The 82,748-nt window shown below is 64.0% G+C and carries 67 protein-coding genes and 1 tRNA gene; 14 read left to right on the forward strand and 54 right to left on the reverse strand.

Going from position 1 to position 82,748, the window contains the following annotated elements; genetic code table 11:
• Positions 1 to 379: 379 nt before the first annotated feature.
• From ACVOLR_RS07375 to nudE, 10 genes are all read right to left on the reverse strand, one after another.
• Positions 380 to 895 carry a hypothetical protein gene (locus tag ACVOLR_RS07375; RefSeq protein ID WP_481535864.1) on the reverse strand — a complete coding sequence of 172 codons (516 nt, stop codon included), beginning with the start codon at positions 893 to 895 and terminating at the stop codon, positions 380 to 382.
• Positions 896 to 1,686: 791 nt separating this feature from the next.
• On the reverse strand, positions 1,687 to 2,082 hold the full coding sequence (gene gcvH, locus ACVOLR_RS07380) for a glycine cleavage system protein GcvH (RefSeq protein WP_481516265.1): 396 nt from the start codon (positions 2,080 to 2,082) through the stop codon (positions 1,687 to 1,689).
• A gap of 86 nt (positions 2,083 to 2,168) precedes the next feature.
• Positions 2,169 to 3,290 carry a glycine cleavage system aminomethyltransferase GcvT gene (gene gcvT, locus ACVOLR_RS07385; protein ID WP_481535865.1) on the reverse strand — a complete coding sequence of 374 codons (1,122 nt, stop codon included), beginning with the start codon at positions 3,288 to 3,290 and terminating at the stop codon, positions 2,169 to 2,171.
• A 90-nt stretch (positions 3,291 to 3,380) separates the two neighbouring features.
• Positions 3,381 to 3,812, reverse strand: a complete 432-nt coding sequence (locus ACVOLR_RS07390; RefSeq protein WP_481535866.1) for an NfeD family protein — start codon at positions 3,810 to 3,812, stop codon at positions 3,381 to 3,383.
• 3 nt (positions 3,813 to 3,815) lie between these two features.
• Positions 3,816 to 4,784, reverse strand: a complete 969-nt coding sequence (locus ACVOLR_RS07395; RefSeq protein WP_481535867.1) for an SPFH domain-containing protein — start codon at positions 4,782 to 4,784, stop codon at positions 3,816 to 3,818.
• 68 nt (positions 4,785 to 4,852) lie between these two features.
• Positions 4,853 to 5,155, reverse strand: coding sequence for an Mpo1-like protein (locus ACVOLR_RS07400; protein ID WP_296252631.1), 303 nt, complete (start codon positions 5,153 to 5,155; stop codon positions 4,853 to 4,855).
• Positions 5,156 to 5,194: 39 nt separating this feature from the next.
• A complete protein-coding gene (locus ACVOLR_RS07405; protein WP_296252628.1) occupies positions 5,195 to 5,518 on the reverse strand; it encodes a YnfA family protein in 324 nt (107 codons plus the stop codon).
• Complete coding sequence (gene mazG, locus ACVOLR_RS07410) at positions 5,515 to 6,336, reverse strand: nucleoside triphosphate pyrophosphohydrolase (protein WP_481535868.1); 822 nt, start codon at positions 6,334 to 6,336, stop codon at positions 5,515 to 5,517. The genes ACVOLR_RS07405 and mazG overlap by 4 nt, the downstream gene beginning before the upstream one ends.
• A gap of 79 nt (positions 6,337 to 6,415) precedes the next feature.
• The gene (cysQ, locus tag ACVOLR_RS07415; RefSeq protein WP_481535869.1) at positions 6,416 to 7,225 is read right to left on the reverse strand and encodes a 3'(2'),5'-bisphosphate nucleotidase CysQ; all 810 of its coding nucleotides are present in this window, start codon (positions 7,223 to 7,225) and stop codon (positions 6,416 to 6,418) included.
• Positions 7,222 to 7,770, reverse strand: coding sequence for an ADP compounds hydrolase NudE (gene nudE, locus ACVOLR_RS07420; RefSeq protein ID WP_481535870.1), 549 nt, complete (start codon positions 7,768 to 7,770; stop codon positions 7,222 to 7,224). The genes cysQ and nudE overlap by 4 nt, the downstream gene beginning before the upstream one ends.
• A gap of 124 nt (positions 7,771 to 7,894) precedes the next feature.
• Here nudE and ACVOLR_RS07425 point away from each other — a divergent pair, with 124 nt between their 5' ends.
• Positions 7,895 to 8,629: a 16S rRNA (uracil(1498)-N(3))-methyltransferase gene (locus ACVOLR_RS07425; RefSeq protein WP_481535871.1), complete on the forward strand. Its 735-nt coding sequence runs from the start codon at positions 7,895 to 7,897 to the stop codon at positions 8,627 to 8,629.
• Between the two features lie 205 nt (positions 8,630 to 8,834).
• On the opposite strand, the gene ACVOLR_RS07430 is transcribed toward ACVOLR_RS07425, so the two are convergent.
• The 7 genes from ACVOLR_RS07430 to pilG form a co-directional block, all read right to left on the reverse strand.
• Positions 8,835 to 9,311 (reverse strand): chemotaxis protein CheW, encoded by a 477-nt coding sequence (locus tag ACVOLR_RS07430; protein WP_481535872.1) that lies wholly within the window; start codon positions 9,309 to 9,311, stop codon positions 8,835 to 8,837.
• Positions 9,312 to 9,336: 25 nt separating this feature from the next.
• Positions 9,337 to 10,683, reverse strand: coding sequence for a chemotaxis protein CheB (locus ACVOLR_RS07435; RefSeq protein WP_481535873.1), 1,347 nt, complete (start codon positions 10,681 to 10,683; stop codon positions 9,337 to 9,339).
• Positions 10,670 to 17,533, reverse strand: coding sequence for a hybrid sensor histidine kinase/response regulator (locus ACVOLR_RS07440; protein ID WP_481535874.1), 6,864 nt, complete (start codon positions 17,531 to 17,533; stop codon positions 10,670 to 10,672). The genes ACVOLR_RS07435 and ACVOLR_RS07440 overlap by 14 nt, the downstream gene beginning before the upstream one ends.
• A gap of 108 nt (positions 17,534 to 17,641) precedes the next feature.
• Positions 17,642 to 19,678 carry a methyl-accepting chemotaxis protein gene (locus tag ACVOLR_RS07445; protein ID WP_481535875.1) on the reverse strand — a complete coding sequence of 679 codons (2,037 nt, stop codon included), beginning with the start codon at positions 19,676 to 19,678 and terminating at the stop codon, positions 17,642 to 17,644.
• 41 nt (positions 19,679 to 19,719) lie between these two features.
• The gene (locus ACVOLR_RS07450) at positions 19,720 to 20,250 is read right to left on the reverse strand and encodes a chemotaxis protein CheW (protein ID WP_481535876.1); all 531 of its coding nucleotides are present in this window, start codon (positions 20,248 to 20,250) and stop codon (positions 19,720 to 19,722) included.
• Positions 20,250 to 20,612 carry a response regulator gene (locus ACVOLR_RS07455; RefSeq protein ID WP_481535877.1) on the reverse strand — a complete coding sequence of 121 codons (363 nt, stop codon included), beginning with the start codon at positions 20,610 to 20,612 and terminating at the stop codon, positions 20,250 to 20,252. The genes ACVOLR_RS07450 and ACVOLR_RS07455 overlap by 1 nt, the downstream gene beginning before the upstream one ends.
• Positions 20,613 to 20,631: 19 nt before the next feature.
• On the reverse strand, positions 20,632 to 21,033 hold the full coding sequence (gene pilG, locus ACVOLR_RS07460) for a twitching motility response regulator PilG (protein ID WP_057628851.1): 402 nt from the start codon (positions 21,031 to 21,033) through the stop codon (positions 20,632 to 20,634).
• Positions 21,034 to 21,273: 240 nt separating this feature from the next.
• On the opposite strand from pilG, the gene gshB reads away from it, so the two are divergent.
• Positions 21,274 to 22,221, forward strand: a complete 948-nt coding sequence (gshB, locus tag ACVOLR_RS07465; RefSeq protein WP_481535878.1) for a glutathione synthase — start codon at positions 21,274 to 21,276, stop codon at positions 22,219 to 22,221.
• Entirely contained in the window at positions 22,221 to 23,111 is an 891-nt protein-coding gene (locus ACVOLR_RS07470; RefSeq protein ID WP_481535879.1) for an energy transducer TonB, read from the forward strand. Before gshB ends, ACVOLR_RS07470 begins: the two co-directional genes overlap by 1 nt.
• 139 nt (positions 23,112 to 23,250) lie before the next feature.
• On the opposite strand, the gene tsaB is transcribed toward ACVOLR_RS07470, so the two are convergent.
• The 4 genes from tsaB to mrcB all read right to left on the reverse strand — a co-directional run bounded on the left by tsaB (position 23,251) and on the right by mrcB (position 29,185).
• Positions 23,251 to 23,958, reverse strand: coding sequence for a tRNA (adenosine(37)-N6)-threonylcarbamoyltransferase complex dimerization subunit type 1 TsaB (gene tsaB / locus ACVOLR_RS07475; RefSeq protein ID WP_481535880.1), 708 nt, complete (start codon positions 23,956 to 23,958; stop codon positions 23,251 to 23,253).
• Between the two features lie 9 nt (positions 23,959 to 23,967).
• Complete coding sequence (yoaA, locus tag ACVOLR_RS07480) at positions 23,968 to 26,064, reverse strand: DNA repair helicase YoaA (protein ID WP_481535881.1); 2,097 nt, start codon at positions 26,062 to 26,064, stop codon at positions 23,968 to 23,970.
• Between the two features lie 152 nt (positions 26,065 to 26,216).
• Positions 26,217 to 26,750 (reverse strand): hypothetical protein, encoded by a 534-nt coding sequence (locus ACVOLR_RS07485; RefSeq protein ID WP_481535882.1) that lies wholly within the window; start codon positions 26,748 to 26,750, stop codon positions 26,217 to 26,219.
• A gap of 8 nt (positions 26,751 to 26,758) precedes the next feature.
• Positions 26,759 to 29,185: a penicillin-binding protein 1B gene (gene mrcB / locus ACVOLR_RS07490; RefSeq protein WP_481516247.1), complete on the reverse strand. Its 2,427-nt coding sequence runs from the start codon at positions 29,183 to 29,185 to the stop codon at positions 26,759 to 26,761.
• Positions 29,186 to 29,281: 96 nt separating this feature from the next.
• Here mrcB and ACVOLR_RS07495 point away from each other — a divergent pair, with 96 nt between their 5' ends.
• The gene (locus tag ACVOLR_RS07495; protein ID WP_481535883.1) at positions 29,282 to 31,384 is read left to right on the forward strand and encodes a glycosyltransferase; all 2,103 of its coding nucleotides are present in this window, start codon (positions 29,282 to 29,284) and stop codon (positions 31,382 to 31,384) included.
• A 108-nt stretch (positions 31,385 to 31,492) separates the two neighbouring features.
• Here the strand turns inward: ACVOLR_RS07495 and glyA are convergent, their stop codons facing one another.
• Genes glyA through ACVOLR_RS07515 form a run of 4 tightly spaced genes read right to left on the reverse strand, consistent with a single transcriptional unit; the run spans position 31,493 to position 35,550 of the window.
• A complete protein-coding gene (gene glyA / locus ACVOLR_RS07500) occupies positions 31,493 to 32,758 on the reverse strand; it encodes a serine hydroxymethyltransferase (protein WP_481535884.1) in 1,266 nt (421 codons plus the stop codon).
• Positions 32,759 to 32,805: 47 nt separating this feature from the next.
• Positions 32,806 to 33,501: a glutamine amidotransferase gene (locus ACVOLR_RS07505; protein ID WP_481535885.1), complete on the reverse strand. Its 696-nt coding sequence runs from the start codon at positions 33,499 to 33,501 to the stop codon at positions 32,806 to 32,808.
• Positions 33,498 to 34,313, reverse strand: coding sequence for a YggS family pyridoxal phosphate-dependent enzyme (locus ACVOLR_RS07510; protein WP_481535886.1), 816 nt, complete (start codon positions 34,311 to 34,313; stop codon positions 33,498 to 33,500). The genes ACVOLR_RS07505 and ACVOLR_RS07510 overlap by 4 nt, the downstream gene beginning before the upstream one ends.
• Complete coding sequence (locus ACVOLR_RS07515) at positions 34,306 to 35,550, reverse strand: benzoate/H(+) symporter BenE family transporter (protein WP_481535887.1); 1,245 nt, start codon at positions 35,548 to 35,550, stop codon at positions 34,306 to 34,308. The genes ACVOLR_RS07510 and ACVOLR_RS07515 overlap by 8 nt, the downstream gene beginning before the upstream one ends.
• A gap of 104 nt (positions 35,551 to 35,654) precedes the next feature.
• Between ACVOLR_RS07515 and pdxR the strand changes: the two genes are divergently transcribed.
• Positions 35,655 to 37,142 carry a MocR-like pyridoxine biosynthesis transcription factor PdxR gene (gene pdxR / locus ACVOLR_RS07520; RefSeq protein WP_481535888.1) on the forward strand — a complete coding sequence of 496 codons (1,488 nt, stop codon included), beginning with the start codon at positions 35,655 to 35,657 and terminating at the stop codon, positions 37,140 to 37,142.
• A 131-nt stretch (positions 37,143 to 37,273) separates the two neighbouring features.
• On the opposite strand, the gene ACVOLR_RS07525 is transcribed toward pdxR, so the two are convergent.
• Complete coding sequence (locus tag ACVOLR_RS07525) at positions 37,274 to 38,821, reverse strand: hypothetical protein (protein ID WP_481535889.1); 1,548 nt, start codon at positions 38,819 to 38,821, stop codon at positions 37,274 to 37,276.
• 13 nt (positions 38,822 to 38,834) lie between these two features.
• Entirely contained in the window at positions 38,835 to 40,991 is a 2,157-nt protein-coding gene (locus ACVOLR_RS07530; RefSeq protein ID WP_481535890.1) for a RelA/SpoT family protein, read from the reverse strand.
• Positions 40,992 to 41,052: 61 nt separating this feature from the next.
• Here ACVOLR_RS07530 and ACVOLR_RS07535 point away from each other — a divergent pair, with 61 nt between their 5' ends.
• Both ACVOLR_RS07535 and ACVOLR_RS07540 read left to right on the forward strand, forming a co-directional pair.
• Positions 41,053 to 41,568, forward strand: coding sequence for a hypothetical protein (locus ACVOLR_RS07535; RefSeq protein WP_481535891.1), 516 nt, complete (start codon positions 41,053 to 41,055; stop codon positions 41,566 to 41,568).
• 79 nt (positions 41,569 to 41,647) lie between these two features.
• Positions 41,648 to 42,163: a DUF4124 domain-containing protein gene (locus ACVOLR_RS07540; protein WP_481535892.1), complete on the forward strand. Its 516-nt coding sequence runs from the start codon at positions 41,648 to 41,650 to the stop codon at positions 42,161 to 42,163.
• Between the two features lie 12 nt (positions 42,164 to 42,175).
• Here ACVOLR_RS07540 and hrpA read toward each other — a convergent pair whose 3' ends face one another.
• Positions 42,176 to 46,387 (reverse strand): ATP-dependent RNA helicase HrpA, encoded by a 4,212-nt coding sequence (gene hrpA, locus ACVOLR_RS07545; RefSeq protein WP_481535893.1) that lies wholly within the window; start codon positions 46,385 to 46,387, stop codon positions 42,176 to 42,178.
• A gap of 88 nt (positions 46,388 to 46,475) precedes the next feature.
• Here hrpA and ACVOLR_RS07550 point away from each other — a divergent pair, with 88 nt between their 5' ends.
• Both ACVOLR_RS07550 and recQ read left to right on the forward strand, forming a co-directional pair.
• Positions 46,476 to 47,072 (forward strand): Dps family protein, encoded by a 597-nt coding sequence (locus ACVOLR_RS07550; protein ID WP_481535894.1) that lies wholly within the window; start codon positions 46,476 to 46,478, stop codon positions 47,070 to 47,072.
• A 224-nt stretch (positions 47,073 to 47,296) separates the two neighbouring features.
• The gene (recQ, locus tag ACVOLR_RS07555; protein ID WP_481535895.1) at positions 47,297 to 49,099 is read left to right on the forward strand and encodes a DNA helicase RecQ; all 1,803 of its coding nucleotides are present in this window, start codon (positions 47,297 to 47,299) and stop codon (positions 49,097 to 49,099) included.
• Positions 49,100 to 49,136: 37 nt separating this feature from the next.
• On the opposite strand, the gene ACVOLR_RS07560 is transcribed toward recQ, so the two are convergent.
• Both ACVOLR_RS07560 and ACVOLR_RS07565 read right to left on the reverse strand, forming a co-directional pair.
• Entirely contained in the window at positions 49,137 to 51,890 is a 2,754-nt protein-coding gene (locus tag ACVOLR_RS07560; protein ID WP_481535896.1) for a protein kinase domain-containing protein, read from the reverse strand.
• Positions 51,891 to 51,913: 23 nt separating this feature from the next.
• On the reverse strand, positions 51,914 to 52,537 hold the full coding sequence (locus ACVOLR_RS07565) for an ECF-type sigma factor (protein WP_481535897.1): 624 nt from the start codon (positions 52,535 to 52,537) through the stop codon (positions 51,914 to 51,916).
• A 316-nt stretch (positions 52,538 to 52,853) separates the two neighbouring features.
• Between ACVOLR_RS07565 and ACVOLR_RS07570 the strand changes: the two genes are divergently transcribed.
• Complete coding sequence (locus ACVOLR_RS07570) at positions 52,854 to 53,930, forward strand: DUF5694 domain-containing protein (protein WP_481535898.1); 1,077 nt, start codon at positions 52,854 to 52,856, stop codon at positions 53,928 to 53,930.
• Positions 53,931 to 54,162: 232 nt separating this feature from the next.
• Here ACVOLR_RS07570 and ACVOLR_RS07575 read toward each other — a convergent pair.
• The 17 genes from ACVOLR_RS07575 to ACVOLR_RS07655 form a co-directional block, all read right to left on the reverse strand.
• Positions 54,163 to 54,238: transfer RNA gene (locus ACVOLR_RS07575), tRNA-Lys, on the reverse strand.
• Positions 54,239 to 54,298: 60 nt separating this feature from the next.
• Positions 54,299 to 54,970, reverse strand: a complete 672-nt coding sequence (gene queC, locus ACVOLR_RS07580; RefSeq protein ID WP_481535899.1) for a 7-cyano-7-deazaguanine synthase QueC — start codon at positions 54,968 to 54,970, stop codon at positions 54,299 to 54,301.
• A gap of 78 nt (positions 54,971 to 55,048) precedes the next feature.
• Positions 55,049 to 55,744, reverse strand: a complete 696-nt coding sequence (gene queE / locus ACVOLR_RS07585; protein ID WP_481535900.1) for a 7-carboxy-7-deazaguanine synthase QueE — start codon at positions 55,742 to 55,744, stop codon at positions 55,049 to 55,051.
• Positions 55,745 to 55,771: 27 nt separating this feature from the next.
• Positions 55,772 to 56,581 (reverse strand): tol-pal system protein YbgF, encoded by an 810-nt coding sequence (gene ybgF, locus ACVOLR_RS07590; RefSeq protein WP_481535901.1) that lies wholly within the window; start codon positions 56,579 to 56,581, stop codon positions 55,772 to 55,774.
• A 3-nt stretch (positions 56,582 to 56,584) separates the two neighbouring features.
• Positions 56,585 to 57,103 (reverse strand): peptidoglycan-associated lipoprotein Pal, encoded by a 519-nt coding sequence (gene pal / locus ACVOLR_RS07595; protein WP_057628800.1) that lies wholly within the window; start codon positions 57,101 to 57,103, stop codon positions 56,585 to 56,587.
• A gap of 61 nt (positions 57,104 to 57,164) precedes the next feature.
• Positions 57,165 to 58,484 (reverse strand): Tol-Pal system beta propeller repeat protein TolB, encoded by a 1,320-nt coding sequence (gene tolB / locus ACVOLR_RS07600; RefSeq protein ID WP_481535902.1) that lies wholly within the window; start codon positions 58,482 to 58,484, stop codon positions 57,165 to 57,167.
• Between the two features lie 165 nt (positions 58,485 to 58,649).
• A complete protein-coding gene (gene tolA / locus ACVOLR_RS07605; protein ID WP_481535903.1) occupies positions 58,650 to 59,720 on the reverse strand; it encodes a cell envelope integrity protein TolA in 1,071 nt (356 codons plus the stop codon).
• A complete protein-coding gene (gene tolR / locus ACVOLR_RS07610; protein WP_303747165.1) occupies positions 59,710 to 60,138 on the reverse strand; it encodes a protein TolR in 429 nt (142 codons plus the stop codon). The genes tolA and tolR overlap by 11 nt, the downstream gene beginning before the upstream one ends.
• Positions 60,139 to 60,176: 38 nt before the next feature.
• Positions 60,177 to 60,959, reverse strand: coding sequence for a protein TolQ (gene tolQ / locus ACVOLR_RS07615; RefSeq protein ID WP_481535904.1), 783 nt, complete (start codon positions 60,957 to 60,959; stop codon positions 60,177 to 60,179).
• Between the two features lie 20 nt (positions 60,960 to 60,979).
• The gene (ybgC, locus tag ACVOLR_RS07620; RefSeq protein ID WP_282269154.1) at positions 60,980 to 61,405 is read right to left on the reverse strand and encodes a tol-pal system-associated acyl-CoA thioesterase; all 426 of its coding nucleotides are present in this window, start codon (positions 61,403 to 61,405) and stop codon (positions 60,980 to 60,982) included.
• Positions 61,395 to 62,441, reverse strand: a complete 1,047-nt coding sequence (ruvB, locus tag ACVOLR_RS07625; RefSeq protein ID WP_481535905.1) for a Holliday junction branch migration DNA helicase RuvB — start codon at positions 62,439 to 62,441, stop codon at positions 61,395 to 61,397. The genes ybgC and ruvB overlap by 11 nt, the downstream gene beginning before the upstream one ends.
• 33 nt (positions 62,442 to 62,474) lie before the next feature.
• Positions 62,475 to 64,403 carry a potassium transporter Kup gene (locus ACVOLR_RS07630; RefSeq protein ID WP_481535906.1) on the reverse strand — a complete coding sequence of 643 codons (1,929 nt, stop codon included), beginning with the start codon at positions 64,401 to 64,403 and terminating at the stop codon, positions 62,475 to 62,477.
• 35 nt (positions 64,404 to 64,438) lie between these two features.
• A complete protein-coding gene (ruvA, locus tag ACVOLR_RS07635; RefSeq protein ID WP_481532358.1) occupies positions 64,439 to 65,026 on the reverse strand; it encodes a Holliday junction branch migration protein RuvA in 588 nt (195 codons plus the stop codon).
• 10 nt (positions 65,027 to 65,036) lie between these two features.
• The gene (gene ruvC / locus ACVOLR_RS07640) at positions 65,037 to 65,558 is read right to left on the reverse strand and encodes a crossover junction endodeoxyribonuclease RuvC (RefSeq protein WP_282269162.1); all 522 of its coding nucleotides are present in this window, start codon (positions 65,556 to 65,558) and stop codon (positions 65,037 to 65,039) included.
• Positions 65,559 to 65,631: 73 nt separating this feature from the next.
• Positions 65,632 to 66,363 carry a YebC/PmpR family DNA-binding transcriptional regulator gene (locus ACVOLR_RS07645; protein ID WP_481535907.1) on the reverse strand — a complete coding sequence of 244 codons (732 nt, stop codon included), beginning with the start codon at positions 66,361 to 66,363 and terminating at the stop codon, positions 65,632 to 65,634.
• Positions 66,364 to 66,430: 67 nt separating this feature from the next.
• Positions 66,431 to 67,078, reverse strand: a complete 648-nt coding sequence (locus tag ACVOLR_RS07650) for an esterase/lipase family protein (RefSeq protein WP_481535908.1) — start codon at positions 67,076 to 67,078, stop codon at positions 66,431 to 66,433.
• Positions 67,079 to 67,132: 54 nt separating this feature from the next.
• A complete protein-coding gene (locus ACVOLR_RS07655; protein WP_481535909.1) occupies positions 67,133 to 70,210 on the reverse strand; it encodes a TonB-dependent receptor domain-containing protein in 3,078 nt (1,025 codons plus the stop codon).
• Positions 70,211 to 70,351: 141 nt separating this feature from the next.
• On the opposite strand from ACVOLR_RS07655, the gene ACVOLR_RS07660 reads away from it, so the two are divergent.
• Together ACVOLR_RS07660 and ACVOLR_RS07665 are read left to right on the forward strand one after the other, a co-directional pair.
• A complete protein-coding gene (locus ACVOLR_RS07660; RefSeq protein WP_481535910.1) occupies positions 70,352 to 70,894 on the forward strand; it encodes an RNA polymerase sigma factor in 543 nt (180 codons plus the stop codon).
• Positions 70,891 to 71,907, forward strand: a complete 1,017-nt coding sequence (locus ACVOLR_RS07665; protein ID WP_481535911.1) for a FecR family protein — start codon at positions 70,891 to 70,893, stop codon at positions 71,905 to 71,907. Before ACVOLR_RS07660 ends, ACVOLR_RS07665 begins: the two co-directional genes overlap by 4 nt.
• Before the next feature lie 41 nt (positions 71,908 to 71,948).
• Here ACVOLR_RS07665 and ACVOLR_RS07670 read toward each other — a convergent pair whose 3' ends face one another.
• The 3 genes from ACVOLR_RS07670 to aspS form a co-directional block, all read right to left on the reverse strand.
• Positions 71,949 to 72,212, reverse strand: a complete 264-nt coding sequence (locus ACVOLR_RS07670; protein ID WP_481535912.1) for a transposase — start codon at positions 72,210 to 72,212, stop codon at positions 71,949 to 71,951.
• A 166-nt stretch (positions 72,213 to 72,378) separates the two neighbouring features.
• Positions 72,379 to 72,900: a GNAT family N-acetyltransferase gene (locus tag ACVOLR_RS07675; protein ID WP_481535913.1), complete on the reverse strand. Its 522-nt coding sequence runs from the start codon at positions 72,898 to 72,900 to the stop codon at positions 72,379 to 72,381.
• Positions 72,901 to 72,903: 3 nt separating this feature from the next.
• Positions 72,904 to 74,661, reverse strand: coding sequence for an aspartate--tRNA ligase (gene aspS, locus ACVOLR_RS07680; protein ID WP_481515759.1), 1,758 nt, complete (start codon positions 74,659 to 74,661; stop codon positions 72,904 to 72,906).
• Between the two features lie 207 nt (positions 74,662 to 74,868).
• Here aspS and ACVOLR_RS07685 point away from each other — a divergent pair, with 207 nt between their 5' ends.
• Positions 74,869 to 75,789 carry a DUF3011 domain-containing protein gene (locus ACVOLR_RS07685; protein ID WP_481535919.1) on the forward strand — a complete coding sequence of 307 codons (921 nt, stop codon included), beginning with the start codon at positions 74,869 to 74,871 and terminating at the stop codon, positions 75,787 to 75,789.
• Positions 75,790 to 75,839: 50 nt separating this feature from the next.
• Here ACVOLR_RS07685 and ACVOLR_RS07690 read toward each other — a convergent pair whose 3' ends face one another.
• The 4 genes from ACVOLR_RS07690 to blaCESS all read right to left on the reverse strand — a co-directional run bounded on the left by ACVOLR_RS07690 (position 75,840) and on the right by blaCESS (position 81,462).
• Positions 75,840 to 76,487 (reverse strand): hypothetical protein, encoded by a 648-nt coding sequence (locus ACVOLR_RS07690; protein ID WP_481535914.1) that lies wholly within the window; start codon positions 76,485 to 76,487, stop codon positions 75,840 to 75,842.
• 26 nt (positions 76,488 to 76,513) lie between these two features.
• On the reverse strand, positions 76,514 to 79,162 hold the full coding sequence (locus ACVOLR_RS07695; protein ID WP_481535915.1) for a serine/threonine-protein kinase: 2,649 nt from the start codon (positions 79,160 to 79,162) through the stop codon (positions 76,514 to 76,516).
• Between the two features lie 68 nt (positions 79,163 to 79,230).
• Entirely contained in the window at positions 79,231 to 80,487 is a 1,257-nt protein-coding gene (locus ACVOLR_RS07700) for a cation:proton antiporter (RefSeq protein WP_481535916.1), read from the reverse strand.
• Between the two features lie 72 nt (positions 80,488 to 80,559).
• Positions 80,560 to 81,462, reverse strand: a complete 903-nt coding sequence (gene blaCESS, locus ACVOLR_RS07705) for a CESS family extended-spectrum class A beta-lactamase (RefSeq protein ID WP_481535917.1) — start codon at positions 81,460 to 81,462, stop codon at positions 80,560 to 80,562.
• 167 nt (positions 81,463 to 81,629) lie between these two features.
• On the opposite strand from blaCESS, the gene ACVOLR_RS07710 reads away from it, so the two are divergent.
• Positions 81,630 to 82,505: a LysR family transcriptional regulator gene (locus ACVOLR_RS07710; protein ID WP_481535918.1), complete on the forward strand. Its 876-nt coding sequence runs from the start codon at positions 81,630 to 81,632 to the stop codon at positions 82,503 to 82,505.
• Positions 82,506 to 82,748: the final 243 nt, after the last annotated feature.

Raw genomic sequence — 82,748 nt, forward strand, 5'->3', positions numbered from 1 at the left:
GGTGGTGCGCTTTCGCTTGCTACATAAATTGTTTTGTTATTCTCCGTCTTGTTTTGTTGGTGGGTCCTCACCCCGCGAAGCTGGTGGTGCTCGAACAACCCGGGCAGTCGGGTTGCACGGAACCAAAATCGAAGAAACCAGATCTTCCAACAGAGCGCGAAGCCCGCCTGATCGGATGCTTGCCCAGCTTCGCGGCTTACGCCGCTCCCACAAACGGGGGTGCGGGATTACGCCTGGTCGAGCCCCTTGCCGAGCATGGCTCGGCACTACCGTGCAGGCCGATCTGATCGGCGCTTGCCGCTGCGGTCCGCCCATAAAAAAACTCCCTCCCCGCTGGGCAGTCGGGGAAGGAGTTTCAGGTCTTGCTAGTGAAGCTGGATCAGATCAGCGGCGCCGGGGTAGCCGGCAGCGCTACCGGAGCGGCCTTCTTCTTGCGAGCGGCCGGCTTCTTCTTCGCAGCAACCTTCTTGGCGGCCGGCTTCTTGGCGGCAACCTTCTTTGCAGTCTTCTTTACGACCTTCTTGGCAGCTGCCTTCTTGGCAACCTTCTTTACGGCCTTCTTGACTACTTTCTTGGCGGCTTTCTTGGCAGTTGCCTTCTTGGCAACCTTCTTTACGGCCTTCTTAGCTACTTTCATGACTGCTTTCTTGGCAGTTGCCTTCTTGGCAACCTTCTTTACGGCCTTCTTGACGGTCTTCTTGGCTGCTGCCTTTTTGACGGTCTTCTTGGCTGCTGCCTTCTTCACGGTCTTCTTGGCAACGGCCTTCTTGGCGACCTTCTTCACTGCCTTCTTGGCGGTTGCCTTCTTGGCAACCTTCTTCACGGCAGCCTTCTTGGCGACTTTCTTTACCGCCTTCTTGGCGGCCGGCTTTTTAGCTGCTTTCTTCGTAGCCATGGTTTGTTCCTCGTCAGTGATCTATGGAATTGAAATGCCCAGTTGAAGCAAATCCGCGGTGCTCTGCGGAGGACCGACGACGCGTCTAGCGCATCGTTACGGATACAGAAACACCCACAACGGGTCCCGCTGCAGGTGCCAGATAAAAATAAGGGGGGTGTTTCGCCGAAGGAAGCGAGTCCTGCTCCACCATCAAAAGGATCCTGGCGGACGTCCAAGTTGTGCTTCGCGTCTGAATGTTGATTCGGCTCACTCGCTTCCGCAGGAAAGGTCTGCTGGGCGAAACCTAATCACGGTTTTTTTTACTGTCAACTATCTTTGCAAATTATTTTTCGGAAGCCTTCAGCCTTCCGCGCCCGGTCGCGTGCCGCCACCGCCCGTCGTGCCCACCCATCGACACCGCACTTGCAAGCTCAAAAAAAAACACAAAGTAAAAAAACATCGGTAAAAGTGCACTATTCGTTTCAACACTGGCAATACGCAGCTGCGCTGGCGCTACACCTACAGCATCTCAAAGCTTGCGACCTGCAGTCCCCGCAGGTCAGTTCCGGCACCCAAAAAAAAGTTTGTCGAAGGCGAGGCTTTAGCTGTGCGACGGATCATTTTGCGCAAACTTTTTGGACCACTTCGCAGTCCGCAACGACACTGATCGGAACCACTTCGCGTCCGTTGGCATCCGCCTTGTCGCGTCAACGCCAGCCACTCATCACCAGCGATCATCACGTGATGCTGACACCGGCATAAAAAAAAACGGCCGCTGATAGCGGCCGCTTTCCGGATCACGACAGGACTCAGTGGTCCTCGTTTTCCAACATCTCGGCATAGTCGTCCGGGCCGAGCAGGTCGTTCAACTGATCCGGATCAGACAGCTCAACCACGTACAGCCAGCCGTCGCCGTAAGCATCTTCGTTGATGGTTTCCGGCTTGTCGGTCACCGCTTCGTTGACTTCGACAACAGTGCCGGACACCGGGCTGTAGACGTCGGATGCAGCCTTCACCGACTCGACCACCGCTGCGCCAACGCCAGCCTGCACGCTGTCACCGACAGCCGGCAGTTCGACGTAGACCAGGTCACCCAACAGACCTTGGGCGTGATCGGAAATACCTACGGTGACGCGGCCATTGCCTTCGACACGGGCCCATTCGTGGGACTTGAGGAACTTGAGGTCGCCAGGGATCTCGCTCATGGAACTACTCCGGAAAAACGGTGGTCGGGATGAATCGCTAGTTTAACGAACCGGAAGCAAGGTCGCTTCCGGTCCGGTCCTACAGGTCAAAGATTGATGCCGGCCTGTGCCTGGCCGTCACGCACGAACGGGAACTTGACGATGCGTACCGGCACTTCCTTGCCGCGGATGTCCACCCGCACATCACCCGGCGCACCAGCCGGCACGCGCGCGAAGGCGATCGCCTTGCCCAGCGTAGGCGAGAAGGTACCGGACAGGATCTCGCCTTCGCCATTGGCGGTGAGCACCTTCTGGCCGTGGCGCAGCACGCCCTTCTCGTCCATCACCAGGCCGATCATCTGCCGCGCGTTGCCTGCGGCCTTCTGCGCTTCCAGCACCGCGCGACCGGTGAACGCGCGCGGCGCGCCATCAGCCAGGTCATCCAGCGCCACGGTCCATGCCAGCGCCGCCTCGTACGGGGTGATGGTTTCATCCATGTCCTGGCCGTAGAGATTCATGCCAGCTTCCAGACGCAGCGTGTCGCGCGCACCCAGTCCAGCCGGCTTCACGCCAGCAGCCAGCAGCGCATTCCAGAACGCGACGACCGCATTCTGCGGCAGCAGCACTTCGTAACCGTCTTCGCCGGTGTAACCGGTACGTGCAACGAACAGTTCAACGCCGTCGGTGGAGCTGACGTCCAGCGCGGCAAAGCGGCCGAGCTTGTCCAGCGCGGCGCGATCCGACTCCGCTACCAGACCGGCAACCAGCGCACGCGCCTGCGGACCCTGCACGGCGATGATGGCCAGGTCTTCGCGTTCGATTACTTCGACGCCGAAGGCTTCGGCGTGCTGGCGGATCCAGGCCAGGTCCTTCTCGCGGGTGGAGGCGTTGACCACCATGCGGAACATGTCTTCGGCCAGGAAGTAGACGATCAAGTCATCGATCACCCCACCCTGCGCATTGAGCATGCACGAGTACAGGGCCTTGCCGCTGACCTTGACCTTGTCGATGGAGTTGGCCAGCAGCTGGCGCAGGAACTCACGGGTGCGTGCACCCTTCAGGTCGACAACGGTCATGTGGCTGACGTCGAACATGCCGGCGGCGGTGCGGACCAGGTTGTGCTCGTCGATCTGCGAGCCATAGTGGATCGGCATGTCCCAACCGCCGAAGTCGACCATCTTGGCGCCGAGTGAGCGGTGGGTTTCGTTGAGCAAAGTCTTCAGGGTCATGGCCGTTCCACACTAAGGGGACCGCCATTATCCCAGATGGTTACTTTTAAAACCTGCGGCACTGCCACAACGGCAGTACCGCAGCAGTATTCAGACCGCCTGCACCTTCAGCGTCATGCCATCCACAGCCACTACCCGCACCGCGCTGCCCTGCGGCAGATCGGGCCCGGCGACTACCCAGAACGCATCATCCACCTTGGCCCGGCCAACGCCGGCGCTGATCGCCTGATCCAGCGTCACCACCCGCCCGATCAGTTGTTCGGCGCGGCGATTGAGCAGGGGCTGGTCGCTGGGCCGCGCGCGTTGCCGGAACCAGGTGCGGTAGACCTGGATGGAGACAAAGCTCAGCACCACGAACAGGATCACCTGCAGCAGCACGGTCATGCCGTCGATCGCCCAGACGGTCAGGAACACAGCTGCTGCAGCGATGCCCATCCACAGCATGAAGGCACCCGGCGCCAGCGCCTCGGCGGCGAACAAGGTCACCGCCAACGCCGCCCAGATCACTACTTCCCAGCGCATGGCTCAGCGCCCCAGCGGCGGCGGGTTGCCGCGTGCGGGCTGCTTGGTCTCGCCTTGCTTGGTGAAGGCTTCCTTGGCCAGTTCAGCAATACCGGCAATGGAGCCGATCACGCCACTGGTTTCCATCGGCATCAGCACCAGCTTCTGGTTGGGTGAGTTGGCCAGTTCGCTGAAGGCTTCCACATACTTCTGCGCGATGAAGTAGTTGATTGCCTGCACGCTGCCGTTGGCGATCGCATCGGACACCATCGTGGTGGCCTTGGCTTCGGCCTCGGCCAGACGCTCGCGTGCCTCGGCATCGCGGAACGCCGCTTCCCTGCGCCCTTCTGCTTCCAGCACGGCGGATTGCTTCTGGCCTTCGGCGCGCAGGATCTCCGATTGGCGGATACCTTCGGATTCCAGAATGGCAGCGCGCTTGTTCTGCTCGGCCATCTTCTGCTGCTGCATCGACTGCACCAGGTTGGCCGGTGGCTGGATGTCCTTGATCTCGATGCGGGTGACTTTGACGCCCCACGGATTGGTGGCATGGTCGACCACATTGAGCAGCTTGGCGTTGATGGTTTCGCGCTGGCTCAGCGACTCATCCAGGTCCATCGAACCGATCACGGTACGGATATTGGTCTGCACCAGCGCAATCATCGCCACTTCCAGGTTGGCCACTTCATAGGCCGCCTTGGCTGCATCCAGCACCTGGAAGAACACCACCCCATCCACCCGCACCACCGCATTGTCCCGGGTGATGACGTCCTGGCTGGGTACTTCCAGCACCTGCTCCATCATGTTCACCTTGCGACCGACGCCGTAAACAATCGGAATCAGGAAGTGCAGACCGGGGGTCATCGTGTGCGTGTACTTGCCGAAGCGCTCCACCGTCCACTCGTAGCCCTGCGGCACCATCCGCACCGTCTTGAACAGCACGATGATGCCGGCCACCACGACCACCAACGCCAACAACCCTGCTCCGCTGCCCATGAGATCGCTCCTTGTGCTGATTGATGGGCCGAGTATAGCGACAGCCCCGGAAACAACTGGGCAGGCGCTTACAGCCGCACCCGCCCGCGCAGGATGTCGACGAACATCACCCAGTCACCGGCAAATGAATAGAAGGGGTGGCGAAAGGTCGCCGGCCGGTTCTTCTCGAAGAAGAAGTGCCCGACCCAGGCAAAGCCGTAGCCGCATAGCAGCGCGAACCACAGCCAGCGCAGCTGGCCGCTCCACAGCAGCATCGCCACGCAGAGCAGCACGCCGCAGCTGCCGATGAAGTGCAGGCGACGACTGACAACGTTGCTGTGTTCACCCAGGTAGAACGGATAGAACTGGCGGAAGCTGCTGAAACGCGACATGGCCGGCATCCAGATAGGGATGCGGCCAGCATAGGCGCTTCAGTTGCTGCGCGGGGCGAACATGATCACCGCCATGCCGAGCAGGCAGAGCCCGCCGCCGAGCAGGTCCCAGCGGGTGGGTTTGACTGAATCCACCAGCCATAGCCACAGCAGCGCCATGCAGACATAGACGCCGCCGTAGGCGGCATAGACGCGCCCGCTGGCGGCCGGATGCAGGGTCAGCAGCCAGGCGAACAAGGCCAGGCTGGCAGCAGCCGGCAACAGCAACCACGGGCTGCCCTGCTGCCGCAACCATAGCCACGGCAGATAGCAGCCGACGATCTCGGCCAACGCGGTCAGCAGGAACAGCGCCAGGGTCTTCACTTCGCGGCGTCCTTTTCGTGCTGTTTCACCTGCTGCCAGAGTGCTTCCTGCTGCTGCAGATCAAGCTGCGACATTGCGTTTCCCTGCGCAGCCGCCAGCGCTTCCATCGCGCGGAAACGGCGCTCGAACTTGTGGTTGGCATGACGCAGGGCGGTGCCGCTATCGACCTTGGCGTGGCGGGCAAGATTGGCGCAGACAAACAACACATCACCCAGTTCTTCCTGCAGGCGGACCTGATTGTCCACGCCGGTTGCGGCAAGCTCGAACTCGGCCTGCACTTCGTCGATTTCCTCGCGCAACTTGTCCAGCACCGGCACTGCATCCGGCCAGTCGAAGCCGGTGCGGGCGGCACGCGACTGCAGCTTGGTAGCGCGCAGCCACTCCGGCAATCCGCGCGAAATCCCTGCCAGTGCCGACCCATCCTGCTCGCCCTTGGCGGCACGCTCGCTGCGTTTGATCTCGTCCCAGTTGGCCAGCACTTCGTCTGAATCGCTGACCTCGGCATCGGCGAAGATATGCGGGTGGCGGCGGATCATCTTGTTGCTGATCGAGGCCACCACATCGCCGAAATTGAACGCACCCTGCTCGCTGGCCATCTGTGCGTGGAATACCACCTGCAGCAGCAGATCGCCAAGCTCGTCCTTCAGGTCCGGCAAGTCATTGCGGTCGATGGCGTCGGCCACTTCGTAAGCCTCCTCCACCGTGTACGGCACGATGCTGGCGAAGTCCTGTTCCAGGTCCCACGGGCATCCACCATTGGGATCGCGCAGGCGCGCCATGATCTGCAACAGGGTCTGGATATCGGTCAGTTCGGACATGCGCGCATCACCTTTGATTACGAATACGCCGGCAATCGCCGGCGTTTGAGATTCTCTGCAGGCAGGCTGCGGCCTGGCATCAAAGCCCAGCCACCCACTCCTGCCATGGCAGCGAGGCATCACCTAAGGCGACGAAGTCACCGTTGAGCAGACGCGGGCGTTGGTTGTAGGTGAACGGCACGCCATCATCGGCGGCCAGTACCACTCCGCCTGCCGCTTCCAGCACGCACTGACCAGCGGCGGTATCCCACTCACTGGTTGGCCCAAGACGCGGGTACACGTCCAGCGTGCCTTCGGCGATGCGGCAGAACTTCAGCGAGGAACCCTGCGCGATCAGCTCGATCTCGCCCATCCGCGCCAACAAGGTGGCCGTGCGCGCACTGGCATGTGAGCGGCTGGCGGCGACCCGCAACGGCGACGCCGGTGGCACACGGGTGTTGATCGCATCCTGCTGTTCACCGCTGCGGCGCCAAGCCTGGCCTCCGCGCTGCGCGTGCCAGATGACCTCGGTCACCGGTGCCTGTACCACCCCAAACACCGACACACCCTGCTCGATCAGCGCGATGTTGACGCTGAACTCGCCATTACGCTTGATGAACTCGCGGGTACCGTCCAGCGGATCCACCAGCCAATAGCGCTGCCACTGGCGCCGGGTCTCCCACGGCAGCTGCGCGGATTCTTCGGACAGCACCGGGATATCAGGGGTCAGCTGCGACAGACCCGCAACAATCAGCTGGTGGGCGGCCAGATCGGCGGTAGTAACCGGGCTGTCGTCAGCCTTCTGCTCGATATCGAAACCGCTGGCATAGACCTGCATGATCGCCGCGCCTGCGCGCTGGGCGATATCCAGCACGCCTTCGCGCAGGGCTTCATCTACTACTGCGCTCATGCGCCACCTCGCAGCCACTCACGGGCAATAAACAGGGCGGCCAGCGAGCGGCCCTCGGAGAAATCCTCGCGCAGCATCAGTTGGTCCAGCTCGGCCAGCTTCCACGGCACCACTTCCAGTTCTTCAGGCTCGTCACCGGGCAGGCGCTCTGGATACAGGTCACGCGCCAGCACCAAGGTGGATTGATGACTCATATAAGTAGGTGCCAGGGTCAGGCTGCGCAGCGCATCCAGCCTGCGCGCGCCGTAACCGGCCTCCTCCTTGAGCTCGCGATCGGCCGCTTCGATCGGCGTTTCGCCTTCATCGATGCGCCCTTTGACCAGGCCCAACTCATAGCGGTGCAGGCCGGCTGCGTATTCACGCACCAGCAAAACGGTCTCTTCATCGAGCATCGGCACAACCACCACTGCGCCATGGCCACCACTGACCAGGCGCTGGAAATGGCGGCGTTCGCCGTTGGAAAACTCCAGATCCAGCTGCTGCTGACGAAACGGCCCGATGTGTTCCTCGACCACGTTATGGATCTGTGGCAGGCGGCGACTCATGCGCCACTCCGGGCAAAACGACGGTAGACCGATAGAATGCGCATTGGCAGATACGTTTTCATGACGTTGAAATGCTAGCAGACCCAGCCGCTTCCCACGCGGCACCGCCTTTGCGAGAACTCCCATGCGCCTTACCCGTTGCCCGATTGAACTGCCGCTTGCCACCGGCCAGACCCTGTCCCTGCCCGAGGACGTGGCCAATCATCTGGTCCGGGTGATGCGCCTGCGCGAGGGCGAAGGCTGCGTATTGTTCAACGGGGATGGGAATGACTATGCGGCCACCATCAGCGCGATCAGCAAGCGCGAGGTACAGGTACACATCGACAGTGCCCAGGCCATCGACAACGAATCACCGCTGGCCATCACCTTGCTGCAGGGAATCGCGCGTGGCGAGAAGATGGACCTGATCCTGCAGAAGGCCACCGAACTGGGGGTCAGCCGCATCATCCCGGTCAATGCCGAACGCACCGAAGTAAAGCTGGACGCAGCTCGCGCCGAGAAACGCATCGCGCATTGGCGCAATGTGGTTGGCTCGGCCTGCGGACAGTCCGGGCGTGCGCGGATTCCATCCATTGGCAGCCCACAGCCGCTGGCTGCGGCGTCGGCAGCATTGCCGGAACAGACCCTGAGGCTGACTCTGGACCCGCTGGGCGAACATCGCCTGGCCTCGCTGCCGGCCGCTCCGGCCAACGGCGTGGTGATCGCGATTGGTCCCGAGGGTGGCTGGTCACCGCGTGACCGCCAGCAACTGAGCGACGCCGGCTTCCAGGGCCTGCAGCTGGGCCCCCGCATCCTGCGCACCGAGACCGCAGGCCTGGCCGCAATCGCGGCGCTGCAGGCGCGGCTGGGCGACCTGTAGCGCCGAGCCATGCTCGGCTGGGGCGTTACCGACAAACCCGATGTCGGTTTGTAGGAGCGGGGTAAGCCGCGAAGCCGACACCGCTGGAATCAGCAACCGGTCTGCAATTTGATGGAGTGCGGGCTTCGCGGCTCACGCCGCTCCTACAAGGCTGACTGCCTCGGCAAGGCCTCTGCCGAGCATGGCTCGGCACTACCTTTACCGATCAGGCTACGGCTTCTGCCAGGGCCAGGATAACGGCGCTTTCAACTGCATCCAGATCCGGCAACAGTGCGCTTTGCTCGCCGAGCAACACGCGCATGTGCACGCCAACCGGCAGACTCTCTTCCGATGCGTCGGCAAGCAGGCCGTCGCGCGGCACCGCGATCAGCTGCGGGAAGGACTGGGTCAGCAAGGCGAAATACGGCAGGTCCGGATTGCCCCCCAAGGCCTTCAGCACCACCACCTTGTTGTTGCTGCCCACCGTCTCATTGCCATGGCCGCTAAGCCCGGCGTAGGACAGCAGCGGCACGCTCCAGCCATGCCATGCGATCTGCCCGACCAGCCATGCCGGGGCATTGGCAATCGGCTCGACCGCTACGCGGGACATCATTTCCGCCACTGTCGCGTTGGGCAGCAATACACGCTCGGTACCGGCCTGTATCAGTACCCCACGGACTTCATCGTTGTTTGCGTAGCTCATCGTCAGTTCCTGAGTCGCGTTGCGGTCACACCGCGCAATGCACAGCCAATTCGGCGGCGAGATATTCCGGATCACCAGCGCTCAAGCCAGCGACGGCCAACTGGCTGGCAGCGGCCGGGTCGTAGCACCCTTCGCCGATCTGTCCCGCCACCCAACCGCCCTTGCCGGCAAACTCCAACGCTGGGGCGACCATCGCCACATCAGCGCCACTAAGCAACAGCACCGCACTGCGATCAGGTTGCAGCGCGTGCAGCAGATCGTTGGCTTCCGCGCAGAAGCGCAGGCCCTCAGCAGTCGACTCCACGCCGATAACGTCTGGAAGAATGTAGACATCACCTGGAATCAGGCTTTGACCCGGATCGGCCAAGGTGACCGGCAACGGCGTCGCCCGCGCCATCTGCTTGACCAGATTGGCATAGCGGCCACCATCCAGACGCAGCTGCACCAGCACCGGGCGCGCGAAGTCTTCCGGCAGGCCGGCCAGCACGCGGCGCACCGCATCCGGGCCGCCAATGCCTGCAACCAACAACACCGCACCATTACCCTCGGCAGCAGCTTCATCCAGCTCCACCAGCGACAGGTCACTGTTGAGCAGGCTGGCCAGGGCCGGTGGCGGCTCCGGCGCAACGCTGGCGACAGGTGCGGCCTCATAACCGTCGTCTTCCAGCAGCGACCAGCTGCTGAAATCGCCAATCGGCGCCTTCTTTTCTTCCGCTTCAACCACCACAACAAGCGGCTCCGGCGGCAGCGGCGGTGGCATGCTCGCTGCCGGTGACGTTGGCAACGACGGCTGCGCCGCTCCTGCGATCAATTCTTCAAACGTCAGCACTTCCGGGCGCGGTTCAAGCGCACTTGCCGGTGCCACATAGATTTCATCGGCTGGCAGGTCGTAGGCCTGCACCTGTGCCTCGTCCAGATGGAACTGCAGCGGTGCATCCAGGTACCCATCGGCAGGACGCGGTGGCAGACCCGGCTCCAACGCGTTCGCCGGCTCGGTATCTTCATGCTCCAGACCGGGCGGCAACACGTTGTCATGGCCCTGCAGCTTGGCCGCCAGATGGCGGATCCAGCGCTGCGCCTCCCAGCCTTCGCGGCGCGCGGCAAGCTCAGCTTCTTCGAACAACAGAGAAAGCTCTGGCGTCTCCAGCACCGACTCCAGCCGCTCCAGCGCGTCCTCCACTGCCGGCTCCAAGGCAACCAGCACCACCTGCGGCGCTGCCGAAGTCAGCGCGGCTGGCTCCAACTGATTGGGATCTTCTTCCAGCACGATACGGCCGCCTGCGGCGACCAGTGCTTCGCGCAGGCGATCGCGGGCGACGCCGGCACGGGCCAGCAGTGCAACCGGCTTGGCAGTGTCGTCAGTCGCGTGCACGGGCGATCCCCAGCAGGTCATAGACATTGCGCATCAAATCCAGCTCCTGGTACGGCTTGCCGAGATAGCGTTGCACGCCGATCTCGAATGCGCGCTGGCGATGCTTGTCGCCACTGCGCGAGGTGATCATCACGATCGGGATGTTCTTGTAGCGTGGATCGGCACGCATCGCGGTGGCCAGCTCGTAGCCGTCCATACGCGGCATTTCGATATCCAGCAGCATCAGGTCCGGAATGCGCTCCTCCAGCTGCTCCAGCGCTTCCACGCCGTCGCGGGCGACCGCCACGTCCAGATTGTGACGCTCCAGCACACGGCCGGTGACCTTGCGCATGGTCAGCGAGTCGTCGACCACCATCACCAACGGCACGTGGCGCTGGCTGCTGGTTTCGACCAGTTCCACCAACTGCTGCGGCTGGGTCAAATGACGACGCACCAGCGGTGCTACGTCGAGGATCACCACCACGTTGCCTTCGCCGGTAATCGTGGCGCCGTAGATACCCGGCACCGAGGCGATCTGCAGGCCCACCGGCTTGACCACGACTTCGCGGTTGCCCAGCACCTGGTCGATCGCCACCGCTGCGCGCAGGTCGCCGGAGCGCACCAGCAGCAGCGGAATCTCGGCCTGGCCTTCGGCCTTGGCCGCAACCTGGCCCACCAAGGTACCGAGGTTGTACAGGCTGAAGTCTTCGCCGTTGTAGTGGTAACCGTCTTGCCCGGACTCGAAACGCTCGCGGGAAATACGGCCGATACCACTGACCGACGCCACCGGCACCGCATAGGTGGTCTCGCCGATGCGGACAAACACCGCCTGGGTGACCGCCAGCGTCTGCGGCAGGCGCAGGGTGAAGGTCGCGCCCTGGCCACGCACCGAGTGGATGTCCACCGAGCCGCCGAGCTGACGCACTTCGTTGCGCACCACGTCCATGCCCACACCGCGGCCAGCCAGCTGACTGACCTGCTCGCTGGTGCTGAAGCCGGAAGCAAAGATCATCTGGTCCAGCTGGGCGTCGTCGATCTGCTCGTCGCTGCCCAACAGGCCACGTTGCTCGGCGCGGCGGCGGATCGCCTCGCGGTCCAGGCCGGCACCGTCATCGCCCACTTCCAGCACGATTTCCGAACCTTCGCGGCGCAGACGCAGGGCGATTTCGCCTTCTTCCGGCTTGCCCGCGGCGGTACGCCCGGCCGGCTGTTCCAGACCGTGTGCAACCGAGTTGCGCAGCATGTGTTCCAGCGGCGCGACCATGCGATCCAGCACGTTGCGATCGAGTTCGCCGTGGGTGCCTTCCAGCTTCAGGTGCACCTGCTTGTCGGTTTCCTGCGCGGCCTGACGCACCACGCGGCGCAGACGCGGTACCAGGCCGTCGAACGGCACCATGCGCGCGCGCATCAGGCCGTCCTGCAGTTCCGAGCTCACACGTGACTGCTGTTGCAGCAAGGTGTCGTAGTTGCGCGACAGATCGTCCAGCACACCTTGCAGACCGCCCAAGTCGGCCGCCGATTCGTTCAGCGCACGGCTGAGCTGCTGCAAGGTGGAGAAACGGTCCAGTTCCAGCGGATCGAAGGTCTGGTCGGCCTGCTCGTGCTCGCGGCGGTAACGCGCCACGATCTGTGCTTCGGTCTCCAGATCCAGACGACGCAACTGGTCGCGCAGACGTGCGTTGGTGCGATCCAACTCGGCCATGGCGCCACGGAACGCGCCCAGCTGCTGCTCCAGACGCGAGCGGTAGATAGCCACTTCGCCGGCGTGGTTGACCAGGCTGTCGAGCAGGTCGGCGCGTACACGCACCTGTTCCTGTCCACGCGGTGCGCCTTCTTCCTCGTTGCCGGCCTGCTCTTCGCGCAGCGGTGCAGACAGTGGCTCGATCGCGGCCAGCGGCTGCGGCAGCACGTCGGTGGCAGCAACACTTTCCGGTGCCGATTCGAACGTGGTGACAGCTGCTTCAACCGGTGCCTGCGCGGCTTCGGCGCGGCCATCGGTACGTGCTTCGAAGGCCTCGATCAGGTCGGTCGGCATCACCACCGCGCGATGCTCGCCGGTACGGATCAACAACTGGTGCAGACGGTCAAAACCGCGCTCCAGCAGCTGCACGTCGGCGCGGGTGATTTCGGTACGGTTGGCTGCAACAGCCTCGAGCAGCGATTCGATGCCGTGGCCAAGGTCGCCGATGGCGTTGATGCCGGCCATGCGTGCGCCACCCTTGAGGGTGTGCAGGTCACGCTGCAGACCAGCCAGCGCGTCGCGGTCTTCCGGCGCGGCGCGCATGTCGTTGACCAGACCATCGCAATGGTCGAGCAGGTCCTTGCCTTCCTCGACAAAGATATCGACCAGCTCGCGATCCAGGTCGGCGAAGTTCAGCGGCCCGGCGTCCAGTTCGTGCGCCACAGGCGCGGCGACCGCTGCCTCAGCCTGTTCCGGCAACGCTGCGGTCAGCGGTGCCAGCACGGCCTTGGCGACGACCAGGGTTTCAACGGCGACTGGCTCAACAATGTCGCTCGCAGCCACATCATCAAGCTGTGCGGCTTCTTCAAGCTGCTCGGCTTCTTCAATCGCCACAGCGTCCTCGACCGAAGCATCTTCTTCGCTCGAAGCAGCCTCTTCGATCAAGGTAATCTCTTCAACAACGATTTCTGCTTCGGCTTCGGCTTCGGCTTCATCAGCAGATTCCGGCTCCAACGCTTCATCCACGACCGGCGCATCGCCAATCGCAGCAACATCATCGGCCTGGGCCGCGTCTATCGATGCCGGAACTGCAGTGTCGTCGATGACTTCGACCTGCTCCACGGCGATGTCAACCTGTTCTTTGGCCGCAGCCTGTTCAACGGCTTCCGTTACCAGCAGCTCGTCTTCTTCAGCCGGCTCAGTCGGGCTTGATGCCTCGGCTTCGGCGTCACTCGAACCCAGCTGCGCTGCGCCGACGGCAACTGCAGACGCACCGGTAGCGATGGCCAGGGCGCGTGCGATCACGCTGTCGCGATCATCCAGATCATTGGGCGCTTCCACAGCGGTCGCCTCATTCGGCTGACCGTTTTCAGCCTGTGCGTCGACTGCTTCGGCTGCAAATGCCGCATCAGCGTCAATGGCAACAGTCGATTCGGATTCAATCTCGCCAGCTTCGACAGCGAGCTGCGAATCGTTTGCTTCTGCGGACTGCTCCGGTTCCTCGGCGTCGTGTGCAACACCCCAGGTCGAGGCGCGCACAGCGTCATAGTGGTCCTCAGCTTCAACGGCCTGCTGCAGGACAGCCGGTTCGATGACCTCAGCCGATTCGGCGATGTCGATCTGCCCGGTCACTTCGTCAACCGCAACCACAGTTGCCGACTCGCTTTCGGCAGCGGCTTCGACCGGCTCCGACAGCGACTCAGCAGCAACGGAATCAGCAGTCTCGGTTACTTCAAGCGCGCCGTGCTCGGTGACGTCAGCAACAGGCGGCAGGAATTCGGGTTCTGCTGCAGCCGGCGGTTCGGTGGTTTCCACCGATGCCACGCTGCCAGGCGTTTCGTCCAGCAAGCCAGAGTCGAAGTACGCGGACAGGTCTTGCGTGCCAACCGACTCCGGGCTGATGTTACTCGCCAGCGAACCTGCCGACTGCACAGCCACGACATCGTCAGCAACAAAATCGTCCTCGGCTTGCATCGGCGGCCACTTGCCGTCCGGCAAGGCATCAACCAACGCCTGCAGGCGCTCGGCCACACCCGGGAACGCAGGGATGCGTGGCGAAGGCGCCCGCAAAGCAGTAATCGTGGTGTGCACCGCCGCCGCCATCTGCGCAAGCGCATCCACGCCTGCAGCAGTCGGCGTAATCGCCGCGGCCAGCGAGCGCTTGACGAAGGTCTCCGCCGGGCTGGTGATCTGGGTGATCACCGGCACATCGGTCATCGCGAATGCACCGCTCATCGTGTGCACGGCGCGCAACAGGTCTTCGGAGACCGGCTGTGGCTGTGCAACCGAGCCAGCCAGCCAGGTATTGACTGTGACCAGATGCGCGCCGATCTCGGCTTCGAGAATTTCGCGTAGCACCTCGTCCACCGATGCAGGGGTACCCTCTGCATCGTCGATTTCAATAGCTGCTGCGACCTCGCTTTCCGCCGCAGCGTCAACGATCCCGGCTTCCGGCACCACTTCGTCAACCGGCGCGGCAGCTGCAACAGTGCTGACGCCGGCCACGTAGAACGCTTCTTCGCCTGCGGCAACGCGGTCAGCCACATCCTGCATGCCCAATAGATCGGACTGGATGCTGCCAACGCCACGCAGCGCGGCGTTCAATTCCGGCAATACGTCGTAGGCCTGCGTCACCGCGGCCATGACTGCCGGACTGGCAGGACGACTGCCGTCGAGCACGCGGTTGAGCATGCTCTCGATCTTCCAGCTGAACTCACCCAGGGTGCGTGCACCGACCAGGCGGCCACTGCCCTTCAGCGTATGGAATACCCGGCGCACTGGGCGCAGACGCTCCATATTGGCCGGCGCAGCCCGCCATGCAGGCAGCAGATTGCCAAGATTCTCGAGTTCTTCGTCGAACTCCTCGATGAAGACTTCGCGGATGTCCTGATCGATTACGTCGCCACCGTCGATGAAACCGCCCTCAAGCTGCTGTGCCGGCGCGAACGTGCGCGTCGGCGCGGCTGCACTGGCAGCAGTTGCAGCGATCTCGGCCGTAGCCGGTTCCGGCTGCAGCGACTCAGGCATTACGAACGGATCGAAGGACTCGGCAGCCGCATCCAGCTGTGCCATGAACGCCGCGGTTTCCATATCCAGCTTGGACACGGCTTCGGCCGGCACGGATACCGGCTCAATCGCTGCGGATACCTGCTCGATCGGCGCAGCCGCCAGCTCCCAATCGCTGGCGACAGGGGCCTGCGCATGGCTTGCGCCATCGATCGCCGGATTATCGGACTCCAGCTCCGCGCTGAAGAACACATCAGCGTCGGCAAACTCGATGTTGACCAGCTCGGCATCCGCCAAGCCGTTGCCGGCAGGCTCGGCCGTGTGCGCGGCTTCTGTATCGGCATCGTCCAGCGTCAGCAGCGACGCGTCGAAACGATAGCTGTCGTTCGCGCCAGCAAGCGTCATGTCCTCAGCGGCGACCGGATCAAAGCTCGCTGCAAACGACGCCGACGCTTCAACCTCATTCGAATCCGCCAACTCGTGGCCTTCAAGCACCATCGGTGCCAGAGTGAAGCTGCTCTCAGCGGCTTCCGATGTCTCGGCGGCAACTGGATCAAACGCGGAAATCTCCGCTGCGACTTCTGCTGCCTGCGCTGCAAACGCTGCAGGCGCGTCCACGGTCTGGACCGGGGCGACCGGAGTTGCCACGGCGTTGATCGCCGCGCCAAACACCAACGGGTAATCGGCCACAGCTGCCTGTGGCTTTTCTTCCACTTCCAGTGGCGGCAACGGCGGCGGCATTACCGGCGCGGCGATGACCGGTGCCTGTTCAACGACCGGCGATGCTTCGGCCACCGTTTCAGCAATTTCGTCCTGCACTTCGACCGGATCGGCCGCCGCCGCTTCGACAACTGCGGCGATTGCGCTATCCGCAACCGGCGCGGCGACGACCTCAGCAGCCACCTGCTCGACGACAGCTGCGTCAGCCACGGCCTGCAGCGACGGAATCGGCCAGTAACGCAGCGTTTCCAGACTGGTGCGGGTGATGTCGAGGATTTCCTCGCGGCCTGGGCGGCGATCGCGCAGGGCTTCCAGGAAGTACTCCAGGCTGGCCATGGCGTCGGCCAGGGTGTCGAGCTGGCGCCCACTGGGGATACGCTGGCGTGCGATCAGCTCGACGTCGATGTACTGACGCACGGCTTGCAGATAGTCGGCCGGCACCGGCATTTCCAGCATGCGCAACGCGCCGGAGACCTCACCGAGCAGACGCGGCACTTCGGCCAGGCGTGCGTGGTCCCAATTGGTCTCGATGAAGGCGACAAACGATTCGCGCGCAGCAGTGAAGTTGGCGATGGCTTCATGCGCCAGCACTTCCACGGTACGGCGGGTCTCCACCGAACCGGCATCATCGTCACCGCTGACATTGGCGCCCAGGTGGGCGACCTGCTCGTCCAGCGATGCGTCCACATAGAGCAACGCGCCAGCGATATCCAGCAACAGGTTGTCATCGATCTGACGCGTGCCGTTGACGACTTCGCGCAGCGAATCGCGCTGCTGGGCGACGATGCCACGGGCAACGCCCAGACCCATCACGCCCAGGGTATCGGAGACAGCACCCAACTCATTGACCTGCACCTGCAGATCGGCCGGATTGCCATCCATGCGCATATGCAGGTCGAGCGCATCCTTGATGCGCATCAGTTCTTCTTTGACCGCACTGCCGACGGTATCGAGCAGTTCGCGGTTGCGTCCACTCAAACTGCCACGTGCGTGCTCCAGCTCATCCGGGCTGGCATCGCTGGCATCGGGATTGAAGGCGAACAACACGCTCTCATTGATGCCTTCAGCGCCGCGTGCAGCGCGGATGTCATTGAGCAGCGGCAGCAGCACGATCGGAATATCACGGTGGCCGTTCTGCAGGCGCTCCAGATAATCGGGCAGCAGCACGGTGCCACGCATCAGCGTGGCACAGGCTTCATCACGATCAGGAATGCCGCCATCGCGCACCGCATTGGCCAGCAGCTCCAGCTCCTCGGCAACCATCGCCGGTGCATACAGCTCGACCATCCGCAGCGTGCCCTGCACCTGGTGCAGGTAGCCGGCGCAGAAACGCATGCGGCTGGTATCGCTGGGATCTTCCACGAAGGCTTCGACCTCGTTGCGCACCTGGCGCAGGGTCTCGTCCAGCTCGGGTTTTACCCAACCCAGAGCTGCGTGGCTCATCGCATCGCGCAAGGTACTCATCGCACTCCCCCGTGCAGCATCAATTGCATGCCGTCCGGGCGGCCCTGCGTTGCGTTGTGACGAAACTTCATCTGCTGATTCCTCTGCATCCCCGCCCGATCAGTCCGTTCAGGCCGGCAACTTGAAGTCGGCCACCGAACGGCGCAGCTCTGCCGCCAACTGGTTCAACTGCCCCAGCGAGTCGGCGGTCTGCCCGGCGCCCTGCGAGGTCTGGCCGGTAATCTGCCGGATCACGCCCATCGTCTGGGTGATGTCGGTAGCTGCCGAGGCCTGCTGGTTGGCGGCGATGGAGATGCTTTTAATCAAATTGTTCAGTGCGTTGGACACGCGCTCGATTTCGGTCAGCGCGGTACCGGCGTCTTCGGCCAGGCGCGCACCGGACACCACTTCGGCGGTGGTCTGCTCCATCGAGGTAACCGCTTCGTTGGTATCGGCCTGAATCGCCTGCACCAGACCTTCGATTCGACGGGTTGCACCGGAGGTACGTTCTGCCAGGCGCTGCACTTCGTCGGCCACCACGGCGAAACCGCGACCGGCTTCACCGGCTGAGGCTGCCTGCACGGCGGCGTTCAATGCCAGGATGTTGGTCTGCTCGGAAATGTCGTTGATCAGTTCCACGATCGAGCCGATTTCCTGCGAGGACTCACCCAGGCGCTTGATGCGCTTGGAGGTTTCCTGGATCTGATCGCGGATCTGGTCCATGCCCTGAATGGTCTGCCGCACCACACCGGCACCTTCGGTGGCGATAACCACCGAGCGCTGTGCCACTTCGGCCGACTCGGTGGAGTTGCGCGACACCTGCTCAATGGAGGTGGCGATTTCGCCGATACGGTCCGAGGCGCTGGTGATTTCGTCGGCCTGGTGGCCTGCGGCTTCGGCCAGCTGCATTGCCGTTGCCTGGGTTTCCTGTGCCGACACCGCCACCTTGGAGGAGATGTCGTTGATGGTGGTCACCAGGTGGCGCAGTTCGTCCACGGCGTAGTTGATAGCGTCGGCGATGGCGCCGGTCATGTCCTCGGTCACCGAGGCCTTTACCGTCAGGTCACCTTCACCGAGCGAGCTGATTTCGTCCAGCAAACGCATAATCGCCTGCTGGTTGCGGCTGTTGAATTCCACCTGGGTCTGGTAACGCACGTCCTGCTCGCGCGAACGGGTGCGCACCGTGCTCCAGACAAAGCCAATGATCGACAGCACCGACAGGCCGCCGAAGATCACGCTCCACCAGAAGTTCGGGAAGATGCGGGTGTCGCGGGCCGAACCGAACGCCGAGAACGCATCGAACAACTTACGGCTGCTCTGCAGCATCTTGTCCGAACCGGTCGCCAGGGCGGCTGCCGAGGACTGTGCAGCGAACAGGTTGCGCGAGCTGGCCAGAATGGCGTCGGCGTCCTTCTTCATCTTTGCCCACTGGTTGGCCGACTGTTCCAGCGCAACCTGTGCATTGGCGTTGCGCACAGCGGCAATGCCCATTTCCTCATTGCCGTTGCGCAGACCTTCCAGCACCTGGGTGAACACCACCATGTCGCGTGCCAGCGCGTCGCCGGCGCCGCTTGCACCGGCACCACCGGCACGGATTTCGGTTACGCGACGGGCCATGGTGCCCACCACCACCACCTGCTGCAGGCCGTTGTAGACCTGCGAGGACTGGGCGCCACCGGCGGTCATCGCACGCACCACTTCGTTCAACTGCGCCTGCAGCTGCGGCACCGCGCCGACGAAGGCGTCGGCGTTACCGGCCAATGCCAGTACCGCCGGTTCGGAGGCGACGATCTGCTCGGCGTTCTTGGACAGCGGCTTCCAGGTATCCACCAGCGCGCTCAACGGGCCGGACACGCCGGTCTCGTTGCCGTAACGGCCCTGCAACTCGCTGACCGTACTTTCCACCTTGCTGCGCGTGTCCTTGAAGGCTGCGTAGCTTTCGCGGCTACCGGCCACGGCTTCACGGCCCTGGTTGGCCAGCTGCTGTGACAGCACCTGCAGATCGGCGGCGCCTGTACTGGCACCGGCCAATCGGCTGCCCTGGTAGGTCGCCACGCCGGTGTTGGCACCGAACACGACCATCGAGAGCACCAACAAGCCCAACCAGAAGTTGGTGCTTACATTGCCAAGCTTGCCAGCCTTGGCGCCTTCAGGAGCAGTACTCATCGTTCGACCTCGGTCTTGATACGAAGAGGCAAGCGCGCCAATCAGGCGGCCGCTTGCCGGAATTCAGGAGTGCGGGAAAGCAGTGAAAGCGAAAAAACGCCCCAGTCACGGCCTTCATCATGGAAGGCCCGCTCAACGAAGTGCGCATAGCGGCCCTGGGCGATATCACCGGCAGGCACCTGCATCGGTGCCTCGAAGCTGCGCTGGCCATACAACTCATCGATCACCAGCGCCACGTCGCCGCCGCTCTGGCGCATGATCAACACGCGCTGGCCTTCCTGCGGCGGCGTACGCTCACCTTCCAGGAAGTTCTTCAGATCCACCACCGGGAACAGGTTGCCGCGCAGGTTGCCCACGCCCAGCAACCAAGGCTGCGCGCCGGGAACCGGGGTGACCGGCGGCATGGGCACGATTTCCACCACTTCGCGGAAATCCGAGACCAGATGCCGGCTGCCAACGCGGTAACCCACGCCACGCCAGACATCCTGCGAAAAGCTGCGCTCAGGCAGCTGTACCGCGTGCGCCAGACTGCGGCGTTCGTAGGCTTCAAGGATGTCGAATGGAGAAAGCATCAACCCACCAATTTGTTGATCCGCGCGATCAGATCATCCTCGCGCGGCGGCTTGACGATGTAATCGCTGGCGCCTTGACGCATGCCCCAGGCCTTGTCGGTTTCCATGCCCTTGGTGCTGACGATCAACACCGGAATAGCACGGGTGGCCTCGTCACGCGACAGCGCGCGGGTGGCCTGGAAACCACTCATGCCCGGCAACACCACGTCCATCAGCACCAGCTGCGGAGCCTGCTCACGGGCAATCTTCAGGCCGTCCTCGGCGTTGTCAGCCGACAACACCTCGTGCCCAGCCTTGAGCAGCCACTGTGTAAACACCGCCCTGTCGGTCGGTGAGTCCTCGATCAAAAGAATTCGAGCCATTTTGTGCCTTTCCCCCTGGTCAGGCGTTGACGTATGTGCGGATGGCACCTAGTAGTTCGTCGCGGGTAAATGGCTTGGTGAGGTATTGCTCGGAACCGACGATGCGGCCACGGGCTTTGTCGAACAGGCCATCCTTGGACGACAGCATGATCACCGGCGTCGACTTGAACAGCTGGTTGCCCTTGATCAGCGCACAGGTCTGATAGCCATCCAGCCGCGGCATCATGATGTCGACGAAGATGATCTGCGGTTGCTGATCGGCGATCTTGGCCAACGCTTCGAAACCGTCAGTAGCGGTAACGACCTCGCAACCTTCACGTTTGAGCAGTGTTTCAGCCGTGCGCCTGATGGTCTTCGAATCATCGATGACCATCACCTTCAGCCCTGCGAGTTCCCCACCCGCAGCCATGTTTTCAACCATTTTTGATCCCCGAACGCGCGACCGATACCGGATGCGATATTGCCGCGAAAGCGCATCTATATCCCAGCCCAGCCGCGAACTGTCAAGCGATGCCGGCAGGACTTGGCCGATCGCCGAGGTAATGTGACCTGCATCTCAATAAAAGCGCAGCGCCATTCAGCCTCAGTGTTCCGCTTTCCGCGCTGTGCGGCCCCGCCCTGAACGGCTAACATCCTCCTCCAGATCTGCTGGATTCAAGTCATGCCTTTAGACGTCATCGTGGTGATGGACCCCATCGCCGACATCAAGATCGCCAAGGACACCACCTTCGCCATGCTGCTGGAAGCCCAGCGCCGCGGGCATCGGCTGCACTATGTGCGCCCCGGCGGGCTGTCACTGCATGGCGGCCAGGCACAGGCCGAGGTTGCCCCGCTGCAGGTGCGCGACGACAAGGCCGGCTGGTTCAGTTTGGGCGAGTTCGCACCGCTGACATTCGGCCCGGGCCAGATCGTACTGATGCGCAAGGATCCGCCATTCGATGGCGAGTACCTGTACGACACCCACATCCTCAGCGTCGCCCAGCAGGCCGGCGCCACCGTGGTCAACGACCCGCAGGGGCTGCGTGACTTCAACGAGAAGCTCGCTGCTTTGCTGTTCCCGCAGTGCTGCCCGCCGACCCTGGTCAGCCGCAACGCGCGCGAGCTGAAGGCCTTCGTGCTCGAGCACGGCCAGGCCGTGCTCAAGCCGCTGGACGGCATGGGCGGGCGCTCGATCTTCCGCAGCGGCACCGGCGATCCGAATCTCAACGTGATCCTGGAGACGCTGACCGATGGCGGCCAGCACCTGGCCCTGGCGCAGCGCTTCATCCCCGACATCACCGCCGGCGACAAGCGCATCCTGCTGATCGACGGTGTACCGGTGGACTATTGCCTGGCGCGGATCCCTCAAGGCGACGAGTTCCGCGGCAATCTCGCCGCTGGCGGCCGCGGCGAAGGCCGCCCGCTGAGCGAGCGCGACCGCTGGATCGCCGCCCAGGTCGGCCCGGAAATGAAACGCCGCGGCATGCGTTTCGTTGGCCTGGACGTGATTGGTGATTACCTGACCGAGGTCAACGTCACCAGCCCCACCTGCGTGCGCGAGCTGGATGCGCAGTTCGGCCTGAACATCGCTGGTCAGCTGTTTGATGCCATCGAGGCTGGCCTGGCCTGATGTATTCCCAGCCTGACGTATTGCCCGCGGCACCGCGGGTCAGCGAGCAACAACGGCTGACCGCCACCCTGGTGCTGTCAACGCTCGTGCACGGCCTGCTGATCCTCGGAGTGGGCTTTGCAGTCAGCGACAGCGCCCCGCTGGTACCCACACTTGATGTGATCTTCAGCCAGACCAGCACGCCGCTGACGCCCAAGCAGGCTGATTTCCTGGCCCAGGCCAACCAGCAGGGCGGCGGCGACCACGACAAGGCGCAGCGCCCACGCGACTCCCAGGCCGGCATCGTGCCGCAGCTGCAGAACGGGCTTGCACCGGTACCGCTGCAGGCGCAGAGCGCGGCAGCGCCACCGCCGCCACAGGCGCGCATCATCACCAGCACCCAGGGCAAGGACCCGGTTGCGACCGCGCAGACCCAGCCCTTGCCGGATCGCCCAGACGCCAACGCACCAATGAGCGCGCGCGAACAACGCGATGCGGCAATGGCGCGACTGGCGGCCGAAGTGCATCTGCGCTCGGAGCAGTACGCCAAGCGTCCCAACCGCAAGTTCGTCTCGGCCAGCACCCGTGAGTACGCCTATGCGAACTACCTGCGCGCCTGGGTCGACCGCGCCGAGCGCGTCGGCAACCTGAATTATCCCGATGAAGCGCGCCAGCGCCGGCTTGCCGGCCAGGTGGTGATCACGGTCGGCGTGCGCCGCGACGGCAGCGTTGAGAGCAGTCGCGTCCTGCGCAGCAGCGGCGTGCCCTTGCTGGATGCCACCGCCCTGCGCGTGATCGAGCAGGCACAGCCGTTCCCGGCATTGCCTGAGACCAAAGACGACATCGACATCCTGCAGGTCACCCGCACCTGGATGTTCCTGCCCGGCGGGCAGTTGCACGACGATCGTTGAGCAACCAGTTCTGTATTTTGTGGGAGCGGTGTAAACCGCGAAGCTGGTACTACCCGAACCACCAAGCTGATCGCCATCTGATGGTGCATGAGCTTCGCGGCTTACGCCGCTCCCACAACCATCACACACCGCGGCCGCTTCAGCGCTTGGAATCGCGCAGCGCCTGCTGTTCGATCAGGGTCAGCGCGACGTTGTCGCGCAGATAGGCTGGCTGCACCAGCTCAGGAGCGATGGCTTCGCCGCGCAGCATTGCCGGCACGGCGATCTTCAGCACATCGGCAGCACTTGGCAGGGCCTGCGCATCCACGCTACTCAGACGCGACTGCAGGCGCGCGCTCAACACGCCCTCGCCCGCCGCGAAACCGGTACCCACACCGGCCCAGACGCTGTCGTCGGCCGGCAGTTGCACGGCATCCGGCGCAACCAGCAGCTCACGCTCCTGCAACTGTAGGTCGCCATCGGCATCACGCAGATAGCGCGCCACATACAACTCACCCATGCGCGCATCGATGCACGCAAGTACGCCTGGCGCATCAGCAGGTGCACGCAGCGCCAGGGTCTGCAGGGTCGATACCGGCAGCAAGGGCCGATCCAGCGCCAAGGCAATGCCCTGCGCGATCGCAATTGCCAAACGCACGCCAGTGAAGGCACCCGGCCCACGGCTCAGCGCGATGGCGTCCAGCTGGTTGCGGGCAATACCGGCTTCAGCCAACAACTGCTCGGCCCACGGCAGGCTCAGTTCGGCGTGCCGGCGCGGCGCTACTTCAAACCGCTCCAATACCTGCCCATCCACATACAGGGCAACGGAACAGGCTTCGGTGGCGGTTTCAAAGGCAAGCAGCTTCATGGCATCACATCAGGAAAGGGAAAACGGCGGCGCTTCAGAACCAGCGTCGGCCAAGGGCGTCGCGCTGGCGGAATCCGCCTCCGGCGCCCATTGTCGCGCAAAGAAGGCCTGCACATCGGCCAGCGCGCGGGTGCGGCGGAATGGCGGCAGAGAATCCAGGAAGACCCGGCCGTAACCGCGCGACAGCAGGCGCGGATCACACAGCACCAGCACGCCGCGGTCGGTCTCGCTGCGAATCAGCCGGCCCACGCCCTGCTTGAGCGCGATCACCGCCTGCGGCAGCTGCTCATCGCGGAACGGATTGCCGCCCTGGCGGCGGATCGCATCCAGCCGGGCTTCGAACACCGGATCATCGGGAGCGGCGAACGGCAGCTTGTCGATCACCACCACGCTCAGTGCATCGCCGACCACATCCACGCCTTCACGGAAGCTGGCCGCGCCCAACAGCACGCCATTGCCCGACTCACGAAAACGCTGCAGCAGGCTGGCGCGTGGCGCCTCGCCCTGCACGAACAGCGGCCACGGGCCATCACGCAGCGCATCGGCGGCCTCACGCAGCGCACGGTGCGAGGCGAACAACAGGAACGCCCTGCCCTGCGATGCCTCGAGCACTGGTCGCAAGGTTGCAATCAAGGCCGCGCCATAGCCGCGCGCAGCGGGATCGGGCAGTTGCTGCGGCAGATAGCACAGCGCCTGCTGCTGCCAATCGAAGGGACTGGGCTGGACCAGGGTATCCGGGTCATCCAGACCCAAACGCTTGGACAGATGTTCGAAGCCACCATCGACGGTCAAAGTGGCCGAGGTGAATACCCAGGCCGCCATCGAGCGCAGGCGGTGCTCGCGCAACGGTCCGGATACGTCCATCGGTGTGCGTTGGCAGCGGAAACCGCGCGGCGTCAGCTCGTACCACAGCACATCATTGCCATCATCGACGGGGAACAGCGAATCGCTGGCAGCCGGCATGGCACCATCTTCCGCCGAGACCACAACCTCATCGATATCCCACTCGTCGACCGCGCCACGGTCACCGTCGTCCAACCAGCGCGACAGCCGCGACACGCCTTCCAGCGCACGTGCGTGACAGGCATCCAGTCCGGGCGAGGCTTCGCGCACAACGCTCAATGCATCGCGCAGCTGCGCCATCGCCGCAGCGACCGCATCAAAGCCTTCGGCCACCGCCGGCACCGCCAGGGCGCGCCAGCGGGTGCCACGTTGCGGCAGCTTTTCCATCGCCTCGCGCAGTTCGCGCAAGGCCAGTTCAAGCGTCGCCACCGGTTGCTGCAGGGTGGCCTGCGCGCCAGCAACGCTGCGGCATTCGGCCATGCAGTCGCGCGCCAGCTCCTGCCACGGACGCATGCCAAAGCCTTCGCCAAAGAAGTTGGCCGCGAGCTCAGGCAGCTGGTGCGCCTCATCGATGACGAAGGCCTGCGCGCCGGGCAGGATTTCGCCAAAACCTTCCTGTTTCAGTGCCAGATCAGCCAGCAGAAGATGATGATTGACCACCACCAGATCGGCTTCCTGCGCCCGCTGCCGCGCCTGCACCACGAAACAATCGCCCCAGAACGGGCAATCGGTTCCCAGGCAGTTGTCCACAGTCGAGGTGACCATCGGCAGCAACGGCGAATCATCGGCCAAGCCATCCAGCTCGGCCATGTCGCCGTACTGGGTGCGGCCGGACCAGGTGAGGATGCGTTGAAACTGCGCCACCTGCTCGGTCGAAGTAAAACGTGGCTCGCCGCGCGCCTGATCCAAGCGATAGCGGCACAGATAATTCGCCCGCCCCTTCAACAAGGCAGCGCGATGACCAACGCCCAATGCGGCACGCACGCGTGGCAGATCGCGGTGGTAGAGCTGGTCCTGCAACGCGCGGGTACCGGTGGAGACAATGGTCTTCAAACCAGACAGCAGCGCCGGCACCAGATAGGCGTAGGTCTTGCCGGTGCCGGTACCGGCCTCGGCCAGCAACACGTCGCGCTGCTGGAAGGTCTCGGCGATGGCGCCAGTCAGGCGCAGCTGCGCGGGACGCGGCACGAAGGCATCGAGCTGACGCGCAAGCGCGCCACCTTCACTGAGTGCTTCGCAGCTGGCGGTGACTAGAGAGGACATGGCTCAAGCGTTGGGAATGGTGCGTCGAGAACGGGCAATGGAGATAAACCGCGATTGGAACGCTGACCGCGTCATGGCAATGACGGAGTACCACTTCGCCCGGTGATCAGGCGCTTCCATCCGCTATTCCCGACTCCCGGTTCCCGACATGCTCAAAAGCGCTTGATCCCAGGCACAGTGCAGCCTTCGATCTGCGCATGCGCGGAGACGGCATTCTCTTTCTCGGCGCGGGCCAGACGCGATTGTTCGATGGTGGCCCAGTGGCGACGACACAGCGGACCAGTGCGCGAACCCAGATCCACGGCTTTTTTGGCCAAGGTCTCGGCACGCGGCCAGTCAGCCTGCAGCAGCGCGATTTCGGCGCGTTCCTGCAGGATGCCCGGGTCATCGGTCACCTGCAGCAGGGCTTCGTTCAAGGCTTCGGCTGCACCGGCCAGGTCACCGGCCTTGCGCATGGCGATGGCGGTCTGGCGCAGGTCGTCCACCTGCGCATCGCGCAGTGGCTGCACTGACAGCTCGGTGTCATCGACGCCGGCGATGGCATCCACCGCAGCCAAACGCTGTGCCGGCGTGGTGTTGTCCACCACCGCCGGCTTTGCTGCCGGTGGTGCGCTGATGCAGCCTGCAAGAGACAGAGAAGCTGCAGTAGCAAGCAGCGCGTAGCGGATCAAAGACTTGGTATTCATGGGCAGGATTATCGCGCAGGCGTCTGTGCAGCGGGGGCCGCAGCCGGTTCAGGTTCCTTGCGGTCCAGGCCCAACCAACCACGCCAGCCACCGCCGGACTGCTCCTGCGCACCCTCGGCACCCTCTTCCAGCGGCACTTCGGCGGGCACCGCACAAGGCACGTATTGCGGCGCATAGCCAACCACGAACGGGAAGCGGCGCGCGCCCGGGCAGGATTCGTCGGTGGCATTGCTGCCTGCCGCTTCCACGTACTGCCAGTCCAAGCCCTTGTTGTTCACGTGCAGAGCCTTGCTGGGCAGGTTGCGGAATATCCCCGACCACACCCGCATCGCACCGGAAGCACCAAACAAACCGGTCTGCTCGTTCTGGTCGTTGCCCATCCAGATCACCGCCAGATGATCGCCGGTATAACCGGCGTACCAGCTGTCGCGGCCGTCGTTGGAGGTACCGGTCTTGCCGGCGGCCTGCAGCCGCGACAGTCCATCGGCGTTCAAGCCGGAGGCCGTACCGCTGGAGACCACTTGTTGCAGGCCGACGCTGATCAGGTTGGCGGCGATCGAGTCGCCTTCCTGGGCCGGTGCAGGGCTCTTGTCATAGCGCTTGAGTAGCTTGCCCTGTGCATCGACCACGCCACGCACCGCATGCAGCGGCTGGATTTCACCACCGGAGGCAAGGAACTGGTACAGCTGGGTCATGCCGTACGGACTCTGGTCGGTGGAACCGAGAATCACCGCCGGATTGGACTCGGCCTTGAGCCCGGCCAAGACATTCATCAGCTGGGTCAGCCGTTCCGGACCGACCTGCATGCCAACCCGCACCGTGGCCTGGTTGTAGGAGCGCGCCAGGGCATCGATCAAGCGCACCGTGCCGTGGCTGCGGTTGTCGGCATTGCCCGGCGTCCAGTTGCGGCCGCGGCTGAGCTTGACGGTCACCGGTGAATCGTCGACCCAGCTGGCCAGCGAGTAGCGATCCGGCTGCGCCAATGCCAGCAGGTAAACGAAAGGCTTGAGCAGCGAACCAACCTGCCGCTGCGCGTCGATGGCGCGGTTGAAACCGGGTTCGGACACATCACGGCTGCCGACCACGGCCAGCACATCACCGTTGTGCACGTCAGTCACCACCAGACCGGTCTGCAGCTCCGGGCGACGCTTGTTTTCCAGCGCCTTGATGGTATGCGCCACCGCGCCCTCGGCATAGGCCTGGGCCGACGGCGACATGCCAGTGAAGACATTCAAGCCGGCGCCTTGCAGCACGTTTTCCGGGTAGTCGTTACCCAGCTGGCGACGCACCAGATCCACATAGGCCGGGAAGCGGTTGGCGGCGGCGATACCTGCCGTCTTGGACACGCCCAGTGGCGCCTTGAGCGCACGCTGATACTCGGCGTCGTCGATCAGTTTGTTTTCGTGCAGCTTGCCCAGCACGAAGTTGCGGCGGTCCAGCGCATTCTCGGGATTGCGCCGTGGGTCGTAGAACGACGGGCCCTTGACCAGGCCGATCAGCAAGGCGATCTGCTCGCTGCTCAGCGAGTTGAGGTCGCGGCCAAACCAGAACTCGGCACCGGACGACACCCCATGGATGGCCTGCTTGCCGCGCTGACCCAGATAGACCTGGTTGAGGTAGGCCTCAAGGATGGTGGATTTGTCGTAGCGCGCTTCCATGATCAGCGCGTACAGCACCTCGTTGAATTTACGGGTGATCGTCTGTTCCTTGCCAATGCCAAGCAGGCCGCTGCGGGCCAGCTGCTGGGTCAAGGTGCTGGCGCCCTGCTTGGTCTCACCGCCGGTACGAATGGTTACCCAGACGGCGCGCGCGATACCGCTCAGATCGATACCGTGATGACGGGCAAAGTCCTTGTCTTCCACTGCCTGCAGGCCGGTGACCAGCAGCTCGGGAACTTCACCCACCCGTACCAGCCGGCGTTCTTCCTGCTTCTGCCCGTACAAGGTAGCGATACGTGCCGGGTCCAGGCGCGCGGCCTTCAGCGCCTTGCGGCTGCCTGCATCGCGCACTGAGGCCACCTGCCCGCCGGAGACGACGACATCCACCTTTTTGGCCGCGACATTACCGTCCACATCGACGTAGCCACGGCTGGAAATGGTGAAGCTGCCGCCCTGCGCCTTGTAGGTGCCGGGACTGTTGCCGGTGCCGTCATCGCGGTAGCCAGAGGCCGCCAACTCTGTTTTCAGCGTATTGGCGTTCATCGCCGTGCCCGGGCTGAGCACCAGCGGCCGTGCATAGACGCGGGTCGGGATCTGCCAACGCAGTTCACCAAAACGCTGGCTGACCTGACTGTTCAGGTACAGCGTATAGGGGATCATGAAGCCCAGCCCCAATGCGGCTGCGGCCAGTCCCCAGGTGATCAAGCGGCTCCGCCACACAGGGCTGTTGCCGTCGGTATCGTCGTCGAACTGGTCGGAATCGTGGCGTCGTGGCACAGGGATGCGAGAATGTGGTTTGTAATGAGTCTAACGCAGCCGCATCCCTGGGGGCGTTGACTGTCAGTCCCCTGCTTAAGCTGGAGTTCCAAAGGAATGTCGATTTCGCTGGCCGATGCGCGTTACGCCGTCAATCGCATCATCGGCCTGGTCCGTCGGGGCCTGGCCAGCCTGCGCACCCGCGGCTGGCGAGCAACCCTGCACCGGGTTGGCGTGCATACCCGCCGCCAACCACCCGCTCAGCGTGAACCGCTGTACTTCCCTGCCAGCGCCCCGTTTGCGCCGTTCAGTGTGCCCAGCAGCGAGCGCCCAACGGCCAGCATCGTCATTCCGGTTTACAACCATTGCGCACATACGCTGGCCTGCCTGCGCGCTCTGGCCGAGCATCCGCCCGCCGCCAGCTGCGAGATCCTGGTGATCGACGACGGCAGCAGCGACAGCACCCGCGCCTGGATGCAGCAGATCGAAGGGCTGCGCTACCACCTGCGGGCGCACAACGGTGGCTTCATTGCCGCCTGCAACGACGGCCTGCGACTCAGTCGCGGCGACTATGTGGTACTGCTGAACAACGACACCATTCCCCAGCCCGGCTGGCTGGATGCGCTGCTGGAGACCTTCGCCCGCGTGCCGGACGCCGGCCTGGTCGGGGCCCAGCTGCTGTATCCGGATGGTCGCCTGCAGGAATCCGGCGGCGTGGTCTTTGCCGATGGCAGTTGCTGGAGCTACGGCCGCTTTGAATCGGCCGAAGATCCCCGCTACAGCGCACTGCGCGATGCCGACTATTGTTCCGGCGCAGTGCTGGCCATACCGCGACTATTGTTTGAAGAACTGGGCGGATTGGACAGCGTGTATGCACCGGCCTACTACGAAGACACCGATCTGGCCTTCAAGGTACGCGCCGCTGGACGCCGCGTACTGGTGCAGCCTGCCAGCCGCGTCGTTCACGACGAAGGCACCAGCAATGGCACCGACACCAGCACCGGGGTCAAGGCCTACCAGGTGCGCAATCAAGCGGTGTTTGCCAAGGTCTGGCAGGACGCGCTTGCCGCGCAGCCGGCAGTCGGCAGCGTACCGTCGCCAGCGCTGTTGCATCGCCAGCAGCGGCAGATCCTGATCATCGATGAGTGCCTGCCACAGCCCGACCGCGACTCGGCCTCGTTGCGTCAGTTCAACCTGATCCGCATGCTGCTGGCTGAAGGTGCGCATGTGGTATTCCTGCCCACCCGTGGCGAGCCCGCCAGCCCGGCCACTGCAGCATTGCAGGCAATGGGCGTGGAAGTCTGGCATGCGCCCTTCCTCGACCGCGTCGGCAGCTGGCTGCGCGACAACGGCAAACGTTTCGCGGTAGTCATGCTGGTCCGCTACCACGTTGCCAACGAATGCCTGCCCTTGCTGAAGCAGTTCGCGCCGCAGGCGCGTACCGTTTTCGACACCGTCGATCTGCACTACCTGCGCGAACGCCGCGGTGCCGAGCTGGCCCGCGACCATCGCCTGCTGCGCAGCGCCGAACGCACCCGCGCCAGCGAGCTGGCAGTGATGGCCGCCACCGATGTGACCCTGCTGGTCAGTGCTGCCGAGAAAGAACAACTGGCAACCGACGCACCGCAGGTGCGTGTGGAGTTGATCTCCAACCTGCATGAGGTCGCCGGCGCTGGCGAAGGCTGGGCACAGCGGCATGACCTGGTCTTTGTCGGCGGCTTCCGCCATCCTCCGAATCTGGATGCGATGACCTGGTTCATTGGCGAAGTCTTCCCGCTGATCCACGCGCAGCGTCCGGAGATCCGCTTCCATTGTATCGGCGCCGACGTGCCAGACAGCATCCATGCCCTGGCCGCCGCCAGCCCCGGCGTGCAGGTACATGGTTATGTGCCGGATGTAGTGCCGTTCATGACCGGCATGCGCGTTGCGGTGGCACCGTTGCGCTTCGGTGCGGGGGTCAAGGGCAAGGTCAACCTGAGCATGGCCCACGGCCAGCCGGTTGTTGCCACCACCTGCGGCGTGGAAGGCATGCACCTGCATGATGGCCAGGACGTACTGGTGGCTGATGGCAGCCAGGCATTTGCCGCTGCGATACTGCATCTGTATGACGATGCCGCGCTATGGCAGCGCCTGTCGGACAACGGCCTGGCCAATATCGCCAGGCACTTCTCCATGGATGCTGCGCGTCTCGCCGTGCAGCGGGTGTTCCTCAATCCGTAGCGCGCGTTGCACGATGATCTGCGCCAGACGCCAGCGCGCGCAAAAACTGCGCGCGCTGATCATCCAGTTCATCCGCTCAACACTCGCCGACGTGTGCAGCAACCGGCTTCAGCCATACACCGGATAGCGCCTACACAGCGCCGACACCTGCTCACGCACCTCTTCGGCAACCTTATCAAGCCTGCCCGCTTCCAAGCCGTCGAGCACATCGGCAAGCAGGCCGGCCAACTGCTCGCATTCGGCGATGCCAAAGCCGCGCGTGGTTACCGCAGGTGTGCCGATGCGCACGCCTGAGGTCACGAATGGCGGACGCGGGTCGTTGGGTACCGAGTTCTTGTTGGTGGTGATCCAGGCACGGGCCAGCGCGGCATCCGCGTCCTTGCCGGTGAACGGCTTGCTGGACAGGTCGATCAGCATCAGGTGGTTGTCGGTGCCGCCGGAGACGATCTGGCAACCACGCTGCTGCAACATCGCCGCCATCGCCCGTGCATTGTCGATCACCTGCCGCTGGTAGGTCTTGAACTCCGGCTGCAGCGCCTCCTTGAAGGCAATCGCCTTGGCCGCGATCACATGCATCAGCGGCCCGCCCTGGATGCCCGGAAATACAGCTGAATCCAGCCGCTTGTAGAAATCGGCATCCTGTCCCTTGCTCAGAATGATGCCGCCACGCGGCCCGCGCAGGGTCTTGTGGGTGGTACTGGTCACCACATGCGCGTGCGGCAACGGGTCCGGATACTCGCCGGCCGCCACCAGTCCGGCCACGTGTGCCATATCCACCCAGAACAGTGCCCCGACCTTGTCGGCGATCGCACGCATACGTGCCCAATCCTTGTGCCGTGAGTATGCCGAGAAGCCACCGATCAGCAACTTCGGCCTGCTCTGCATAGCGATGCGCTCCATCTCGTCGTAGTCGATCAGGCCGCTGCGCGGATCAAGCCCGTACGGCACGATCCGGTAGTGACGACCCGAAAAATTGGACGGGTTGCCGTGGGTCAGATGTCCGCCCTGCGCCAGGTTCATGCCCATCACCGTGTCACCCGGATTGGCCAGCGCGAGAAACACCGCCGCATTGGCCTGTGCCCCGGCATGCGGCTGCACATTGGCGTAGTCGCAGTTGAACAGCTGCTTGACCCGTGCCAGCGCCAGCCGCTCGGCCACATCCACGTTCTCACAGCCGCTGTAGTAGCGCTTGCCGGGGTAGCCCTCGGCGTACTTGTTGGTGAACACCGAATCCTGGATGGCCATCACCAGCGGGCTGGCATAGTTCTCAGAGGCGATCAGTTCGACGTGATCATGCTGGCGCTGCTGTTCGGCTTGCAGTGCCGACGCCAGCTCGGGGTCGAAGTCGGCCAGATCGTTGGATGTGTCATACATGGCGATTGCTCCTGTGCTTGAGTTGTTCGGTGTAATGCTCGACTCCGCTACCGGCTCGGCAGCGCATCCAGCCAAGCGCCAAATACCGCCCGCGCTGCCAATGGCAAGCTCGATGCTGCGGCCTCGGCCTGCCTGCGCAATACGCAAGGATCGATACCGGCGTGGGCAAGCTCACAGGCATGTCCGACCAGCCACTGTTCGATCTGTTGCGGCTGCGCCTCCAGATGGCACTGCAGCGCGAACACATGCTCACCGACGCTGAATGCCTGATTCGCGCACAACGTGGTCCCGGCCAGAAGCGTCGCGCCCCGAGGAATCCCGAAGCGGTCGCCGTGCCAATGCAGCACCGGCACCTGTTCCAACGCAGCCAGCGCTGAAGCCCTGCCCTGCGCGGTCAGCGTCAACGGCGCGAAGCCGATTTCTTTCAAACCCATGCTGGCAACATTCGCGCCCAGCGCGCGTGCGATCAGTTGCGCACCGAGGCATATGCCCAACAGCGGCAACCTGCGCTGCAGTTGCCGCTGGATCAACGCCAGCTCATCAAGCAGAAATGGATACTCGCGCTCGTCGAATGCAGCTATCGGCCCGCCGAGCACGACCAGCAGGTCGGGTTCCTCCTGGATGTGCAGATCATCGCTGGCTGCCTCCAGATAGCGCACGCTGTAGCCGCGCTCGTGCAACAGCGACTGCAAGCTGCCGAGGTCCTCAAAATGCAGATGACGTATGGCAAGGGCCGTTTTCATTGCTCTGTTTCCGCAGCCACGTCATTGTTTGGCCAGTAGTAGCTGTCTGGAAGCGGCCGCGCACCGAATATCGCCTGACCTACGCGCACCACGGTGGCACCTTCTTCTATCGCGATCTCGAAATCGCCCGACATGCCCATCGACAATTCATTCAACGAATCACCAACAGTTGTGTCCTGCCGCAACCGATCGCGCAGTTCGCGCAGCTGCACGAAGCAGCGGCGCACACGCGCGGCCTCGGCCGAGAACACCGCCAGCGTCATCAGGCCACGCACGCGCAACGCCGGATAGGCACCCAGCGCCTGCAGATACGCGGCCACCGCGTCGGGCGCCAGCCCGTACTTGCTGGCCTCGCCCGAGGTATTGACCTGCACATAGACATCCAGCGAACGGCCTTCAACCTGCAGTCGACGCTCAAGTGCTTCGGCCAGACGCAGGCTGTCCAGCGCCTGGAACTCGCTGGCGAAGCGCGCCACGAGTTTTGCCTTGTTGGTCTGCAGATGGCCGATGATCGACCATTGCAGGTCGCTCAGGTCCTGCATGGCCTGCCATTTGCCTGCAGCCTCCTGCACCTTGTTTTCGCCCAGCACGCGGCAGCCGGCGGCATGGGCCAGGCGCAGACTGGCTTCGGGTTTGGTTTTGCTGACCGGCAGCAGACGCACCTGCGCAGGATCGCGGCCAACGCGCACGCAGGCCGCATCCATTCGCGCCCGCACCGCGGCCAGGTTGTGGCGGAAATCATCCACCGTCGCCGCCTGTGGATAGCGCCCATGTTGCGCGTGCCGGGTCTGGGTTGATGACGAATCAGCCATTGGCCTGCTCCTGTTTGTTGGCATTGGCGTGGGCTGGCTGGCCTCGCGGCGACCAGCGCCCATGCAGCAAGGCATGCGCCAGCAAACCGATCAGCAGACCCCAGAACGCGCCACCGATGCCGAGCAAGGTGATGTTGGCGGCTGCCGCCAGGAAAGTGATCAGCGCCGCTTCGCGCGTGCGCGGCTCGGCCAGCGCCGTCGCCAGGCTGCCGCCTATCGTGCCCAGCAGTGCCAGCCCGGCCAGGGTGGCAATGAAGGTCGCAGGCAGTGCCATGAACACCGCGGCCAAGGTCACCCCGAATACCCCAACCAGGATGTAGCACAGGCCCGCAGCAACCCCGGCAATCCAACGCCGCGAAGGGTCTTCATGCGCTTCGCGGCCGGTCGCGATTGCAGCGGTTATCGCAGCGATATTGAAAGCATGCGAACCGAACGGCGCCATCAGCAGGGAGCCGAGTCCAGTGACCGCCACGATTGGATTGGCACTGGTCTTGAAGCCGTCGTTGCGCAGTACCAGCATGCCAGGCATGTATTGGCCGGTCAGGGTGATCAGGAACAACGGCAGCGCCACGCTGAGCAGCGCATTGAACGAGAACACGGGCGTGGTCAGAACCGGCTTGGCCAGCTGCAGCGACACCGCTGACAGATCCAGCCGACCCTGCACCCACAGGAACGCAAGCCCCAACAACAGGATGCCGACAATGGCATAGCGCGCACTGAAGCGCTTCAGCAGCAGGTAGGCCACGATCAACAGACCTACGAGTAGCGGATCAACCGCAAGCCCGGCAAACGCACGCGTGCCGAACTGCAACAGGATGCCGGCCAGCAGACCGGCGGCCACCCCGGCAGGAATCAGCCGGATCAGCCGATCGAACCAGCCCGACAGGCCAAGCACCACGAAGGCAGCGGCTGAAATCAGGTAAGCACCGATCGCTTCGTTGTACGGCGTTGTCGCCAGCGCCGTTACCAGAAAGGCTGCGGCAGGCGTGGACCACGCGGTGATGATCGGCGCACGACTCAGCCAGCTCAGCAGCAGCCCGCTGACCCCAACGCCAATCGACAGCGACCACACCCAGGACGCGGTCAGCTCGGGGCTGAGCCCGGCCACCTTGGCCGCCTGGAATACCAGGATGAAGGTGCCACCGTAGTTGACGATGACCGAGACCAGCCCGGCAACGATGGGATGGATCAGGTCAGCCGGGCGCGTGGCCCGGAAGGAAGCAGCGGCAGACGGCATGGCGAAGTTCGGGCTCCTGGTGGACGCCGGCGCGGCGGGTCCGTTTTTATAGGCCTAGAATGGCCTGATTGATCCCGCCACTTTCTGCACATAGGCCAGACCAATTGTTCAGGCACGCACAACTTGAATCGGTGAAGGCCTGGGTCGTCGACCCGGCACAGCGGAGCCTGCCACTGCATGTCCGCATCCAGCGCGCGGTACGCCAGCTGATCCTCGACGGCGCCCTGGATGCGAGCAGATCGTTGCCGGCTTCGCGCGCCCTTGCTGCCTCGCTGGGCGTATCGCGCGACACGGTGGAAGCGGCTTATGGCCAGTTGCATGCCGAGGGTTTCATTGAACGCCGGGTTGGCAGCGGCAGCTTCGTCGCAGAGGGTGCGCGCCGCCTGGGTGGGCGCGGCACCGCACACCGCAGCAGCTCCATGCAACAACCATTGCGGCTGAGCCAGCGCGGCGCTGCCATGTACCGCAATGGCGGGGTGCGTGAGTTCCTTGCGCCGCGCGCATTCGTTCCCGGCGTGCCGGAAACCCGCAACTTCCCCTTGGCGATCTGGGAGCGACTACAACGCCAGGTGCTGAAGGAATGGGGCAGCGCTGCCCTGTTGCATAGCCCGCCACAAGGCATGGCGCCGCTGCGCAAGGCAATCGCCGACTACGTCAACCTGGAACGCGGCGCCCACGCCAGCCCGGAGCGGGTGCTGGTGGTGACCAGCTCACAGCAGGCATTGACCCTGTGTGCCAGCGTGCTGCTCGATCCCGGCGAGCAGATCTTCATCGAGGACCCCGCCTATCACGGTGCGCGCAAGGCGTTTGATGCTGCCGGGCTGGACTGCGCGCCCATACCCGTGGATGCCGATGGCATGCGTGTGGACCTGCTGCGCGACGCGCGGCAGCGCGCGCGGGCGGTGTTCCTGACACCCTCGCACCAGTTCCCCAGCGGCGCGACGCTGGCGCTGGAACGACGCCTGCAGATCATCGAATGGGCCAGGCAACAGCAGGCCTGGATCATCGAAGACGACTACGACAGCGAGTTCCATTACGCAGGCAGACCAATGGCCTGCGTGCAGGGATTGGATGCGCACCAGCGCAGCATCTACATCGGTACCTTCACCAAGTCGCTATTCCCTGGCCTGCGCATCGGCTTCATGGTGTTGCCGACCGAGCTGGTTGCGCCGATGACCATCGCGCGCACCTTGCTGGATGGGCATAGCGCACCGATCCCACAGCTGACGCTGGCTCGTTTCATGGAAGGCGGGCATTTCGGCGCGCACGTGCGCGCCATGCGCGCGATCTATTGCGAACGCCGTGATGTGCTGGCGAAGCTGGTGCGCAGGTATCTAAAGGACTTCGTGGAGCCGCGTGTGCCCGATGGCGGCATGCAGATGCCCTGCGTTTTCATCCGCGACATTCCCGAACAGCAGGCAGTCGATGCCGCGCGCCGTGCTGGTATCGACCTGCTTGGGCTGAGTGGTCTGCATGCGTCAGACGAGACGGCGACCGCAGGCTTCCTGATGGGATTCGCCGCGCATACGCCCGGCGAGCTTGAAGTCGCGGTCAAGAAGCTTGCGCAGGTGTTGCGTGCAGTTGCCCGCTGAGGGCCTGAATCTGGATCATCGAGCGCAATTATGTAGAACGCAGCCATGCTGCGCTGGGGCTGTAGCGGGAAAGCCTCAGCCGAGCATGGCTCGGCTCTACCTGGTTCATACCATCACAGCGCCCGCAAAGATCAGCGCAGGGCGTTGCGGACGCGTTCGTTGAAACTGGCGATCTCCGGCGTCGCCGGATCGATTTCACGCGCCTGCAGCAGCGCCTGTTGGGCAAAGGCGGTGTCGCCGCCTCCCAAGCGCTCGCTGCCAACCGCGATCCAGCGCTGCGCCAAGCGACGTCGCGCCGGTGCCAATGCCGGATCGGTCGGGGCAAGCGCCTGCCAGGCATCCAGGCAGGTACGCGCTGCACGCAGGCGATTGCCGCGCAGATTGTCATCCAGGCAGGTACGCGCGGCTGGAAGTATCCTTGCCGCCGCGCGTTTGACGCGCGGGTCCTGTGGCGCCAGCGCCTGTGCAGCCTTGAAGCGGTCGTAGGCGCTGCTGCCTGGCGGCAACAGCCATTGCTGGCGGGCCTCGGCTTCCTCGAGTTGTTTGAGCAGCGCCTTCAAGCGGCGCTCGCGCTCGCTCGCGCTGACCGGCACCTCCATTGATTGCCTGGCCTGTCGGGTGCGCTGCAATACCTGCTCGGCGGCGCCCAGTTCGGCGCTGTCAGGCGCCAACTGACGCGCATGCTGCAGGGCGCGCTCGGCCGGCTCAAACTGGAAATCGGCCGCCAAACGCAGTGCTTCCTGCACCTGTGCATGGGCGATGCGCTGTAGACCCTGACGTGCGGCTGGATCCTCACCCGCCGCCAGCACCTGTTGGAATGCATCGGCTGCACGCTGCAGGCGACCACGCGCCAGATCACGCTCGCCCTGCTGGCGTCGTTGCTCCAACGCGGCATTCATCACTGCCTTGACCGCCGGCAGATTGGCGTGGCCGGCGTCATAGCGCTCCACCCGCTGCAGCAAGGCCGCCGCTGCGGCCAGATCACCGCGATCGGCCGCCCGCGTGGCCTGGGTCAGCAGGTCAGACAGCACTTCATCACGTCCTTCCAGCGCCTGCATCTTGTCCGGCTGCAGCGCCAGCACGCGCTGGTACAGCGGCAGGGCGGCGTCCGCCGCATCGTCCAAGCGGCCCTGCGCCTGCGCGGCCTCGGCCCGCTGCAACAGCTGCTCGATCCCGTCATGCCCGCGTACCGCGTGCTGCAGTTTGGCCGCGAGCAGATCAATCTCAGCAGAAGGTGCCTGCAGCTGCCGCGCCAACGCCAAGCTGCTCGCGGCAGCTTCGCGGTCGCCCGCCACCAACTCCCTGCGCGCCTGCGCAAGCGCCGCCTGTGCGGTCTGCACCAACGCGTTCTGCACATCGCTGCGGTCCGGGTCCAGCGCCGCGGCAGCTTCGAACAACTCGCGCGCACCGCGGCCATCGGCAGCACTCAAACGCCCCTCGCGCAGCGCCTGGCGACCGTCATCGAGCAGCTGCTGGATCTTGGTTTCCGGCCACAGCCAATCGGCCAGCGGTTGCCGGAACAACGCCAATATCAGTGCCAAGGCGGCTACGCCGATGGCTATCGAACGCCAGGCGCGCGGGCTGTTCCAGCCACGCGCCACCCACCAGCGCCCGTACAGCCGCAGCTTGTCGCCGAATGTCTCCAATCCCTGTTGGCCGCGCTGACGCCAGTTCTCCATGCGCCAAGCTTACCTATCCCAGCCTTCGCGCATCGTCTACGCCGGGCAAGGCGTCGAGTTTTCCCAGCAGGGTGGATAGCTGGCCGTAGTCACTTACCTTCAAGCGCAGCCGCAATTGCAAGCGTCCGCTCTCGCGCACATTGTCGCTGTTGATCTCCAGCACATAGGCATCTTCCTGTGCGATCAGGTTGGTGATGTCCTTCAACAGCCAGCGCCGGTCAACCGCACGCACCATCACATCCACCTCATAGCCAGTGCCGGTACGCCCCCATTCCACCGGCAGCACCCGCTCCGGATGCGCAGCCGACAAGCGCGCGAGCGACGCGCAATCCATGCGGTGCACGGTGACGCCACGGGTGCGGGTGAGATAGCCGGTGATCGGTTCGCCCGCCACCGGCTGGCAGCAACGTGCCAGCTGCACCAGCAGATTGCCCACGCCCTGTACGGTGAAATCGGACTTGCCGATGCTGCCGCGACGCGCGGTCGGCCTTGGCAGCGCCGGCGCTGCCGGTTGCGAGGCGGCTTTTTCAGCCTCCAGCAGCGCGCGGCTGACCTGGTTGGGGCCGGTGTCGCCGAGCGCAACCTGGATGTACAGATCGTCGACGCTGTCGGCGTGGAATTTGCGCGCCGCCACCATCAGGTCCGAATGCTGCAGGCCCAATCGCTTCAATTCGCGGTCCAACAGCTCGCGGCCGGCCTGCACGTTGCGGGCGCGGTCGAGCTTGTGGAACCAGTTGCGTACCTTTTCGCGCGAACGCCCGCTGGCCAGGAAGCCATTGGACAGCAGCAGCCAGTCGCGACGTGGGTCAGCCTCCTTGCCAGTCAGGATCTCGACCCGGTCGCCGCTGCGCAGACGGTAGGTCAGCGGCACGATGCGGCCGTTGATCTTGGCCCCGCGGCAGCGGTGCCCGACCATGGTGTGCACGTGGTAAGCAAAATCCAGCGGGGTGGCGCCGGCCGGCAGGTCCATCACCTCGCCTTTGGGACTCAGCGCATAGACCCGGTCCTCGATCAGCTCGGCATCCAGCGCGCCGGCCAGATCATCCGCACTGCCCGGCTCCTGCGCCTGTTCCAGCAGCTGCCGCATCCAGGTGATCTTGCGGTCGAAGGACTTCTCCGCGCCCTTGCCGCCTTCCTTGTACTTCCAGTGCGCGGCCACGCCCAGCTCAGCCTGCGCATGCATTTCATGGGTACGGATCTGCACTTCGATGGTGCGCCCTTCCGGGCCGATCACCGCGGTGTGCAGGGAGCGGTAGTCATTGGCCTTGGGGCGCGCGATGTAATCGTCGAACTCACTCGGAATCGGCGTCCACAGCGCGTGCACCACGCCCAGCGCGGCGTAGCAGGCGCCAACGTCATCGACCATCACCCGCACCGCGCGCAGATCGTACAGCTGCTCGAAGGCCAGCTGTTTTTTCTGCATTTTCCGCCAGATGCTGTAGATGTGCTTGGGCCGGCCACTGACTTCGCCGCGGATGCCCTGCTCGGCCAAGGCCGCCGACAGTTTCTTCTTCACTGCCTCCACATAGCGCTCGCGGGCGATGCGGGTTTCGTCCACCTCGCGGGCGATATGGCGGTAGGTTTCCGGCTCCAGGAAGCGGAACGCCAGATCCTCCAGCTCCCACTTCAACTGCCAGATACCCAGCCGGTTGGCCAGCGGTGCGTGGATGTCCCGGGTCAGCTGGGCCAGCGCGCGGCGCTCTTCGGCTGGCAGCTTGTCAGCCGCCCGCATGCAGGCCAGTTGCCGCGACAGCAGGATGGGCACCACCCGCAGGTCATGGATGATAGCCAGCAGGAGCCGGCGCAGGCCTTCGCTGTTGCGGCCAGCATCGCGACCGGCGTGCAGCGCCCACACCTGGTCGGCAGCCTCCTGCCCGTCCAGCAATCCGTTCACCGCCGCGGCACTTGGCCCAAGCGGCAGCTCGGCCGCGCGCGCGCGCAGCCCAGGCAGGTCGAACAGCAGGGCGGCGACGATCACACTTTCGTCCGCGGACAGCAGCGCCAGCGAATCCAGGGTATCGGCAAGTACCGGCCAGGACAGGCGCGGCGACACATCCATGTCCGCTTGCTGCCAGCAGGCCAGCAAGGCCTGGCGCAGCGGCTCGGACACGGCACGGGTTGAGGCGCGCTGCAGCAGCGCTTCCAGACCGGGGGTGGGGGAACTGTTCACAGCATTCAATTACGGACGGATGCCCCTACACTAGCGCCCACCCTCTCTGGGAACAATGTTCATGAAGCTGCCCCGCCTTGCTGTCCTGCTTGCCGCTACCGCTTTGTCGTCGTACCCATTCACCAATGCACACGCCCAGCGCGTGGTGCAGGGGGATCTGCAGCAGCAGATGTCCGCTGCCGAATTCAATGCCGCCGGCTTGAACAAACTCAGCCCCGAAGAGCTGGTCACGCTCAACAACTGGCTGCAGGGCAAGGTGGCACAGGCTGCCAGCGTTGCCGTGGAAGAGGCGCGCGAAGCAGGCCGCCAGGAAGTGATCGTCAAGAACCGCGGCTTTTTTGATTTCGGTTCCAAGGACCCCATCCAGGCAAGCTTGGAAGGTGAGTTCCGCGGCTTCGGAAAGGGCCGCCAGTACACTCTGGACAATGGCCAGGTCTGGGAACAGACCGATGAAGCCAGCGTCAGCGGCGTGCGCAAGCAAAGCCCAACAGTGCGCATCACACCTGGTCTGATGAACGTGTGGTATCTACAGATCGATGGCCTCAATACCCGTGCCAAGGTCCGGCGCACCAAGTAACTGTTCCTGCCCTGCCCTGGCCGCATCAGCCTGGGCAGGCGTTCGCCCTGTTTTTTTACCCTGTGAGCCTGCCTTCGCCATGCGCGTATTCGTTCTGACCCTGCTGTTGCTGTCACTGCCCGCCAGCGCGGCAGCACAGGTATACAAATGCAAAGGAAAGTCTGGCGAAACCGTGTATTCCGAGCATCCCTGCGATGCCCGCGCCGAGCCGATGAAGCTGCGTGAATCACCGGTTTCAGCCCCGGCGCCGCAGCAGATGACCATTGAGGGCGAGGGTGAGCCGGCACCAGCGCCGGCCGACAGCAGGGAGCTGGCAGAAGCGCGCGAGGCTGAGCGCAGCTGCATCAGCACCGCAACGGCGTCCATCTATGGCTCCTCCAATGACCGTGTCGGCACCCTGCAGCAGCAGATGGGCATGCTCAACGAACAGCTCGCTGCCGCCGAGGACGCACAACGCAGCAAGGCCTTGCGCGAACGGATGGCAACCTTCCGCCAGGCCATCAGCCGCGAACACGCCAGCGCCCATACGCAGATGAACACTGCACGTCGCGCCTGCGTCCAGCAGTACCGCCCGGGAGCAGCAGCCGTACGCTGAACGCAGCTGCGCTCAGCTGCGCAGTGCTGCCACCCGCTGCGCCAGCTTCTTGGCCGAGATGCCGGAACGGAAGCCCAGCTCCTGGGCGAACAACGACACCCGCAGCTCCTCGATATCCCAGCGCAAGGCCGCCCATTGCGGGCGCTGCGCCAGGCCTTGCCCACGCGCCTCCTGCAAGGCATCAACGAAAGGTTTTAACTCCAGCATGCGCGCCTGGTCGCGCGGCGGATCACGCTTCGCGCGTTCGGCACGCAGGATCATCGCCTTCAGATAGCGCGGGAACTGCGCCAGCGCATCGGCCGGGGTCTCGCGTAGAAACCCGGCATGCACCAAACCGGCCAACTGCGCCTGCATATCGTCCAGATTGCCGCGCGCCCAACCCATCAATGGAGACTCCAGCTGCGGCTTCAACTCACCGGTCAGACCGAGGATGCTCTCGGCCAGCTTGAGCCGCTCCATCGCTTCACCGAACAGACGCTTGCCGGCATCAGCGCAGCGTTGTTGGAAGGCTTCCGGTGTGCGTATCGCTTCCAATCCATCGGCCAACACCGCGTTTACCGCGGCATCGACCAGATCGCCACGCAGCCGTTCCTGCGACTCGATGGACGCATACAACAGGCCGGTCTTGGGTGACACCGGCAGCTGTTTGCGTGCCTGTTTGAGCTTGTCAGCCAAAGCGATCTCCAGCAGGCGGCGTACGCCCTGCGGATGCGCCAATGCGGCTTCATTCTGGTCGGCGAAGATCCGCAGCGCGGCGGCATCGCCGGTATCGACCAGCGCCGGATAGGCCGGTACCCCGGCTTCACCCGGAACCTGCTCGGGAATGGCCGTACTTGGGAAGTCACGCAGGCCTTCCGCGGCCAACGCCGCGCCTGCACGTGCGGCAAACGCGCTACCGGCGCGCTCACCGAAACGGGCCCGCAGCGCGTCCAGGTCACGCGACATGGCCAACAGCTTCATGCCGTCGTTTTCGCCGGAAGCAGCCGATTTTCCGCGTGCTGCGTTACCAGATGTCACTTCAAACAGCCGCAGATTCATGCGCAGATGCGGGTCCATTGATTCCACATCAAAGTCCGTCGCAGCAACCACCGCACCGGTAGCCTTGGACAGGAAGCGCGCCAGCTCGCCACGGATGTCGTCAGCCGAAGGCTGCGCCCAGGCTTCGGCAAACGCACGACCAAAGTCCGGCGCCGGCACATAGTTGCGGCGCATCACCTTGGGCAGGCTGCGGATCAAGGCCGAAGCCTTTTCCGCGACAAAGCCGGGCGCAAGCCACGACAGCCGCGCCGGGTCCAATGCATTGAGCAGGTGCAGCGGTACATCGAGAGTGACGCCATCCTCCTCACTGCCCGGCTCGAAGCGGTAATGCATCGCCAGCCGGGCATCGCCCAGCGGGAAATACTTCGGGTAACGATCCTGCTCACTGCCCTCGCCCGGCAACAGATCGGTAAGCGACCAATACAGGCTACGGCGTTGTTCCGGCGGCAACGCCTTCCACCAACCATCAAGCAGGTTGGCCGAATGGATATGCAACGGCACCCGATCCAGATACCAGCGCGCCTGCCAGTCCTCGTCGGCAACAATACCTGCGCGGCGTAGCTTGGCTTCCTCTTCGCGCGCCTGCTCCAGCAGCTTCATGTTGTCGGCGACAAAGCCGGCGCGGGTATTTATCTCACCGGTCACCAGCGCCTGCCGCACGAAGATGTCGTGGGCTTCGCCGGGGTTGATACGGCCGTAGTGCAACGGCTTCTTCGGTGCCAGCACCAAGCCAAACAGACTGATCTGCTCGGAGGCCAGCACCTGACCCTGGGCACGCGACCAATGTGGGTCGAAGTGCTTGCGCGCCAGCAGATGCGGCAGCTCCGCAATCACCCAGTCCGGCTCGATCGAGGCATTGGTCATGCCCCATATGCGCGCCGTATCCAGCAGCGTGGCGCTGAGCACCCACGGCGGTGGCCGCTTGGCCAGGGCCGAACCCGGGAATAGATGGAAACGACGCTGACGCGGTGCCTGGAAATCGCCCTTCTCGGTGCGATGACCGATCTGGGTTGGCAGGCCGGCCAGCACCGCGCGGTGCAGGGTCTGATAAGCCGCTATGCGCACCTTGTCCGGGATTGAGGCAGAGGCAAAACCGGGGTCAGAGTCGGGTTTCCTCCCTTTTTTCGCAGGCGCCGGAGGAGCAATGGGGAAACCCGACTCTGACCCCGGTTTTGCTCCCTCGCGGGCAAGACGTGCGGCCTTATGCTGCTCACCCCTCGTCGCCTTGCGTTTCGCCTCAACATCACCCCCAGCAGGCAACGCCGGCGGCGCCGACAACAACGCCTTGCCGAAGCTCTCATCCTCGCCCATCGCCCAGCCCAGCTCCTCGCACAGCAGGCGTAGCTGGCGGTGCAGTTCACGCCATTCGCGCATGCGCAGGAAACCGAGGAAATGGCGCCCGCACCAGTCGCGCAGCTTGGACTGGGTGAGGTCTTCGTGGGCATCGCGATACGCATTCCACAACCGCAGAATGCCGATGAATTCGGAGCGCGCGTCGGCAAACAAGGCATGTGCGTTGTCGGCCGCCTCGCGCGCTTCCGGCGGCCGCTCACGCGGGTCCTGGATACCGAGGAAGGAGGCGATCACCAGCATCTCGCGCAGGCAACCACCCTTGTGCGCGGCCACCAACATGCGTGCCAGTTTCACGTCCACCGGCAAGCGCGACATCTGCCGGCCGATGTCGGTGAGCTTGCGCTCCTCGTCGATGGCGCCAAGCTCAGCCAGCTGCTGCCAGCCGTCGGCCACCGCGCGTTCGTCCGGCGCTTCCAGGAACGGGAATTCGTCGATCTTGCCCAGACCCAACTGCAGCATGCGCAGGATCACGCCGGACAACGAGGAACGGCGGATCTCCGGATCGGTGAACTCCGGCCGACTCAGGAAATCCGCCTCCGAATACAGCCGATAGCACACACCCTCGGAGATACGCCCGCAGCGGCCTTTACGCTGGTTGGCGCTGGCCTGCGATACCGGCTCGATATGCAGGCGATCGAGTTTCTGCCGCGGGCTGTAGCGTTTGACCCGCGCATAGCCAGGATCGACCACGTATCGGATGCGCGGCACCGTCAGCGAGGTTTCGGCGACGTTGGTGGTCAGCACCACGCGTCGCTTCGGGCCGGGATTGAAAACCCGGTCCTGATCCTTGGCCGACAGCCGCGCGTACAACGGCAGCACCTCGGTCTCGCGGTATTTGCGGCGTTCCAGTGCCTGGTGGGTATCGCGGATCTCGCGCTCACCCGGCAGGAAGATCAATACATCACCGCGCGCATCGCTGCGGGTGATTTCATCGACGGCAGCAACAATGGCCGAAACCGGATCCATCGCCGATTCGCTGTCCGCTTCCACACGCTTGCCACGCGCCGGTGCGGCAGCGCTGTCCGCACTTTTGCCCATTTCTTCCAGCGGCCGGTAGCGTACCTCGACCGGATAGGTTCGGCCTTCGACATTGACCACCGGCGCGTTGTCGAAGTGGCGCGAGAAACGCTCGGTATCGATGGTGGCCGAGGTCACGATCAACTTCAGGTCCGGGCGCTTGCGCAGCAGCTGCTTCAGATAGCCCAACAGGAAGTCGATGTTGAGGCTGCGTTCGTGCGCCTCGTCGATGATCAAGGTGTCGTAACGCGACAGCCAGCGGTCCGAGGCGATCTCGGCCAGCAGGATGCCGTCGGTCATGAACTTGATACGGCTGTCTTCACCGACCTTGTCGGTGAAACGCACCTGGTAGCCGACTACCGTGCCCAGCTCGGTCTGCAGCTCCTCGGCCACCCGTGCGGCGACCGCGCGGGCGGCGATACGGCGCGGCTGGGTGCAGCCGATCATCCCAGCCTCACCGCGACCGGCGGCCAGACACAGCTTGGGCAGCTGGGTGGTCTTGCCGGAACCGGTTTCGCCAGCGATGACCACCACTTGGTTGGCCCGGATCAAGGCACTGATCTGCTCGGCCTCACGCGCGATTGGCAGGGCTTCGTCCATAGTGATGGCGATCGGCCGCGCGGCGCGCTGCTGGCGCTGCGCGTGCGAGCGCTGCAACTGCTGCTGGAACGCCTGCTCGGCCGCTGCATCCGCAGGTTTGCCCTGCCAGCGTGACAGCAGCCCCAACAGGCGCCCACGGTCACGGCTCATCGCCCCGTCAATGGCGGGGCGGGCGGCGCGCAGGCGCGCGGACAGGTCATTTTCGATAGTGCTCATCAATCGTTCAACGTCAAAACTTGAAATACAGGTATGGTGCCCAGAGCGCTATTGTGAAGCCATTCAACCCGCCAAGGAGAAAAGCGTCATGGCCAAGGCCAAGAACAGCAGCAAACCAGAAGCCGGCAAGAAGAAGCAGGCCGCAGCAGCAGCCGTCACCAAGACGGAAATCGGCAAGAAAAAACTGGCAGCGGCCGCACCCTCGGCACCTGCTGTAGATATCGGGATCAAGGACTCGGATCGCAAGAAGGTCGCCGACGGCCTTTCACACTTCCTTGCCGATTCCTACACGCTGTACCTGAAGACCCACAATTTCCATTGGAACGTCACCGGGTCGATGTTCAACTCGCTGCACAACATGTTCATGGACCAGTACACCGAACAGTGGAACGCCCTGGACGAGATCGCCGAGCGCATCCGCGCGCTGGGCTTCAACGCGCCGGGTTCGTACCGCGAGTTCGCTGCACTGACCTCGATTGCCGAGGAGCCGGGCCTGAATGACAGCGCCGATTGGCGCGAGATGGTGCGCCAGCTGGTGGTCGGCAATGAAGCGGTCTGCCGTACCGCGCGCAAGGTACTGGACCAGGCCGATGACGCCGACGACGCGCCCAGCGAGGACCTGCTGACCCAGCGCCTGCAGATCCATGAAAAGTATGCGTGGATGCTGCGATCCCTATTGCAGTAAAGGGTTCGGCGCAGTACCTGTAGTGCCGAGCCATGCTCGGCAGGGGCTTTGTCGGCAAGGCCTCAGCCGAGCATGGCTCGGCTCTACAGGGATTTATCGGTAAAGCTCCTGCCGAGCATGGCTCGGCACTACGGGGCTTGGCCGCAATCCTGAAATGGCCCCGGCGGCGGGGCTGACGCTGTATCGGTCATTCAGCGTGGGCCGCCAGCGGGTAAACTAGCGCAATGCCCCAGAGTCCCGCGCAACAACTGCTTTCCAGCGTTTTCGGTTACGACAGTTTCCGCGGCGATCAGCAGGCCATCGTCGAGCACGTTGCCAGTGGCAACGATGCCTTGGTATTGATGCCGACCGGCGGCGGCAAATCTCTTTGCTATCAGATCCCGGCGCTGCTGCGTGAGGGCTGCGGCATCGTCATCTCGCCGCTGATCGCCTTGATGCAGGACCAGGTGGAGGCGCTGCACCAGGTCGGTGTCCGCGCCGAGTTCCTCAATTCCACGTTGGACGCAGAAACCGCCGCACGGGTCGAGCGCGAGCTGCTGGCCGGCGAGCTGAAGCTGCTCTACGTCGCCCCCGAGCGCCTGCTGACCGGGCGCTTCCTGTCGCTGCTGAGCCGCGCACACATCTCGCTGTTCGCCATCGATGAGGCCCATTGCGTCTCGCAATGGGGGCACGACTTCCGCCCCGAATACCGCCAGCTGACGGTCCTGCATGAGCGCTGGCCGGAGGTGCCACGGATCGCCCTGACCGCCACCGCCGATCCGCCTACCCAGCGTGAAATCGCCGAGCGTCTGGCGCTGTCCACGGCCCAGCATTTTGTCAGTTCCTTCGACCGCCCCAACATCCGTTACACGGTGGTGCAGAAGGACAACGCCAAGCGCCAGCTGCTGGGCTTCCTGCGCAACCATCGCGATGAGGCCGGCATTGTCTATTGCATGTCACGGCGCAAGGTCGAGGAGACCGCACAGTTCCTGTGTGGCGAAGGCATGCAGGCATTGCCCTATCACGCCGGCATGCCGGCCGAGGTACGTGCCGCCAACCAGCGCCGTTTCCTGCGCGAGGACGGCATCGTGATGTGCGCCACCATTGCCTTCGGCATGGGCATCGATAAACCGGACGTGCGCTTTGTCGCGCATACCGACCTGCCCAAATCGATGGAAGGCTATTATCAGGAAACCGGCCGCGCCGGCCGCGATGGCGAGGCTGCCGAAGCCTGGCTGTGCTACGGGCTGGGCGACGTGGTGCTGCTCAAGCAGATGATCGAGCAGTCCGAGGCCGGCGAGGAGCGCAAGCAGCTCGAGCGCTCCAAGCTCGACCATCTGCTCGGCTATTGCGAATCCATGCAATGCCGCCGTCAGGTGCTGCTGGCCGGCTTCGGCGAAACCTATCCCAAGCCCTGCGGCAACTGCGACAACTGCCTCACCCCGCCCGCCGCCTGGGACGCGACCATTCCGGCGCAGAAGGCGCTGAGCTGCGTGTATCGCAGCGGCCAGCGTTTTGGCGTCGGCCACCTGATCGACATCCTGCGCGGCAGCGACAACGAACGCATCCGCCAACTCGGCCACGAAAAACTCAGCACCTACGCCATCGGCAATGATCTGGATGCGCGCGCCTGGCGGGGCGTGTTCCGCCAGCTGGTCGCCGCCAGCCTGCTGGAAGTGGATCCGGAAAGCCACGGCGGCCTGCGCCTGACCGATGCCAGCCGCGATGTACTCACTGGCCGCCGGCAGATGATGATGCGCCGCGACGCTGCTCCAACCCGCGAGCGCGAGCGCGGCGGCCCGCGCACCGGTCTGCCGGTGCAGGCTGGCGATCTGTCGCTGTTCCAGGCGCTGCGCGGGCTGCGTGCGGAACTGGCACGCGAACAGAACGTGCCGGCATTCGTGATCTTCCACGACAGCACCCTGCGCAACATCGCCGAGCAGCGCCCAACCAGCGTCGATGCACTCGGCAAGGTAGGCGGTATTGGCGGCAGCAAGCTGGCCCGTTATGGCCAGCGACTGGTCGAGATCGTGCGCGAGCAGGGCTGACCAGCGGCACCGAGCTGCCCTGCCTTTGCAGCTGCGGCTAAGGTCCGCTTAGATTCTGCTCGGCCAGCAGCAGCAGCCCGTCCAGCTTGCGTCGATCCGGCGAACCGGCAACCTGCAGCCGCCCTATCAGCAGCAGCACGCGCTGCAGCTCTTCCTTGGCCTGACGCGCATGCCCCACCTGCAGCAGGGATTCGGCCAGCGCCAGACTCGTCTCGACAACAGCAGCGCTGTCTTTGCCCTGCTTGCTGCCGGCAAACTCCACCGCAGTCCTGCGCAAAGCCAGCGCTTGCTCGCCCTCGCCCTGCCGCACCGCCAGATCGGCGCGGATGCCCAGCATCCGCAGCTGCAGTTCCTCTGCTATTGGTGAGTCCATTCGATCGAGCATTTGTCGCGCCTGTGCCAGCTTCCCGCTGCGCACATGCCAGTCAATCCAGTTCAAATGGGCCTGCACGCGGCCGGGCGCATCGGCCGGCAAGCTCTGGCTCAAGCCCTTGTCAGCGTGTTCCAGCATCACCCCAGCCTCGCCCATCCGCCCATCGCGCATCAGCAGGCGCGCCAACTCACTTTCGGCACGCAGGCTGGTAGGCGAGTCCTCCCCCAATTTCTGCTTGCGGATCAACCATGACTGCCGATACAACGCTTCGCCCGCCGCCAGCTCGCCGCGCAGCACTTTCAACGAACCGTAATTGAACAGGCCCATCGAGTACTCGACAGACTCTTCCCCATCCAGGCGTGCACTCAAGGCATTCCGCTTCTGGTAATGCAGCTCCGCCGCCGCGTAGTCACCGGAATCCCGGTACAGGTCCGCGAGACCGTCGTACTGCATCCGGACAAAGCTGCTCTCCGCACCGTACAGCTCCAGCGCATACTGCATACCTGTTTTCAGCAGCGGTAACGCCTGTTCGTACTTGCCTTGCTCGCGGAGTATCTGCGCCAACCGCGTTTCGGCAGCCAACGCCAGACTGGTACGACGGCCATGCAGGTTTTCCAGCATCCGCCGGAACTCCTGTTCTGCCGATGGCTGCCGTCCCCAGCGCAGGTACATCAGGCCCATGTTGTACGACAACTCACTTGTCTCGGCGCTGACGTCTACATCCTTCACATCCTGATACAGCGACGTCGCCCTATTGAAGGCGGCTTCACCCAGATCAAAATGCTGCTGATTCACCAAGGCCAGCCCCTTGGCGCTGTACAGGCGCGCCTGCACCAACGCTGGCGCCTTGCCTCCAATCAGATCCAGGCCCTGCGCCGCCAACTGTCGTCCCTGCTCACCATCACCATCAAGTGTCTTCTGCACGGACAGATCCGCCAGCACATTGGCAGCATCCAGCGGCCGCGCGACGCGCGGATCCATGAAGCCCGCATACGCTTGTTGCAGCAGTGTGTCGGCTTGGTGCGAGGCGCCAGCGTTCTGATAGGCAACACCCAGCACCGCGCGCATTCGTGCCAACTGCGCTGGGGCATCAGCCAGGTCACGCGCGACCTGCAACGTGGCCTTGTCCAGCAGTTGCCGCGAACTCAATTCCTCGGCACCGCGTTCGGTGCGTAGGAACGGATCAGCGGTTTCAAACATGCCCACCATGAAGTTGCTGATTTGTTGCGCCACAACCGCTTCTTCCTGCGCCTGCCGCCGGGTCTCCCACAAACCGAACACGAACACCGCAAGCAGCGCACTCACACCGACACCGATCGCCGTGCCCTGCCAGTTCCGACGCAGTGCTTTCCCGAGGTGGTACAAGCGGCCACCGTTGCGCGCAAGTACCGGCTGCATCTCCTGATAGCGGCGCAGGTCAGCCATCAAGGCTTCAACCGAGCGATAACGCAGGGCGATGTCAGTGGCGCAGGCACGTGCGACGATGGCATCCAGATCGCCACGCAGGCGCCGCCGCCAGGACAGGTCAGCCGGTGTATTGGCACTGGGCGCGATCAATGCCTCACCGGTGTTCTGCGCCTCGCGCATCGATGGTTGGGTGGACAGCAACTCCAGCAACATCACGCCAAGACTGTAGACATCGCTGGCCGCACCGACGGTATGCCCAGCGATCAACTCCGGGCTGGCATAGCCCGGGGTGCAGTAGCCGGAGTCGCGTTTGTCACGCGCCTCGTTGAGCAGTCGCGCCAGACCAAAGTCCAACAGCACCGGCTGGCCATTGGCCTGCACCAGCACGTTGGGAGGTTTGAGATCGCAATGCAGCACCAGCTGTTCGTGCGCAGACTGCACGATGCTGCAGATTTCCAGGAACAGCGTAAGTCGTTGCTGCAGGCCCAAGGCCTGCTCGGAGCACCAACAATCCAGCGGCACACCGTCGATGTACTCCATCACCAGGTAGGGATGCCCATCCGGCGTAGTGCCGCCATCGTAAAGGCGCGCAACATTGGGCAACTGCAGGCCAGCCAGCACCTGCCGCTCGGCGCCAAGCAGCTCCACCTCAGTGGCGCCCGGCATGCCATGCAACAGCTTGATGGCAACCGTACGCTGGTAAAGACCGTCTGCGCGCTCAGCCTTGAACACCGTGCCCATGCCGCCATGCGCGATGCGCTCGGTCAGCCGCCATGGTCCTAGCCGCTCGCCTACACCCAGTTCCGGCGCCAAAGCACGCGCCAGTGCAGTGTCCAGACGATTGCTGACCCGGCTAAGACCTACTGTCTGCGAGCGCAGCAGCTGCAGCACTTCATCGCGGACAGCCGGATCGTCGCTGCCCGCCGCGAGTGCTTGCTGCCATTGCTCGCGCGGCAGCTCGCAGATGGCGTCAAACAGTTCACGAACCTGCCGCCAACGCTCGCTCCCCATTACCGCATCCCCGTCATCGCAGCTCAGCGCAGCTGCCGGTTCAACCAGGCCCGCGCAAAGCGCAGGTCGCGGTCAACCGTGGGCGCGGACACATCCAGCACCAGCGCGATCTCATCGCGGCTCATACCGCCGAAGTAGGTCAATTCAATGGTGCTCGCCGCGCGCGGCTCAAGTTCGGCCAGTTGATTCAATGCCTGGTGCAGGGCCAATACGTCGTAACCGATAGCCGCATCGTCCGGCACCTGATCAGCGTGGGACAGCGTCAACTGCTCGGCATTGCCACCGCGCTTGTCAGCCCCGCGCGCGCGCATATGATCGACCAGCACCGAGCGCATCTTCAGCGCGGCGATAGCAATGAAGTGGGCACGGTCCTTGTAGTCCGCATCGGTGCCTAGCAGGCGCATCAACGATTCGTTGACCAGCGCGGCCGGCTGCAGGGTGCCGCTGGTCTGCTGCGACAAGCGGTTGCGGGCAATCAGCATCAAATCCGAGTACAAGGCTTCAAACAGATGCTCGCGCGCATCCATGTCGCCTTGTTGCCAGCGGTGCAGTAATAGCGTGATCTGCTTGCTCAACCCTGTCCCCAATGTCTGGATGCCGGCAACGGCAACCAACGGTGCGCTGGCCATATTAGGACCAGTGCCCATCAGATCCAACCACGATGCCTGCAACTGTTCGTTCGGGAGACAGCTGGGGCACCGCTTTTGCAGTCGCTCACGCCATCGACAAACCGCCAGAAACAGCGATAGCGGTCACAACCCAGTCGCTGCATGGATCAAACCGAGATTCGCCGGCCCAACGCTCCGAGCCCGCAGCTGCCGCCCCGCCTCGACCAACGCAGGGCAACCTGAGGACACAGGACTGATGGCCGTTGACATCATTTCCACAGCGTTGGACTCTGCGCCACTTCGCGCCCGGAGCGCTTGATCGGCGGATTCTATGCAGCAGGGAGTAATGCAGGGCATGTGGGGAAGGAACGTTTTGATCGGCACGGTGTTGTCAGCGGGGATGCTGGCAGCCGCGGCACAGGCACAGGTCTTTGATCCAGGCGCACACAAGGGGCCACAGCAAGGCACGCAGAACGAAGTCGCGGTGCTCGGCACCATGCATCTGGCCAGTTTGCCGGCAAACTTTGACCCAGCGCCGCTCGATTCGTTGATCGACCGGCTGGCAACGTGGCGGCCGCAGGCGATCGCCGTCGAATCAGTTTCAGGACAGCAGTGCGACATGCTGCGCCGCTACCCTGGCCGCTACAGATTGACGGTGAACGATTACTGCCCCGACCTGTCGGCAGCGGCGAAGGCAACCGGACTGGACGTACCGGCAGCGAATGCGGCAGCGGAAGCGCTGCTGGCAAGCTGGCCAGCACAACCGAGCGCGGCCCAGCGCCGCGAACTTGCCGCCAAGCTCCTCGCCGCGGGCGAACATGATTCGGCACTGGTCCAATGGCTGTACCTGCCTGCACCGGAGCGGCATGCAGAGGGCGGCTTGAACCAGGAGCTGGTGGACGCACTGGAAGTCATGCGTAGTAGTCGCAATGAAAACACGCTGATCGCCGCGAAACTGGCGGTACGGCTGGGACACCAACGGCTCTGGCCAACCGACGACCACAGCGCCGATCGGTACGGCCCCAACCCCAAGGCCTATGTAGCGGCGATCCGGAAGGCATGGGACAACCCGGCATCCAAGCAACGCAGCGCGCAGTACAGCGGACTGGACGCACAGCTCGACACACCGGAAAAAGTGCTGGCGATGTACCGCCGTGACAACGGCGCAGACGTCGCTCCGGCCGCCTTCGCAAGTGACTACGGTGCCGCGCTGGAAGAGCCCTCTCCGGAAGGCTACGGGCGCATGTATGTAACGTCCTGGGAGACCCGCAACCTGCGCATGGCCGCCAACATCCGCGACCTGATGGGGCCAAGCCCAGGTATGCGCACCCTGGTGCTGGTTGGCGCCTCGCACAAGGCGTATCTGGATGCGTACCTCGAGCAGATGCACGATGTGCGCGTCGTCGACGTCCAGCAGACCTTGCTGAAGTAACACACCAAGGCCGCGGCGAAAGCCGCGGCCTTGCCTGCGCCTCCGTCGCCCGAGTATGCGCAGCGCACCCCAGGGCTTCTCCCACGCCATCAAGATCACAGAACTCGCGCCTACCGGGTGCGCTGCGCTTAACAGGGCACGCTCGACCTGCCAGTTCAGGCCGCTTGCGGAGCAGTCGGCATTCTGCGGGCAACAAAAAAGGCTTCGGATCGCTCCGAAGCCTTTGCAATGCTGGTGGGCCGTGATGGATTCGAACCATCGACCAAAAGATTAAAAGTCTTCTGCTCTACCAACTGAGCTAACGGCCCAAACAAAGACCCGGCCGCAGCCGGGGTGCGTATTCTAACGCAATAAACGCAAAAACAACATCATGCGTAATGAGTCGGATCAACCATCCCGGCGGCAGTGAAGCCATCGGCGCGCAGCTGGCAAGCATCGCAGTGGCCGCAGGCCTTGCCGTCCATATCGGCCTGGTAACAGGACACCGTCAGACCGAAGTCCACGCCCAGGCGCTGTCCTTCCAGTGCGATCTGTGCCTTGCTCAGGTACTGCAATGGCGCGTGCACGCGGATACCTGCACCTTCCACGCCGGCCTTGGTAGCCAGGTTGGCCAGGGCCTGGAAGGCGGCGATGAATTCCGGTCGGCAGTCCGGGTAGCCGGAGTAATCCACCGCATTGACGCCGCAGAAGATGTCATTGGCACCCAGCACTTCGGCCCAGCCCAGCGCCAGTGACAGCATGATGGTGTTGCGGGCCGGCACATAGGTGACCGGAATACCTTCACCTTCGCCCGCCTCGGGCACGTTGATGTCATCGGTCAGGGCCGAGCCGCCGATGCTGCGCAGGTCGACCGCGACCACTTTGTGCCCGGCCACGCCGAGCGCTGCGGCCACGCGTGCGGCAGCCTCCAACTCGGAGGTGTGGCGTTGGCCGTAGCGCACGCTCATGGCGTGTACTTCGAAGCCCTGTTCCTGGGCGATGGCGACGACGGCGGCTGAGTCCATGCCGCCGGAAAGAAGCACGACTGCTTTCTTCTTCATGGTGTTGATCCGGTTGGGGGAGGAAAGCCAGCACGCTGTCCCGCGCCGGGGTAAACAATTGACGGGTGCAACGCCGGCTCAATAGCCCGGGGCGTCGTCCCACAACAACTTGTGCAATTGCATCTGGAAGCGCACCGGCAGGCGATCGGCAACGATCCAGTCGGCCAGTTCTCGCGGGCTGACCTGCGACTTGCTCGGTGAGAACAACACCATGCAGCGCTCCGGCAAGCGGTGCTCGCTGAGCATGGATTTGGCCCACTCGTAATCACCACGGCTGCAGATCACGAACTTCAGCTGGTCACGGGCGGTAAGCAGCGGAATGTTCTCCAGCCGATTGCGCGCCATCTCCGCCGAATCCGGCGTCTTCAGGTCAACCACCCGCGATACGCGCGGATCGACCTCGGCGATGTCCAGTGCGCCGGAGGTCTCCAACGACACGTCCAGACCGGCCTCGCAGAGCTTGTGCAGCAGGATCAGGCAGCGCTTCTGCGCCAGCGGCTCACCGCCGGTGACGCAGACGTGGCGCACGCCCTGCTTCAACACTTCGGCGACGATATCGTCGATATCCCACCAGTCGCCGCCGTGGAATGCGTAGGCGGTATCGCAGTACTGGCAACGCAGCGGGCAGCCGGTCAGGCGCACGAACACGGTCGGCCAGCCGACGCTATCGGCCTCGCCTTGCAGGGACAGGAAAATTTCGGTGATCTTCAGTCGCGGCAACGGCGACTGCACGATCTCGCTGGGAACAGCGGCGCTGGGAGAGTTCATAGTCATCAGCCGCACCATCGGTGCGGCACCACATCAACGCAGTTGCTGGCCGAGCCGGATCGACTGCAGTCGGTCCTGGGCGGTACGGGCCGCATCACTGCCGGGAAAACGGGAAATTACCTGTTCCAGGGTTTGCTGTGCCTGGGCGTTGTTGCCTTCACCAAACTGCGACAGGCCAAGCTTCAGCAAACCGCCGGCGGCCTTGTCGTGGGTGGGATAGCGGGCAACCAGATCGCTGAACTGTGCCTCGGCCATCTTGAAATTACGCGTTGCGTAAAAGCTCTCACCCAGCCAATACAAGGCATTGGGGGTGTAAGCGGCATTCGGATACAACTCAAGGAAGCTCTGGAACAACTGCGCCGAGTCGGCATAGTTGCCAGCCTTCAACGCATCGAACGCGACATTGTAGGCAGCACGCTCATCACCGGCCGAAGCCAGCGTACCGGCGTCGCCACGTACCGTCGGCGGACGTTCGGCAGCAGCCGCTGTCGGCTTTGTGGCCGCAGCGGCGGGCGTCACCGCGCCAGTGGCAGGAGCCACCGGAGCACCAGCACCGCCTTCAAGGCGATTGAGGCGACCGTCCAGGTCCAGATACTGATCGCGATTGCGCTGTTTCAGCTGTTCGTTTTCGTGCTGAAGCTGCTCGATCGTGCCCTGCAACGCCTGCATTTCAGTACGCAGCTGCTGCAGTTGATTGAGCATGTCGGTATTGGCCTGGCTGTTGTTGACCTGCGTTTCCAACACGCCAACACGGTCCGCCAGACTTGCACGCTGTGCATACGCGGGCGCGGCAGCCACCAGGGCTGCTGCGACCACGAGCATCAGTTTGAGGCTGATGCGCATCGATTACTGCGCGGTGTAGACGATTTCGACGCGACGGTTCTGCGACCAGCAGGACTCGTTCGAATCGGTGCACACCGGACGCTCTTCGCCGTAGGACACGACGGTCAGCTGCGAAGCCGAACCACCGTTGGCCTGCAGAGCCGAGTTCACGCCGTTACCACGACGCTCGCCCAGGGCCTGGTTGTAAGCGCGGCTGCCGCGTTCGTCGGTGTTGCCCTGCAGGGTGATGCGCGAGGACGGACGGTCACGCAGGTACTTGGCGTGGCAAGCCATGATGGCCTGGAATTCCGGCTTGACCGAATCCTGGTCCAGATCGAAGTAGACAACGCGCTGACGCAGGCAGGCGTCGGTATCCAGATCGCCCGGGCCGTACAGGCCAGAGGTCGACGGAGCGGTCGGCTGGGTGGTCGAACCGGTATCAACCGGCGGCTGTGCCGGCTGTTCCTTGACCTTCTTCGAGCAGCCAGCGAGCGCGGCTACCGACAGCAGCGAAACGAGCAAAACACGAGTTGACTTGTTCATGGCTATACCTAGTGGCTCCTGGCCAAAGTTGGGATTAATGCCTGCAGAGATTAACATTTTATCAACGCGCGGTGCGGTACGGGCCCCAAGCCGGTTCGCGCACATCGCCATCGGCCAGCACCAGACGCTGACGCACCCGTCCATCGGCCGACACTTCATACAACACACCACGCCCACCTTCACGAGCGGCGTACAGGATCATGCTCGCATTGGGCGCAAAACTCGGCGATTCGTCCAGCGAACCCGGCGACAGCGTGCTCCAGCGCGCCGCCCCCAGGCTGCTGTCCATCATCGCGATCTTGTAGCTGCTGCCAGCCCCTTGGGCAACGGCGATCTTCTTGCCGTCGAAGGATACGCTGGCCTTGGCGTTGTAGTTGCCTTGGAAGGTCACCCGGCTGGCGCTGCCGCCGCTGGACGGGACCTGGTAGATCTGCGGGCGACCGCCGCGATCGGAGGTGAAGTAGACCGAGCTGCCGTCGGCTGCCCAGGTCGGCTCGGTATCGATGCCGAAGTGGTTGGTCAGCTGGGTCAGCTGCTTGCTGCCCAGGTCCATCACGTAGATCTCCGGGTTGCCGCTGCGCGACAACGCCAGCGCCAGGCGGCGGCCATCCGGCGAGAACGACGGTGCGCTGTTGATGCCACGGAAGCTGGTCAACAGCTCACGGCCTCCAGTGGCGATGTCCTGCACATAGATGGAGGAGTTGCCGCGCTCGAAGCTGACATAGGCCAGCTTGCGGCCGTCCGGGCTCCAGCTCGGCGACAGCAGCGGCTCGGCCGAGCGCACGATGGTCTGCGGGCTGTAACCGTCGGAATCGGCCACCATCAGCGCGTAGCGCATGTTGGCGCCGCTGCCGCTGGCGGTGATGTAGGCGATGCGGGTCCAGAAGGCACCACGCACGCCGGTGATCTTTTCGTAGATCGCATCGGCCATCTGGTGGGCGACGTCGCGCATGGCGCTGGAACGTGCAGTCATTGCCAGGCCGAGCATGCGCTCACCCTTGGCCACGTCGAACAGTTCGTACTCCACGCGGTAGGCGCCGGCACCGGCGTCCTGCACCCGGCCCACCACCAGGTAATCCTGCTTCAGCGCGCGCCAGGTCGGGTATTGCACCTCGCTGCCACGGCTCGGGCGCTCGGCGATCTGCGCTTCGGGCAGGTTGCGGAACTGGCCGGAACGGTCCAGGTCGGCACGGACCACGGCGGCCACGTCGGTCTGCGGCGCACCGGCCGAGCCTTGATAGGCCATCGGCACAACGGTGATCGGGGTTGCCGATGCGTTGCCACCAATGATGTCGATTTCCAGTCCCTTCTGCTGCGCCATCGCCGCAAGCGGCAACAACAGGGCAGTGAGGGCAAGCAGCCAGCGTGGCATTTTCTTCATGGGGCGCTCAACAGTACGGGCGAAGATAAAAAGGGATAGCAGCAGCAAGATGAATACTTTCGCAATCATGAACGAACTATTGCGTGAAATTTCCTCATCCGCCGTAAAACCACCCCGGTTAAAAGGTTTCCATTGAAAATAAAACACCGGAAGGAACCCGGTTGCTCAGCGATCCTGCGCCTCGAAGTTGAAGTTCAAGTTGCGCTGGAACACCGTTTCATAGCCGCGATAAGGCAGCGGCTGGGCACGCAGCACTGCGGCCTCCACTGAGCGCTTGCCAGCCTCGTCATACGGGCAACCGGGCGCGAATTCGACACTGACCACTTCACCGCCGGGCAACTGACGGATGGTCAACCGGCAACGCTGGCCGCGCGGAATCGAGTCTGGACGTATCCACTGATTGAGCACGGCCTGCTGGATCGCGGCAGCATACTTGGCAGTCAGGTCATTGCTGGTACCGCCCTGCCCCGGCGACGGCGTGCTCGGCCCACTGTTGCCACTGCTGGTCGATGCAGCCTGCGCGCGGGCACGGGCATCGGCCACCTGGCGCAGACGCTGCTCGGCCAGCTTGGCCTCGCGCTCGGCCTGCTCACGCTTGCGGCGGATCTCGGCAATTTTCTGCTGGCGCTCCTGCTCGGCCTGGTTTTCATTGGCCTGGCGCTGCTGGTCGGCGATCTTCTTGCGATCCGCCTCTTCCTGCTGCTTGGCCAGGCGAAGTTTCTGCTCGGCCTCTTCCACGCGCTTGCGCTCGGTCAGGTCGATCTGTTCCTGGCGACGCTTGGCTTCCTGCTCCTGCTTGGCCTTCTCCTGCGAGATGGCCAAAGCGCTCACCCGCTCCTGGTCCACCGTATCCGGCTGGGCGATGCGCTCCTGGGCGTTGTGCTGCTGCGGGGTGGGCGCGTCCTGCGGCTTGGGCTCGGGGATAGGCTGCGGCGGCGGCACGGTATCTTCCGGCACCGGCTCGGGCTGCGCCTCTTCCACCGGTTCGGGCAGATCAGGCAGTTTTTCCGAGGCACGCAGCGCCTGCCGCGCGGCCGAAGCCTCGGCGGCGGACAGCTGCATGTTGGCCTCAAGCGCCGGGTCACCAGCGGCAGCTTCGGTGCTACGCGCGGGCGACCACACCCAAGCGATGATGAAAATCGCCGCTACCAACAGGTGTACCAGCAAGGCCAATACGACCGGCAGGCCCCACTCGTTGCGCTTGTCGTGCGGCGGTGGCAGTGCGTCAGCGTGCATCGGTCGCCAGACCCACCTTTTCGATCTTCGCGGCCTTGATCACGTCCATGGCGTCCATGACCTTTTCATAGGCCACGCTCTTGTCGGCGGCCACGATCACGCGAAGTTCCTTGTCCTGCGAGGCCAAGGCGCTCAGCTGCGCCTGCAGCGCGGCAGCGTCCATGGCTTGCGGGTCCTTGGCTTCGGGCAGCTTCAGGCTCATCTGGCCGTCGGCACGTACCGAGACCACGATCGGGTCCTGCTTGCTCTCCAGCGCCTTGGCGGTGGAACTGGGCAGGTCGACCTCAAAACTGAGGGTCAGCAGCGGCGCGGTCACCATGAAGATGATCAGCAGCACGAGCATCACGTCGATGTACGGCACGACGTTGATCTCGGACTTGAGTTTGCGGCGCTTGCGGCGGGGTATGGCGGCGGTCATAGATGGGCTCCTGCGGTCAGAGGAAGGCGCTGGCGCACTTACTCGTCGCTACCGCTCTGCTGGCGCTGCAGGATGGAGCTGAACTCTTCGGCGAAGGTTTCATAGCGCACCGACAGCCGCTCAACGCGGGTGGTGAAGCGGTTGTAAGCCCACACCGCCGGAATCGCCACGAACAGACCAATCGCGGTAGCGAACAGGGCTTCGGAAATACCCGGTGCGACCGAGGCGATACCGGCCTGCTCACCGCTGCTGATCATGTCGTGCATGGTCACCATGATGCCGAACACGGTGCCGACCAGGCCCACATACGGGGCGGTGGAACCGATATTGGCCAGCAATTCCAGATTGCGCTCCAGCCCGTCGACTTCACGGGCATAGGTGGTGCGCATGGCGCGCTGCGCGCCTTCCAGCTGGGTGCGGCCATCAAAGGCGCGACGGCCCTGCAGGCGCGAATACTCGCGGAAGCCAGCCTCGAAGATGGCTTCCAGACCATCAACCTGACGGTTGCGGTCAGTGGCCGAGGAATACAGCTTGCCGAGGTCGGCGCCGGACCAGAAGCGGTTTTCGAAGTCGCTGGCCTCGTTGTCGGCGGCCTTGAACACACGCGCCTTGCGGAAAATGATCACCCAGCTGATGAACGAGCCGGCCAACAGCAGCAGCACGATCAGCTTGACCGGGATACTGGCCTTGATCATCAGGTCCAGGTAGTTGATGCCGCCGCCATGGCTGGCCTGCGCTACGGTCTGCGCGGCGGCGGCGCTGACGTCGGCCGGCAGGACCTCGGTCACGGTGGCCTGCAGGGCCAGAAGCAAAGCGATCATCCGATCTTCCTCAGTGTTGCTTAAGCGGGTTGTGTTTGAAGGGGTTTCAGTACTGCGTAAAGCGTGTCATCGAGCGCCTGCGGACGGAAGTCGCGGGCACCAACGGCGGCAAGGCGGACCTGCGCTGTCGCCAGCACCTGGTCATCGCGCATCACCGCCTGCGCCATCAGCAGGCTGGCTCGCCGGCATTGCAGCAGTTCCACCGTGGTGGTCAGCGCATCGTCCAGCTTGGCCGGCTTCAGGAAATCCAGGTTCATGGCACGGACCACGAATACCTGGCCGTCACCGCAACGCATGGTTTCCTGTCCGTAGCCCAGGGCGCGCATCCATTCGGTCCTTGCCCTCTCCATGAAGGCCACGTAGCGGGCGTGGTACACCACGCCGCCAGCGTCGGTATCTTCCCAGTAAATGCGTGTCGGCCAACTGAACCGAGACTCATTCGTCATCGCGTTGCTCCGCGAACAGGTCGACCGGCGCCGGTGCGGCCTTGGGTTTGAGGCCCAGATGGCGGTAGGCCTTGTTGGTGGCCATGCGCCCGCGAGCGGTGCGCACCAGGAAGCCCTGCTGGATCAGGAACGGCTCGACCACGTCTTCCAGGGTGCCGCGCTCCTCGGAGAGGGCTGCCGCCATCGATTCGACCCCGACCGGGCCGCCATCGAAATACTCCACCAGGGTGCGCAGCATGCGCCGGTCCAGCTCGTCGAAGCCTTCCGGGTCGACCTTGAGCATCTGCATCGCGGCCTGCGCCACAGCCTGGTCGATATGCCCGGCGGCCTTGACCTGGGCGTAATCGCGCACGCGCCGCAGCAAGCGATTGGCGATACGCGGGGTGCCGCGCGAACGGCGCGCGATCTCGCCAGCGCCTTCGGCACTGCAATCGATGCCGAGGATGGCCGCCGAACGCCGCACGATGCGGGTCAGTTCCTCGGCCGAATAGAACTCCAGCCGCTGCACGATGCCGAAACGGTCGCGCAGGGGGGCAGTCAGCAGGCCGGCGCGGGTGGTTGCACCAATCAGGGTGAACGGCGGCAGATCAAGCTTGATCGAGCGTGCGGCCGGGCCGTCACCGATCATGATGTCGATCTGGAAATCTTCCATCGCCGGGTACAGCACTTCCTCGACCACCGGCGAAAGACGATGGATTTCGTCGATGAACAACACGTCATGCGGCTGCAGATTGGTCAGCAGCGCGGCCAGATCACCGGCTTTTTCGATCACCGGGCCGGAGGTGACGCGCAGCGCTACGCCCAGCTCGTTGGCGATCACATGGCTCAGCGTGGTCTTGCCCAGCCCCGGCGGGCCGAAGATCAGCACATGATCCAGCGCCTCGCGACGTGCCTTGGCGGCCTGGATATAGATATCCATCTGCTCGCGCACCGGTGCCTGGCCGAGGTAATCGGCCAGGGTGCGCGGGCGGATGCTGGCGTCAGCGGCGTCATCCTCGCGGGTGGCGCCGGCGCCGATGATGCGGTCGTCAGTCATTTCGCAATTATGCGCCAAGCACGTCGCATCCGATCAGATTTCCACCTGCGCGCCCAATTCCACCAACCGGTTGCCCGGTATGCGGAAGAAGCCGGTAGCAGGCGCTGCATTGCGGTGCATGAAGGCGAACAGTTTGTCGCGCCAGATCGGCATGCCACGGTTGGCGCTGGCCACGATGGTCTCGCGGCTGGCGAAGAAAGTGGTATCCATCGGGTCGAAATAGATGCCGCCATGGTCGCAGGAGCGCATCAGCGCCAATGGAATATCCGGGGTCTCCATGAAGCCATAGCGCACGTAGACGCGGTAGAACTCGTCGCCCACCGAATCGATGCGCAGCCGCTGGCCCTCGGCCGCGTATGGCATCGGCAGGGTTTCCACGTGCAGGAACACATTGCGCTCGTGCAGCACCTTGTTGTGCTTGAGGTTGTGCATCAGCGCATGCGGGACCACGGTCGGGTCGGCGGTCAGGAACACCGCCGTGCCCGGCACCCGCACTGGCGGTGCCAGCATCAAGCCCGGCAAGAACGTGTCCAGACGGATACCGTCCTTGCGGATCTCGTCACGCAGCAGCTCGCGGCCACGCCGCCAGGTGCGCATCATCGTGAACAGCACCAGGCCCAGCACCAACGGGAACCAGGCGCCCTGCAGCAGCTTGGCGCCATTGGCGATCACGAAGCCCAGGTCGATGAAGAGGAAAACCACACACAAGGCGACGATGGCGTGGCGCGCACGCGGCCACAGCACCCGCGCTACGAGCGCCAGCAACATGGTGTCGATCAGCATCGTGCCCGACACCGAGATGCCGTAAGCCACGGCCAGGTTGCTGGAACTGCGGAACGCCAACACCAGCCCGAACACCATCACCGCCAGGCCCCAGTTGATGCCGGGGATATAGATCTGGCCGATGGTGTCGTGCGAGGTATGCAGGATGCGCATGCGCGGGATGTAACCCAACTGCATGGCCTGCCGCGATACCGAGAACGCACCGGTGATCACCGACTGACTGGCGATCACTGCCGCCATTGTTGCCAGCAGGATCATCGGAATCAGCGCCCATTCCGGCACCGCCTCGAAGAACGGATTGGCCACCGCGTCCGGGCGCTGCAACACCAGGGCACCCTGCCCCAGATAGTTGAGCACCAGACACGGCAATACGAAGAAATACCAGGCATGGCGGATCGGTGGCGCACCGAAATGGCCCATATCCGCATACAACGCCTCGCCACCGGTCACCGCCAGAACCACCGCACCGAGGATGAAGACGCCGTGCCAGCCATGCTCCATGAAGAAGCGTGCCGCCCACATCGGGTTGAAGGCCTTGAGCACTTCCGGTGCGGCAATCACGTTCCAGATGCCGATCGCGGCCAGCGACAGGAACCAGATGGTCATCACCGGCCCGAACACCTTGCCCACCTTCTCGGTGCCAAAGCGCTGCGCCGCGAACACCGCCGCCAGCACCACCAGGGTGATCGGCACCACGAAATGGCCCAGCCCCGGCGCCGCGACTTCCAGGCCCTCGACCGCACCCAGCACCGAAATGGCCGGGGTGATCACGCCGTCGCCGAAGAACAGCGAGGCGCCGAAAATACCGAGGATGCCGACCACATAGGCCGAGCGTGAGCCGTTGCGCAGGGTGCGCTGGGCCAAGGCCATCAGCGCCATGATGCCGCCCTCGCCGTCGTTGTCGGCGCGCATGATGATGGTCACGTACTTGAGCGTGACCACCATGTTCAAGGCCCAGAACGCCAGCGACAGCACGCCCAGCACGGTGTCGTGGTCGCTGTTGAGCCCGTAATGCGGCGAGAACGCCTCCTTCAAGGTGTACAGCGGGCTGGTGCCGATATCGCCGAACACCACGCCAATGGCGCCGACGACCAGCGCCATGCCGCCGGCAGCGCCACCACCGTGACCGTGGCCATGGCCTTGAGTAGAAGAATCAGACGTGGAAGAAGCGTGGGACATGGCGATCTCAGGTTGGCGTCATGCTGCCGAAGGGGTTAACGCAGCGCCGCTTGCAGCGCTTTACGGATGACCGTGGCGACATCATCGCCCTCGGCGCCGGCATCGCGCGCCATCTTGGCGGCCTCTGCCGGTTTATAGCCCAGTTGCTGCAACGCCACTGTCGCCTCGGACACTGCATCGTTGCCCAGCGCACCAGCAATCGGTGCACCGCCACCGGTGAAATTGGCTGCGCGGTCACGCAGTTCGACCACCATACGCTCGGCGGTCTTCTTGCCTATACCCGGGATCCGGGTCAGCGCGGTGACATCGCCGGTCTGGATCAGCCGCGCGAACTCATCCACGCTGGCCCCGGACAGCACCGCCAAAGCGATCTTGGCGCCGATACCCGTCACCTTCTGCACGTCACGGAACAGCCGTCGTTCGCCCTCGCGCAGGAAGCCGTACAGCGAGACGCTGTCTTCCTTCTGTGCGTAATGGGTGAACAGGATGATCTCGCGACCGACATCGGGCAGGTCGTAGAAGGTGCTCATCGGCGCCTCCAGCTCATAACCAACGCCATTGACGTCGATCACCAGCCACGGCGGGGCCTTATGGGCAAGGATGCCGCGCAGTCGACCAATCATGCGTAAAACCTCATTTCCGACTCCAAGCCTGACGCACATCCACCCCCAGCCGGTTGGCGGTGGCGCGGACATGCGCATGGGTAATGGCCACCGCCAGTGCATCGGCGGCGTCTGCCTGTAATTTGCCCTGCAGGTTCAACATCAAACCCACCATATGCTGCACCTGTTGCTTTTCCGCACCGCCGCGGCCGACCACGGCCAGCTTGATCTCGGTGGCCGCGTATTCGCTGACCGGCAGGTCGCGCATCACCACCGCGCACACCGCCGCGCCACGCGCCTGCCCGAGCTTCAATGCCGAATCGGCATTCTTGGCCATGAACACCTTTTCGATCGCCACTTCCTGCGGCTGGAATTCCTCGATCAAGGCATGCAGCCCATGCGCCAGCAACCGCAGCCGCTGCGGAAAATCCGCCGCGCCCAGCAGTACCAGCGGCGCATGATGGACGTGGCGGGCGCGGCCGTTGGCGTCGATGTCGATGATGCCGACGCCGGTGCGCTGCGAGCCAGGGTCTATGCCAAGGATGCGGGTCATTGAGCCTCTACCAGTAAAAAACGGCGCCCAGCATGGCCGGACGCCGTCTCACCCGGTGGGACCGGGCGGGCCGTCAGGCCTGCTCCAGCCCAGCCTGATCAACGTTGGAATACACGTCCTGCACATCGTCCAGGTCTTCGAGCATGTCCAGCAGCTTCTTCACCTGCACGGCAGTATCGGCATCGACGGCGACGTCGTTGTCGGCGCGGAAGGTGATTTCGCTGTGGTCCGGTACCAACTTGGCGGCCGCCATCGCATCCTTCACCGAATTGAACGCTTCCGGTGCGGTGATGACGTCGATCGAGCCATCCTCTGGATAGACCGCGATATCGTCGGCACCGGCCTCGATCGCTGCCTCGGTGATGACTTCCTCATCCGCGCCGGGGGCAAAGCTCAGCACGCCCAGCCGCTTGAACATGAACGACACCGAGCCTTCGGTGCCCATGTTGCCGCCGCACTTGCTGAAAGCATGGCGTACGTCGGCCACGGTGCGCACACGGTTGTCGGTCAGGCAGTCGACGATCACGGCGATGCCGCCCGGGGCATAGCCCTCGTAGCGCACTTCTTCGTACTCGACGCCTTCCAGCTCACCGGTGGCCTTCTTGATCGCGCGCTCGATGACATCCTTGGTCATGTTCGCGCTCAGGCCCTTGTCCATCGCGGTGCGCAGACGTGGGTTGTTGTTTGGGTCGCCTCCGCCACCACGGGCAGCAACGCTGATCTCCCGGATGATTTTGGTGAAAATCTTGCCGCGCTTCGCGTCATTCGCGTTTTTGCGGCCTTCGATGGAAGGACCTCGACCCATGGGAATACCGTACATCTGTCAGGAACAGGACGGTAATTCTACCTGATCCCCCGCCCAGCCCCCGTCATCAGCCAGTTGCCGCGGCAACCGTCGGGAAGCGCCCCTGGCGCAGGAAGCCGGCGGTCAGCGTGGCCACCTCCGGCGACAGCACCAAACCACTATGGCTGACCGGCACCACGCAGTGGTCGGCCAGGCCCGGCAGACGGGTCTCGGCCAGGCCCACGGTGCCGTCGGATTCGCCATCCAGCGCGCCCATCATCGCGCCCAGCCCGTGCGCCACCGAACCAGCGATCAGACCGACCTCGGCCTGGCCCTGCCAGTCCGGCAGACCATGCAACAACAGGTCGCTGCTACGCCCCAGCGCCGCCACCCAGCCGTGCTCGGCCATGGAGCGGGCAGTGCCGCTGCCACATAGCGGCGAACCCAGGCAGACCACCCGCGGCACTTCCAGCGCAGGTGCCTGCCGCAGTGCCTCCAGCGCTACCAGACCACCGAGGCTGTGCCCGACCAGCGACACCGGCCCTCCAGTGCGCAACCTTTGCACCAGTTGTGGCACTGCCTGTTCGGGCCCGCCGAACACGCTGGCGTAGCCGAACGTATCCACTGCAAAGCCCTGCGTGCGCAGCCGCCAGGCCAGCGGCAACAGCCAGGAGCGGGTGTTCCAGATGCCGTGCAGGATCAGCACACGGGGACGCGGGGAGTTCTGCCATGACATGCGCGCAGTTTCCGTCATCGGCCTTGCCAACCACAACGGGCAGCGACACGCTCTTTAGTCGAAGTTGTAATCCAGCTGCAGCGCCCACTGCCGCCCTACCGCGCTGTAGACCTCGTCGTAGTAGTACGGAAATTCGACATTGCTGCTGTCACGCGGCGGCGCTGTATTGAACAGATTGTTGATGAACAAGGTCGCTGTTGCACGCTCGCTGATCTGCTTGCCGACATTGGCATTCCACAGCAACAGCGGCTTTATCCGGCCCTGGCCATCAACACGTGGCAAGCGGCCGTAGCGGACGCCAAACAGGTTGGCGGACCATCCACCCTGCCCCTGCCACCCCAGACTGGCACGCAGGTTGCTGCGGAATGCCAGATTTTCACCCGACTCCCACTGCGTCTGGCGCCACTGATCATGCAAGGTACCCGGCGAGCGCACCCGACGCTGGGCCCAGAAAGTGTGCGACCAGACCGTGTGCAGCTTGAAATCACCAATGCCACTGCTGAGGCGCCAATCCAGCACCGCGTCGACACCGCGAACGCGCTGCTCGGATTGGTTGGCCGCGGTTGATTCGACCATGACGATGCGCCCATCGCCCTGCGCACCACTACGCACCACCCGCGAGCGCGCCTTGCGGCATTCCCAGGAGCGCAGATCCAGCAGGCTGGGACTGCCGTCCAGGCGCAGGCCGGTGGCACACTCGGCTTCATCGCGCAGCAGCAGCGCTGGCGAGATACGACCGATGCCGCCTTCGTTGCTGACGTCCCAATAGTCCACGCTGATCGACATTGCATTGCCTGCGTCCCAGACAACACCCGCCGTGGTCGAGGTACCGGTCTCCGCGCCCAGTTCCGGGTTGCGGTAGGTCCGTGTCAGAAACTCCGTTTCATAACCAGCGCAGCCGGGATTGGCAGCAGCAACGATGCAGCGCCTTGCGTCGATCGCCGTGCCAAAGCTGCCACCACCATCAGTGAACACCCAATGCATGTCCGGCATCTTGAAACTGGTGGCATGGCTGGCACGCAACAGCAGACTGCGCGTCGGCCGCCACTCCAGACCCGCACTCCAGGTGCGCGCGGTGGCGACGGCGACAGCATCGTCGTACCTGTCCACACGAGCGGCCGCACTGGCCTTGATGGCCTTGGTCAGCGGAACGCTCAGCTCCGCTCCCACCGCGTAGCGATCACGCGTCCCTCTACCCACGCTGCCGGTGAGGTTGTAGACATCCATCTGCAAAGGCAGCACCGATGGCGTATTCCGCAACCGATAACGCTGTCGACTGACCTCCGCCACCAGCGCCATCGCCAAGGGACCGGCAGGAAGATCGGCGATGCCGCCAGAGACAACATAGGACGCCTCATCCACCTGGGTCAGCGCGTCATAGTGCACGTTGCTCGACATGGCCAGGTATTCGCCAGGCGTGATCGGGCGATACCAATGCTGCAGATCCAAGGGCTGGATGATGACGCCGTCATCGGTCACCCCGATTGCTGGACCAAAGAAGAAGGCATTGACCTTGTCGCCGAGCAAACGGCGCCGATCACGCTGCACCCGATAATCCGAACGGCTGGCAGTCAGACTCCAGTCCAGGCGCTGCCCGTAACGTCCTTGCAGACCCAATGCCAGATCCCACATTCGTTCTCTGTAGTGATCGGTCATCGCATCCAGCCCGCCCACTTCCTGCGGGGTAAGCACACGCAGTGGGGCGAGGTAGCCAAAGCGCGGATCGTATATCTGGTTGACCTTGCCGGTACTGGCCGAATGCGGCCCGGTGATGGCCTCAAAGCCGCTGGCCAGTTCGCTGCGCGCGCTCCACAACTGCAGACTCGCCCATGCCTGCGTGCGGGGTGTCAGGGTCCATTGTGCGTGCAGCTGGCCAGACACCTCCTGCACGCCGTCCAGCAGCGACGTATAGCCGGCGTTGCGCCAGCTTCCGCAGCCACGTCCCTGCGGCGCTGATGCGGCGTTTGCAGGCGCGACGAAATCCCAGTCGACAAACTCGCCCTGCCAGCGCGCACAGACATCGCGCGGCAGCGCCACCAGCGTTTGAGCTGCGCCACCAGCGCGCACAAAACCAAGCCCTAGCTCGGGATTCAACGGCGCGCCTGCATTGATGCCTCCGTGACGTTGCAGATCACGCTGCGCGCCGCGCAGCATCTCGGCAGCCGAATATTGCACGGCGTAACTCAGCCCCCAATTCTCGCCACCATGCCCGGCTGACCACTGCAGATCAAAACGGTCGCCGCCACCTTGGCTGCTGGTACCTGTGCGCAACCGCACCTGCGAACCGCTGCGCGGTTGCTTGAGCACGATATTGACCACCCCGGCAATCGCATCGGCACCGTAGATGGCCGAGGCGCCACCGGTCATCACTTCAACCCGCTCAACACTGGCCAAGGGAATGCTGCCCAGACTCTGGAAATTGCTGCGTCCGTTCGAGGGAAACGGGTAATCCGGCAAACGCCGGCCATCGATTAGAATCAGCGCCCGGCCCGGGCCCAGACCGCGCAGGTTCAAGGGCTGCGCATTGGCCGAAAAGCGCCCACCGCCGCCCTGCGATTCGGCGCCATAGTCGCTCAGGCCGTTCACGGCCAGCGCGTCGGTCAAACTGAAGTAGCCATCGCGCTGCATCTGCTCGGCGCTGATGACGATCACCGGTGCGGCGCCTTCAAACTCGCTGCGGCGTATCCGTGAACCGGTGACCTGCAGCGAGGCCAAAGAGCTTGTCACTGCAGGCATCGCCACCGGCTGCGCTGGCTTGGGCGCCGCGGCGAGAGGAGCTGCCGTTGCCTGGACAATGGTAATGACCCCGCTGTTGGTCAGCCGATAGCTCAAGCCGCTGCCGGCGAGCAGCTGCTGCAAAGCCTGGGCCACGCTGTAGCGTCCGTTCAAAGCAGGCGCGGTCTTGCCACCCAGCATCTGCGGCGCCATCAATATCTGCAGACCCGAGGTGGATGCCAGCTGCGCCAACGCCTGCTGCAAGGGCTGCCGGGGTTGGCTGTAACTGCGGGTCACGGTACTGGTCTGTGCCCAAGCAGGCGCGGCCGATAAAACCAGGCACAGCATCAGCCAACGCAGCACGTCACGCCCGCCGCCCCATATCCGCTGATTTCCGCGACCTGCGCTGGCAATCATCCCTTCTCCCAGTGACAACCGGACTGGCAGCGAGCCGGCAACCCCCTGTACAGACGCAACAAGTGCCAAACCCCTCATCTGGCAGAATCACTGGCACTAGCCCAAGCTGCGCGTGTCGCCTCAGACTGTCAACGCCTGCCAATGACCGCCGTCCTGCCGCCCGTTCAGCCTCCACCCGACAGCCTCCGGGACGCGGGCGCCATGGCGCAACAGTACCGTCCGCGCCTGATGCGTTACTTCAGGAACCACCTGGGTACGATTGAAGACGCGGAAGATCTCACCCAGGAAACCCTGGTGCGGATGATGCGCGACCCGCACGCGGACAAAGTCAGCAACGTCGAAGCCTATTTGATGACGATTGCCGGCAACCTGCTGCGTGACCGCTATCGTCGCGACCGTACCCGCCATGCTGGACAACATGTACCCATCGACGAAAACACCGAAGGCTGGCCTACCGAAACGGTATCCGGTGAACGCGTCTACCAGGACCGTGAACGCCTGCAGACCTTCTTGAAGGTACTGGATGATCTACCACCACGTTGCCAGCAGGTATTTTTACTGCATCGCTATGAAGGCCTGACCTATGGCGCCATCGCCAGTCAATTGGGCATCAGCGTCAGTGCTGTCGAAAAACAAATGATGCGTGCCTTGCTCCACTTTGGCACGCGTTTGGAGCAACCATGAAAGAAAGCAGACTTGAAGTCGTTGCAGACGCCGATCCGATCCGCACCCAGGCGGCGACGTGGTTTGCGCGCCTGCACGCCGATGAATTGAGCGAGCACGAACAGGCCGAGCACCAGATCTGGCTGGATGCCGATACAGCACATCGGCTTGCCTACGAGCGGGTCGAACGCATGTGGACGATGCTGAGCGATTTTTCAGCCACGCCCGACATCAGCCAGCGCCTGGCGGCGATTCCCGCAGCAGCTGCGGAGCAAACCAGACCGCAGCTGCAACGCCGACCGCGCCGCCTGCAATGGCTGGTGGCCTGCGCTGCGGCGCTGACTGCGGTGGTCATTGGTTGGCGGGTATTTGCCCCGGCGCCAATAAGCGAACAACGCTATACCAGCGCGATCGGCGAGCAACGCAGCGTCACCCTCGACGATGGCACGCAGGTTGATCTGGATACCGGCACCACGCTGCGCGTGCAGTACAGCAAAGAGCAACGCCGCATCACACTGGATCAAGGCCGCGCCTTCTTCAAAGTGGCACACGACAGCGCGCGCCCACTTAGCGTGGATACAGCGCAAGGCAGCGTGCGCGCCGTCGGCACCCAGTTCGAGGTGTATCGCATGAACAACGGCTTGGATGTAACCCTGTTCGAAGGCAAGGTACAGCTGCGCGCCGCTGCAGCCGACGACGACAACGCCGCAGTCGTGGCCACGCTCAGTCCCGGGCAGCGCGCGCGCATGACTGTTGGCAAGGCACCGCAGGTACAGAACTTCCACGGCGGCAGCGCACCGGCCTGGATCGACGGCCAGCTGGTGTTTGAAAACCTGCCATTGCGGGCGGCAATAGCAGAGTTCAACCGCTATGGCGGCAGCCCACTGCGGGTCGACGATGCGGCGCTGGGCGAACTGCGTGTATCCGGCGTATTCCGCAGCAATGACAGCAGCGGCTTTGTTGAAGCCTTGCACGCCCTGCACAAGATCTCGGCACATACCAACGCCGCAGGCGAGACCGAGCTCAGTCGCTGACAAGCACGCGCCGCAGACAGTCTGCGGCGCGCGTCGGCAACTCACAGCGGTTGCAGCAAAGCCTGCCTGATCCGCTCGCGCTCCAGCGTTTGCATATCCAGCAAGGCCTTGAGCCGATGGTTTTCTCGCCCCAGACGACGCAGCTGCCGCGCATGCAGCGCGCGCGTGCCGCCACAGGCCCGCCGCAGCAGGACATACGAGGCTTCACTGAAACCATGCTTCCTGCACAGCGACTGCAGGGAAGCTGCAGTACCGGTTTCAAGCAGGAAGTCGATCACCTGCGCTTCGTCAAAACGTTTCCTCATGCCTGCCTAGACGCAGCAGCATGGAAGAACCACAGCAACGCAGCCATGACTCTATTTGTAGGAGCGGCGTAAGCCGCGAAGCAGACCTCGCCAGCAGGACCCAGAAGACCTCCTCACAGGAAGCCCCTCCTCCATTCCACCTGCAGACCAACCCAAACCAGCTCAATCAGCCAGCAAACCGCCGCAAAATGAACTCATTGTCGCGTACGCTGCCAACCGGGAACTCATAGGCACCGACCTGCTCGAAGCCATGCCGTGCATAGAAACGTTGCGCGCCGAAATTCTCCGACCACACGCCAATCCACAGCGTGCGCCCCGGTGCCTGCAGCCACTGCAGGACTGCATCGAACAACAATCCACCGCGACCGCCGCCCTGGTACTTACTCAGCACGTACAGGCGCTTCAACTCACCGTCGGCTGCACTGGCATCAGCGTGCGGTAGACCGCAGGGACCAGCGAAGGCGAAGCCGATGGCCTCACCTTCCACTTCCAGCAACCACGCCGCGTAATCACCGGACTGCAGCTGTTGCCGCTGCAGTTGCTCCGGATAGGCCGTGGCCAGGTAATCGGCCAGGTCCTGCGGCGGATACAGGTGGCCGAACGTCTCCACGAAGGTACGTTCGGCCAGCGCGCACAGCACGCCAGCATCATCGGGCGTAGCGCGACGGATGCTGGCGTCAGCTGCCAAGGCTCAGGCCTTGTCAGCGCGCGGACGCACCTGTACGTGCACTTCAGCCAGCTGCGCGTCGGCGATCGGCGATGGCGCATCGGTCATCAGGCACTGTGCGCCAGTGGTCTTCGGGAACGGAATCACGTCGCGGATGGACTCGGTACCGGCCATCAGCGCGGCGATACGGTCGATGCCGAAGGCGATACCACCGTGCGGCGGCGCGCCGTAGTTCAGCGCATCCAGCAGGAAGCCGAACTTGGCACGGGCTTCTTCAGCATCAATTCCGAGCAGCTCGAACACCGCGCTCTGCATTTCCGGGCGATGGATACGGATCGAACCGCCGCCGATTTCGTTGCCGTTGAGCACCATGTCGTAGCCGCGCGATACGGCGGTCTTGGCATGCGCACGCAGGTCCGCCACATCGTCCACCGCCGGCGCGGTGAAGGGGTGATGCAGGGCGACGTAGCGCTGCGCCTCTTCGTCCCACTCGAACATCGGGAAGTCGGTGACCCACAGCGGCGCCCAGGTATTGGCAACCAGACCGAAGTCCTTGCCGGCCTTCAGACGCAGCGCGCCCATGAAGTCGGAGACCTTGTTGTAGCCACCGGCACCAAAGAACACGATGTCGCCATTGCCGGCACCAATGTGCTTGAGCAGCGCAGCGAAGGCGTCTTCGGCAAAGAACTTCTGGATCGGCGAGCTGACTTCGCCGTTCTCGGCGATCTTGATGTACGCCAGACCCTTGGCACCGTACTTGGCGGCATGGGCGGCGTACTCGTCGATCTGCTTGCGGCTGAGCGTGGCACCACCGGGAATGCGCAGCGCGGCCACGCGGCCGTCGGCATCGTTGGCGGCGGCGGTGAACACAGGAAACTCGCTGGTCTTGACCAGTTCGGCCACATCCACCAGCTCCAGCGCGATGCGTAGGTCCGGCTTGTCCGAACCGTAGCGACGCATCGCCTCGGCCCAGGTCATGCGCGGGAATTGCGCAGCCAGTTCCACGTCCACCACTTCCTTGAAGATGGAGCGGATCATGCCTTCGACGAAATCCTGGATGTCGCTCTCGCGGACGAAGGCGAACTCCATGTCCAACTGGGTGAATTCCAGCTGGCGGTCGGCACGCAGCGCTTCATCGCGGAAGCAGCGCGCAACCTGGTAGTAGCGGTCGAAACCGGCCACCATCAGGATCTGCTTGAACAGCTGCGGGCTCTGCGGCAGGGCGTAGAACTCGCCCGGGTGCATGCGTGCCGGCACCAGGAAGTCGCGCGCGCCTTCCGGGGTGGCCTTGGTCAGGATCGGGGTTTCGATGTCCTGGAAGCCACGCTCGTCCAGATGGCGGCGCAGCGCCTGCACCAGCTTGATGCGGGTGCGCTGCATGCGCTGCATTTCCGGGCGACGCAGGTCCAGGTAACGGTACTTCAGGCGGGTTTCTTCGCCCGGGTTCTCGTGCGCATGGAACGGCAGCGGCGCGGCCTTGTTGAGGATGCTGATGCGGGTGGCGATCACTTCCACCTTGCCGCTGCGGATCTTGTCGTTGACCGCATGACGCGCACGCACCACGCCTTCGACCTGCAGCACGTCCTCGTAACCGAGGCTGGCGGCGACGGCGAAGACCTCGGCGTTGTCCGGTTCAACGGTGACCTGGACGATGCCTTCGTGGTCGCGCAGGTCGATGAAACAGACGCCGCCGAGGTTACGGGCAACGTCGGTCCAGCCGGCGAGGGTCACGGTTTGGCCGATCAGGGTCTCGTCGACCAGGCCGCAGAAATGGGTACGCATGGAAAGCTCCGCAGGGGGCCCGGCACGAAACGGTGCCGGGTAGCCCCGTATTTTGGCGCTCAGCGGGGGTTGGAGCAAATCCGCCCCATCAGTCACGCCGCCTTAAGTGGGATTGCGCCTATAGTTCCGCGTCCAAACCTGAACAGGGAAGCCACCATGAACCGTCACCTCCTGCTTGCAGGCCTGGCTTCCCTGTTGGGACTGGCCATGAGCCCGTCCCCCGCAGCAGCCCAGTCCGGCTACCCGGGCGGCAACCAGAATGGTCCGATCCGATGCGAAAGCGTGGATCAGCGCCAGCGTGTCTGTGCCACCGGCTGGCGCAGCGCCGTGCTGACCAGGCAGCTGTCCAAGGCCCAATGTACCGAGGGTCGCAGCTGGGGCAGCAGCAACGGCAATGTATGGGTCAGCAATGGCTGCCGCGCTGAATTCAGCGAGGGCCGCGGCGGCTGGGGCGGTGGCCAGGGCGGCTGGAACGGCAATGGCAACGGCAACCGCACCATCCGCTGCGACAGCAACAACAACCGCCAGCAGGTCTGCAATACCGGCTGGCGCAGCGCGGTACTGGTCCGCCAGGTCTCCGATACCCGCTGCACAGAAGGCCGCAACTGGGGCAGCAACAACGGCAGCGTCTGGGTCAGCGGCGGCTGCCGCGCCGAGTTTGCCGAAGGCCGCGGTGGCGGTGGTGGCTGGGGCGGCGGCCCTGGCCACGGTAACGGCAACCAGACCATCCGCTGCGACAGCAACAGCAACCGTCATGTAGTCTGCAATACCGGCTGGCGCAGCGCGGTGCTGGTCCGCCAGGTTTCCGATACGCGCTGCGTGGAAGGCCGCAACTGGGGCAGCAGCAATGGCGCGGTCTGGGTCAACGGCGGCTGTCGCGGCGAATTCGCCGAAGGCCGTGGCGGCGGTGGGGGCAATGGCGGCGGCTGGGGTGGCAACAACTACTTCGTGGATTGCCATAGCAACAGCAACCGCTTGAACACCTGCGCCTGGGATCGCCGCCAGGGCCGACCGGTCATCGTCCAGCAGGCCTCCGACACGCGCTGCGTGGAAGGCCGCAACTGGGGCTTCAACGGCGACAGCATCTGGGTCAACGGCGGCTGCCGCGCCCGTTTCGGCCGACGCTGAGTCTCAAACCCTGTGGATCAAAGGGCGCCGGCAACGGCGCCCTCTGCTTTTCAGGCCTCGCTGCCCCACGGCGCTGGCGGCAGCGCCACCGGCACGCTCAGATCGAACTCCACCTGGAACAAACGCCCATCCGGACGCGCCAGTTCGTAGACGAAACGCTTGCCCGGCACCAGCTCCATCGCCCAGGTATTGCGCAGCGAGGCAGTCATGCCATTTGCAGTGAACATCGCCACCGATTCGGCATCGACCGGAAACTCCTGCCGCCCTGCACTGCCGGCCTGCGCGGTATCGCCGCCGTACATGGTCACTGCATCCGGGCTGCCATCGGCATGGCGGTGATCGTGCTTCAAACGCAGGCCGGCATCAGTGCGGCTGATCACCCAGGTCCGCGAATGGTCCTCACCCACATGGAACGGCACTCGCAGCTCCTGCTGCGGGCTGTCGCAGCCGCGCACATGCATCACCAGGGTCTTGCCATCAAACGGGTCCGGCGTGCTGGACTTGGGCTGATTGGCGATGATGCGGCCGGCAAAGGCCTGCCCGCAGTACTGCGCCAGATCGGCGAGGAAGCGGTCGGCCGGCGCGACTGCCGCCTTTGCTGCCGGCGCGGTGCTGGCGGCAATCGCCGAAACGGGAAGGACAGCGCTGCCGGCCAGGGCCAGAACGCAGATCAGATTCGAGAAAGATGAGGTTTTCATCCCTCGATCCTCGCCCACACACGAACTCAAGGCAACGCGGCGGCGCTTTGAGCAACGCTGCGCGCCGCCTGCAGGGCGCCGCGCCATTGCGCGGTCACTGCCGAATCCCTGCCATACAGCGGCTCTGAAGCGGCTACGGCCGCCTGCCAATGCTGCGCGGCTTCATTGCGATTGCTGCGTTGCTCCGCCAGACGCGCGCGCAATACCTGTTGGCGTACCGCCGCGTAAGGACTGCCGGCCAGCAGCGGTTGCACGGCATCCAGCGTTTGCGCCGCCGCATCCAAGCGCCGTTTGGCAATCAGCCATTGGGCCCAACCCTGCTGCAAACGGATGCCATTGGCGCTGCTGGCGGGTATACGCGGCAGCCATAGCGCATGCGCCCGCTGCACCATGGCATCGCCCGCAGTGTCGCCTTGTCCGGCCAGCAACAGGCCGAGCTGCAGCTCCAGATCCAGGGTATCCGGATGATCTCTGCCAATGGCCGCGGTGCGTATTTCCAGGGCCTGACGATAATCGGCTTCGGCGGCGGCCATCTCGCCCTGCACCTGCGCAAGCTGCGCAGCGGTTTCGGTGATGGCTGAATAGTTGTAACTGTCCTTGCCCAGCACTTCCGCCGACAGCCGCAGTGCGGTTTCCACATACGGTCGTGCGCGCGCGTACTCGCCCTTGCGTATCAACGCCAACGCCAATCGGTTGTTCTCGCTGACCACATAGACGCTGCGTTGCCCGAAGATTTTCGGCGCACGTGCCAGGTTGGCCTCGAACGCGGCGATGGCCGCATCCAGATCGCCGCGATCCATCACCATCAAGCTGCGTTCAGTGTTGCTGGCCCAGTAGTCATAGGACATTTCGCCAAAGGTGCGCAGGAACATCGGCGTGGACTGGTCAAACGCTGCAGCCGATGCGACAAGGTCGCCCTTGCGCCGGTACGTCATGCCCAGGTTGTCCAATGCCACGCCGATGTACTGCTCACGCTTGCCAGCCTGGTGACGCTGCAGCGCCTGCTTGAAAGCGGCCTCGGCGTCGTCATAGCGTTGCTCGGACAACAACGACAGCCCCAATGAGTTGTAGGACTGGGCGACGCGGGAGCTGTCCGCCGGCTGCTTGCCCAGCAGCGCCAGCGCCCGCCGCGCCATGCTCGCGCCTTCCACGCCATTGCGGTTGTTGGAGTAGCTCCCCGCCAACAGGTTGAACAGGCGCGCTGCCTCGTCCAGATTCTTGTTGCCACCCGCGGCAGCCAGTGCTTCGGCAGCCTGCAACATCAGCGGATCAGACCGCCGCAGATCGCCGGCATTGCGGTAGGCCAGGCCAATCACGCCCTTCAAGCGCGCCTGGACTTCCGGCGATGCATCCAGGTCCTTGTCAATACGCGACGCGGCCCGGTCCAGCACCTCACGGGCGCTGATATCCTCGCCGCCACGCACGCCTTTCTCGCGCGGATCGGCCGCCTGGAACATTTCCACCAGAAAGCCGCTGACCTGCTCGGCGATCTTGGCCTCGCGCTCGGCGGCTGCGCGTTCTGCCGCCAGACGCCACACAAACCAGGCTGCAAGCAGCAGCGCCAGCAACAGCAGCGCTGCCCCCTTCCAGTTGCGTCGCAGCCAGCGCCCACCGCGATAGAACCGGCCACCGTTGCGCGCCTGCACCGGCCGATGCTGCAGATAGCGCTGCAGGTCGGCGGCCATCGCCTCCACCGAGGGATAGCGCTGCTCAGGTGGCAATGCACCGGCGCGTATCACGATCGCATCCAGATCGCCGCGCAGTTCACGTAGCCAGCGGCAGTCAGCCTGAGCGACCCGACTGGGAGCGGCTACCGCAATCCCGCTGTCGCTTGCGCCGCGCCTGCCGCCCCTACCCGCCAGCAGCTCGCTCAGCACCGCAGCCAGACTGAAGACATCACTGCTCACCCCCACCGCCAGTCCTGACTGCAGCTCTGGCGCGGCGTAGGCTGGGGTGAAAAACTGCGCCCCCGGGTCGCCGGCCTCGTCGCCCAACAACCGCGATACGCCGAAGTCGAGCAGCACCGGCTCGCCATCCTCGCGCACCAGGATATTGGAAGGTTTCAGGTCGCAATGCAGTACCAACCGTGCATGTGCAGCCTGCACCGCGCTGCACACTTTCAGAAACAGCTGCAGGCGCTGGCGCAGATCCAGCTGCTGCCGCGTGCAGTAAACGTCCAGCGGCTCGCCACGCACGTACTCCATCACCAGATACGGATGCCCGCCCGGGGTAGTACCACCGTCGTAGAGGCGCGCGATATTGGGATGCTGCAGGCTGGCCAGAATGCGGCGCTCGGCGGCCAGACGCTCGGCTACGCGAGCACTGGGCTTGCCCTGCAGGACTTTGATCGCGACCTCCTGCGCATACAGGCCATCAGCACGCTCGGCGCGGAACACCATGCCCATGCCACCACTGGCCAGCCGTTCGTACAGTCGCCACGGCCCGATGACATCACCTTCGCTCAGCTCGGAAGGAATCGCAGCGACGATCAACTGTTGCATCGGATCGAGGGCACGACCGAGCTCGCTGGTCTGCGCTTCGAGCAGTTCCAGTGTTTCGGCGATGACGGCTGGATCCGCACTCAAGCGCGCAAGCTCACTCCGCCATTGCGACGGATGCAGTTCACACACTGCGTCAAACAGCTCGCGCACCTGTTGCCAACTATCCCGATCCACCAACACCCCCTTGCCACGCGCCCGCTAGATTGCGAAGCCGTACCTGCCATGGGGATGATAAGCGCCGCTCAACGCTCCGGTACGTAAGAGTTGGGTGCTGATGAGGAATCTGGAACCGCATCATCTACATCATCTGCATCAACCACAGTTTCTCTTACGACATTGGGATCGGCGGTTTCAGCACCCTCGTTGCTGAGCGGGTCCACATCCATCGGCCGCCGGAACACCAGCGACGGCAGCAGCGTGGTCAATGCGGCATACAACAGCAAAGCACCGAACAGCACCGGCGAGATCGCAAAACGCTCGCGCATGATCGCCGCCAATACCAGGGTGAAGATCAACGTCGGCGACAACGCCAAGGCCACCCGCAGACTGGTGCGGAAGCTTTCGCCAAACAGCAGCCGTCGTTGCAGCCAGATCACCGCGATACGCAGCGGCAGCACCACCAAGGTGATGAGCAGGCCCAGACCCAGCGCTTCGAAACTCAGCGCTTCGGCTGGCACCTTGGTACCTGAATTGAAGAAATAGAAAGGTACGAAGAACGATGCGAACAGACGCAGCGCATGCAGGTTTTCATGCGACGCCAGCGACGGCATGCGCTGCTGCAACAGGCGCGCGACCAGACCAGCGATGAACGCACCCACCAGGTAGTACACGCCCAGCGCATAGGTGATGTAGGCGGCCAGCATGCCGACCATCACCAGCAGCGAGAACTCCGAGCCCGGCGCATGTGGCGCCACCCAGCGGCCCAGTCCGATGAACAACAACGGCAGGCCCACCATCATCGCCAGCAAGGCCATGCTCGACAGTGCCATATGCACCGGATCGCCTGCCTGCAGCACCACGAACAAGGCAGCCAGCGCCAACAACTCGCCGGCAATGGCCTTGCTGCTGACCCAGAAACGCTCGGCATCATCCAGACCGAGCTGGGACAGCGAGTCCATGATGAAGCCGGTGGAGGGCGTCAGCAGTGCCAGCGCCAGCAGGGCCGCTGCCTGCCACTGCAGGCCGGCGTAATGCCAAGCCAACCAGGTCATGGCGGTGAGTGTGGCGCTGCGGATCACCAGGTGGGTCAACAGTGGCCACATACCCTTGCGCAGATCGGCCAGATCCACTTCCAGGCCCGCAAACAGGAACAGCGAGGAAATACCCAGCGTGGCGAGCAGGTTGACCACCGGATCATGCGATCCGTCCCCCAGCCACAGCATCGCGCCGATGCCGAACACCAGACAGGTCAGCGGCGCCGGAATATTGAAACGCTGCAGTGCGCGCGGAATCACCAGCAACGCGAAAATCAACAACAGATAGATTACTTCCTTGCTCATGACGCCTGTTTCCTATGGACCGGTTACGCGGGGTCACGTCCACCGGTCACCGCTGCGCCAACAGTGGAGCCGTCAGCGCAGGCGAGCGCCGGCCAGCTCCCCTACCTGGCGGAGGATGCCATTTCGGCCGTCATCATCCAGTGCAGAGCCCTGCAGGTAACTGACCAGCAACCACGGCGTACCACCGGCCAGCGGCCACAGCGCGGCGATGTCGTTGCTGGTGTCGCTGCCGTTGCTGCCGGTCTTGTCGCCGACCCGCCAGCCTGTTGGCAGCCCGGCGCGCAGGCGCGCGTCACCAGTCTGGTTGTCGATCAGCCAATCGGCCAGCTGCTGGCGCGAGGCCTCCTTGAGCACGTCGCCGAGCAGGAAACGCTGCAGATTGCCGGCCATTGCCGCCGGGCTGGTGGTATCGCGTGGATCGCCTGCTGCAAAACGATTGAGCTCAGGCTCGTTGCGCGCACTGACGGTGACGCGGTCGCCGTGCTCACGCAGGAACGCAGTGAGTCCGGCTGGACCGCCGACCAGTGGCAGCAGCAGATTGGCTGCAGCGTTGTCACTGACGATCATCGTCGCCCGGCACAGATCACGTACGGTCATGGTCTTGTCGACGTGGCGTTCGGTGAACGGCGAATGGTCGAGGATGTCGGCCTGGCGTACCGGCACGCGCTGATCCAGCGACAACTGGCCGGCGTCGGCGTGGCGCAGGATGGCTGCGGACAATGGAAATTTGACCGTGCTGCACATCGGAAAACGCTCGTCCATGCGATGACCATAGCGGGCACCGCTGCTCGGGTTCCAAAGACAGACACCCAAGCGTCCGCCGCTGGCCTTCTCAAGTGCGGCGAAGTCGGCGTTACTGACTGCTGCCGGCGCTGGCGTCGCGCTGGCGGTACCGGCACGTGCCCATGCGGCAGGAATCAATGCACTGGCCAAGGCGGCACCGCCAAGCGTGAGGAACTGACGACGAGCAAGCATTGAGACTCTCCTTGGGCGTGATCGGGCTGATCTTGCCAACCACAGCCGCCCCCGACCATCGCGAATAATCATCGTAAGCCATTAGTTAAATTTGCATCTCTGACGGAGATCCGGCCGTGAGAAGGGGAATAATGCGGACGACCATCAAGTTTCGTCATGACTGCGCCATGATCCGACCCCAACTACCGCTCAACGCCCTGCGCGCCTTCGAGGCCGCTGCCCGCCATCTGAACTTCACCCGCGCCGCGCTGGAGCTGTGCGTCAGCCAAGCGGCCTTGAGTCACCAGATCCGTGGACTGGAGGACCGGCTGCAGGTCAGCCTGTTCCATCGGCTGCCGCGCGGGGTGGCCCTGACCGACGAAGGTGCGGCGCTATACCCGGTGCTGACCGAGAGCTTCGACCGCATGGCGATCGCACTGGACCGCTTCACCGGCGGGCGCTTCCGTGAAGTGCTGACCGTAGGCGTGGTCGGTACATTCGCCACCGGTTGGCTGTTGCCACGTCTGCCCGGGTTCGAGGCCGCGCACCCGGATATCGAGCTGCGCGTGCAGACCCACAACAACCGCATCGATCTGGCCGGCGAAGGCTTGGATCTGGCGATCCGTTTCGGCGATGGCGACTGGCAGGGGCAGGATTGCACGCCGATCGTCGATACCTTGTTTGCACCATTGTGCGCGCCGGCGGTGGCGCGGAAACTGCGGCAGCCACGTGATCTTGGCAACGTGCCGCTGCTGCGTTCCTATCGCAACGACGAATGGCCGCGTTGGTTGCAGCAAGCGGGCGTCAGCGGCGTTGAAGCGCGTGGCGCGGTGTTTGATTCCTCGCTGACCCTGGCCAGTGCCGCTGCCGCAGGTGCTGGCGTGGCGCTGCTGCCGCTGCGCATGTTCGAGCAGGACCTGGCCGAGGGGCGTTTGTTGCAGCCGTTCGCACAGACCTTGTCGTTGGGCAGGTATTGGCTGACGCGGCTGCGCTCGCGACAGGAGCGCGAGCCACTGCGGCGGTTCCGGCAGTGGCTGCAGGCGCAGGGACAATTGGACCTGTAGTGCCGAGCCATGCTCGGCAGGGGCTTTACCAGCAAAAAGCTAACCTCACCCCACCCCCTCTCCCGCAAGCGGGAGAGGGGCTAAGGCAGTAGTGCCGAGCCATGCTCGGCAGGGGCGTCACCGGTAATGCCTCAGCCGAGCATGGCTTGTATGTTCCTCCCGGCTCCTACGAGGTATGTAAGAGCTAGGGTGGAGGGACCGTCAACATGATATCTGCGGGTACCAGCCGACAGACGAGCCGAG

The sequence above is a fragment of the Stenotrophomonas sp. STEN030 genome, assembly GCF_056759995.1.

Bases quoted from the DNA above. Each gene is read 5' to 3' on its own strand.
- ACVOLR_RS07375 (WP_481535864.1), bottom strand. From the start codon at position 895: ATGGCTACGAAGAAAGCAGCTAAAAAGCCGGCCGCCAAGAAGGCGGTA.
- gcvH (WP_481516265.1), bottom strand. From the start codon at position 2,082: ATGAGCGAGATCCCTGGCGACCTCAAGTTCCTCAAGTCCCACGAATGG.
- gcvT (WP_481535865.1), bottom strand. From the start codon at position 3,290: ATGACCCTGAAGACTTTGCTCAACGAAACCCACCGCTCACTCGGCGCC.
- ACVOLR_RS07390 (WP_481535866.1), bottom strand. From the start codon at position 3,812: ATGCGCTGGGAAGTAGTGATCTGGGCGGCGTTGGCGGTGACCTTGTTC.
- ACVOLR_RS07395 (WP_481535867.1), bottom strand. From the start codon at position 4,784: ATGGGCAGCGGAGCAGGGTTGTTGGCGTTGGTGGTCGTGGTGGCCGGC.
- ACVOLR_RS07400 (WP_296252631.1), bottom strand. From the start codon at position 5,155: ATGTCGCGTTTCAGCAGCTTCCGCCAGTTCTATCCGTTCTACCTGGGT.
- mazG (WP_481535868.1), bottom strand. From the start codon at position 6,336: ATGTCCGAACTGACCGATATCCAGACCCTGTTGCAGATCATGGCGCGC.
- cysQ (WP_481535869.1), bottom strand. From the start codon at position 7,225: ATGAGCGCAGTAGTAGATGAAGCCCTGCGCGAAGGCGTGCTGGATATC.
- nudE (WP_481535870.1), bottom strand. From the start codon at position 7,770: ATGAGTCGCCGCCTGCCACAGATCCATAACGTGGTCGAGGAACACATC.
- ACVOLR_RS07425 (WP_481535871.1), top strand. From the start codon at position 7,895: ATGCGCCTTACCCGTTGCCCGATTGAACTGCCGCTTGCCACCGGCCAG.
- ACVOLR_RS07430 (WP_481535872.1), bottom strand. From the start codon at position 9,311: ATGAGCTACGCAAACAACGATGAAGTCCGTGGGGTACTGATACAGGCC.
- ACVOLR_RS07440 (WP_481535874.1), bottom strand. From the start codon at position 17,533: ATGAGTACCTTGCGCGATGCGATGAGCCACGCAGCTCTGGGTTGGGTA.
- ACVOLR_RS07445 (WP_481535875.1), bottom strand. From the start codon at position 19,678: ATGAGTACTGCTCCTGAAGGCGCCAAGGCTGGCAAGCTTGGCAATGTA.
- ACVOLR_RS07450 (WP_481535876.1), bottom strand. From the start codon at position 20,250: ATGCTTTCTCCATTCGACATCCTTGAAGCCTACGAACGCCGCAGTCTG.
- ACVOLR_RS07455 (WP_481535877.1), bottom strand. From the start codon at position 20,612: ATGGCTCGAATTCTTTTGATCGAGGACTCACCGACCGACAGGGCGGTG.
- pilG (WP_057628851.1), bottom strand. From the start codon at position 21,033: ATGGTTGAAAACATGGCTGCGGGTGGGGAACTCGCAGGGCTGAAGGTG.
- gshB (WP_481535878.1), top strand. From the start codon at position 21,274: ATGCCTTTAGACGTCATCGTGGTGATGGACCCCATCGCCGACATCAAG.
- ACVOLR_RS07470 (WP_481535879.1), top strand. From the start codon at position 22,221: ATGTATTCCCAGCCTGACGTATTGCCCGCGGCACCGCGGGTCAGCGAG.
- tsaB (WP_481535880.1), bottom strand. From the start codon at position 23,958: ATGAAGCTGCTTGCCTTTGAAACCGCCACCGAAGCCTGTTCCGTTGCC.
- yoaA (WP_481535881.1), bottom strand. From the start codon at position 26,064: ATGTCCTCTCTAGTCACCGCCAGCTGCGAAGCACTCAGTGAAGGTGGC.
- ACVOLR_RS07485 (WP_481535882.1), bottom strand. From the start codon at position 26,750: ATGAATACCAAGTCTTTGATCCGCTACGCGCTGCTTGCTACTGCAGCT.
- ACVOLR_RS07495 (WP_481535883.1), top strand. From the start codon at position 29,282: ATGTCGATTTCGCTGGCCGATGCGCGTTACGCCGTCAATCGCATCATC.
- glyA (WP_481535884.1), bottom strand. From the start codon at position 32,758: ATGTATGACACATCCAACGATCTGGCCGACTTCGACCCCGAGCTGGCG.
- ACVOLR_RS07505 (WP_481535885.1), bottom strand. From the start codon at position 33,501: ATGAAAACGGCCCTTGCCATACGTCATCTGCATTTTGAGGACCTCGGC.
- ACVOLR_RS07510 (WP_481535886.1), bottom strand. From the start codon at position 34,313: ATGGCTGATTCGTCATCAACCCAGACCCGGCACGCGCAACATGGGCGC.
- ACVOLR_RS07515 (WP_481535887.1), bottom strand. From the start codon at position 35,550: ATGCCGTCTGCCGCTGCTTCCTTCCGGGCCACGCGCCCGGCTGACCTG.
- ACVOLR_RS07525 (WP_481535889.1), bottom strand. From the start codon at position 38,821: ATGGAGAACTGGCGTCAGCGCGGCCAACAGGGATTGGAGACATTCGGC.
- ACVOLR_RS07535 (WP_481535891.1), top strand. From the start codon at position 41,053: ATGAAGCTGCCCCGCCTTGCTGTCCTGCTTGCCGCTACCGCTTTGTCG.
- ACVOLR_RS07540 (WP_481535892.1), top strand. From the start codon at position 41,648: ATGCGCGTATTCGTTCTGACCCTGCTGTTGCTGTCACTGCCCGCCAGC.
- hrpA (WP_481535893.1), bottom strand. From the start codon at position 46,387: ATGAGCACTATCGAAAATGACCTGTCCGCGCGCCTGCGCGCCGCCCGC.
- ACVOLR_RS07550 (WP_481535894.1), top strand. From the start codon at position 46,476: ATGGCCAAGGCCAAGAACAGCAGCAAACCAGAAGCCGGCAAGAAGAAG.
- recQ (WP_481535895.1), top strand. From the start codon at position 47,297: ATGCCCCAGAGTCCCGCGCAACAACTGCTTTCCAGCGTTTTCGGTTAC.
- ACVOLR_RS07560 (WP_481535896.1), bottom strand. From the start codon at position 51,890: ATGGGGAGCGAGCGTTGGCGGCAGGTTCGTGAACTGTTTGACGCCATC.
- ACVOLR_RS07565 (WP_481535897.1), bottom strand. From the start codon at position 52,537: ATGGGCACTGGTCCTAATATGGCCAGCGCACCGTTGGTTGCCGTTGCC.
- ACVOLR_RS07570 (WP_481535898.1), top strand. From the start codon at position 52,854: ATGTGGGGAAGGAACGTTTTGATCGGCACGGTGTTGTCAGCGGGGATG.
- queC (WP_481535899.1), bottom strand. From the start codon at position 54,970: ATGAAGAAGAAAGCAGTCGTGCTTCTTTCCGGCGGCATGGACTCAGCC.
- queE (WP_481535900.1), bottom strand. From the start codon at position 55,744: ATGACTATGAACTCTCCCAGCGCCGCTGTTCCCAGCGAGATCGTGCAG.
- ybgF (WP_481535901.1), bottom strand. From the start codon at position 56,581: ATGCGCATCAGCCTCAAACTGATGCTCGTGGTCGCAGCAGCCCTGGTG.
- pal (WP_057628800.1), bottom strand. From the start codon at position 57,103: ATGAACAAGTCAACTCGTGTTTTGCTCGTTTCGCTGCTGTCGGTAGCC.
- tolB (WP_481535902.1), bottom strand. From the start codon at position 58,484: ATGAAGAAAATGCCACGCTGGCTGCTTGCCCTCACTGCCCTGTTGTTG.
- tolA (WP_481535903.1), bottom strand. From the start codon at position 59,720: ATGCACGCTGACGCACTGCCACCGCCGCACGACAAGCGCAACGAGTGG.
- tolR (WP_303747165.1), bottom strand. From the start codon at position 60,138: ATGACCGCCGCCATACCCCGCCGCAAGCGCCGCAAACTCAAGTCCGAG.
- tolQ (WP_481535904.1), bottom strand. From the start codon at position 60,959: ATGATCGCTTTGCTTCTGGCCCTGCAGGCCACCGTGACCGAGGTCCTG.
- ybgC (WP_282269154.1), bottom strand. From the start codon at position 61,405: ATGACGAATGAGTCTCGGTTCAGTTGGCCGACACGCATTTACTGGGAA.
- ruvB (WP_481535905.1), bottom strand. From the start codon at position 62,441: ATGACTGACGACCGCATCATCGGCGCCGGCGCCACCCGCGAGGATGAC.
- ACVOLR_RS07630 (WP_481535906.1), bottom strand. From the start codon at position 64,403: ATGTCCCACGCTTCTTCCACGTCTGATTCTTCTACTCAAGGCCATGGC.
- ruvA (WP_481532358.1), bottom strand. From the start codon at position 65,026: ATGATTGGTCGACTGCGCGGCATCCTTGCCCATAAGGCCCCGCCGTGG.
- ruvC (WP_282269162.1), bottom strand. From the start codon at position 65,558: ATGACCCGCATCCTTGGCATAGACCCTGGCTCGCAGCGCACCGGCGTC.
- ACVOLR_RS07645 (WP_481535907.1), bottom strand. From the start codon at position 66,363: ATGGGTCGAGGTCCTTCCATCGAAGGCCGCAAAAACGCGAATGACGCG.
- ACVOLR_RS07650 (WP_481535908.1), bottom strand. From the start codon at position 67,078: ATGTCATGGCAGAACTCCCCGCGTCCCCGTGTGCTGATCCTGCACGGC.
- ACVOLR_RS07655 (WP_481535909.1), bottom strand. From the start codon at position 70,210: ATGATTGCCAGCGCAGGTCGCGGAAATCAGCGGATATGGGGCGGCGGG.
- ACVOLR_RS07660 (WP_481535910.1), top strand. From the start codon at position 70,352: ATGACCGCCGTCCTGCCGCCCGTTCAGCCTCCACCCGACAGCCTCCGG.
- ACVOLR_RS07665 (WP_481535911.1), top strand. From the start codon at position 70,891: ATGAAAGAAAGCAGACTTGAAGTCGTTGCAGACGCCGATCCGATCCGC.
- ACVOLR_RS07670 (WP_481535912.1), bottom strand. From the start codon at position 72,212: ATGAGGAAACGTTTTGACGAAGCGCAGGTGATCGACTTCCTGCTTGAA.
- aspS (WP_481515759.1), bottom strand. From the start codon at position 74,661: ATGCGTACCCATTTCTGCGGCCTGGTCGACGAGACCCTGATCGGCCAA.
- ACVOLR_RS07685 (WP_481535919.1), top strand. From the start codon at position 74,869: ATGAGCCCGTCCCCCGCAGCAGCCCAGTCCGGCTACCCGGGCGGCAAC.
- ACVOLR_RS07690 (WP_481535914.1), bottom strand. From the start codon at position 76,487: ATGAAAACCTCATCTTTCTCGAATCTGATCTGCGTTCTGGCCCTGGCC.
- ACVOLR_RS07700 (WP_481535916.1), bottom strand. From the start codon at position 80,487: ATGAGCAAGGAAGTAATCTATCTGTTGTTGATTTTCGCGTTGCTGGTG.
- blaCESS (WP_481535917.1), bottom strand. From the start codon at position 81,462: ATGCTTGCTCGTCGTCAGTTCCTCACGCTTGGCGGTGCCGCCTTGGCC.
- ACVOLR_RS07710 (WP_481535918.1), top strand. From the start codon at position 81,630: ATGATCCGACCCCAACTACCGCTCAACGCCCTGCGCGCCTTCGAGGCC.